This window comes from Streptomyces sp. NBC_00158, assembly GCF_045160885.1.
Lineage (GTDB): Bacteria > Actinomycetota > Actinomycetes > Streptomycetales > Streptomycetaceae > Streptomyces.
On sequence record NZ_CP108161.1, the window covers coordinates 3803614 to 3913784 of the forward strand.

Consider the following 110171-nt stretch of genomic DNA (forward strand, 5'->3'; position numbering starts at 1 on the left):
CTCGACCGGCAGGTCGGTGGTCTCCAGCAGCTCCTCGGCACGGCTGATCCGCAGCCCCAGCAGCCAGGCGTGCGGGGTGGTCCCGGTCGAGGCCGCGAAGCGCCGGGCGAACGAGCGCCGGCTCATCAGCGCCCGCCGGGCCAGCTCCGCCACCGGCAGCGGCTCGTGCAGGTGCTCCCGGGCCCACGCCAGCACCTCGGCCAGCTTCTCGTCCCGGCAGTCCTCCGGCACCGGCGTCGCCAGGTACTGGGCCTGCCCGCCGTCCCGGTGGGAGGGCAGCACCAGGTCCCGGGCGATGGCGTTGGCCGTGGCGGCCCCGTACTCCCGGCGCAGCAGGTGCAGGCACAGGTCGAAGCCGGCGGCGGCGCCCGCGCCCGTCACCACCGACCCCTCGTCCACGTACAGGGAGTCCGGCTCCACGCCGACCCCCGGATGGCGCTCGGCCAGCAGACCGGCGAACCGCCAGTGGGTGGTGGCCCGGCGCCCGTCCAGCAGCCCGGCCGCCGCGAGCGCGAACGCCCCCACGCAGTGCGCCGCCACCAGCGCGCCCCGCCCGTGCGCGGCGGCCAGCGCCTCCAGTACGGCGGCGGGCGGCGGCGTACGGAAGCCCGCCCAGGGCAGGGCGATCACGAGGTCGGCGGAGGCCAGCCGGTCCAGGCCGTGCTCCACCATCAGCGGCAGCCCCACATCGCTGCGCACCGCCCCGGGCCGGTCCGTGCAGAGGGCGAAGTCGAAGCGGGGCAGGCCCTGCCCCCGGTCGTCGAACACCTCGGAGACGATCCCCGCCCCCAGCATCCCGACACCGGGAGGGGCGTACGCGGCGACGGACACGAAGGGCGGCATGCGCGCAGTCTGGCACGCGCACGGCCGCACCCGTGGCACGATTCCCGCGATCAGTGGCAGTACGGCCACTCGTGAAGGGGCCCGCCACCCCGAAGACTTGGGGGCATGACGAACACACCGCTCGGCGCCACCGCCCGCTTCCGCATCCTGACCACCGGCTACACCCTCTCCACCGGCCCCGGCGTGGCCGCCACCGTCTCCTACGTGGGCGACGGCGACCGCCACGTGATCGTCGACCCCGGCATGGTCGCGGGCCGCGACCGGATCCTCGGCCCCCTCGCGGAACTGGGCCTCGGCCCCGACGACATCACCGACGTGGTGCTCAGCCACCACCACCCCGACAACACCATGAACGTCGGCCTCTTCGGCCACGCCCGCGTCCACGACCACAAGGCGATCTACGAGAACGACCAGTGGACCGACCGCGACGCCGAGGGCCACGAGCTGAGCCCCTCGCTCCGGCTGATCCGCACCCCCGGCCACAGCCGCGAGGACATCACACTGCTGGCCGGCACGGACGAGGGCGTCGTCGCCTTCGTGGGCGACCTGTGGTGGCGCCCCAACGGCCCGGTCGACGACCCGGTCGCCCCGGACCAGGCCGTCCTGCGGGCCTCCCGGGAGCGGGTGCTCGCCGCCGCGGACGTCATCGTCCCCGGCCACGGCCCCGCCTTCCCGGCGGACGACACCGCGCCCCTCTAGGCCGTCTCCTCACTCCTCCGGATCAGGCCGCGCTCAGGCGGCGGCAGCCGTCGCGGCGGCCCGGCGCGCCGTCACGTAGGCGTACGGGGACGCGCCGTAGGCGAGCCGGAACTCGCGGCTGAGCTGCCCGGCCGGCATGCCCGCCGCCCGCGCGAGGGCCAGGACGTCCAGCGGCCGCGCGAGCTCCCGGTCGATCCGGTCGCGCACCCGGCGCAGCCGCACCAGCGTCCTCAGGTGCTGCGCCTCGGTGAGCGCGCGGGCCCACCCGGGGCGGCACATCAGCGCAGTTCCTGGATCCGGACCAGGTTCCCCGCGGGGTCGCGGAAGGCGCAGTCGCGCACGCCGTACGGCTGGTCGGTCGGCTCCTGGACCACCTCGGCGTCGGTGGCCTGCACCTTCTCGAAGACGCCGTCCAGGTCCGGGGTGGCCAGCAGGATCCAGCCGTAGGTGCCCTTGGCCATCATCTCCGTGATGGTGCGGCGCTCGTCCTCGGTGATGCCGGGGTCGACGGCCGGCGGCGCCAGCAGGATCGACGTACCGGGCTGGCCGACGGGGCCTACGGTGATCCAGCGCATCTTGCCCTGGCCGACGTCGCTGCGCACCTCGAAGCCGAGGACGTCGCGGTAGAACGCCACCGAGGCGTCCGGGTCGTCGTGCGGGAGGGCCGTGGTGTGAATGGTGATGTCCATGCACGCCACGTTAGTTGCGGGCATCCGGGGGCGCTTCTCGAATCCTGACCGGTTCGGCCCGCGCCGCCCGGGACACCGCTCAGGGGGTCTCCTCCAGCTGGTCGGTCAGCCGCTTGAGGGCCTTGGCGCCCAGCGGGTCCACCAGGGGGGTCAGGGCGCGGTCCAGCAGCCGGACGCCCGGGATCCGCAGGGCGCCGAAGAAGGCGAAGCGGGTGTCGTCGCCCTCGGCCACGGCGGCCATCCCGCCCAGCACGAACCGGCTCTGGAGCAGGCACCAGCCGGGCCGCAGCACGATGTCGAAGCGGGCCCGCAGGCCCAGCGGGCTGCGCGCCCGCGCCTCCAGGCGGTCGCCGCGGGACGAGGTGACGGTGAAGGCGCTGATGTCCGTGATCAGCCGGGGAAGCTGTTCCTCCAGGTCGGAGGCCAGCTCCCAGACCCGGTCGAAGGGCGCCGGGACCAGGTGCTCCGCGTAGGAGGCGGCCGGGGTGCTGCGGGCGACGACCCGCAGCCTGCGGACCGGGTCGAGTTCGGCGACGGGCCAGTCCTCGTTCAACGTCCCCACGCCTTCCTGAAGTTGCGGCGGGCCCGGAAGAGCCGGGTCCGCACGGTGGGCTCGGGTACGCCGAGCAGTGCGCTGACGGAGTGCTCGTCCATGCCCTCCAGGTCGCGCAGGACCAGGACGGCGCGGTGGGCCGGGGTGAGCCGCTCCAGCACGTCCCGGACGTCGGCGGCGAGCTGGGGATCACCGGCGGCGGGGACGTCGTCGAGCGGGTCCGGTACGGCGCGGGCCGCCGACCGGGCCAGCCGGACGGCCTCCCGTACGGCGATCACCCGCACCCACCCGAACAGGGCGGCGGGCTCGCGCAGTTGCCCCAGCCTGCGGAAGACCGTGATCAGCGCCTCCTGGGCGGCGTCCGGGCCGTCCTGGAGGGCGATGGGCCCGCACAGCCGGCCCACGTAGGGGGTCAGCAGGTCGAGCAGGTCCTGGACCGCCATCCGGTCGCCGCGCTGGGCGGCGCGCACGAGCTCCGCCACGTCCGCGTCGGGCCGCGTGTCCGCGGTGCCGGTTCTGCTCACGGGGTCCCCATCGCTTCCTCTGCTTCCTCCTCGACGAGGTCTCGGCAGGAAAGAGCGCGGCGACCGCCGGAACATTCCCCGTGACCCGCGTCACATCGCGGGACCGGGTCGGGGAGGACCGCGGCCGCTCCCGGGGGTGACGACTCGGGAGCCCCGTCGTTGGCTTTCTTAAAAGATCATTTCGGAGGCCGGAAGTGAACGGACAGCGAACGAGGACGAGCGGGCGGCATCTGGTCCTGGACGACGCCGAGGACGTACGGACCGCGGCGGGCGCGCTCGCGGAAGGCTGCGCGGTGGCCCACGGGTTCGGGAACTTCTACGCCGTCACCGCGCGCGCCGACCGGGCCGCCGTCGACCGGGTCAACCGGATGAAGGGACGCCCCGACGGGCAGGTCGGCAGCGTCACCACGGTCCCCGAGCGGGTCCCGTCGCTCTTCGACTGGAACCTGCTCCCCGCGGAGCTGCCGCGCCGGCAGCTCCGCCAGCTCGTCGAAGAGCTCTTCCTGCTCGGCCCGTTCGGGTTCCGGGGACCGGCGGCCGCGCACGTGCCGCACCATCTGACGGCCGTCCAGGACGGGGTCACGACCGTGCAGCTCATCGGACCGGGCTACCGCTGCCCGTCCAACGGGTTCCTCGCGGAGGCGCTGGACCGCACCGGGGACGCACTGCTCTCCATCACCTCGGTGAACCGCTCCCGCCACCTGACCGGCGCTGAGCACGAACCGGCCCACTGGCGCGCCGAGGGCGTGATCGCCGACTTCGGCCACGAGGCGGACGTCAGGATCCTCGTGCACGACGACGAGCCCGCGGCCCGCCGGCGCCACCCGCACCACGCCCCGATGTCGACCACCGTGCTGTCGTTCCACCGCGCACCCGGCCGCGGCCGCTCGGGCCTTCCCGTCCTCACCCTCGAAAGGCACGGCTCCCTCTCGGCGGACCACACCCGGGCGATCGCGGCCAACCACGGCTTCGCCGTCGTCCCGTCGCCCCGCGCGGCCCGCCGCCTGCACCCGCGTACGTACGCGGACTGACCGGCGGGGTCAGGCCGGCAGCGCGGGGTAGTCGGTGTACCCGTCCGCCCCGCCCACGTACATCAGCCCCGCCTCCCGCAGCGGGTTCAGGGCGGCTCCGGCGCGCAGCCGCTCCACCAGGTCGGGGTTGGCGAGGAAGGCGCGGCCGAGGGAGACCAGGTCGGCCCCGGCGGCGAGCAGCCGCTCGGCCTCGTGCCGGCCGCCGTCGGCGGGCAGCGGGCCCGGCCACGGCAGCGCCGGGTTGGCGATCAGCGTGCCCGTCCACTGCTTGCGGACGCGCTGGAAGAGGGGCTGGTCCGGGTCGGCGAAGACCACGTGCAGATAGGCCAGGCCGATGCCGTCGAGGGCGTCGACGAGCGCCGGGTACACCTCGTCGGCGTCGTCCTCGTGCATGCCGTTGGCCGTGACGCCGGGGGCGACGCGCAGGCCCACCCGCTCCGCTCCGACCTCGGCGGCGACGGCCCCGACCACCTCGCGCACGAACCGGGTGCGGCCCTCCACCGAGCCGCCGTAGCCGTCGGTGCGGTGGTTGGTCCCGGAGGCCAGGAACTGGTGGAGCAGGTAGCCGTTGCCGCCGTGCACCTCCACCCCGGCGAACCCGGCGTCGATCGCGCGGCGCGCGGCCGCGGCGAAGTCGGCGACGGTGGTGCGGATGTCCTCGGCGGTCATCTCGCGGGGCACCACGGCCGGCCGGTGCCCGCCCGGGGTGAAGATCGTGTCGGGCAGCGGGACCGGCGAGGGCGCGACGGGAGACAGGCCGCCGCTGTTGTCGGGGTGGCCGATCCGGCCGCCGTGCTGGATCTGGAGGAACATGCGCCCGCCGGCGGCGCCCACCGCCTCCGTGACCCGCCGCCAGCCGGCCACGTGGGCGTCGTTGTGGATCGCGGAGATGTTCGGGTACGTCTGGCCCACCGCGTTCGGCGTCGAGGCCTCGGCGATGATCAGCCCCGCCGAGGCGCGCTGCGCGTAGTAGGTGGCCATCAGCGGTGTCGGAACGCCGTCGGCGGCGGCGCGGTTACGGGTCATCGGTGCCATCACCAGGCGGTTGGGCAGCTGTAGGGCACCGAGTCGAGCGGGGTCGAAGACGCTGGTCATGGGCCCACTTTCGAACGGACGCGGGGGTCGAACAAGACCGATCTGATCTACGATCGGTGACCGGGACTCACCGATGGGGGCCGGGCGGTGGAACGACACGAGATCGAGGCATTCCTCACGCTGGCCGAGGAGTTGCACTTCAGGCGCACCTCCGAGCGGCTCGGTCTGGCCCAGGGGCGGGTCAGCCAGACCATCAAGAAACTGGAGCGCCGCATCGGCGTCGCCCTGTTCGAACGGACCAGCCGGCGCGTCGCCCTGACCCCGGTGGGACGGCAGCTGCGCGACGACCTGCTGCCGGTGCGGGAGCAGCTGCGGCGGGCCGTGGACCGGGCCACGGCCGCGGGCCGGGGTTTCACGGGCGTGCTGTGCGTCGGGTACTCCAGCCCGATGGTCGCCGAGACGCTCCTGAGGGCCGGGGACGCCTTCCGCTCCCGGTACCCCGACTGCGAGGTCGAGATCCACGAGGTGCAGCTCTCCGACCCGTTCGGCCCGATGCGCGGCGGCCGGGTACACCTCCAGGTCAGCGAACTCCCGGTGGAGGAACCCGATTTCACCGTGGGGCCGCTGCTGCGCCGGGAGCCGCGCGTACTGATGGTCCCGGCCGCGCACCCCTTCGCGCGGCGCGCGTCCGTGTCCGTGGAGGACCTCGCGCAGGCGCGGCTCCTCGCCGTATCAGGGGACGACGTCCCGCAGCACTGGCTCGACCACCACTACCCCCGGCGGACCCCGGCCGGGCGGCCCGTCCCGCACGCGCCCGCCGTCACGTACTGGACGGAGCTGCTGAGCCTGATCGGCCGGGGCAAGGGGGTCTCGCCCGCCAGCGAGACGGCGGAGCGCTACTACGCGCGGCCCGACGTGGCGTGGATCCCGTTCAGCGACGCCCCGACGGTCGACTACGGCTTCTTCTGGCCGACGGCCGGAGCGAGCGCCCGCGTACGCGCGTTCGTCGACACGGCCTGCGAGCTCGCGGGCCCCGACCTGCGCTGACGCCTTCGGGGTGCGGCTCCGGCGTGCGCCTCGGGACGAACGCGCGGATGCTGGGGGTGCCGGCTGCGCGCTCTGGCGCGCCGGCGTCCGCTAGGAGGAACCCATGTCGATGCTCGACAAGCTCAAGGGCATGCTGAAGGGCCACGAGGACCAGGTGAGGCAGGGTGTGGAGAAGGCGGGCGACGCCTTCGACGCGAAGACCGGCAACAAGTATCAGAGCCAGGTCGACATGGCCCAGCAGAAGATCAACGAGCAGCTGGGGACGGACGCGCCGCCGGAGAACCCGAACCCGCCCCGTCCCTGACGCTCCCCAGCAGTCCGCGGAGCAGGTCCAGCAGGACGTCCGGCCGCTCCAGGTGGAGGTCGTGTCCCGTCCCGGGGACGCTCAGTGCGACCGTCTCCGGCCGCAGCCGGAGCATCTCGCCGATCTCTTCGGGCGTGATGAAGCCGGACTGTCCGAACACGGCCAGGGTCGGGCAGGACACGCCAGACCACTCGTCCCAGTAGGCCCGCCGGGCGTTCTCCGCCAGTGACGCGACCATCACGTCGCGCTCGAAGCGCGGCCACCAGCCGCCGTCGCGTTCCTCCAGGCCGGCCGCCCAGCCCTCGCCGACCGGGCCGCCGCCCAGGAACTCGACGGCGGCCCGCCGCGTGGGGAACGGCGCGGGCCAGGAGTCCAGCCAGCCGCCGATCTCCGCCTGCACCCCGGGGGCGGGCCTGCCCGGCCCGGCCTCCACGAGGACGAGCGCGCGGAAGGCCCCGGGGTGCGCGGCGGCGGCGAGCAGGGCGGTGTGGCCGCCCAGCGACTGGCCCACCAGAACGGGGCGGCGCAGGCCGAGCTGCTCGCACACGGCGACGGCGTCGGCGACGTACGCGGCCCGGGACACGTCCGCGGGCCGCCGCTCGGAGCAGCCGTGGCCGCGCTGGTCCACGGCCACGACCCGGTGGCGGGGGCTCAACTCACGTGCGACGGCGTCCCATTCCCCCGCGTGCCCGGCCAGCCCGTGCAGCAGGACGACGGGTGTCCCGTCCCCGTCCGCGTTCCCGTCCCCATCCCCTTCCCAGTCCCGGCAGGAGATCCGCACGCCCTCCCGGACGACGACGCGCTCCACCCAGCTCACGCGCCCTCCGCCGGCCGGTCCGGCGAGTCCAGCCAGCGGCCGTCGCGCATCAGGTCGCGCCCGCGCAGCTCGTTCGCCTCCCGCCAGGCCTGGACGCGGTCCGGCCGGACGAGGAAGTACTGGTAGGCGTCGAGGTCCCGCGGGTCGAACCCGGTCTTGGCCCCGAAGGTGTCCCCGGTCCCCGGGGGGAGGTCGGCGAGGTCCACGGGCTCGGCGGTGCCGTCGACCATGACGACGTCACGGGTCGGCCCGAGGCTGAGCCGCACCCGGCCGTCGGCCAGGAGGTTGCGGCCCGTCACCGAGGCGCGCGGGGTCGACACGAGGAACGCCGCCCCGTCCCACAGGAACGACAGCGGGACGAGGTGCGCGCCGCCCGGCGCGCCCGAGGACGCGAGCCACAGGTCGACGTCGTTCTCGAACCGCTCGCGCGTGTCCCGGAGCCTCTCGTCGAGTTCACGCGGCGGCGCGGTCGTCATGGTTTCCTCCGTCAAGTCGACACGTGTCAGGCGGTGTTCAGCGTACGACCCCGCCGGTCCCACCGGTCCTGCCGGTCCCGCCGGTCCTGCCGGTCCTGCCGGTCCCGCCGGTCCCGCGGGGTCCGCCGTCAGGGCCTGGAACCGGCGTCCTTCGCCCCGTCCGCCTCCGCCTCGTGTTCCCTGATCGCCGCCTCCACCAGGGCCCGTGCCGCCCAGGTGATGGCCTCCTCTTCGGCCTGCGGGTCGAGGCCCCGGACGTCGCGCAGGGCGATCTGGGCCTCCCAGCCGACCACGATGGTCAGGGCCGAGATGAGCCGCTGGTACGACTCCTCGCTCAGCGTCTCGCGCAGAGGCTCGCAGGCCTGCTCCAGCCACTGGATCCGGCGGGGTCCGCGGCGGGGGGTGGCGGGCCCCGACGTTTCCGCGACCGGCTGGTCGACGGTCAGGCGGATCAGCCGGCGGCCGAGGGGGAGCGACTGCGGTGAGTACTGCAACAGCGTCCTTATGAGGGCGTCCACCCGGGCCGCGGGGTCGTCGGCGATGGCGGGGTCGGTCAGTGCCCGCTCGACCGGGGGCTCGTTGAGCGCGCCCGCGGTCGCGTCGATCAGCAGGTGGTCGAGGCTCGGGAAGTACGTGTAGACCGTGCGGCGCGACACGTCGGCCGCGGCCGCGATCTCGTCGACGGACGGCGTGGCTCCGTCGGCGCACAGCCGGACCGCCGCTTCGACGATCGCCTTGCGGGTGCGGCGGCGCTGCGCTTCGCGGCCGCCGCGTCGGACCGGATCGTCACTGGTCATCGTGGGCTGTCCCTCCCGGTTCGGTGGGTGGACGGGTCTTGACGCACCCTCAGGCCGTAAGTATATCTTCATGCAGTCGCTGCACAGCAGTGCAGTGAATGCATGGAAGTGAATTCGATCGTCGTGCCTGTCACAGGAGCCGGGCGGCCGGTGTCTTGAGGCCGAACCCCTTGAAGCGGAGGACACACCATGAACGAGAACACCGATGTGGTCGTGATCGGCGGCGGGTACGCGGGCGTCATGGCGGCCAACCGCCTGACGCGGCGCGGCGACGTGAAGGTCACGCTGATCAACCCGCGCCGGAGCTTCGTCCACCGGATCCGCCTGCACCAGCTGGTGGGCGGCACGGACGGCGCGGTCGTGGACTACCGGGAGGTCCTGGGGCAGGACGTCCGGCTCGTGGCCGACTCGGTGACGCGGATCGACGCGCCCGGGCGCAGAGTGGAGCTGGCGGGCGGGGACGCGGTCGGCTACGACTACCTGGTGTACGCGGTGGGCAGCGGCAGCGCCGACCCGAACGTGCCCGGAGCGGCCGAGTTCGCGTACCCGATCGGCACCTTCGAGGAGGCCGGGCGGCTGCGGCCGGTCCTCGACGCCGCGCCGAAGGCCGCCGCGGTGACGGTGGTCGGGGCGGGTCCGACCGGCATCGAGACCGCCGCGGAACTGGCGGAGCAGGGGCGCGCGGTGACCCTGGTGTGCGGCGGGGTGCTGGGCCCGTACCTCCACGCGCGCGGCCGGCGCGCGGTGGCGGCGAAGCTGGCCGGACTCGGCGTGACGGTGCTCGACGGCCCCGACGCGAAGGTCACGGCCGTGACGCGCGATGCGGTGCGGCTGGCCGACGGCCGTACGCTGCCCAGTGCGGTGACCATCTGGACCGTCGGCTTCGGCGTGCCGGACCTGGCCGCGCGGAGCGGGCTGAGCACCGACGAGCTGGGCCGCCTGCTCACGGACGAGACGCTGACCAGCGTCGACGACGACCGCATCCTCGCGGCGGGGGATTCGGCGGCGCCTTCGGGCCTGCCGCTGCGGATGAGCTGCCAGGCGGCGATGCCCATGGGCGCACGGGCCGCCGACACGGTGCTCAGCCGGATCGCCGGCGAGCGGCCCGAGACCCTCAACCAGCCGTTCGCCGCCCAGTGCGTCAGCCTGGGCCGCGGCGACGGCATCTTCCAGTTCGCCAAGAGGTCGGACGTGGCGGTGTGGTTCAACGTCAACGGCCGGCTCGGTGCGAAGCTCAAGGAGGCCGTGTGCGCGGGCGTCGTCAAGCACCTGGCCCACGAGGCCCACAAGCCCGGCGGGTACAAGCTGCACCGCATGTCGGGAGGCGGCGCGCGCCAGCAGCGCGTACTGCAGGCCGGACAGGCCGAAACCCCGGCCACCGCACAGCGCGCGGATGCCTGACCGGACTTCCCTGTACGAGGCCGGGCCGGCGGGACGGACCAAGCCCGCCGCGGCGTCGGCCCGGCGTGCCGGCCCGGGCTTTCCCGTACCTGCCGCGTCACGCCGTGGGCTGTGGCTGGTGCAGTTCTGCCTGGCCGAAGAGGAGTGCGTAGCCGGTGGGGAGTTGGTGGAGGATCCGGTCGAGGAGGCCGGGGCCGGTGAGGCGGGTGACGACGGCGAGGACGGCACCGGTGTCCCAGCGGGCGATGGCCGGGCTGGTGTCGGTGCGGGCGGCCAGGTCCTTGACGAAGTTCCAGCCGGTGAGCTGTTCGGTGTCGGGGACCTGGGCGGTCAGGGCGAGGGCGGCTTCGACGGGGAGGCACTGGGCGAGGTCGACGCGTTCGTCGCCGACGAGCTGGCGTCCTAGTGCGGCGAGGACGTTGCGGACGGCTTCCTCGGCGCGTTCGCGGGTGGGGTAGGCGCCTTCGTAGCGCACGCGTTCCAGCATCTGTTCGAACGTCATGGCGGCCTGGGCCTGGTGCGGTCGAGGCTGGTCGTACATGGTGCCGTGGTTGCCTTTCTCGTCGCTGGTTCGGTGTCCGGCGGGTGGTGCCGGCCGGTCAGGTGGGCTGGGGGTGGCCGAAGAGGAGGTCGTAGCCGGGTGGGAGCTGGAGCAGGACGTCGCGCATGAGGACGTCTCCGGCCGCTGCGGCCACGGTGGACAGGACCGCGCCGATGTCCCACAGCGCCGTCTTCTCGGTGGCGCCTTCGATCCAGGCCGCGGTGGCGCGGACGAAGCGTTCGGGGGAGAGGGGCTCCGCGGCCTGCAGGGGGTTGAGGAGGATCAGGGCGTAGGTCTCGGGGAGGCGGGCGGCTAGGCCGGCCCGGACGGTGCCGACCAGGTGTGCGCCCAGCAGGGCGAGGACGACGCGGGCCGCGCGTTCGGCTTCTTCCCGGGTCCTGTACTCGCCGCGTTCCTGGACGTGGTCCAGGAAGGCTTCCCGGCGCATCGACATCTCACGTCACCTCCGGGGGAGGGGTGAAAGGGGGGCGAGGGGCGCGGAGGACGGGGTGCCGGAGGGGGATCGGGTTCCCCGTCCTCCGTCTCTGTACCGGCCGGTCAGCCGGAGATCTGCTTGCGGCCGGAGTCGCCGCCGATGGCGATCTTCCGCGGCTTGGCGCGCTCGGCGATCGGGATCCGCAGGGTCAGGACACCCGCGTCGTAGTCGGCTTCGATGTGCTCGGTGTCGAGGGTGTCGGCCAGCACGATCTGGCGGGAGAAGACACCGAGGGGCCGCTCGGAGAGCTCCATCTGCACGCCGTCGGCCTTCTCCGCGGGCCGGCGCTCGGCCTTGACCGTCAGCATGTTCCGCTCGACGTCGATGTCGATCGCCTCGGTGCTGACGCCGGGGAGGTCGAAGGCGATCACGTACTCGTCGCCGTCGCGGTAGGCGTCCATGGGCATCACGGACGGCTTCGACCACGTGCCGGACGCTCCGGAGAGCTGCTGAATGATCCGGTCCATCTCGCGGAACGGGTCGGTGCGCATCAACATCGCGAAACACCTCCAGTCGGTTCAGGCAGAAACTGCCAATGCGCTTCAACGTGCTCCCGTTGTAACATGTCATCGAAACGATGACAAGCAAGGCGTCATCTGGAGGATGACAGATCGCGGAGACCGTCATGAACGAGGCTGCAGACCGGACCTCACCCGTCACCTTCCTCGCCGCCGCCGCGGCCCTGGAGACCATCGACCAGGCCCTCAAGGACGCGCAGCAAGGCTCCACGAGCACGCCGGCGGCGGCTTCGGGACCGGGCGCCGGCCCGCACCCGGCCCTGGCCGCGCTGCTGATGCTGCGCGAGGTCCGAGAGCAGCTCGCCGGCTGGGAAACCAGCCTGATCGAAACCGCCCGCGGCCAAGGCGCCAGCTGGGCCGACCTCGCGGGCCCGCTCGGGGTCGCGAGCCGCCAGGCCGCCGAGCGCCGCTACCTCAGGCTTCGCCCCGGCAAGGCCGGGAGCACCGGCGAGGAACGCGTCCAGGCCACCCGCGACACCCGCGCAGCCGACCGCAGCGTGGACGCCTGGGCCCGAGACAACGCCGCCGACCTGCGCCGCCTCGCGGGCCAGGTCACCGCCCTCACCGGCCTCGCCGCCGGTGCCGAGGGCGCCATCGGCGACCTGAACCAGGCCCTCGCCCACAACGACACGGCCCGGCTGGTGCGGCCCCTCGCCGACACCCGCGCCCACCTGCGGCCCGAGGACGCCGAGCTCGCCGAACGCATCGACGCCCTCACCCGCCACACCGACCAACTCCGCCGGGACACACACGACCAGCGCAGCACGTGACCCGTACCCCCGGGCGCCGGGGGGCAGGTCCGAAGACGCAAGGAGCGATCACCATGGCCGGACAGCTTCCCCAGGATGCCGGCGGCAGCGGCATCGCCGTGGAGGTCCTGGACCACGCCGTCGCGATCAGGCCCACGGGCGAGATCGACATCGATACCGCACCCGCTCTGCACCGCGCCCTGTCCGAGGCCCTCGCCCACGCCTCGCCGGCCAAGCCCGTGGCGGTCGACTGCAGCGCCCTCACCTTCTGTGACTCCTCGGGGCTGAACGTGCTCCTCACCGCACGCCGCACAGCTCAAGGGACCGGCACCGTCATCCGCCTGGCGGCCCCCAGCCCCCAGCTCCAGCGCCTCCTCGAGATCACGGGCGCCCGCCCCCTCTTCCCCGTGGACCCGTACCCGCCGGCCTGTCGGCAAGTGCGGGAGTAGGCGCCGCAGCACTTCCGGCCCGGTACCGACCGCATGGCGTCTCGCGCGACGCCGTGCCCGTGATCGCCTGGAACCGCTTCAGCCGGCAGAGGTGTCCTCGGGCTGCTGAGTCGCTGCGCGGCGGTATTCGGCGTTGATGCGCTGGGCTTCCTCGAGCTGGTCTTCCAGGACGATGATGCGACAGGCTGCCTCGATGGAGGTTCCCTGGCCGACGAGTTCCCGGGCGCGGGCGGCGATGCGCAGCTGGTAACGGGAGTAGCGGCGGTGGCCGCCCTCGGAACGCAGGGGCGTGATCAGGCGGGCGTCCCCGATGGCCCGGAGGAAGCTCTGGGTGGTGCCGATCATTTCGGCGGCCCGGCCCATCGTGTAGGCGGGATAGTCGTCGTCGTCGAGACGGTCGTACGAGTCGTCTGCTGTCATGTGGTCCTCTCTGCGGAACGCGTTCAGGGTCCTGGTGCCGTACGGCACCAGGACCCTGAAGGAACTACTACACCATCTCCCGACCCCGATATCGCGCCGCCTCCTGTGTCCGGCTCCCGGCCTGCCTCGATCCCCGAGCCCGCACCGATCCCGCTGGGCAGCACTTCGCCCCGCCGGATGCCCGGCGGGGCGAGGACGAGGCTTGCAGGACGAGGGCGGGCCCGGGCTACCCGGGCCGTCCCGGTCGACCGTCACGCACGGGACGGGGAGCGGACGAGGCTCCCGGGGTGCCCGGCGGGCGGCGCGCCGTTGCCGGGGAGGTCGCGCAGCCGGAGGTGGTCCGAGTAGGAGGGGCTGTCCCGGACGGCGGTGAGCTGGGCCGTGGTGACCAGTCCGGTGCACAGGCCGTCGTCGTCGCAGACGAGCAGGCGCCCGGCGGGGGCGCCGGCCATGACGGCCAGGGCCACCTCGACGGTCATGTGGTCACCGACCCGGAGTCCTCCCCCGTCCCCGGTGTCGGTCACCGTCCTGGCCGCGGTGATGGCGGGCGCCGAACGGAGCTGTGTGTGGACCGGTGTCACAACGTGCCTCCTGAGGAGATGGGCCGGCTTCCGGATCACGTGGACCTCAGGCCGCCGAGTCGGCGGAGCGCCGCGTGTCGGCGCCCCGTGCTGCCGGGGCGGGACGGCGCCGACCGCGGGAGGTCGCGTCGCGCCCGGGCGGCGCGGCGGGCGGCGCGGCGATCGTCACCGGGATGCCCGACGGGGTGCGTGCGCCGGTGATCCGGGCGAGGGCCTCCTCGCCCGAGCGGACCCGGGTGGTCTCGGGCACGATGCCGGCGTTCGCCATGAGGCGGGTCATGTCACGGCGCTGGCCGGCGGTGACCAGGGTGACGACGCTGCCGGACTCGCCGGCCCGGGCGGTACGGCCGCCGCGGTGGAGGTAGTCCTTGTGGTCGGCCGGGGGGTCCACGTTGACGACGAGGTCGAGGTGGTCGACGTGGATGCCGCGCGCGGCGACGTTCGTCGCGACCAGGACGGTGACGTGTCCGGTCCGGAACTGGGAGAGGGTGCGGGTGCGTTGTGGCTGCGACTTCCCGCCGTGCAGGGCGCCGGCCCGGACACCGCAGCCGAGGAGGTCCGCGGTGAGGCGGTCCACGGCGTGCTTGGTGTCCAGGAACATGATCACTCGGCCGTCGCGCGCGGCGATCTCGGTCGTCAGCCGGTGCTTGTCGGCATCGTGCACGTGGAGGACGTGGTGCTCCATCGTGGTGACCGCGCCCTGGGAGGGGTCCACGGAGTGGACGACGGGATCGGTGAGGTAGCGCCGGACCAGGAGGTCGACGTTGCGGTCCAGCGTCGCGGAGAACAGCATTCGCTGGCCCTCGGGGCGGACCTCGTTCAGGAGCGCCGTGACCTGCGGCATGAACCCCATGTCGGCCATCTGGTCGGCCTCGTCCAGGACGGTGATCGAGACCTGGTCCAGCCGGCAGTCGCCGCGGTCGATCAGGTCCTTGAGGCGGCCGGGCGTGGCCACGACGACTTCGGCGCCCCCGCGCAGGGCGTTCGCCTGTCGACGGATCGGCATGCCGCCGACGACGGTGGCCAGGCGCAGGTTCACGGCGCGGGCGTAGGGAGCGAGGGCGTCGGTGACCTGCTGCGCGAGTTCCCGGGTGGGGACCAGGACGAGCGCCAGCGGCCGGCAGGGCTCGGCGAGCTGTCCGGCGGTGCGGGCGAGGAGGGACAGACCGAAGGCGAGGGTCTTGCCGGAGCCGGTCCGGCCGCGGCCGAGGACGTCACGGCCGGCCAGGGAGTTCGGCAGTGTCGCGCCCTGGATGGGGAACGGGACGACCACGCCCTGCACGGTGAGCGCGGCCAGGAGACGCCGGTCCAGGGCCAGATCGGCGAACCTCTCGACGGGGGGCAGCGCAGGGGTGACCGTCTTCGGCGGTGCGAACTCGCCCTGCGCCGGGGCGGGCCGCCGGCCGCCTGCGCCGAAGCGCCCCGGAGCTCCCGATCGGTTCGGGGCGGACGAACGGGAGGGGCTGCTCAGTCCCGAACCGGCTGAGCCGTACACGGGGCCGCCGTTGCGGCGGGCACGGGAGGAACGGCCGTTCGTGCGTGTGGGGTCCATTCAGAACCTTCCTTGATGCGGCGCGTATCGAGGAATTCCAGCGGCGGATGAACGGCGTCGGGAATCACGGCACGGGCCGAATTAAAATGCGGCCGGCAGGCGGCTTGGCTCTGGGCGGCGAACTGTCGGCACCGCCGGGTGAGCGAAATAAACGCGCGAGACGCAGGTGCGCGTGAAAACCGGGAGAAACGCATGCAGCTGGGGCCCGCACCCCGAGGGATGCGGGCCCCAGCTGCATGTGACGCGTCGGCGTCAGGCCGAGACGATGTTCTCGGCGGTCGGGCCCTTCTGGCCCTGCGCGATGTCGAAGGAGACCTTCTGGCCTTCCTGGAGCTCGCGGAAACCCTGGGTGGCGATGTTGGAGTAGTGGGCGAACACGTCAGGGCCGCCACCGTCCTGCTCGATGAAGCCGAAACCCTTTTCCGCGTTGAACCACTTGACGGTACCGGTGCTCATGTCATGTCTCCTTGGGGCAGTACGCCGGGATCCGTACCGTACGGACGCCGTGTCGCCGCGATGATGCCCTGCCCGGAAAATGACCGGAAATGCAAAGCGCTTCCGTGCGGCGTGTGGCCGACCAGAGGTGCTTGAAGCTGGGGTACCAAAACTGCAACTAATTTCGACAGTAGCACGCCGACGCGGTCTGTGTGTGTCGAAAATTCTCCCCGCCGTGTTACCGGTAATAAATCTCCGGGTGAAAGCGGCTAAAACCTCGGTCCGCGAACACAGGTATTCGGGCGCTCTCGGCCGCGCCGTCGTCCGAGGTGGTTTCGCCGCGCGCCCGCTTGAGGCTGGGACACGGCCTCCCTCCCCGTCGGCTTCGGCGGGGACCGGCCGCAGGTCAGCGCGGTGGCACTGGAGGACGTCACCGTTCAGGGCGTAGTCGAAGCTGACTTCCGGCGACCGCGACGTGCGGCATCACCATGGAGAGCGGGTGCAACAGGGACCACTGGATCTCCGCGGCCACGCTCATCGGTTCGCTCCGGCGGGTCCGGAAGAAGAGGTCGGTGTAGCCGTTCGCGGTCTGGCTTCCGTGCGCGCCCCGGCGCACACCGGCTGATGACGGGAACACGGCCGGACACGGAGAGACCGGTGCCACCGCCGTGTACGACTGCGGCTTCGATGCCCACCCGCAGGCTCACGGTCAGCGCGGCCACGGTCAGCGCGGCCACGGCCCGGGAGGTCGCCCACCAGACGGACGCGTTCGCCCGCGTCTAGGTGTATTGACCCGCAGCGTTGTTCACGCGGCTGATCGGGGGCTTGCCTGCGAGTGCGGTGTGGCAGCGGTGGTGGTTGTAGGTGTGGAGGAAGTCCGCCAGGGCGGCTGTCCGCTCGTCGTTCGAGGTGTAGGGCCGCAGGTAGGCCCATTCCTCGAGGAGGGTGCGGTTGAAGCGTTCGACCTTGCCGTTGGTCTGCGGCCGGTAGGGCCGGATGCGTTTGTGGGTGATGCCCGCCGAGGCCAGCGTCTGGGTGAAGAGCTTGGACTTGTAGCAGGAGCCGTTGTCGGTCAGGACGCGTTCGACGGTGATGCCGTGGGCGGCGAAGAAGGCATTCGCCCGCTGCCAGAAACCGGCCGCGGTTTCCTGCCGTTCGTTGGCGAGGACTTCGCTGTAGGCGAGGCGGGTGTGGTCGTCGACGGCGGAGTGGACGTAGCTGTAGCCGATCACCGGTGTGCTGCTCTTGCGCTGGTGGGTGGTGGCCTGCCGGTTGTGGTCGCGGGCCGTGCGGCCCACGGCCCGCCATCCGCCGCCGTCGGGGATGTTGCCGAGTTTCTTGATGTCGATGTGGACGAGTTCGCCGGGCCGGTCGCGTTCGTAGCGGCGGATCGGCTCTCCGGTGGGCCGGTCGAGCCAGGCCAGGCGGTTCAGGCCGTGACGGGCCAGGATCCGGTGCACGGTCGAAGCTGGCAGGCCCAGGACCGGGCCGATCCGGGCAGGACCGAGCTTGCGGCTCCTGCGCAGGTCACAGACGCGGGCTTCGACCGCCGGAGGAGTCCGGTGCGGGGTCGTGCCAGGGCGGCTGGAGCGGTCGTGAAGACCGGTGTCGCCTTCCGTGCGCCAGCGGCGGACCCATTTGTGGGCGGTGGCCCTGGATATGCCCATCTCGGCCGCGACGTGCGCGACGGGTCGGCCCGAGCGGACGCGTTCGACCAGCAGTTGCCTACCGAAGACGGTCAGCCGGGCATTACGGTGGGACACGAAGACCTCCGTCGTGCAATGGGTTCCTAGACAGCTCCCACCACACCGGAGGTCTTCGCCATGTTCAAGACCTACCGAGTGTCAACAACGCTCGTGATCAATACATCTAGGCCGTCGCTTCCTCCTGGGCCTCCAGGTGCCGGATCCCGTCATGGGTGAGCGTGACCATCGCCGGGGTGTTGCCGGGTTCCCAGTCGACGGTGACCAGTCCTTCACCGGCCAGGTAGGTGCAGGCGGCGGCCAGGTCCTGGTCCGCCACGTGGAGCTCGCGCCGCAGCTGTGCCCCGGTGATGCCGAGGAGGCGGTTGCCCTCGACCGCTTCGTACAGGACATGGAGCACCTGTTCGCGGTAGCTCTTGCGTTCGCGCAGTGTGGCCATGGCCGCGTCCTTTCGTGTGCGGGGACGGGCTCCGGGGCCGGCTGGTCGGGGCGCCGTGGCGCCCCGACCGCTGCCCCCAGTCGGAGGAAGGTCCGTTCCTCACCGGCCGGCATCCGTGTGGTGGGCTCGACGACCGGTGTCGTCCGGCAGACCGGGAGGTCTCGGCAGGGGGTCACTGAAGTGGTAGGCCGCGATCCGCGCGTCGTGCTGGGCGTTCAGCAGGTGGATCCAGTACATTCCGACGGCGATCGCGACGATGGTCACCGCGATGAGGACGAAGGTCTCCACGGAGCTCACCTCCAGCCGTTTCCGGGCAGCGGCAGGGTGCTCCGGTCCATCGGGTTCCCGAAGGGGGACATGCAGGCTCCGCCTTCGCCGTCCCAGATGGCTTCCTGGCGCCGGTCGTCGCGGATGCCGCGCCCGATGACGGTCTCGTTGGCCATGAGGACGCCCGCCGTCAGGACGCTGCCCGGGATCGCGGCGGCGGCCATCAGGCGGGCGGCGGCTGCCGGCCCGGCCCCGGGCGGGATGACGAGTAGGTCCCAGCGGCCGACGTTGTAGGAGAGCAGGATCAGCTTGTCGGGATCCTGCTCGGTGAACCAGCCCACGTGCAGGACGTGCCCGTCCACGGTGACCGTGTGCGGTATCACTGGCCAGCGCGCGGGGTTCACCGTGACGCGGGTGACGCGTCCCCAGGGCTCGGCCAGGGCGGCGACCAGCGCCGGGAGTTCGGCCGCGAGGTCGCGGGAGCGGGGCCACCAGGCCCCGTCCAGCTGGCCGGCGAGGGCGGTCTTCGGGGTGAGGGACAAGCGTGCCGGAAGCTCTGCGGCGAGGTCGCGGGGCGCGGTCCGGTCGAGTGCGGTGGTCATGATGGGGACCTGCCCCCGGGCTGCCCGTCGGCGGCCCGGTCTTTAGGCGATCGCCGGAAGTGACACCTGCGTGGAAGCCGGTGCGCGAAGTACCTCCGGTGCTTCCACTGTACGCCTGTTCGATGGGTAATGGCCGGTGTGACCAGGGATCTTCCGGTGCGGGCGCTGTGGAGAGCGGCGGTGCGGGCGACGGGAGTACCGTGGAGCGACGGCAAGCTCGCGTGCGTCGCAGGCCGGCTCGGTGCTGACGTCCACGCGGCGCGGCCGCACCCCGTAGACGGGCGGATCCACATGACTGACTCCGACGTTCCGCACAGGCCGCCACTGCTCCTGCCGGACGAGATCCACCAAGCCGTCGAACCCGGCACGGCGCTGCTGCGGCTGGAGACGACGCGGTCCCGGGAGGGGCGCCTCGACGGCGCGTGGTGGCCCCGCACCCGCGACATCGAGACCGAGCTGCCCGCGCTGATCGGCGTCCTGGCCGGGCATCTCGGGCCGATCACCCGTGTGGGCGTGGACGCGTCCGCCTGGAACGGCCTCCCCACCCGCCTGGTCATCGACGACCAGGTCGTGCACCTCGACTCCGATCCCGTCGGCGACGACACCGTCCTGATCACCCGAGGCGACAACGACCACTTCGTCCTGCTGGTCGTTCCCCCGGACACCACGGCCGACGCCGCCCGCGAAGCGATGGCCCGCGCCGTCCGCGCCGACAACATCACCGAGGCCGCTCAGATCCTCATCGCCACCACACCCGGACCCGCAGAAGGCGCCACCGCCGCCCCGACGGCCTGATCCTGAAGCCCTCAGGCGGGTGCAACGCGGCATCCCGCGCCGCGGGGCACTTCCTGTCGGCCGCCGCTCTCGTCAGAGCGACTCGTCGTGCAGGTCCTCTTCGCGCAGCAGGTCGTCCTCGCGGCGGCGCCCGGTCTCCTTCTGGTCCTGCTTCTGTGCCCGCTTGCGGGACTGCTTCCCCGGCCGAGGGTGCGCGGGGTCTCCGGGGCGCTGGTGACCCTGTGCTTCGCTTCCCTTGCCCGGCTCCTGACGCTTGTCCGGCGTACCGCCCATGGCCGCGACTCCTTCGATGCGTGGGTACGGATCCCTCTCGGACGAGGCTCACACGCGCGGTGGAGGTCCGCACCATGTCGACTCCGAAGCGGGGCACACGGGTGACGCCCGTTCCCGACGCAGGCTGTCGTCGGCCGGGGAACCGATACGGGGATACCGCGAGCGCCGACCGGGCAGGCGCGGGACATGCGGTCTCAAGGGAACCGTCACGGGGTTTGCCCCGCCCCAGCTGCCACACCGGTGGCTGGCGGGGGTTGTCGAGTGGCCGAGCTGGTTCCCCCGGGCCGATGGGGGCAGGCTGAGAAGTGCACCGGCGGGGCCGTGACCGTGCGAAGGGACCTGAGGATGATCCAGGCAGCGGACATTCGCGAATGGCGCACCCACGAGGTGGTCGACTCGGGCGGGCACAGGATCGGCTCGCTGGAGGCGATCTACGTGGACACCAGCACGGACGAGCCGGCCATGGCCACCGTGCTGGTGGGGCTGCCCACCCGGCACCGGCTGGTCTTCGTTCCGCTGGACGGCGCGATCGTCGGGCCGGGGTACGTCAAGGTCGGCTACGACAAGGCGCTGGTGAAGAAGAGCCCTTCCATCGGCACGGACGACGTTCTGCCGGCCGAGGACGAGGAAGCCGTCTTCCGGCATTACGGCCTCTCCTACCGGCCCGGTGCGGGCGGCGAGCGGCAGCTCGCCCGCCGCTGACCCCCCATTCGCCCGAGGAGGTGTCGACCTCGTGAAGGTCTTCTTGATCCTGGTCATCGTGGCGATGGTGCTGGGCATCATCGGCGCTGTCGCTGAAGGCATGCTCTATCTGCTGGTCATCGGCATCCTGGTCTTCGTGGCGTCCCTCGTGTACCTGGGTATGCACGGGCGTCGCTCCGGACGCCGCCACCTCCGCTGAGAATGCCTCGGTTCGCGGATGCGAGTGCCGGAGGCGCGGCAGGGCGGCGTGACGGCCCGGATGCACGCGTCCTCGGTGCCGGGGGTGCGGGAGCGGTCTTTCCCCCGCTGACCAGTAGTGCCGTCAACCGCCCACCTCGTGTCCGACGGATCCCAGGATCCACAGGACGGGGCCTCGGTCGCCCGCGCCCTGCACGCAGGCGACACCACCGCTTACTGCGCCCGGCAGGCGTCAGCCGTCACTCTGCAGCTGGTGGATCCGAAGCCTGGGCGGTGCGGCGGTATTCGGCGTTGATGCGCTGGGCTTCTTCGAGCTGGTCCTCGAGGATGATGATGCGGCAGGCCGCCTCGATGGGTGTGCCCCTGTCGACCAGCTCCCGGGCCCGGGCGGCGATGCGCAGCTGGTAGCGGGAGTAACGCCGGTGTCCGCCTTCGGAGCGCAGCGGGGTGATGAGGCGGGCTTCACCGATGGCGCGGAGGAAGCCCTGGGTGGTGCCGAGCATGGCAGCGGCCCGGCCCATCGTGTAGGCGGGGTAGTCGTCGTCGTCGAGACGATCGTCGAACGAGTCGTGTGCTGTCATCTGCACCTCTCTCTGGAACGCGTGGAGGGGCCCTGGTGCCGTACGGCACCAGGGCCCCGAAGGAACTGCTTCACCATCTGCCGACCTTAGTACCGCGTCGGCCTTCTGTTTCCGCGGACCTGGCCTGCACTCGGCCTGGGCGCGGGGATCGCGGTTGCTTGACCGGAGACCACCTCACTGTCGATGTCCTGCGGTACCCGGGTTCCGTCTTTCACCCCGGGCGATCCTGATGGCGGCCAACTCCTCCGTTCTTTCCTCTGAACGATCACTTGCCAAGCGGGGGACTGCGTACTGCTGATACTGCGAACCGCACTTGCTGAACTGGCACTGCGTTACTGCTCATGGCGGCCCCTGTGCTGCGGGCCACCCGGTCCGGCCGTCAGTTCCGTCGCCGTCCTGCGAAATCCCTGGCTTCGAAACTCCACCACCGGACCGTCCTGCGCACTACGTACGTGTCCTGCTGCCCGGCAGTTCGTCCCTCCGGGCCTTGCTCGATCTCGGCTACGAGAGAAACCATAGCCATCCCGGAGTCGAATGTCTACTTCAGCCATCATAGATTTTCGCGTGTTCGACGAGGAGGTAATCGGGTTCGAACACGACCTGATCAAGGTGTGGGCAGCCGGGAGCCGACGCGGCCTCCGGTAGTCCCGGTGACTCGGCGTCCGAGCGAACGGATTGCATGGCCCGGGTCCGCAGGGCGGGGCGGGCCCTAGAATCGGCTCCCATGTCGAAGCCTGACGAGCTGCTCGTGAACGTCGCCGCCCTGGTCGAGTCCGGGCAGAGCAACCAGATGTCCCTGACCGTGGTCACCAGCGGTGCTGTGATCACCGGCCGGCTGGCTCCCGAGGCCGTGTGGCGGCAGCGGGTGTCGGAGGTGTTGGAGGATTCGGACCGGCTGGGCGAGTTCTCCGGTGCGTTCACCGCCGTGACGGGCAGGGAGGCGCCGCCCACGCATCTGCACTTCCATGTGGCGCGGATCCTGCAGGGAACCATGGGCATCCCGGAGACGGGTGGCATGTTCCGCGTATCGATCGAGGACGTCACCGCCTGGACCGTGGGCGACCTCAGCTACTCCGACCGCTGACCGCCCTGGCCGGTATGTGATCCAGCGCACATCGGCAGGAGCGATGAGTCTTCTCCTTGCCATCGGTCATATGGGTGACGAGTTCGAAGCGAGGAAGGCCCTGCCATGACCGACATGTTCACCGCGCCCCGCCACGTCCTTTCCACCGTGCGCGCGTCCCGATCCGCCGTGCGGTGGGCCCTGGCCGGTGGCGCGGCGGCGGGTCCGCTGTTCCTGGCGGTCGGACTCGCCCAGGGTTTCGTGCGGGACGGCTTCGACTTCACCCGGAACGCGATCAGCCAGCTCGCCCTCGGCGAGGCGGGCTGGATCCAGACGGCGAGCTTCCTCCTCACCGGTGCGCTGCTGCTCGTCGGCGCGACCAGACTGCGGCGAGCACTGCGCGGGGGTCCCGGCGGGACGTGGGGTCCGGTCCTCGTCGGCGTCTTCGGCGGCTCCTTCTGGTTTGCGGCGGCCTTCCCGGCCGATGCCGGTGCGGGCTTTCCCGTCGGGGCGCCCGAGGCGACCTTGATGAGCGGGCACGGCGCCGCCCACATGTTCGGCGGGATGATCGGCTACCTCGCCTTGTGCGCCGCGTTCTTCGTCCTGGCTCGCCCGCTCGCATCCCGGGGCCTGCGGGGCTGGGCCGTTGCGTCCCGCACCGTACCCGTGGCTGTCCTCGCCGGGTTCATGGCATCGGCCGCCTCTGTCCTGGCGTTCACCGTCGGCGCGGGCCTCGGCCTGCTGTGGCTGAGCGCGGTGACGGTCCGCCTGGCCGACGTCCCGGCCGGCCGCTAGCCGACCGCGCCGGCCGGGCCGAGGCCAAAGATTCCGCTTCTGCCCCGGATCTGGCACGGGACGGAGGCAAGTTCAGGCAACGTGAAAGCCCCAGGTCGCTGACCTGGGGCTTTGTCGTGGAGCGGATGACGGGAACCGAACCCGCGCTACAAGCTTGGGAATCTACTGCCCTTGGCGCTCTCACGCGGGTGCTGACCTGCATGGACAGGCTCTGCGGGGTGACTTTCGGGACCCTGTCTCGAACCGGTCGTGACCGCTCTTGGCCGTCCTTGAGGGCACGGTTGGCACGCCCTTCGCGTTGGTCCACGTGGGGTGGGAGTCGTCCGGATCGTCTGCGTGCTGCCGTTGCCGGTAGGCCACCGGCCCAGGGGGCTGCACTCGCAAGTGGTCAGGTGCAAGGGGCTTTTCACTCCGTGTACGGCAGCCAGGCGTTGTTGTTCGCGTTGTACCAGTAGCTGTGGCCCGCGTTCAGGGCGACCGTGCGGAACGGGCGGCCGTGGTCGTCGATGCGGGTGGTGCCCTTGCGGTCGCCACTGCTCCAGGCCAGCTCCAGATACCAGCTGACGTCCTGACCGAGTGTGGCGGCGTCGACGTTCAGCACCTGGGGGTCGGTGGCGGAGACCTTGTACGGGAAGTCGGTCGAGGCAGTCGGCCGCTCGCCCTCCTTGCCGGGTACGGACCTGGCCCTCGGGGAGGGGTCGTCCAGGTTCACGGCGAAGGACGCCGGCACCAGTGCGCCGCCGCAACCGGAGCCCATGGTGTAAGCGTTCCAGCCGGGAGCCTTGCGGCCGCTCACGACATGGACGTACAGCGCGTGCAGGACCGCGGCCTTGCCCTCGGTTCCCTGGACGGTCAGCTGCATGCGCAGGTGCCCCGCCGGGACGGCGTTCAGGGCCCGGGCCCACCCTTCGGTCGCCTGCCCGGCGGGTGGCGGGGGGACCGTGCCGGGTGCCTTGTCCAAGGCGAACCACTGGTCGCAGGGGCTGTCCCAGTTGTCGGGCAGGACGTTGACCGTGAACGGGGCGGTGGGGGAAGCCTCCTCCTTGGCGGTGGCCGGCGAGGTGGACGTGGACGTCGCCGAGGTGGACGCGGACGTTGCAGAGGGGGACGACGGTCCGGGGCTGGACGGGGGTGCGGAATCGGCTGTGGGCGTGGGTGACGACGGCCCGCCGGACGGCAAGGCCGGGCCCGCCGCCGCCCGCTCGCGCGAGGACGGCTGGACGGCGCCGTGGCGCGTGTCCCCGTGACCCGTGTCTCCCATGGCGGAGACGGCGGCGGCGGTCCCCGCCACCGCGGCGGTGGCCACGGCGGCCGCAACGGCGAGCAGCAGTCGAGGACGCCGGGCCCGCAGTACGGAGGCCCGGGTGGGGCCCGGCTGGACCAGGGTGGCGGGGGCGTGCGCGAGTGCCTCCGGTGCCGGTGCCGGTGCCGGTGCCGGTGCCGGTGCGGGTGCCGGTGCGGGTTCCGGAGCGGGAGCCGGAGCCGAAGCCGAAGCGGGAGCCGAAGCGGGAGCCGAAGCGGGAGCCGAAGCCGGCGCGGGAGCAGGGGTAGGCGCCGGGGCGGCCCCGGCTGCGGACGCCGGGGTCGGTGCGGAGTCGTCGGTCTCCGCCCGCGGCCGGACCTCCGAAGCCTCCCCAGCCACCGCCACCGCCGATGCAGGTGGCGCCTCCCGCGCGGTGTCACCGCCGCGCGGCGCCGCGGGGTTCGGCGCTCCCGATGCCGGGGTCTGCCCCTCCGTCACGCCCCGCCGCCGCTCCAGCAGTGCCAGCAGCCACTGCCGGTGCAGCGCGGGCAGTTCGTCGGCCGAGGCACCGCAGACCCGGGCGAACCGCTCCACCGGGGCGTAGTCCGTCGGCACCGCCGCGCCGCTGCAATAGCGGTGCAGCGTCGAGTTGCTGGAGTGCAGACGCTTCGCGAGCGTGCCGTAGCTGCGCCCCGAACGCTCTTTGAATCCGCGCATCAGCTCCGCGAACCGCTCCGTCTCCGTGGCCATTCCACCCTCCCCCTCATCCCGGAAGCCGTTCCAGGCTCACCCGATCGCCCAGGTGAGAGGGGTCGGGAGCATTCCAGGGTTCCTACTATCCCGGCCCAGACGCCACTGGGACAAAACCCGCCCCACAGTTGCGTCATCAGCCCGTCGGTCCGCCGACCGGATCGGCGGGCGGATCCGACGGTCGCAACGGGAGGGCCCCCACCCGCCCCACCGACCGCCCTCGGTCGCCTGCGGTAGCAGCCGACCGGAACAGCAGCCACACCCCACGTCTCGTCAGGCGGGAAGCGAAAGCCTCCGTCTGACGACCGCACCGACACGGAGAGTTCCCCATGCGCACCCACCGACTCCGCACCGCTGCCCTGGCCACCGCCACCGCCGGCCTCGCTCTGGCCCTGACCGCCTGCGGCGGCTCGGACAGCGCCGGCGGGCCGACCGCGAACCCTGCCGCGGCCAAGACCGCGGACAAGCAGGTCTCGACCGGGACCGTGACGCCGTCCGGGGAGGGCGCCTCCGCAGCCCCGTCCGGCGGCAAGGCCACCGGAACCGGCACGGCCACCCCGGCGAAGGCCGGTTCGAGCGGCAAGAACAAGGGGGACACCACCGATGACTCCTACGCCTACACGCACCCCTGCTCGGCGCGAAACCTGACCGTCAAGGTCACTTCCCCGACGGGCACTCCGGCCACCGTCCGCATCATCAGCGTGACCAACAACGGTTCCACCTCCTGCGGTCTGGACTACTTCCCCACCGTCGGCTTCAGCGCCAAGGGCGGCGCGCTCGGACTCCAGGCCACTGCCCCCGGCGGACTGGGCGGCGCCCCGGCGTACCCGGTGCGTCCCGGCGCCACCGCGTACGCGGCCGTGGACCTCAACCCGTCGGGTGGCAACGGCCCCGTGGCCGACGAGGTCAGCGTCCTCGCCGACAAGGAGCACATGCCGAACGCGGACGGCGTCAGCCTCCAGCTGGCCAAGCCGGGCACCGTCGCCAACCCGAAGGTCGGCCTGTACCGCACCAACACCCACGACGCGCTGAGCGCCTTCTGAACGGACTGGCAGGGCCTCTGGCGGGGATCTGGCACGGAACCTTGAGAAAGGTCTAGGCAATGCGCAAGCCCCAGGTCGCTGACCTGGGGCTTTGGCCGGGATCTATCCGTGGTGCTCGCTGGTCAGGGGGTCTGGCGTGGAGCCTTCAGGGAGTCGAGCCAGCGGAGGAGGCGGGCTCCCTCGCGGGTCATGATGTCCGGGTCGCGCAGGGCGTTGGCCAGGAGTGACATGCCCTGGTAGGCGGAGACGAGGGTGACGGCGAGGTCGTCCGGGTCGGGCAGGCCCAGGGCGCGGAACTGCCGTCCGGCCCAGTCCAGCAGGCGCCGGATCACCGCACCGGCCTCCGCGTCGAGGGTCCCGTCCGCGCGCTTGTCCAGTTCCACGGCCAGGGTGCCGGTGGGGCACCCGTAGCGGGCGGCGACGTCGCGCTGGCCGACCCAGGCTTCGATCAGGGCCTTGAGGCGGTCGCGGGGGTCAGTCAACCCATCGAGCCGGCGGGTGAGTTCATCCAGGTGCGCGCTGTGCTCGGACAGTGCGGCCTGGACCAGCTCGTCCTTGGTCTTGAAGTAGTAGTAGACGTTCCCGACGGGGACCTCGGCCACGCGCGCGATGTCGGCGAGGGTGGTCCGTTCGACGCCCTGCTCGTGCAGGATCCGGGCCGCCGCGGCCGTGAGCCGTCGGCGCTTGTCGGCTCCCCGTGCCACCCGGGGCTTCGCTGAGTCAGTCACCCAACCAACTATAGACAGCACCCGAGGGGCCCGTGCTAGGGTCCAATTAAGTCAGTCAACCAACTCTCTCGGGGGGCGTAATGATCGTGGTGACGGGTGCGACCGGCAACATCGGGCGGACGCTGGTGCCGCTGCTGGCCGAGGCGGGCGAGGAGGTCGTGGCCGTCTCGCGGCGGCCGCAGCCCGCCGGGCTTCCGGCCGGCGTCCGGCACGCCCAGGCCGACGTGGGGGGCGCGGCGAGCATGCGGCCGGTCCTCGATGGCGCCGACGCCTTCTTCATCCTGCTGGGCGGCGAGCTCAACGGTCACGGCGAGAGTCCGGAGGCCCTGTTGGGCGCGGCCGAGGCTGCCGGGGTCAAGCGGGTCGTCCTGCTCTCCTCCCAGATCAACTCCACCCGCCCCGAGGCCCCCTCGCACACCCGCCTGCGCGAGTTCGAGGCTGCCGTCCGTTCGTCCGGACCGGAGTTCACCATCCTGCGCCCGGGCGGTTTCGCCTCCAACGCCTTCGCCTGGGCCGAGTCGGTCCGCACGAAGCGCGCGATCTTCGCTCCGTTCGGAGATGTGGCGCTGCCCGTCGTCGACCCGGCGGACATCGCCGCGGTCGCCGCTGCCGCGCTGCGCGAGGACGGCCACGCGGGCCGTACGTACGAGCTGACCGGCCCCGAGGCGATCAGCCCCCGGCGGCAGGCCGCCGCGATGTCCGAGGCCTTGGGTGAGGACGTGACCTTCGTGGAACTGTCCCGCGAAGATGCTCACGCACACATGGCGCGGTTCATGCCGGAGGAGGTCATCGGCGGGACCCTGGACGTCCTCGGCCTCCCGCTGCCGGCCGAGCGGGAGGTCAGCCCCGATGTGGAGAGCGTCCTCCACCGCCCGGCCAGGTCCTTCGGCGACTGGGTCGCGCGCAACCTGCCGCCCTTCCGCTAGGACCGGTTCCTCGTCGGCCCCTCCGCGTCGTTCATCACCGGGCAATCCGTCCACGTCGACGGCGGCTGTCCGCTGCACTGAGACCGTCAACAAGCAAGGAGACAGACCGACATGAAGGAACGAGTCCGCGCCGTCCTCGTCACCGCTGACGAAACGATGCTGGTCATCCGCCGCACCAAGCCCGACGTCCCCCAGTACTGGGTCCTCCCCGGCGGCGGCGTCGAGCCCGGCGACGAGTCCCGGGAGGCCGCACTCCATCGGGAGATCCACGAGGAGATCGCGGGGAAGGCCGACATCGTCCGCCTCCTCCACACGACGGAGTCCGACGAGGAGCGTCAGCTCTTCTACCTCGCCCGCATCACTGCCTGGTCCTTCGACGAGCGCACCGGTCCCGAGTTCAGCGCCGAGGGCCGCGGCGAGTACGCGCTGGAGGAGATCCCGCTGACCGTGGAAGGGCTCGACGGCATCGACCTCAAGCCCGAGGAGATCGCCCACGTCCTGCGGGGCGCCATCACCGCCGGGACCCTCACCCCGTTCGGTCGGGCTTCTCGGGCGAGGTGATCCTCACAAGGGGCACGTCACCAATCTGATGCCCTGTTGGGGAAGTTTGGCGCGCGAGCCCCGATGGGGCTAGGCAACAAACAAGCCCCAGGTCTCTGACCTGGGGCTTTGTCGTGGAGCGGATGACGGGAATCGAACCCGCGCTATAAGCTTGGGAATCACCGACATCTGGCTTGATCATAAGTCTCCTGACCTGCGAAGACGAACTCTGGAGCGGCATCTTGTGACGCCCCGGGGCTACCCGTCTTGACCGCTGTTCACCGTCCCGAAGGGCACGGCTGGGGTACGCCAAGAGTCAGACGCCGACGCGCGTACCGGCCGCCGGGCGACGAGGCCCGGTCGCTGTCCGCGACGACGAGGGTGTCCCGTGGTGACCCCTGGCTTCTGGCAGGACCCCCTCGGCGGGCGGCGGCTCGTGCCGCCCTCGATCTCGTCCCTACGGCGCCCGTGCGGCCGCGAGCAACGGCAGGTGATCAACGTGCTTGGCGCAGGCCGGTGGAGGCTGTGGTCGTGGTCACGGCCGCGCGAGCGCGTCCAACAGTGCCCGCGTCTCCCGGGCGTCGTCCGCGAGCCCCAGCCGCTCGTGGACGGCCAGCGCGTCCTCAAGACAGGCGCGCGCCTGCCGTGGCCTGCCGAGCCCGGTGTGCACCGTCCCGAGCGTGCGCAGGAGCGTGGCCTCCAATGCCGCGCTGGTGCGTTTGGCGAGCGGCAGCACCGCCTCGGCGGCTTCGGCGGCGAGCAGCCAGCGGCCTGCCTCGGCGTGGATGCGGGCCACCAGATCTCCTGCCGCCGCCTCGAACACCGTCACCTGAAGGGCCGCGAACTCCTCCCGGGCGCGTACCGCGTGGACCAGAGCCGCCTCCGGATCGCCGCACAGCCGTAGTACCCGGGCCAGGTAGTAGCGTCCGGTCGTGGCCGACACCGGGCCCGACCCGTCCATCAGGCGGGCGCAGCGCTCGGCCGCGGCCCTGCCTTCGTCCACGCGTCCTGTCTGGGCGCAGCAGAACGCGAACTCCCCCAGGGCGCTGCCCTCCGCACGCTCCGCTCCCACCCGACGGAAGAGCTCGGCCGCGCTGCCCGCGTACGCGGCGGCCTCGGCGTACCGGCCGCGGATGCGGAGGTTGCTGCCCAGGGCGAGCAGTGCCTTGGCCCGTACTCGTACGACCGGACCGTCCTCGACGTCCTCGCACAGGGCGACCGCCCGGCCGATCTCCCGCTCAGACTCTTCGTACCGGTTGACGTGCCACAGCATGATGCCGCGTACATGGCGGGCGAGGGCCTCGGAGCCGTTGTCACCCCGGGCCGCCGCCTGGTGGGCGATGCGCTCTGCCAGGTCGGCGATGGTCGCTGTCTGCCCCCGCTCGAACAGCACGGACCCCATCTTGTCGGCGAGTTCGGCGGCGCGGTCCAGGGGCAGCGCCGGATCGGCGCAGCTCAGAAGGATGGCCGCGGCGTGGATGCCGGCCTGTGCGCGCATCCAGCTCACCGCCTGGGCCGAATCGGCCACGGGGCGGCCGGGGGAGGAGACCCATGCGTCGAGAAGACTCTGCTCGACGGGGTCGACGGAGCGGGCGGCGAGGTCGGCGTTGCGCGCGGTGGCCAGGCAGAAGTCGACCAGCCGGTTGGCGGCCGCCGTGTGCTCCTCGGCGGGTTCCTCGGCGGCCAGCCGGTCGCGGGCGTAGTCGCGCACCAGGTCGTGGAAGCCGTAACGCTCGAACTGCGGGGAGTGCAGCAGGTTCAGATCGACGAGTGCTTCGAGAAGCTCGTCGGCGTCCGCTTCGGACCGCCCGAGCAGCGCCGCGGCGCAGGGCAGCGAGATGTCCGGGGCGTCGGGTAGGGCCATCAGCCGGAATGCGCGGGCGAGGTCCGGGCCGAGACGGTTGTAGGAGAGGGCGAAAGTCGCCTCCACCGTGCGATTCCCGTCGTCCAGTTCGGTCAGCCGACGCTCGTCGCGCAGCCCCTCGGAGAGTGCCCGCAGGGTGAGTGCGGGGTCAGCGGTGAGCCGGGAGGCGACGATCCTGATGGCGAGTGGCAGCAGCCCGCAGGCCACCACGATCTCCTCGGCGAGGCCGGGCTCGGCGGCCACCCGCTCGGCTCCCGCGATCCGGGTGAACAGTTCCAGCGCCTCGTCCCGGGAGAGGGTCTCCAGACGCATTTGGTGGGCCCCGGAGAGACCGGTGAGGCGGGTGCGGCTGGTGATGAGAACGGCGCAGCCGGAGGAGCCCGGGAGCAGGGGTTTCACCTGGTCCGGCCCGACGGCGTTGTCGAGCAGGACGAGTACCCTGCGGCCCGCGAGCGCCGAGCGGTACAGGGCGGAACGTTCCCCCAGGTCCAACGGAATCTCGGCCGCGGCGACCCCCAGCGCGCCCAGGAATCCGGCGAGTGCCCGGCCGGGGTCCAGGGGAGTTCGGTCGGCGCCGCGCAGGTCCGCGAAGAGCTGACCGTCCGGGAACCGCTCGTGGACCCGGCGGGCCACGTGTACCGCCAGCGTCGTCTTGCCGATGCCGCCCATGCCATCCAGCGCGGAGACGACCACCGCCCGTCCGACTCCGCCCACGAGGCGGTCCAACAGCATCTCGACGGTGGACTCCCGGCCGGTGAAGTCGGCCAGACCGGCGGGGAGCTGGTGCGGTGCCTGCCAGACGGGGGACTCCGCGCGGGCGGCGGAGAGGGGCAGGAGGGCGGGGTCCTCGCGCAGGATGCGCAGGTGCAGCGCAGCGGGCCCGTCAGCGCGCCGCGCGCCGCTCACCGGCCCGGGCCCGCCGCTGCGACGGGTGCCGGTGCCGGGGTCGTGCCGGGAGCCGTGGCCAGCGCCCGGCACGACCCCGCCGCCGGTGGACGACCCTGCCCGGGCGTCGCCCTCGCGCCCATCCGGCGGCAGCGCCCTGCGGGCCTCCTCGTACACCGCGAGGGCCTCGGCCTTGCGCCCCCCTTGGTACAGGGCCCGCATGAGGACGGCGGTGAGCCGGGACCGCCCCGGGTGCTCCAGCGCGAGCGAGGCGGCCTCCGCCGTCAGATCCGTGCGGTCGCCCAGCTCCACGTCCATCTCCAGCTGGAGCTCCTTGGCGCGGAGCCACTGCTCCAGCAGCCGGGCCCGTACCGATTCCGCATGGGGCCCGGCGAGGCCGGCCAGCGGCTCCCCGTCCCACAGCCGGTGCGCCCGCAGCAGCACCTCCCGTACCCCGTCGGCCGGAGCACCCTGGTCGCGCAGCCGCTCGGCCTCGGCGAGCAGACGCTCCCAGACCACGACGTCGACCTCGGCGTCCGGCGCCGCGAGTGCGTAGCCGTCGCCCACGCGGACCAGCAGCCCTCCGGCACGCTCCGCTCCGGCACACGCCTTGAAGGCGGCCCGCAGCCGGGACACGTGCAGTTGTACGGCCTTGCGCGGCTCGGAGGGCGGGGTGCCGCCCCACACCCCGTCCACGAGGACCGCCGTGGCGACCGTACGCCCCGAGGCGGTCAGCAGCGCGGCCAGTACGGCCCGCTGCTGGGGCCGGCCCAGATCGACCTCGGCATCCCCGTACCAGGCCCGTAACGGTCCGAGCAGGCTGAATCGCAGTGCGGATTCCCCCATGGTGCTTCCCCCCGTCCTCGTGGTCCGCGCCCCGTCCGCCGCGTACTCCCGTGGACCCCGCGGGATCCCCATCCCGCGGGCTTTGCCGTCTGTGGACGGCGGTACGGCGTGGCGCGCGGGAGTTGGCGCTCCCCCATCACCTATCGTCTTGCGCAAATTGTGCACTGAGCTCATGGATGCGGGGGGCGGCATGGGTATGGGGCTCGAATTCTGTGTGCTCGGTCCACTGCGCGCCTGGCGTGACGGCCGCGAGATCGACCTCGGACGCCCGCAGCAGCGCGCCGTGCTCGCCGCGCTCCTGCTCGCCCCCGGTCAACTCGTCCCCCTCGGGCAACTGATCGACGGCCTCTGGAGCGAGGACGACTCACGGTGGCCGAAGAACCCCGTGGGCCAGCTCAGCACCCACACCCACCGGCTGCGCCGGGCCATGGCCGCGCCCGGGGACCCGGGCGGTGCGGTGCTGGTCGCCGAATCGGGCGGCTACCGGCTGAACGTGGACCGGCGCTCCGTCGATCTCTTCCACTACGACGCCGCGGTGCTGGAGTCCGCCCGGCTGCGCCATGACGATCCGGTAAGGGCCCGCGCACTGCTCCGTGAGGCCCTCGGGCGGTGGCGCGGGCCGGCGCTCGACGGGGTGCCCGGCGTACTTGCCGAGCGTGCCCGCCACCGGCTCGCGTCGGGCCGGTACGCGGTTACGAAGACGCTGCTCGACATCGAACTCACCCTGGGACGGCACACGGAGCTGCTGCCCGAACTCGGCGCCCTGGCCGAGCAGAACCCGCACGACGAGGAGGTGCAGCGGTTGTACGTGCTGGCCCTGCACCGCAGCGGGCGGACGACCGAGGCGCTCGCGGCCTTCGACGCGCTACGGGAGCGGCTCGACCGGGAACTGGGGCTGGGACCGGCCCCCGCGATGATGGAGCTGCACACCCGCATCCGGCACGGCGACCCCGGCCTGACCGCACCCACGGCCCCGGCGCAGCGGCGCCGCCCGCCACGGCCCTGCCAGCTGCCGCCGGACATTCCGGACTGGGTGGGCCGGGGTGCCGAGTTGAGGGAGGCCGAGGGACTGCTGAGGCAGTCGGGCAGCTCCCCGGTACTGGCCCTGACGGGCCCCCGGGGCAGCGGTACCTCGGCGTTCGCCGTGCACCTGGCCCACGCCGTCCAGGACGGCTATCCGGATGGCCAGTTGTACGCCGGCGCGGACGGTCTGCGGAAGGGGGAGGCGGCCGGGCCGGCCGGGCCACACGCCGTACTGGCCGCATTCCTGCGGGCACTGGGCGAATGTCCGGCCGAAGCCGCCGACACCGAGGAACTGTCCCGGTGTTTCCGGGCCACCCTGGCCGGGCGGCGCGTGCTGGTGCTGCTGGACGGGGTGGCCCGCCCGGAGGCGCTGCTGCCGACCACCCCCGGCAGCGCGGCCGTGGTGACCGGGGCGGCCCCAGACGCCCTGCCCGCAGGCGCGGCGCACATCCGCGTCGGCCCCTTGGAGCCGGACGACGCGCACGAACTGCTCGCACGGGTCGCGGGCGTGGACCGGGTCCGGGAGGAGCCGGGGCCGGTCGGTGAACTGGCCGCGCTCTGCGGGTACCTGCCCCTGCACCTGCGCGCGGCGGCGACCCGGCTCGCGGCCCGCCCGCAGTGGTCGGTGGCGGGGCTGGTGGCACGGACGGGCCGCCTGCAGCCCGCGCGCGGACCGGCCCTGGCCCGTCAGTAGGCGTCCGAGGACAGCACGTAGACCATGGTCCGGTTGGCGGCGGCCTGCGGGCACGACTCGTCGGTGTAGTAGACGCCGAACCCGACGCCCCCCGTCACCGTGAGGCAGGCATTCGCGTACGCACCCTTGAACCGGTTGAGGGCGTAGCAGACCTGCCGCCCGTCACGGCCGTACACGACCAGGTTCCCGTCGGACTGCATGACCGCCTTCTCGCCGCAGCCTACGGTGTTGCTCGCCCACTTGGCCGTCGTCCTGCCGGGCTGGTTGAACCACCGGTAGAGGACCAGGTTGCCGTCGTCCTGCATGATCAGCCGAGAGTCGCCGGCGTCGATGTGCCAGCCCTTGTACAGCGGTTCGTCGTTCCAGATGGTGTGGGTCACCGGGTCGTACGCGGCCTGCGCGCTGCCCGCGCCCACCACCGTCCCGGCGAGCGCCACCAGCCCCGCCGCCAGGACGCCGGCCGTCCGCCGCGCCGCCCTCGCCCCTGCCTTCGGTGCCGCCGCCACTGCTGCTGTCATCCCCGTGAGCCTTCCTCGTGCTTGGGCCGGCGCCGTGTGCGGCGGCCTGCACGGTGACCGTGACGCGAGCCGGTAGACAAACGCTGAACGAGGGCGCCCGGGAGCGGTGCCTACGAATTCCAGTCGACCACCCTGAGGGCACCGAGGGAGTTGCGGATGATCGTGGCGAGCGGCTGGACCCTGATGAACTTCTGCCCCCCGGTGTTCAGATCGCCGTTCACGGTTCCGACGCCCTTGTCGCCGTACAGGACGGCTCCTCCGCTGTCGCCGAACGTCGAGTTCAGGCCGCTGACCAGGATTTGGCCGTAGGTGGTCGTGCCGTCAGGGTTGGTGGTGCTCCACCCGGAGCCCACGTACGTGCCGCAGCTCCAGCCGGACACCCAGCCGGAGGCGCAGGTGTAGAGACCGGTCCTCATCTGGGCGTCCGGGTTGTCGATGTAGCCGTTGTAGAGGTTGTAGCTCCACTGAGAGGTCCTCACCGCCCTTCCGGAGGGAACCCAGTCGCGCGGATTGTCGACCTTGATCAGCGCGTAGTCCGCCACGGGGTAGTGCCGTTCGGACACGGTGCCGATGAGCTCCCTGCCCTGCCCGTCCCTGGTCCCGTTGCTCCGCCGGAGCGGCGTTCCCACGCCCCAGCAGTGACCGGCCGTTGTCAGATAGGCGTCTCCGCCCCTCTGGAGCATGAACCCGGCCGAACAGTTCATGCCGCCCGGGTCATTGAGGCCGTCGCCGCCGACCAGACTGGTCTGCCGGACGGAGGTCCCGCGATGGGTGGTCACGGTGACCTTCCCGCGGTCCTCCGTGGTCACACCGGCCTCGCGCAGCAGCGTCTCGCCGTTCACGGACTCCGGGATCTCCAGCCTGACGCGGTCGGTACGCTCGTCGACCCCCCAGGAGCTGTCCCTCGGCATCCGCCCCTCGCGGGACGCGGCATCCAGCCGCCCATGGACCTCCTTGAGCGCCGCGGTGGTGTACTCGGCGCGGTGCGGGATGATCCCTGCGGCCTTCGCCGCGCTCTCCCCCGCCTCGTCGACGACGTTCGCGTGGACCTCGCCGCGCATCACGTCGAGCCAGACACCGGCCGCCGTCGCCCCCTGGCTGTGGGTGAACGACGTGCCGGTGTCCGCCAGCGCGCCCTGGGCGTCGAGCCGCCTCGCCACCTCCCGCTCCGGCATGCCGAGCGGGCCGGCCAGCGCACGCGCGGCGGTCTGCGGGGTGGAAGGGGCCGGTAACCCTAGGCTGCCCTGAGCGGAGCTCGGCGTCGCACCGGGCGCCAGGGCGAGCCCGGCGAGCAGGGCCGTTACCGCGCTGCCGAGGAGGACCTTCCTGCGAACCTTCATGATTGTCTCCTTGTCGTCGTCTCAGGCGAGGACGTTCATCCGCGAGGACATCAGGCGGTACTGGCCGGAGGCGTAGTCGTAGGAGACGTAGCCCGTCCAGTACGCGCCCACCAGCGAGTCGGCGAGCGCTCGGGTGAAGGTGTACGAGGTGCCGTTCGAGGCCCACTGCCAGGCGCCCGGGACGTAGTTGTCCACGCCGCACTCCTGCGGGTCGCAGCCGTACAGTCCGACCCAGTCGTACTTGCCTACCGGGTTGCCGCCGTAGTCCCAGCCGATCGTGACGATCTGGGTCTCCTTCACGTGGACGGCGGCGGCCCAGGTGCCCGGCACGGAGCGGGCGACGGCCCCGGCGGAGGCGGCCGCCACCGGAGCCGCCGGCCCGGCCGCCGAGGCGGCCTGGACCGGCAGCACGCACAGCAGCGCGAGGGCCGCTGCCGCTGTTCTGATCAGCACGGCCACCCCTCAGTTGATGTGGTCGTGGCTGGACGAGACGATGCGGTACTGGCCCGAGGAGTAGTCGTAGGAGATGTAGGCGGTCCAGTAGTCTCCGCTGACCGCCGGGACCCCGGTCACGTACGAGGTGCCGTTTCCGTAGGCCCACTGCCAGTCGACGTAGTTGTTGAGGCCGATGACGCCGGGGTCCTGCTTGTAGAGGCCGACCCAGTCGTACTTGCCGACGTTGAAGGGCGGGATCCAGTTGATCTGGACGTAGCCGCCGTTCTTGATCGCCGAGGTCGAGGGCGTGTCCGCGGCCTGGACCGGGCTCTGCGCCTGCTGCACGCCGGCCGGGACCGCCGCCGACGCGGTGGTCGAGCTTGTGAGCGGCAGCACGACGGCCGTCACCAGGGCCGCGGCGGTTGCGACACGGGTGTGGAAGGGAATGCGGGACATTGAGGTCCTCCTGGATCGCCTGCCGGCGCCCCGACCGGGGGCGCCGGTGTCCGTGACCGGACGGGAACCACCGTCGCGGACACCGGCAGACGAGAGGTCAACACTCAGGTAGGCGCGGTGTGTTGGGCCCCGGCTGACGTCGAAGTAGACGGCCGATGGACACCGGCGCCTTGATGGCCCGCCCCCCGAACGGCCCGGTTCGCCTTCTCTGCGGTGAGAAGGTCGGCGAGCTGCTGGGTGAGGCCGGCATCGACTGCCACCCGGCCGACGAAGGGGAGCACCTCGGGCGACTCGTCGCGCTCCTTCCGGTGTCCGCCACGCCACGGCCCGGAGGGCGTGGCGGCCCCGAGAGGTCTGGACGACGAAAAAGGCCCAGGTCTCTGACCTGGGCCTTTGTTCAAGAGCGGATGACGGGAATCGAACCCGCGCTATAAGCTTGGGAATCACCCGGCACTTGACCATGTCTATGGCTGCTGACCTGCGAAGACATGTATTGGCGAGGTCTTCGCGGATGCCTCGTCCGGCCCCTTGTTGACCGATGTTTACCGCTACTACTGGCACGTCATGGCACGCGCCGCTGTGCCGATCACCGCTGGCGTTCGTCGGTCACGTCACCGGAGTGCCAGGAAGAGAGCCGCCAGTGATGCTCCGAGGGTCACCGTGCCGGCGAAGGCGATAGCCCCTCGACTGAGCGAGGCTGGGACGGTATGCCCGTCCCAGCGAGCGAGAGCGACCGCCGCGCCTGCGACCCCCATGGCCATGAGGCCGATCAGCAGGATGGCGACGACGAGCAGTCCAGCGTGAGTGAGGTACATGGCAGCGTCCGATCTCGCGTTAGCCGGTGGGTTTCCTCTTGCGTGCGAGTACACGATCGGGCTGCGCTGTGCCCCGTAGGGCCGTTTGGATGTTGTTCCGGCGACAATGACGGTTTGTCGCGGAACAATTGGGGGTTGCGGTGGCGGATAGGCCGAGGCGTCCAGGACGTCCCTGGTCGGCGCCCAAGGGGGCCAGCGTTGAAGTCAACGCGTTGGTGCACACGGTGCGGTCGTGGATCGATGAAGCCGGACTGAGCGTTCGTGAGGTTCATGGGCGGTTGACGCTTGAACATTTCGAGGCCGGCAAGGTGCCGGATGTTCGCCGGTTACGCATTCACCTGTCAGGTGAGGGCCTGAGTTGGGATGCGGTGGAGGCCATCGCCGACGTGTGCTTCCCGGACGAGCCAAGCGAACAGGCGCAGCAACGGGTGCGTGCTGCGCGAGATCTCTGGGACAAGGCGCACAACTCCCCAACCTCGGTTGGCCCAGATGGTCGCGCGGTGGTCTCTGCACGCGAACTGATCGAGGAGAAGGAGCGAACGATTCAGGTCTATAGGGACCTGGTTCGGGCGCGCCAGGCATACGAAACGAGTGAGCAGGGGCGTGAACAGGCCCTCAAGATCGCTTCGATGCTGTTCCTCGTCCTGGGTCAGGCTCAGGCGAAGGTTGCAGAGTTGTCGCGGCGGATCGATGCCCTTACGGCTGGCAGCACGGCCTTCCCGGGACAGATGCAGGCACTTCAGCCTCGTCTTGATCGTGCTCGAGGCCAGGAGGTGCGCCTCAGCGCGCAACTTGAGCGGGCAGTAAGGCAACGTGACGAGGCCCAACGTATCGCTGACCTCGCTGCCCGGCGCGTAGAGGCTCTGGAGGCGTACCTGCTAGAGATTGGACAACGGCCGCCCTCCAGCGATGCTGTGGAGATTCAGGCCGCCCCCTCCGACGCTCTTGATCAACGGGGACTGGGCGGAGAGGACGCTCTTGATCAAATTGATGAGATCCTCGCTCGTACGGCAGACGCGTTGGATCGTGAAGAGGAAGCCGTCCAGGACGCCGCAGACGATCTTGGTACTGCTTCTTGGCGTGATGGCACTGCCACAGAGGGCGTCATCTCGGGCGAGGTGTTGCCTGGGGCAGGGACGCCCGAAGCTGATCCTTCCGGGTTGTCCCGAACAACCTTGCACAACCCCTATGAACAGGGAGAGCCTGTCAAGGCTGGGGGGCGGGATCCCCGCTCGAGTGAGGTTGTTGCAGAGCTGAGGGACCGGCTCCACGCCAGTGAGCGCCGCCAGCGCGAGGCCGCCGTCACCCTCCAGCGCTCCCTCCTCCCGCAGGAGCTGGAGCAGCCCGACGACCTGCGGATCGCTGCTACGTACCAGCCCGGCGGAACCGAGGCGGCCGTCGGTGGGGACTGGTACGACGTGATCACCCTTGGCGCCGGCCGCACGGCTCTCGTCATCGGGGACGTCATGGGCCGGGGCGTTCGTGCCGCCGCGGTCATGGGACAGCTCCGGGCGGCAGTGCGGGCATACGCGCGCCTCGACCTGCCGCCGCACGAGGTGCTGCAGCTCCTCGACGGCCTCGCTGCGGAGATCGACGCCAGCCAGATCGCCACCTGCGTGTACGCCGTCCACGACCCGAACGCGGGCCTTCTCGCCTACGCCTCCGCCGGTCACCTCCCCATCCTCGTCCGCGACGCCGACGGGACCATCACCCGCGCTGCCGACCCCATCGGCCCTCCACTGGGCACCGGTGCCTGGTTGCACACCTCAGGCACCATCGCGCTCGGCCCCGGCTCAACTGCCGTCCTCTATACCGACGGTCTGGTGCAGCGGCGTGGCGTGGACATCGACGCAAGTGTCGTTGCCCTCGAACGCGCACTTGCCAGTGCCCAAGGCGCACCGCAGATCATCTGCGACCGCCTGATGCGTGCCCTCGGTGTGAGCGCTGACCACGATGATGACGTGGCCGTCCTCGTACTCCAGCACCCCATCCGCATGGGACCGGAATCCGAGCTGTTCACCAACGCCGCCCTCGAACTCTTCGGCGACGTCGACGCGGCCTCGCGCGCCCGCGCCTTCACGCAGGATGTCCTCGCCGCCTGGCGCTTCCCGGCCGAACTCTGCGACCTCGGTGTCCTAGCGGTCAGCGAGCTCGTCGCGAACTCCCTTCAGCACGGCACCCCGCCCATGAAGGTGCACCTGCGACGCACAGACCGTCGCCTGGTCGTAGAGGTGAGCGACGGGGACGACCACCTCCCGCGCCGGCGGCAGCCCGGGCACGATGAGACTGGCCGAGGCATCTCGATCATCGCGACCATTGCTTCCTCCTGGGGTTCGCGTCGCACCCCAGGTGGTGGGAAGGCTGTCTGGTGTGAATTTCTCTTTGGCACTTAGAGCTGGAAGGGGCGGGGCCTCGCCTGGCCCGCATCGCGCCCGCAGGACGTGGACGACCTACGTGCGCGATCTATCGACTCGGCGAAGCTGCCGCACCCTTACTCCTTGATCCTGGCTGTTTTTCCAGCAGGAGGTTCGTTCCTGCCAGCGGCGGTTTGCGGGGTTGGCGCGACACCCTTCCCCGTAGCGGAAGGCATCTACAGGAACGCGGCGACGGCGCCCGCAGTTGTGGCGATGACCCCGACGGCTGTCCAAAAGAGCATGCTCTTCCAGAAGGGATGCTTGTCTGGAGACTCGGCACCAGCGTCGGACTGGTTGCTCGACATCTGGTTGCCGTACGCCCAGTTCAGCTGCGCGTTCCCAGACATGTTGATGTTGATCACGGGCTCGCCTGGCTGCTTCGGCGCGCTACGGTTGGTGTTCAAGTAGCTCTCCTTCCGATGGTGGACTGCTTGCAGGTGAGGCAGCATTTGCTTGCCGGCGCGCGGCCTCAGCCTGGGATTCTGTGGGGTGCGGTCTGCCGCACCCCACAGAGGCTCTGGTGCCTTCTCGACGCATCTAGCTGACAGTTGCATCTATCTGTGGGGTGTTACGCCCTCGGTGGACGTGCGGGGGCAGGAGCGTGTAGCGGTTGCTGTGGGTGTAGCCCCTCGGGCTAGTAGGTGCCGACTTGAAGGTCTTCTTGACTTCGATGAACCCCTTGCGGGCCAACTCCTTGAAGCCTCGCTCGGTCGTGTCCGCCGACCAGCCGTACCAGTCTGGAGTCCGCTCGGGCGGCAGCTCGAAGCCTGGGCGCTCACAGCTCAGGACGAGGAGCATGGCCAGGCCCGGCAGGCCGAGATCATCGATCGCTCTCGAGTCCCACAGGTCACGGGAGATCTTCAGATACGGGTCTCGGTTTTCCCGGCCGGGGCGGGTGTACTCCCCGCCTCGGCCGTCCTCACGCAGCAGGGTGACCCTGATGTCGTGCGTGCCAGGTACTCGGCCGTAGTTGATCAATCGGCGTTTCTGAAGGCGGTCGAAGATCTTGTTGACCGCCGCCCGAGCGCCTGTCGGCTCCGCTGTTGCCGTCGCGCCAATTGCCCTGGCCCAGACAGAGCTGTTGAGCGTTGTGCTCCAGCCGTCCAGGTCGGAGCTGGTGATCGCGATGATGAAGAGGTATGCCTTCAGTCCGCGCGCGTCCCGGCCCTGCACGAACTGGGCGAGGAGGCTATGCCGGCTCTCCGCTCGTGGCGGGAGCTGCACGAAGTCGCGCCGAACGGGGACATGACTCCGGTGTGTCGCCTTCCGATCCAAGAGGAACTTCTGGGTCTCAGCGACTCCGGCGGCGACCTCCTCCGGAGTGAGTCCCTCCCACGATGTTTGCTCACTCACAGGCGTCACCATCGCACCCCCGGCTGCTTGTGCTCAACCTCTGACGCCAAGACAGCTGCTCGTCCCAGCGGGTTCTTTGAGGAATACCATGTAGACAGCTAAGTGGTGCATGACTCTGGGATGCCATGGAAATTCCGGAGGAGGGAGCAGCGCCGGCCGCGCTCAGCGGGGAAGCCCAGTCGTGTCGGCGAACCTAGCTGCACCACTCAGCGGCCATGCCCCATCATTCTGTCGGCACGAGGCAGTTCGACCGCTGGTGAGCCGTCCTCGTGGGCGCTGTCGCCATCCGCGGCGGTCCACCGTGACAGCTGGGCGGCGCGGGGCCGCCTGCCGGTGCTGGAGGCTGATGGTCTTGTTGGCCGCCTCCGCCTCCGTGCGCCAGGAGGAACTTGCCGAGCTGCGCCGCGCCGGCGTCGACCTCGCAGTGGGCTTGGTTCCTGTGCGCAAGGCTGCTGGCGGAGCTGAACGCGAGCAGCCGGGTGATCTTCCATCGCACGAGCAGCGGCGCTCAGGGCATTGGCGTAACCCGTGTCAGGGGCTCCATCTGGTGGATCCGGACCCGGTTGTCAGCACGACGTGCGATCCTCCCGCCATGGCGGATCGCATACGGCTGCTAAAGGCCTTGGGGGCGCGGCGGCGGCGCAAGGCGTTCACCCAAGCAGACAAAGAGGCTGCAGACATGCAGGCTGCGCTCATCAAACTCGGCATCCGGAGGCCGGTTGCGGCCCGAGTGCGCATCGCGCTGCGGTTCAACGCGTGGGCACTGCAATTTGGTGACCCGGACTTCTTCGTGCGCTTCCCGCTGATGCTGATGGGCGTCGCCTGGGCTGGTGGAGTCCTCCGGCTGGCAGTCGATGGGGGCCGGACGCTGGCCGGTCTCACGGTCAGGGATGACGCTCTTGGGGCCCTAGTCGACGCGGTCGATAGGACCCCAGGGATCATCGTCGGCACGTATGCTTTTGTCCTCATCTTCATGGTGCCGTTGATGGCGGTCTGCTACTTCCTGATCCTCTTCGGCCCGATGGCTTTGGCGTATATGGCGTGGGCGCGCGCCTATCCGGCGGGGGTCGTGGACATGGGGGTTCACGCCATGGACCGGAGGTTCGGGCTGGTGGCGAAGGTTGCGGAGGCTGTCACGGCGTGCGGAGCAGCGTATGGGGCAGGTGGCTCGCGTCGAGCGACGTCGCTCCGCCGGGACGTGGCGGCGAAGGTCGCGGCACTGGAGACGATCCTCTTGCGGGCGCCGCGAAGCCGGGGAACGGTTCCGTTCCGGTCGCACCGGCGGAAGGCGCTGCGTGCCCATGCGCGGCTTGTGGCATCGCGTCTGCGGGTCGCAGAGGCGCGGATGGACGTCGATGGTGATGAGGCACTGCCGGAACTCGCAGAGCTGATGCTCACCGTGGCGGAGCGGTACACAGACGGCCGGGTTGGCGCGCTTCTGGACCAGCAGGAGCTGGACGGCATCGAGCCTGTGCGGGATCGCGAGCCGGTGCGGGTGGCCGTGGTCATCCTGCTGACCGTGGCGGGTGCTGTGGGCGTCTCGTCGCTAGGCCTTCCTGCGGCGGCGGAGGGGCCGGCGATTGCTGGTTTCGGTCTGCTTGCGCTGATGCTCGTGTACGGGCGGCGAGCCCGACGCCGGTATGACCTGCTGACCGTGTTTGGCGGAGGCGGAGCCCGGTAGGTCCGGTGGACACGGCGAGGTCGGCGCGGTCAAGGCCTTGGTCCTCTCTCCCGGTATCCGGGGACACGCCACGATGACGGCCGCCGGTTGCGTTCGCTGGCGACAGGGCGTGGGCGCTAACGGCGCTCCCCCTTGCTCACCATGAGGGCTCGGGCGGTTACTGCAACCAGGGGTGGGGGTAAGACCAAGCTGGGCGGCCCGGGGAATGACGCCGGCCAGACCGGGCGAGCCGTCAGAGCCAGGTTGTCACTGAAGGCCCTCTAGCCCCTTTGTTGATCGTCCAGCCCTGTCCTCGGGCACGGATGACGACGCCCTATTCGCGTCGGCCCGCGGTGCGAGAACGCCGGTACATCTCGTGGAGCAGCAGAGCGGTCCGGTGGATTTCAAACTCTCCGGTACGAAGATGGTGAGGCCACACGCAGCGCAGGCGGTGGGCGAGACGTACGAGACATCGTTGACTACCCGCGGCTCGACCGGGGTGACAGGGCCGAAACTACCCAGCTGCTCCCAGACGTCGGCTCGGGCGGGTTGAGCCCTCGTCGTCACGCGCCCGGAGCTCTCCAGCCAGGCCGCTTCCCAGAGGGCGTCGACGTGATCCAGTACGGTCTCTTTTTTCGCACCCCGAAGCCTCGACACAAGCACGTCGGCCACCGCCATGACCGCGTCGCGGCTTCCTACGTGCGGGCTGGTGAAGATGTTGTAGATGGTGCTCCGGCCGTACGCCTTGGCAGGCTGGATCTCGGCGTGGATCCTCGCGATCGAGGGGGCGCCTGCTCTCAGTAGGAGCGCGCGGAAGTGCTCCTTGAATGTGAGGACCGCGCCCGGAGGAAGATCCGGCAGCTTCAGGTCCCCCGCCCGTCCCTGTGCCACGCGATCACCTTTCAGAAGTTTCCACGACCGTTGGTATCTGGCTTCAGATCATCCCAATGCCCCCGTCACCTGGTCGCATGTTTCGCGGATTTGCCGACCGTTGCGAGGGCGCCCGGAGGTCCCTCGACGCTGTGGCGCATGAAACCCATCGTGGAAGCCATCGCGAGCTTCCTACTCCATGAGGTCCTCGGGAACGTCCTCGCGGCTTTGCTGCTTGCGTTGGCCGGATGGCTGCTCCGCTGTGTGGCTCGGCAGCACCGATCACTCAGCAGGCCGCACGGCGACATCCGGCCGACACTTGGTGCTGTGACCCTGCGATCAGCCGGTGGACCGATTTCGGCAGGCCCCCGTTCGCCCGTTGTCGTGCGGCGCTTCTGCGACGGGGACTCGGTGGAGGAGCTGACCGACCTGCTCCATCGTGCGTACGCCGATCACGCCGCCGCCGGGAGAGTCTTCTTCGCGTCCTACCAGTCCGCGCGGGACACGGCCCATCGCTTGGGCACGGGTGAGTGCTGGGTCGCGCTCCGGGGGAACGTGTTGGTGGGCACCGTGACGATGTCGGCTTCTCACACGACTCCGGAGGGATACCCCGCGTCGGCCGCTGCCGGCTCTTTCTGGCAGTTGGCCGTGGACCCGTCGGAGCGGGGCAGTGGGCTTGGGCAACGTCTGCTGGTGCTCGCGGAGGAGCGGATCGTTGCGCTGGGTTCTGCTCAGGCTGTCATCGACACGTCGGCCGAGGCGACTGAGCTCGTCGGTTGGTACCGCAGGCGCGGCTATGTGCCCGTGGGCACGTGGCGATGGGACGTCACCAACTACGAGAGCGTCGTTCTGGCAAAGGTGCTCTCGGCGCGCTGATCGCGCATGGGGTGATGCTGCGGGCGGCGGTCCCTAGGGGGCGTCCGCCCGCAGCATGCCGTGTACAGGAGCTTGGGCTGCTACCGGTCGAGCATGCAGGTTGCTTCCTTGGCGGCGACGGTGAGGGCCTCATCGAGGGCCTCGACTCGGCGGCCTCCGGCGCTGGCGACGGGGCCGGTGCCTCCTGTTCCGCCACCGACCGCGCGAGCGGCGGAGGCGAGGATGTCGGCGGCCTCGGTTCCCGTGGCGAGGACGCCGGGCGTGATGGCCGCGACGAGCAGGGCCTTGCCGTCGCGCTCGGTACCCAGAACGACGACGGCGACATCCTCGCCGAGGTGGCTGACAGTGTTGGTGGCGAGGGACCGGAGGTCGGCTGCTCCGAGACTCGGTACCCGCTGCGTGATGATCCGCCCGCCGGGTACGTTGCGGTACGCGGAGGCGATCTGTTCAGCCTGGCTTCGCAGCTCGGCGTCACGCAGATGGGCGAGCTGCTTCTGTGTTGTGGCCAGGGCTTCGAGACGCTTGCTGAGGCTCGCAGGGGCATTCTGCGGGCGGGTGCCGAGGAGGGCGGAGACCTCGTCGAGGAGGCGGCGCTCGGTGTCCTGGTGGCGGAGGGCGCCGTGCCCGGTGAGGGCTTCGATGCGGCGGAGGTTGGAGCCGATCGAGCCTTCGCTGAGCAGGCGGAAGGTGCCGACCTGGGAGCCGTGGGCGACGTGGGTGCCGCCGCACAGTTCGCGGGAGAAGTCGCCGATGTCGACGATGCGGACGGTGTCGCCGTACTTCTCGCCGAACAGGGCGATGGCGCCGGCGGCCTCGGCTTCGGCGCGGTCGGCGTGCCAGGCGCGGACGGCCGGGTCGTCGAGGACGTGGCCGTTGACGGCGGCCTCGATCCGGGCGAGCTGGTCGGGGGTGACGGCGGAGAAGTGGGCGAAGTCGAAGCGCAGGCGGTCGGACTCGACGAGCGAGCCCTGCTGGCGGGCGTGTTCGCCGAGGGTGGCGCGTACGACGGCGTGCAGGATGTGGGTGGCCGAGTGGGAGCGCATGAGGCCCTTGCGGCGGTCGGCGTCGACAGTGGCTTCGCCCCTCGCCCCGGTGCGGAGCTCGCCTTCGAGGACGCGGGCGCTGTGGACGCGGAAGCCCTCCAGGCCGTACTGGGTGTTCGTGATCCGCAGCAGGGTGCCGTCTTCGGTGCGCAGGGTGCCGGTGTCGCCGACCTGGCCGCCGGCTTCGGCGTAGAAGGGCGAGCGGTCGAGGACGAACTCGATGTCGGAGCCCTCGGGGGCGCTGGTGGTGACGGCCCCGCCGGAGATCAGGCCGAGCACGGTGACCTCGGAGGTGAGGTGCTCAAAGCCGAGGAAGTCGGTGCGCGGCAGGTGGGCGGACAGCTCCCGGTAGGTGTCCTGGCGGCGCAGGGCCTCGGCGGTCTTGGCCTTGCCCCCGGTCTTGGCGCGCTTCCTCTGCTCGTCCAGCAGCGTGGCGAAGCGGTCTTCGTCGACGGTCAGGCCGGCGTCGTGGGCGGCCTCGACGGTCAGCTCCAGGGGGAAGCCGTAGGTATCGGCGAGCTCGAAGGCGGTCTCGCCCGGCAGTGAGCCGGAGTGGCTCTCCCTGGTGCGGGTGATCGCGGCGTTCAGCAGCCGGGTGCCCTGCGTGAGGGTGCGGGTGAATGAATCTTCCTCGGCGGTGACGACCTGCTCGATGAGGTTGGCCTGGTCGGTGAGCTCCGGCCAGACGTCGCCGAGGTTGGCGATCACGCTGGCAGTGGCGGGGGCGAGAACGGGCTGGTCGATGCCCAGCAGGCGGGCGTGGCGGATGGCCCGGCGCATGAGGCGGCGCAGGACGTATCCGCGGCCGTCCTTGGAGGGCAGGACGCCATCGGCGATGAGGTAGGCGATGGAGCGGGCGTGCTCGGTGACGACCTGGAAGGAGACCTTCTCCTCGCCGTTGCCGGGGTAGTCGCGGCCGGCGAGCTCCCGGACGGTGTTCATGGTGGGCATGAGCAGGTCGGTGGTGCAGACGTTCTCGACGTCCTGGAGGATCGCGGCGAGGCGGTCGAGGCCGAGGCCGGTGTCGATGCTCTGCTGGGCGAGCTCGCCGAGGATCGGGAAGTTGCCCTTCTTGTCGCCCTCGCCGCGCTGGTACTGCATGAAGACGAGGTTCCAGATCTCCACGTAGCGTTCGCCGTCGACGGCGGGTCCGCCCTCGCGGCCGAAGGCCGGCCCTCGGTCGTAGTTGACCTCAGAGCAGGGGCCGCACGGTCCGGGGACGCCCATGGACCAGTAGTTGTCCTCCATGCCCAGGCGCTGGATGCGCTCGGCGGGGACGCCGATCTTCCGCCACAGCTGCTCGGCCTCGTCGTCGTCCTCGTAGACGGTGATCCAGAGCCGGTCCTTCTCCAGGTCGTAGCCCTGGGTGAGGAGTTCCCAGGCATAGGCGATGGCGTCGGCCTTGAAGTAGTTGCCGAAGGAGAAGTTGCCCATCATCTCGAAGAACGTGGCGTGCCGGTTGGTGCGGCCGACGTTTTCGATGTCGGAGGTGCGGGCGCACTTCTGGATGGTGGTGGCGCGGCGGTACTCCGGGGTGACCTCGCCCAGGAAATAGGGCTTGAACTGGTTCATGCCGGCGTTGGCCAGCAGCAGGGTCGGGTCGGAGGGGATGAGCGGGCTGGACGGGACCTGGCGGTGGCCGCGCGAGGTGAAGAAGTCCAGGAAGGTAGAGCGGATCTGCGTCGAGCGCATGGTGGTGTGGCCCTCACGGAAGAGTCGTGGAGAGGTGGGGGTTGATCACACGCCGAGCCGGGCCGAGAACAGGGACTGAGAGGTTCTCAGTTCTCCAGCTCGACGCAGATAGCTCGCGCCCCCACGGTGTAGACCATGACTCCTGATCCGTTGCTCACAGGTGGTGCAGCAGCCCACATGGATGCAGTCATCCTGTGCGCGCTGCACCACCCAGAGTAGCGGGTCAGGCATCAAGATCGCTTGATGATTTGGTGGGAAGGCGCGGCTCCCGCCAGAAGGAGGAGCAGTACGTCGGCGAGCGCTGCCGCGTGCGGCAGGACGAGATCGGCGCCGACCCGGCTGAGGGCCTCGGGACCGGCGAAGCCCCAGCCCGCCCCGACGGCCCGTACGCCTGCCGCACGGGCGGCGTGGACATCGAGCTCCGTGTCACCGACGAACACGGCGCCCTCCGGTACGACGTCGAGCTGCCGCAGGGCGAGGAGCAGCCCGTCGGGCGCGGGCTTGGGGGCAGCGTCCTCGAAGCAGACGACGGTGTCGATCAGGTCGAGGATGTCCGGCGGCAGCAGCCAGCCGACCCTGCGACGGCTTCGCAGGGTCACGATGCCCGTGGCGACACCTGCGGCCCTGAGCGCGGTGAGGGTCTCGCCCACGAACGGGAAGACCTCGGCTTGGAGACTCGCCGTCGCGGTGGCCGCGTCCCAGCCGTCGTCGTTGATCGCTCCGCTCAGTCCGAGTTCCGCCAGGACCTGCTGCCGCGGCACGGTTGCCGCACCGGTGGGGAGGTCGGCGACGGTGACGAGGCGGTCGAGCGCGGAGGTCGCGAACCCGGCCAGGGTGGCGAGTTGGGCGGCATGGCTGTCGAGGAGGACCCCGTCGAGGTCGAAGAGCACGGCCCGCTTCACGCGGCATCACCACTGTGGGAGGGCGGCAGGTCGGCCTCGGTGAGCAGGGAGTGCAGGGTGACGCGGTGCTCGGCCAGCAGCAGGCGGCCTCCGAGCGGACGCTCCAGCACGCACAGCGCGTCGGTGACGGGAGCCCCCGCGATCCGCAAGGTGCGGGCCATCTTCAGCAGCTGGCCACCGGAGCGGACCACGTCGTCGACGAGGACCGTGCGGCGGCCGACGTGGGCGGCGCCCTCGATCTGCCGACGGGAGCCGTAGCCCTTGGGCTGGCGACGCAGGAAGACGGCGGGCAGGCCGGTGGCAGCAGACAAGGCTACCACGAGGGGGACGCCGCCGAGCTCGATGCCGGCCAGCAGTTGGGCTTCGGCGGGCACGAGTTCGGCCAGAGCGGCTGCGGTGTCGCGCAGGAGTGCGGGTTCGGCGGCCAGGCGGTACTCGTCGAAGTAGGCGTCCAGCCGGGCGCCGTCAGCGAGGTGGAACGGGGCGGTGACGCAGGCGGTCTCGGCGAGCCGGGCAGTGAGGCCGGCAGGCGTCGTGCTGGCGGTCATGCTCCTCCGATCGGGGCTGTGTCGAGCGTGGTGAGGCAGGTGCGGAAGGCGTCGGCGGATTCGACGGTGGTGAGGAAGCCGAGTGGCCGTGTCGGGGTCTCGTACAGCCACTTCTCCTGCCGCAGGAACGCGAGCAGTCGGAGGGCGGCCGGCCCGGCCAGGAAGATCGGTACGGGCCGGATGGTGGTCGCGTAGTACAGGGCGGCGGTCAGCTCGTGCAGGGTGCCGACGCCGCCGCCCATCGCGACGATCAGATCGGCGTACCTCAGGTAGTGGTTGATCCGCGCGCCGAGGTCGTGGAGGTGGATCGAGTTGGTGACGTGCGGGTTGAAGGATCCCCACTCGTCGTGTTTTCCGGTCAGGGTGACCGCGGTGACCGGGGCTCCTTCGGAGCTCGCTCCGCGGGCGGCGGCCTCCATCAGCCCGTTGTAGCCGCCGTGCAGGAGCGAGTACCCGGCCCGGGCCAGGGCCCGGCCGATCTCCTCGGCCAGCCTCTCCTCCTCAGTGGAGGCGGGGACGACGCCACCGAAGAACACGGCGGTCAGGCCCTCGCGGGCCCAGCTGGTGGCCGGGCCCGCGAGGTGGAGTGCGTTCACACCAGCTCCTGGTACGTGCGGTAGGCGGCGATGGAGTCGCCCAGCCCGTCGAGGGCCTCGGGGCAAGCCCGCTCGACCAGCGCGAGCATCCGCGCGATGGCCGCGTCCACGTCCTCGGCGAGCGGGACAGCCGGCCCACCGATCGCCGCATCCAGGTCGCCCAGGCAGGCCCGGCCGATCGGGGTGACGGCGATCTCCTCGCGCAGCTGGTACCAGCCCCAGAACCGGGATGCCGGGGCCAGAGCGGCCTTGATGAGGTCCTTCGTCGCGGTGTGGAGCCGGTGCCACTCCGAGTACGCGACGAAGCGCTGGCCCCGCTTGATGCGCTTGTGCAGCAGTACGGCCAGCACCAGGTGCTCGATCAGCAGCTCGGTGCACGTACGCGGCCGGGCGAGGAACTCCTCGGCGAAGCGCTCGGCCGTCAGGACCGCCTCAGGGCCGGCGGGTGTCGGCTCCCGGTCGAGGATCGAAGCGGTGGCGACCGCTGCCCGCAGGCGCGGGATGCGCGTGGCAGGCACGAGGTAGAGGTCGATCTGGTGCAGCCTGCCCTCGTCCGGGACGAGGAAGACCATCCCGACGCCGCCGAGGTCGGCGACGATCGTGTCGCGCCAGCCGGGCAGCAGGGCGCCGGCCTCGATGGTCATCAGGTCGTCCAGGGCCTTCACGAACGCGGGCAGCTGGGCGTCGTGGACGCCGACGACGAAGTCGACGTCCGAGAGGCGGTCGGCGGTGCCGTGGGCCAGCGAACCGCGGACCATCAGGTGAGTGACGGCCTGCGAGGTGGCCAGGGTGTCGGCGAGGCTCGACAGGAGCGGTAGCTGGGCCGGTCGGTTGGCATGGGTCAGTTCGGCCAGGTGCAGGGTGGGCATGCGCGTCCTCCGTTCGGATTCCGGCGGGTTGGACTTGCGGGTGATCAGGCGGTGAGGGCGAGGAGCCGGCGCTTGGCCGAGGCCCAGCGCGTGGCGGCCTCTTCGTCGCCGAGCGAGGTGTGGAGCTCGGCGATCAGGTCGTAGACCGCGCCTTCCGGCAGGGCGTAGGCGTAGAAGAGCCGCAGCAGCATGCGCTCGGCCGCCTCCGTGTAGCCCAGGTCGGCCATGGCGCGGGCGGCCTGCAGCCGCTCGGCGGTGATCGTCTCGTTGATCGCGGGGAGGGGCTCGGCGGCGGTCGGGTGGAGCGAGGGGTGCCGGGCCAGGCGCCGGTAGGCGTCGTCGGCGTACACGTCGGCGATCAGGTGGATCCGGTCGGGGCCGAGCAGGTTGCAGACCCCGTGGGCGTACGTCGGCGTCAGCCGCCAGATCCGCCCGCCGGTCATGTGGACCTTGGTGCCGCCGGTGACCAGGTACGCCGAGGAGTTGGTGTGGAGCGGGATGTGCAGTCGGTGTCGCTCCACCTGGTCGAGCTCGTCGTAGTCGCGGTGCTCCCACAGGAAGGCGTTGGGCTCCAGCCGGGCGAGCCGCACCCACATGTAGTTCAGGCCCAGCTCGGCCAGCAGCGCGGCGGTGTCCGGCATCTGCGCCAGCAGCTCCGTCGGCCTGGCCGCGCAGTCGCCGATCGTCACGTCGGCCGCGTCACCGGAGGCGTTCATCAGCGAGGTCGTCCACCAGCCCCCCGACTGGTAGGCGCCGTACTCCGCCTTCCAGGGCGCCTGGGCCGTCAGGGCCTCGTGGCGCATCCGCTCCAGCTGGGCGGAGTCCACGGCGTCCAGCTGGGCGATTTGCCCTGCCAGAGCGGTCAGAGTTTCCATCGGTTCCCTCCCGTTCCCGGCCCGCCGAGCAGCGGACAGGTGTGCGCGTGGTGCTGGATGGGGTGATCGAGCCGGGCTGCTGACGAACAGCCGTCGATCTCACGCTTTGCGGTCAGGGCGACACGCAAAGCGAAGTGCGTTCAGCATGGGGTGGGCGCCGAGGCATGGATACGACGTCGCCGCCGTCATGGAGCCGCCCTCGTCGAGGGTCCGGCGCGCCGGATGACGACGTCATGCGTCATGACTGCCGTCATGGCTGCCGTCATCTGAGCCGCAGAGCGGCCGAACGGGTTTCCCGCTGATCGGCCGTGGCTATCGTCAGACCAGGCGAACGGGGACGGAGAGGATCTGCGGTGGCTGAAACTCCCACGCTCTTACGGGTCTTGACGCTGCAGCGGCACTGGCAGGTCTACGAGACCTTCCGCCTCCGGTTCGAAGCGACCGCGAACACGGTCGCGGAGGAGCAGAACGACCGCCGGCTTCGAGGCTTGTCGGTCTCCAAGCGGCAGTTCGAGCGCTGGTACGGCGGTGCGGTCAAGACCCGCCCCTACCCGGACCAGTGCCGAGTGCTGGAGGCGATGTTCGGCGTCAGCGTCGATCGTCTCCTTGTTCCCGCGTCTGCGGTCGATACCCCGATCGTCGTCCCACCGCCACGGCCAGTTCCTGTCCTCCTCCCCTCCGAGCGGGCAGCGGCACTGCCTGCTGGTGGCCCGTTCAGCAGCGAGTCCCGCCTCGACGCGGGCACCACGGAATTGGAAAGGCAGGTCGCGATGGCGGCTCGTCGTGCGCTCAGGTTCACCGCCCTGGCGGAGGGCAGCAGCGTTGGCCCGGAGACCCTGGGCCAGATCCATGACGAAGTGCGACGGCTCACCGTCGCCTACCCGAGACTCGCGTTGCCGACCTTGCTCGGCGACCTTGTCGAGGTACAGGACCTCACCTTCCGGCTCCTCGAGCACGGCCGGGTCAAGCCCCTGCAGGCGCGCGATCTCTATCTGCTCGCCGGCATCACTTCCGGCATGCTCGCCAAAGCCAGCCACGACCTGGGCAACCCCAGTGCCGCGATGATGCAGGCCCGCACCGCCTTCGTCTGCGCCGACAACGCCGACCACCACGCCATGCGCGCCTGGGTCCGTTCCCTGCAGTCGCTCATCTCCTACTGGGCCGGGCGCCCCTCCGAGGCCGCCGACTACGCCACCCTCGGCCTCGGTGCGGCGGGCAACGTCCGCGGCACCACCAGCGTCTGGCTGGCCTGTCTCTCCGCCCGCGCCAACGCCCTCCTCGGCAACGGCGAGGCCACCCGTACCGCCATCCAGCAGGCCGAGGAAGCCCGCACGGCCGCCGAACCCGACGACCTCGACGCCTTCGGCGGCATCATGACCTTCCCGGTGCCCCGGCAGCTGTACTACGTCGCCGAGGCCACCGTGCACCTCGGCGAGGACCCCGCACTCGGCGAGAGCCAGTCCGAGGCCGCCGTCGCCGCGTACCGCACCGCCACGGAGGACGAATGGGCCTTCGGCGACGAGGCCGGCGCGCAGACCGACCTCGCCCTCGCCCGCATCGCCCGCGGCGAGATCGAGGGCGCCATCGAAGCCGTCCAGCCTGTACTCGACCTCCCAGTCGAGCAGCGCAACTTCGGCATCACCAGCAGCGCCCAGCGGGTCCACGCCGCGCTCCAGGCCGAAGGCAGGCGCAACCGAGGCGCGGCGGCGGCCGGCCTCCGCGAGGAGATCGAAGCCTTCACGGCCACCCCGACGTCCGTCCTCGTCCGGTGACTCCGCAGGTAGGCTCCGCAGCCATGACTCCAGTCCACCTGGCCGGCCCCCGTCTGGCGCTGCGCGAAGTCGAACCCGAGGACACCGCCGCCCTCCTGGCCATCTACGGAGACCCCGAGGCCACCCGGCACCTCAGCTTCGAGCCCCGCACCCCCGACCAGGTCCAGGCGATCGTCGACCGGTCCATCGGCTCCGCGAAGGACACTCCCCGGACCGAGTACTGCCTGGCCATCACCCCGGCCGGTGAACACCGGCTGATCGGCTACGCGCGCCTGGCGACCGAACCGCAGCAGGCGGCCACCATCGGCTTCGCCCTGAACCCTGCTGAGTGGGGCAAGGGCCTCGGCACGGACACCGTCCACATGCTGTGTGCGCTTGGCTTCAAAGTCCTGGGCCTGCACCGCATATGGGCCGCACGCTCGCCGCTCAACGAGGCATCCGCGCGTACCCTCCTGCGAGCGGGCATGACCGAGGACGGGCGGATCCGCGACCACGTCTTCGTCCACGGAGCCTGGCGGGACTCGATCACCTACTCGATCCTGGAGCACGAGTGGGCACCGACCTGCACCTTCGACCTCAGTGCTGACGAAGGGGCCCCGGTGGGTATGCCCGTGTCTGCGGCTGACGGCGGGCAGGACAGGTGAGCTGGTGCTGACCGAGCAGGGCTTACCGCACCACCTGGCAGTCCCCGGCATCGCCGAGTTCGCTCGCGGTGGCTTGCCCGAGCCGCCGACCACCAATGACGGCAATGAGTGGGTCGATGGGATGTGCTGGCTGTACTGCGAGCAGCAGTGGACCCGCGTCCTGTGGATCGGCCCGGTCAGTGTGGCCGGAGCCCAGGCGCCTATGTATGCCTGCGGCCCTTGCATCGCAGAGCTCCAGGAACGTGTCTGGTGCTCCATCCGCCGCCACGATGAGTCCGCCCGCCCCGCCCACCGACCCGAGTGCGGACGGGAGGCCAGAATCGCTGCCAGGGGGCGGGGACGGCACCGACGCAGCGGCGCACCGTCTGCCTAGACAGCCACCCGGCTCATCCCCGTCCATACGTCCTTCCCATCCATCCTGGCCGTCCTGGAGGAGTAGACGTGACGCATCAGAACGTCGGGGAGCGCCCGGGCGTCGCCGCGGCCATCGTGGTGCACAAGGGCCGCGTGCTCATGGTGCGGCGTCGCGTAAGCGAGGGCCGGCTCTCCTGGCAGTTTCCCGCAGGCAAGGTCGAGCCTGGCGAAAGCCGGGAGGATGCAGCCGTGCGCGAGACCCAGGAGGAGACGGGTCTGATAGTGAAGTCGGGACGGCTACTGGGTGAGCGGGTCCACCCGGACACGGGTCGGCTGATGTCCTACACGGCCTGCGAGGTGCTCGGCGGAAACGCGCACGTCGCGGATACCGACGAGCTGGCCGAAGTCGCCTGGGTAGCCCACGCCGAGATCCCGCAGTACGTCCCGTACGGTCTGTTCGCGCCGGTACAAGAACACCTCGACGCGGCCCTGAACCGCTGACGAAGTGTTCACCGAGTGAACATGGTGATCGTTCACCGAGTGAACGGCGGTTTGTTCACTCGGTGAACGGAATGTGCCCTGTTCCTTCAGGCAACGCTTCGACCGTTCCTTCGGGGAACACCTGCCGTGTTCCCCGAAGGAGCAGGGCGCCCGCTAGTGACCGTGGCGGTCTTCGGGCTACCGGCTGCTTCGGCGGGGTGGTTGCTGTCGTGAGGTACCGAGGACAGCTGCGCTCGAACCGAGGCGGGTGGTGCTCGCGGAGTCGGGGTGAGCGGGCCTTTCAGCTACCACGCCGACGAGGCGGTGCAGCCGCCAGACCAGGACGTCGCTGATCGACGTGGCGGTGTCGAGTTCCCGTCGGCGGGTGGCTTCGGTGAGGAGGAGGGTCGGGTCGTGGCCGGCCTTCTGGGCGTCGGTGAGGGTGGCGGCGAGGGCAGGCCAGCCAGGCTCGGTGAGGATCTGCTCGGCCAGGCCGGGTAGGGCTTGGCGGATGAGGGCGGCCTGTTCCTGCTGCACGGCGACGGTCAGGCGTAGACCGCGCTGGCGGATCACGGTCAGGGGCTGGATGGCGGCGGCCTGGTACGCGGCGTGCAGGTGTTCGGCTGCTTGGCGGGCGGCTTCGGCTTGCTGGTCGTGGTGCTGGGTGTGGTGCCAGTGCTGGGTCGCGACGACGGCCAAGAGCAGGGCGTCGAGGAGGATCGCTAGGAGGGCTCCGTCCTTGGGCGCGGGTTCACGCACGATCGCCTTGACGGCCCGGCGTGTGGCCTGGGCCTGCTGGTGGTGGGCGCGGATGCGGGAGCGGCTGGCCCGCTCGAAGGCCGCGGCTGCCTGGGCCAGCTGGGGCCGGTGGCCGGCGGGGGCGATGAGGGGAAGGGCGTCGAGGATTTCGGCGAGCACGGTGATGTGCGCCTGGCCCACGACGTCGTCGGCCTGCTCGAGAACATCGGGGATCTGGTCGACGCCATCGGTGACCTGCTGCCATGCCGTAGGCGGACGGCCAGAGTGCCGTCCCATGGGGGCGAGTTCGGTGGGTGCGAGGCGCTCGCTGATCTTGGGGTAGGACAGGTCGGGGCCGAGGGCGGAGCCTGAGAACCACACCGGCTCGCCCTTGGCGTTCGTGTCGCCGGGGAGGGCGACTTTGTAGCCCCGGATGTCGCCGGAGGGGAAGTGCTGAACGTCCACCAGCACGCCTGCGCTGCGGAGGATGGTGAAGAACTCTTCGGTGTCCGTGGCAGCCGCCACGGTCGTGCGGACGGTGGTGCGCAGCCTCTCCCGGGGCGTGGCGGTGTGCCCGGCGCGCAGGGCCTTCTCCTTCTCGGCGCGGGTGGGGCGTTTGGCGGCGGTGTGGTCGCCGCGTACGACCTGGCGCAGTCCGTACTCCTGCTCGATCGCGGCGCACTCTTTGTCGGCGCGCGGGTAGTCGTTCCAGTTGCGGGGTGGGGTGAGGTCGCCGCGGACCTTGGTGGCGACGATGTGGATGTGGTCGTCGGCGTGGCGGACCGCGACCCAGCGGCATGCGTCCGGGTCGCCGGCGGGAGCGATACCGGTGGCGTTCAGGATCCGGCGGGCGATCGTCGCCCACTCGTCATCCGTCAGGATTCGGTCCTCGGGTGCGGCCCGGACCGAGCAGTGCCACACGTGCTTGTCCGGTGCGCGGTCGCCGGCCTGTTTCACGCGCAGGTCGAGGACGGTGGCGAGCTGGGCGAGGGTGGCGGTCTCGTCGCGGCCGGGGTCGGGGGCGAAGCCGTCCCAGGAGGCGACCAGGTGGGGGTCGGAGTGCTCGTTGGCGCGACCGGACCCGTAGAGGTAGCGCAGGACGCCGTGCGTGTTGGCGCCGGCCTTGCCGATGTTCGTGATCAATCAGGCCGCCGCCTTCGATGTGGCGGCGTTGTCCGACGCCACATCGATCGACGTGACGGCATCACGGGCCACGACCAGGACACGTCCTGCTTCCGCGAGGAGGGCTGTGTCCCCAAGCTGTGGATGGCCGCCGGAGTTCAGCTTGCGGGCGATCTGGTTGACGTTGGTGCCGATCCTGGCGACTTCGGTCCGCAGGGCGGCGAGCTCGTCGATCAGGTCATCGTGGGAGGTCCGCTGGCCAGGCAGCGCAAGGTCGCCGTTCAGGTGGGCCACGACGATGGCGCCGATGAGGTGTGCGCCGGCCAGGTTCAGGCGGCGGGCTTCGGCAAGGATCGCCTGCTTCTCTGCGACGCTGTAGCGGACGTCGACGCGCTCCTTGCGCTGCACCTTCTTGCGGGCGCGACGGCGGGCGACCCGGTACAGCGCGGCTTCGTCAGCGGCCCGCACGATGGCGGGCAGGCCGGCGTCGGCGGTACCGGCCGCCTCCTGCCCCGGTGCGCCCTCGCGCCGGGGTTCTGCCTCCGCCACCCCCGGGGCGGAGGCTGCGTTGGACCGGCCCTTGGACGGTCCAACGCCATACCTTGCTGCCTGGTCTGGGGCTGTGGTGCGGGCGTTGGGCAGCTGGTCGGTGGTGAGGTTTGGGATGTGCATCTCGGGCATGCCGGGCCTTTCTGGGGGAGCGCGGGAAGGGTGCCCACCCACCCGCGGTCTGGTGCGGGCGGGCGGAGTGGCTCAGTGGACGGCGGTGCGCCCGTTCAGTTCGGCCTGGAGGATGTCCTTGGCCTCCTCGGCAAGGTCCTTGTTGATGGTGAATCCCTTGCTGCGGATGGCGTCTTCGATGTGGCGGCGGGATGCGTGTCCGTGCCGTCCGCGCTGCGCGGTGCGACCTATCTCGACGGCCTGCTCCAAGGTGGCGCGGGGTTTGCGTCCCTTGCCGTCGGGCGAGGTGTCGAATTCCGCCTCTTGTTTCCGCGTGGGCTCGGCCACGTCTTCGCTGGCTTCCACGGGCTTTGGCGCAGCAGCCTCGGTCGCAGGCTGCCCGTGAGGTTCGGGCACGGCGTGAGGTTTGTGGCGCGCGGCGGCTGCGGTGTTGTGGCGGGTGGCGGGTTGGCGCTGGACGAGGAGGTAGAAGTGGACGGCGCCTGCCAGTGCGAGCGGAGCGATGGCGGAGATGGCGCCCACGGTGATGTCGTCCAGCGGGAGTCCGGTGTGGCGGGCCTGCTGGTTGAGGCGGATGGCGTGGAGCACGTTGGCCCAGATGCTGGTGGCGGTGGCGAGTGCGACCAGCGAGGCCACGTAGAGGCGGGCACGGAGGGGGCCGGCGTGCAGGACCAGGAGCGCGCCGATTCCCAGGGCGATGAAGCCGTCCACGAGGAGCGGGAAGACGTACGTGAGGGCTGGGTGGACATGGCTGGCGGCGGCCATCTGGCGCAGGGCGTCGTATGAGAGGGCGAACGCGCCGAGTGCCATGAGCGCGACCCCGGTACGGATCGCCCCGGCAAGGCTGGGCCGAGGCAGGGAGGATGTGGGGGAGAAGGAGAGGGCGGGCGAGGTCAAGCGTGTTGCTCCCAGGGTGGTGCGGCGGCAATGGGCGGGGGTGGCTGTGGTGGGCCGGGACTCGTCCCACTCGTCCCGTGCCTGGTCAGGGCAGGTACGGGTGGCGTGGCGGTACGGGTCGGACTCGTCCCGGCTGCCCAGACCCGTGCCTGCGCTGACCTCGTTCGGTACGGGTGGGACGGGTGCAGGAGGGTCGGTCGAGGCAGCGGGAGTCCCGGCGGGGGCGAAGGCCTGTGGGCGGGCGTAGGTACGGGTGGACCCGTCCCGCCCTTACGACTCGTCCCGGTTCTGACCTGCGCTGATACGAGTGGTACGGGTCGGTGGGGGTCAGGGCCGTGGGCGCGGTTGCGGCGTCGGCGCCGGACTGTGGCCGGTGCGTGCGGCGTTGTACGTGCAGATCTGCCGACCCGTGGGACGGGTGGGACGGGTGGGACGGGTCGGGGCGGGTCAGGCCCCGGACGGCTCGGGCGGGGCTTCGGGCGGGCAGTACCGGTCCCAGGCGTCCATGAACTGGGCGCGGGTGAAGCCCTTGGCCTGGATTCCCTCGGGGAAGCGGCGCGTGGAGGAGTTGATGTCGTAGGGCTTCAGCAGGAGCTGCAGGCGACGTGGGCACACGCCCTGGGTGCCGAGGTCGGCCCACGGTGCTTCCTCGTCGCGGTTGAGCATGGCGAGGATGGTCCTGGTGGGCAGGGCCGCCGGGTTGTCGCAGGCGGCGAAGACTCGCCGGATGTCGACCAGGATGCGCGTGTGCAGTGAGTTGTCCTGGTCGAGGGCGGCCTCGTGTGCGGTCATCACGCGGCACGCGGTGCGGGCCCGCTCGGGCCAGTCGCCTCCTGCGAGGTCGGCGACGATGACCAGCGGCTCCCAGGTGTCCGCGGCCCTGTCTTCTACCGGCATGGAGACGGGCATCAGGCCGATCGCTTCCTCGCCCCGCGGGCGCAGCCACGCCGCGAGGCGGTCCCGTACCGCGTGCAGGGCGGGCGTGTCGCGGAAGGCGCGGAACTCCGAGACCTTCTCTCCGTTCCGGCGGCGACGCATCCGCATGACCACGGACCGGTCCATGATCGTGTCGGGTAGATCGCCGATGCCGGCGAGGGCGGCCATCGCGAAGGTGTGGAAGCGGACCACCTCGTGGTTTGGTCCGGCGACGCGCAGCGTGTAACGGCTCTTCTGGAAGCCTGCGTTGAGCAGGCCCCGGAGCTCCTCGTTCTTCTCCGCGACCTTCGCCGAGCCGAAGATCGTGTCGACCTCGTCCACCAGCAGGGTCGGCGGATCCGACTCGCCGATTGACCGGAAGATCGCCGCAGCCGAGGCGTTCACGGTGATCAGTGGGTCGTGGACGGTCTCGGTGATCACGTCCAGGAGGCGCGACTTGCCGCACCGCTTCGCCGGACCCACCACCGCCAGGCGCGGCGCGTGCTGCCAGACCGTCTGCAGGTGCGTGGCTGCCACCCACAGGGTCACTGCAGTGAGCGCCTCGGGATTCGGCAGCACCACGTACCGCTGGATCTGCGCGGCCAGGTCGATCAGCGCCTGGTCTCCTTGCGAACGGGGGCCGATCGGGGCGGAGCCGGGCTGGGAGGGGGAGGTCGGCGGCTCGGCTACTGCGTCCTCCTGGGCGGTGCGGTCGGCGTCCGGCTGGCCGGGGACCGCCACCGGCGGCCAGAGCGCCTTCGTGGGCGCGGCGGCGGGGTCGGGGGTGTTGGGCATCAAGGGGGCGGCTCCTTTGCTGGCGGCCGGGTTGGCGGCCACCTCTCGGAAATTGGGCGGGAAATCCGGCTGGGCCGGGGTGCGTGGACAAGACAGCCACACCCCAGGCCCAGAAGTCCAGAGATTGCTCTAACACTCCTGAAAACTTTTTCGGCCCCATAACCGTAGACCCGGAATCCCGGTCGCCGAAATCACCGCCGCCGGTCGGTGCATCGCTCACGGCAGACAGAGAAAGGGTTCCAAAAGGTCCGCGGCGGAAGCTACAACACAGCAATGCCACCGCGATCTCTTGAAATCGGACCCGCAGGCCGCGCCGCGGCCCAGGCCATAGAGCGCACCCGTGTCGCCCGCGGCTACTCCCAGCGCCAGCTCGCCGCCCGAGTCCGCGCCCTCGGCCGGCCCATGACCTTCACCGCGCTTTCGCGCCTGGAACGAACCGTCCGGCGCTGCGATGTCGACGACCTCGTCGCCATCGCCGCCGCCCTCGGAACCCCGCCCCAGACCCTCCTGGGGAACCCGCCGGCGGCCGGAGCGGGCGAAATATAGCCGACGATCCCCGGTTTCCCAAACCGGGGATTCTCCAGACCATTGGTGTTCCCGGTACGCCTGCCGTCCCGTTCTAGCCAAACCCCTGCCCATTTCACGAGAGGACACTCTTGCGTCGATCGCCGATAACCCCTGCCCGGAAAATCCTCGCCGCCGATGGAGCGGGCGGGAAGAGTCGGAAGTCAATTGCCGAGGAATCCAGTGCCATGAAGGAGGTGACGACAAACGACCGTCTGCTCACGGTCGAAGAAGCCGCGGAGCGCCTCGGTACCGGCGTGCGCTTTATCCGCCGCCTCATCGCCGAGCGGCGTATCCGCTACGTCAAGCTCGGCAAGCACGTCCGCATCGCCGACAGCGTGCTGGCCGCCTATATCGCCGAGCGGACCGTCGAGCCCGTCCGCGGGCGCCGCGCTGGCTACGGGCTGGTGGTCTGAGTGCCGCGCTCCCGCAGAAGGGCCCCGCGCCGCAGCTTCGGCGCGATCCGCACCCTCCCCTCGGGCCGCTACCAAGCCCGCTACCCCGGCACGGACGGCGTGCTGCGACCCGCCCCGCAGACGTACGAGAGCAAGCGGGAAGCGGAGCTGTTCCTCGCCCAGATCCAGGCCGACCAGGCCCGCGGCGACTGGATCGACCCGACCGCCGGCGAGGTGCTGTTCGCCGAGTACGCCCTGCGCTGGATCGAGGAGCGGGGCATCGCGGCCACCACCGACGAGCTGTACCGACGGCTCCTGCGCCTCCACCTGGAGCCGTCCTTCGGGGAGGAGTACGTCAACGCCGTCAGCCCCGCCAAGGTCAGGACCTGGCGCGCGGAACGGCTGAAGGCGACAGGCAAGACCACGACGGCCAAGGCCTACCGGCTGCTGAAGGCGATCATGCAGACGGCAGTCGAGGACGAGCTGATCCGGCGCAACCCGTGCTCGATCCGAGGTGCGGGGCGCGAAGACGCCGACGAACGGCCCGTGGCCACCGTCGAGCAGGTTTTCGCGCTCGCCGAGGCCATCGGGATCCGCTGGCGGCTGATGGTCCTGCTGGGGGCCTTCGCCTCCATGCGGCCGGAGGAACTGGCCGAGCTGCGACGCGCCGACGTCGATCTCGACGCGGGCTCGGTACGCGTACGCAGGGCCGCCCCGGAGCTGAACACGGGACGCAGGGTGATCGGAGATCCCAAGTCCCGTGCGGGCAAGCGGGAGATCATGCTGCCCAGCTTCGTCCTCCTGGACGTCCGCCGGCATCTGGAGTGGTTCGCGCAGGACGGGCCCGAGGGTCTCGTCTTCGTGGGGGAGAAGGGCGCGCCCCTGCGAGGTACGTCCTTCGGCCGCAAGTGGCGCAAGGCCCGCGATGCGGTCGGCATGCCGAAGGAGTTCCGCTTCTACGACCTCCGCCACACCGGAAACACCCTCGCCGCCGACACTGGCGCCAAGCTGAAGGACCTCATGGTCCGTGCGGGCCAGTCCTCGGAACGGGCCCAGCTGATCTATCAGCACTCCACCAAGGAGCACCAGCGCAGGCTCGCCGCCGACATCGACGCCACCGTCCGGCTCCAGCGGGTGCCTGCTGACGGCGGGCGGCCCAGCCCGACTGGGACCGGGCGAATGTTCGTGCCCTCGGCGGCGGCATCCGGTCGGACCGCTCGGGCGAGGTGATCCTCACGCGGGGCGCATATCAACCTGACGCCCCGTTAGGGAAGTTATGGCACGCGAATGGCACGCGGGCCCAGATGGGTCTAGACAACGACGAAGGCCCAGGTCGCTGACCTGGGCCTTCTTGGAAGAGCGGATGACGGGAATCGAACCCGCGCTATAAGCTTGGGAAGCTCATGTTCTACCATTAAACTACATCCGCACAGAGGTCCAGTTGCCTGGATCCCTACCGTTGCACACTGTACCCCATGATCGACCCCCGGTGAATTCTCCCTTCGGGTCGTCGTCGGTCCCGCGTCGCAGGAGGGTTCGTGGGGGCGGGAGTTGGGGCGTACCTTGGGGGTGCGGAGCGGCGGCTGGAGTGGGTCTTGTTCATCCCCTAATGTGGCGATTCATCGCGTTACGGCTCGTTGGGGAAAGGGACTCGATGGAGCACACAGTCGTCCGTTGTGCCGAAGGGCATGTTTTCAACACCGCTTCGTTCCCGTTGCAGCACCTCGGTGCCGGCCGGATCGGGCCCGGGCGGCTGCTGCGGTGTCCGCGGTGCGCGCGGCTGAGGCACGCGGTGCCCGTCGGCGGCGTCAAGCGGTAGGGCGGCGGGACACGGGCAGTGCGGGCGCGCGGGGACCTTCTCGATTGGGGGTGGCCCGCGCGCTCTGCGTATCCTCGGGACGTGCTTCTCTCCGACAAAGACATCCGGGCCGAGATCGACAGCGGACGGGTTCGCATTGACCCGTTCGACGAGTCGATGGTGCAGCCCTCCAGCATCGACGTACGCCTCGACCGGTTCTTCCGGGTCTTCGAGAACCACCGCTACGCGCACATCGACCCCGCCATCGAGCAGCCCGACCTGACCCGCATGGTCGAGCCCGAGGGCGACGAGGCGTTCATCCTGCATCCGGGTGAGTTCGTGCTCGCCTCGACGTACGAGGTCATCTCGCTCCCCGAGGACATCGCCTCCAGACTGGAGGGGAAGTCCAGCCTGGGCCGCCTGGGTCTGGTGACGCATTCGACGGCCGGGTTCATCGACCCGGGCTTCTCCGGGCACGTGACCCTGGAGCTGTCGAACCTGGCTACCCTTCCGATCAAGCTGTGGCCGGGCATGAAGATCGGGCAGCTGTGCATGTTCCGCCTCAGCTCGCCCGCGGAGTTCCCGTACGGCAGCGAGCGGTACGGCTCCAGGTACCAGGGGCAGCGCGGGCCGACCGCCTCGCGCTCCTTCCAGAACTTCCACCGCACCCAGGTGAGGCACGAGGCATGAGCGCAGTACGCGAGAACCTGACCTACGAGGGCTTCGGCAACGCCGTCCGCGAGCTGGCGCAGACCATCGCCGACGACGGCTACGAGCCGGACATCATCCTGAGCATCGCCCGCGGCGGCGTGTTCGTCGCCGGCGGCCTGGCGTACGCGCTCGACTGCAAGAACATCCACCTCGTGAACGTGGAGTTCTACACCGGCGTGGGCACCACGCTGGAGATGCCGGTCATGCTGGCGCCCGTCCCCGAGGCGATCGACTTCACGAACAAGAAGGTCCTGATCGCCGACGACGTCGCCGACACGGGCAAGACGCTCAAGCTCGTCCACGACTTCTGCCTCGGCCACGTCGCCGAGGTGCGCTCCGCCGTCATCTACGAGAAGTCGCACTCGCTCGTGCAGTGCGAGTACGTGTGGAAGCGCACCGACGACTGGATCGAGTTCCCCTGGTCGGTCCAGCCGCCCGTGGTGAAGCGCGAGGGCCAGGTCCTCGACGCCTGAGCAGGCAGGCAGGTCGGCCGGCCGGCAGGCAGGCATGGGCATACGGGAAGGGCCCGCCGCGCGAACGCGCGGCGGGCTCTTCCCGTACGTGCGTGCGGCGGCGGTCGCTAGAGCGTGCCGAGCTTGATCATCGAGAGCAGCGCGACCAGCTGGATCGCGGACGCGCCCAGCGCCTTCTGCCAGGGCAGGTCGTGCGACTTGCTCACCATCGAGGTGAAGAGCGCGCCGGCCGCCAGCCAGGTCACCCAGCCCAGCACCTGCACGAGCATGTTGTCGCCGCCCAGGAACACCGCCACCAGCAGGCGCGGCGCGTCCGTGATGGACATGACCAGCATCGACAGGCCCACGGTCGGCTGCCACGCGCCGTCGCCACCCAGTTGGCGGGCCAGCGTGTGGGTGACCGCACCGAGGATCAGGCCGCACAGGACGAAGGCCACGCCGGCGCTCAGGATGATCGGGATCACCTGGGTGAGGGTCGCCTTGATGGCGTCCTCGCGGGCCTTGTCGAAGCCGAAGACCGCGAGCATGCCGTAGACGAAGGTCACGGCCAGCGCCGGACCCCAGACGGGGTAGTCGCGCATCTGGAGGAAGGTCGGCCCCGGCCGCAGCACGATGCCGCGCAGCAGGTCCTTCCAGTGCAGCCGCGGCCCGACGGGGGCCGCGGGGGCCGCGCCCGCCTGGTACGTCGCGCCCTGGCCGTACGGGTCCTCGCCGACGGAGAAGGCCTGGGTGTACCCCGGGTCGTTCGCGTACGAGGCCCCGTGCTGGCCCTGGCCCTGGCCCGCGTACGGGGCCTGAGGGGGCTGTGGGTACGCGTGCGGGTGCGGCTGCTGGGAGTACGGGTCGAAGTACTCCGGCTCGCCGTGGTCGCCCGCACCGCCGCCCTGGGCCGGCCACTGCTGCTGCGGCGGCGGGCCGGCGGGAGGGTAGGGCTGATGGCCGTACGGTGCCTGCGGCGCTTGCTGCTGCTGACCGTACGGCTGCTGCCGCGGGGTGTGCGGGGGTTGCTGCGGAGGGTGGTTGTCGTCCCTGCCGCGTCCGATCCTGAATCCAGCCACGTGATCGAAAGTACCTGCTCCGCCGGGCGGCCGTGGCCGGGCCGCCGGAACGGGCGGCCTTTGCGGCTGACCTGTGACATCCCCTAGGGGGAGCCGGGGGAGGGCGGTTTACGCGGTTGCGTCGGCTTCTGTGGTGGTTCGTTACGTAGCCGACGGAATGCGTACGTATTGGGTCCGTAGCTTCGTGAGTGTCGCCGCCACGGAGTCACGAACCAGAACGGAAACCCTTGTCATGCGCCGTACCCGCCGCAGCACCGCCCTTCGTACCGCCGCAGTCCTCACCGGCGCCGCCGCCGTACTGGCGCTGCCCGTCGGGTCCGCCTTCGCGGACTCGCCGACGGTGCCGGAACCCGAGGTGCTGCCGGGGATCGAGCAGCCGGTGGTGGAGCCGTCGGTGGAGCCGTCGGTCGAGCCGTCGGTCGAGCCTTCGGTCGAGCCGCCCGTGAAGCCTTCGGAGAAGCCGGTCGAGAAGCCGGCAGAGAAGCCCGTCGAGAAGCCGTCCAAGGGGCGGACGTACGTCACCACCGTGAAGCTGGCCGACGGGTCGGTCGCCAAGGTCTACAGGTTCGCCGACGGCCACTTCGAGGCCGAGGTCTTCGCCCGGGGCACGAAGCTGGACACCCTGGTCAGCAAGAACGGCAAGCCGGCGTACGGGCAGAACAACGGCCTGCACGTAGTCCTCCAGCCGAACGGCACCGTGACCTCGTGGGTCGAGGGCGGCGCCCGCAAGCCCGTCGAGAAGCCCGTCGAGAAGCCGAAGCCGCACGTCAAGAAGGAGACCTCGGTACGGATCACCATGCCGGACGGGCGGATCGCGCGGCTGATCGACGGCCCGCGGGGCAAGCGCGCGGAGATCTCCGTGCCGAACGGGAACGTGCTCGGCACGATCGACATGAAGCACCGCAGCGCGCTGAACGACGGCTGGACGTACAAGCTCGTCCAGGACGGGAAGCGCGTGAAGTTCGTCGTCATCGACGGCAAGGGGGGCGGGGACAGCTGGGTGTACGAGTTCTCCACCGGCAAGCTGATCGAGCAGTACAAGGCGGAGAAGCCGGTCAGGCCGGCGAAGCCGACGGTGGCGACCGCGGCGACGGCGGACGTGAAGACGGAGCCGTCGAAGCTGGAGCGGGTCGTCCCGAAGGGCGGCGTGAACGCCGGCGCCGGGGGCTCCGCCCCGCAGACCGAGACCCCGCTGCTGCTGGCCGCGGGCGGCGGCATGGCCGCGATGGGCGCGGCGGGCCTCGGCTTCGCGATGCTCCGCCGGAACCGCACCAACGACTGATACGCGGAACGGCCGGTCCCCCTCGGTGGAGGGGGACCGGCCGTTCCGTACGCGCTGTCGGGCCGGGGGCCGGACTACTTGGCCGTCTCGGCCTTCGCCTCGCCCTTACCGTCCGCAGCCTCGTCCTTGGCCTCGTCCTCGTCCTCGGCCGGGGCGGGAGCGTCCGCCTTGTCCTCGGCGGGGGCCTTGGCCTCGGCAGGGGCTTCCGTTTCGGCCTCGGCGTCGGCCGGAGCCTCCGTTTCGGCCTTGGCCGGGGTCTCTGCCTTGTCCGTGGCGGGGGCCTTGGCCTCGGCAGGGGCTTCCTCCTCGGCCTTCGCCGGGGCCTCGGCGGGAGCGTCCGCCTTGGCCGCAGCCGCGTCCTCGGCCGGGGCAGAGGCGTCCGCCTCGGCCTCAGCGTCGGCCGGATCCTTCGTCTCGGCCTTGGCCGGGGCCTCTGCCTCGGCGGGGGCCTCCGTCTCCGGCTTCGCCGCAGGCGCCTCGGCGGGCTCGTCCTCGGCCTTCGCCTCGGTGGCAGCCTCGGCCTTGTCGTCGGCCTTCGCTTCCGCCGCAGGCGCCTCGGCGTCCGCAGCGGTCTCGGTGTCGGCCTCCGGCTGGGCATCGGCCTTGGCCTTCGCCTCCGCGGCAGCCGCCTCGGCCTCGGCCTTGGCCTCGGCCTTGGCCTCGGCCTTGGCCTTGGCCTCGGCCTTGGCTTCCGCCTCCGCCTTGGCCTTTGCCTCCGCAGCGGCCTTCGCCTCCGCATCGGCCTTGGCCTTCGCCTCGGCTTCCGCAGCGGCAGCGGCAGCGGCAGCGGCCTCGGCGGCCTCGGCCTCGGCAGCCAGCGCCGCCAGCTCCTCCTCCGTCGGCTCCGGGGCCTTCACCGACTCCAGCAGCAGCTGCGCCACGTCCACGACCTGGACGGATTCCTTCGCCTGGCCGTCGTTCTTCTTGCCGTTCACCGAGTCGGTCAGCATCACCAGACAGAACGGGCACGCCGTCGACACGATGTCGGGGTTCAGGGACAGGGCCTCGTCGACGCGCTCGTTGTTGATGCGCTTGCCGATCCGCTCCTCCATCCACATCCGCGCGCCGCCGGCGCCGCAGCAGAAGCCCCGCTCCTTGTGGCGGTGCATCTCCTGCTGCCGCAGGCCCGGCACGGCGGACATGATCTCGCGCGGCGGCGTGTAGACCTTGTTGTGCCGGCCCAGGTAGCAGGGGTCGTGGTACGTGATCAGGCCGTCGACCGGGGTCACCGGCGTCAGCCGGCCCTCGTCGATCAGGTGCTGGAGCAGCTGCGTGTGGTGGATGACCTCGTACTCGCCGCCCAGCTGCGGGTACTCGTTCGCGATGGTGTTGAAGCAGTGCGGGCAGGTGGAGACGATCCGCTTCGCCGACTTCGGCTTCTTCGTCGCCGGGTCGTCGTCGTCCTCGCCGAAGGCCATGTTCAGCATGGCCACGTTCTCCTGGCCCAGCTGCTGGAACAGCGGCTCGTTGCCCAGGCGGCGCGGCGAGTCACCGGTGCACTTCTCGTCGCCGCCCATGATCGCGAACTTGACGCCCGCGATGTTCAGCAGCTCGGCGAACGCCTTCGTGGTCTTCTTGGCGCGGTCCTCCAGGGCGCCCGCGCAGCCGACCCAGTACAGGTAGTCGAACTCCGAGAGGTCCTCCGCGTCCTTCCCGATGATCGGGACCTCGAAGTCGACCTCCTTCGTCCACTCCACGCGCTGCTTCTTGGCCAGGCCCCAGGGGTTGCCCTTCTTCTCCAGGTTCTTGAGCATCGTGCCCGCCTCCGACGGGAACGCGCTCTCGATCATCACCTGGTAGCGGCGCATGTCGACGATGTGGTCGATGTGCTCGATGTCGACCGGGCACTGCTCCACGCACGCACCGCAGGTGGTGCAGGACCACAGCACGTCCGGGTCGATGACGCCGTTCTCCTCGGCGGTGCCGATCAGCGGGCGCTCGGCCTCGGCCAGGGCCGCCGCCGGGACGCCGGCCAGCTGCTCGGCGGTCGCCTTCTCCTCGCCCTCCATCGTCTTGCCGCCGCCCGCGAGCAGGTACGGGGCCTTCGCGTGCGCGTGGTCGCGCAGCGACATGATCAGGAGCTTCGGGGACAGCGGCTTGCCGGTGTTCCAGGCGGGGCACTGCGACTGGCAGCGGCCGCACTCGGTGCAGGTGGAGAAGTCGAGGATGCCCTTCCAGGAGAACTGCTCGACCTGGGAGACGCCGAAGACGTCGTCCTCGCCCGGCTCCTCGAAGTCGATCTCCTTGCCGCCGCTCGTCATCGGCTGGAGGGCGCCGAGCGCCGTCGAACCGTCGGCGTTGCGCTTGAACCAGATGTTCGGGAAGCCGAGGAAGCGGTGCCAGGCCACACCCATGTTGGTGTTGAGCGAGACCGTGATCATCCAGATGAAGGAGACGCTGATCTTCACCATCGCGGTGAAGTAGATGGCGTTCTGGATGCCGCTGAAGGAGAGCCCCTTGAAGGCCAGCACCAGCGGGTACGAGGCGAAGTACGCCGGCTCGTACGACTCGACGCCGTGGATCGCGCCCTCAAGGCCGCGCAGCGCGAGGATCGCGAGGCCGATGGTGAGGATCACGTACTCGACGAAGTACGCCTGCCAGGCCTTCGAGCCGGCGAAGCGGGACTTGCGACCGGCCCGCGAGGGAAGGTTGAGCAGGCGGATCACCATCAGGACGACGATGCCGACGACGGTCATCACGCCGATGAACTCGGTGTAGAGCTCGAAGGGCAGGAAGTCGCCGACGATCGGCAGCAGCCAGTCGGCCTGGAAGAGCTGGCCGAAGGCCTGCACCAGGGTGGGCGGCAGCGTCAGGAAGCCGATGGCGACGAACCAGTGCGCGAAGCCGACGATGCCCCACCGGTTCATCCGGCTGTGGCCGAGGAACTCCCTGACCAGGGTGATCGTTCGGTCCTTCGGGCGGTCCGTGCGGCTGCCCGCCGGTACGGGTTGGCCGAGCTTCACGAACCGGTAGATCTGCGCCACGGCTCGGGCGATCAGCGCGACGCCGACCACGGTCAGGACCAGCGACACGATGATCGCGGCGAGTTGCATGGGAGGGCTCCTCGGGCGGGACTTACTAAGCGGTAACTTATTGAGTCAAGGCTTGAGGTTACCCAGTTCCCGCGCCGCACTGTAGGTGAGCGTGCGGTGATCTGTGTCGCTCAGGCATGCCTCTGTCGGTAGGCCGCCCGAGGGGTCTGCGCGAGGATCGCGAGATCCATCCCCAGCCAATGGCTCTCCACATAGTGCCGGTCCAGCAGGGCCATCTCCTCCCAGGGGAGGTCGGAACGCGCGCTGACCTGCCACAATCCGGTCATTCCGGGACGTACGAGCAGACGTTCCGGGTGGTCGGTACGGGCCTCGGGACGCGGCCCGACCAGCGACATCTCCCCGCGGGCCACGTTGAGCAGCCGCGGCATCCCCTCCAGTGCGCACCGCCGCACCAGCGCGCCGGTCCGGCCGGCGCCCTCCGTGCGCAGCCGCCAGGCGCGGAAGGGGCGCCCGCCGAGGCCGAGCGCGGGCTCGCGTACGAGGGCCGGGGTGCGGGTGGCCGCGTAGAGCAGGGCGGCGGTCAGCAGCAGCGGCACGGCCGCCGCCGCGAGCAGGGCCGCCGTGCCGATCAGGTCGAACACCCGCTTGGCCGGTGGCCTGGCCGGCCATTGCGCCGGGATCCGGATCCGGAGCATCCGCAGCCGGGGCCCCGGCCGGGTGGTGAGGAGGCGCGGCCGCGGCCCTGGCCGGGCGGTGGGGAGGCGCAGCAGAGGCATGCCAGCACGCTGCCGGACGCCCGTCCGCCCCCCGGCGCGCCGCGCGGCCGTGGGCTCCACCGGGAACCCGTTCGGGTGCGGCCCGGTGGGGCTGCGGTCGCGCGGCGCCGGGTGTGCGGCGCCCGCCTGGGGCGCAGGTCCGGGGTTTGGGGCGGTTGCCCGGGGTGCCCGGGGCGTCAGGGGAGGCGCCCCTGAGCGTAAGGGCAGCCTAAAGATTGAGTCGCCTCGACTCACCTCTGTTGACGCCAGCGCAGCGTTACGGCATTCTTGAGCCTGTTCCACTCAAGTCAGCTGGAGGAATCGAAATGGCACGTGCGGTCGGCATCGACCTGGGCACCACTAACTCCGTCGTCAGCGTTCTCGAAGGCGGCGAGCCCACCGTCATCACCAACGCCGAGGGTGCCAGGACCACGCCGTCCGTCGTCGCCTTCGCCAAGAACGGCGAGGTCCTCGTCGGCGAGGTGGCCAAGCGCCAGGCGGTCACGAACGTTGACCGGACCATCCGCTCCGTCAAGCGCCACATGGGCACTGACTGGAAGATCAACCTGGATGGCAAGGACTTCAACCCGCAGCAGATGAGCGCCTTCATCCTGCAGAAGCTGAAGCGCGACGCCGAGGCGTACCTGGGCGAGAAGGTCACGGACGCGGTCATCACCGTTCCTGCCTACTTCAACGACTCCGAGCGCCAGGCGACGAAGGAGGCCGGCGAGATCGCCGGTCTGAACGTCCTGCGCATCGTCAACGAGCCGACCGCCGCCGCCCTGGCGTACGGCCTCGACAAGGACGACCAGACCATTCTCGTCTTCGACCTCGGTGGCGGCACCTTCGACGTGTCGCTCCTGGAGATCGGCGACGGCGTCGTCGAGGTCAAGGCCACCAACGGTGACAACCACCTCGGCGGCGACGACTGGGACCAGCGCGTCGTCGACTACCTGGTGAAGCAGTTCGTGAGCGGCCACGGCGTCGACCTGTCCAAGGACAAGATGGCGCTCCAGCGCCTGCGCGAGGCCGCCGAGAAGGCGAAGATCGAGCTGTCCTCCTCCACGGAGACCTCGATCAACCTGCCCTACATCACGGCCTCCGCCGAGGGCCCGCTGCACCTGGACGAGAAGCTCACCCGCGCCCAGTTCCAGCAGCTGACCGCGGACCTGCTCGACCGCTGCAAGACCCCGTTCCACAACGTCATCAAGGACGCCGGCATCGCGCTGTCCGAGATCGACCACGTGGTCCTGGTCGGCGGCTCCACCCGCATGCCGGCCGTCGCCGAGCTCGTCAAGGAGCTCACCGGCGGCCAGGACGCCAACAAGGGCGTCAACCCGGACGAGGTCGTCGCCATCGGCGCCACCCTCCAGGCCGGTGTCCTCAAGGGTGAGGTCAAGGACGTCCTGCTCCTCGACGTGACCCCGCTGTCCCTCGGCATCGAGACCAAGGGCGGCATCATGACCAAGCTCATCGAGCGCAACACGACCATCCCGACCAAGCGGTCGGAGATCTTCACGACGGCCGAGGACAACCAGCCGTCCGTGCAGATCCAGGTCTACCAGGGCGAGCGCGAGATCGCGGCGTACAACAAGAAGCTCGGCATGTTCGAGCTGACGGGCCTGCCGCCGGCCCCGCGCGGCGTCCCGCAGATCGAGGTCTCCTTCGACATCGACGCGAACGGCATCATGCACGTCACGGCCAAGGACCTTGGCACGGGCAAGGAGCAGAAGATGACCGTCACCGGCGGCTCCTCGCTCGGCAAGGACGAGGTCGACCGCATGCGCCAGGAGGCCGAGCAGTACGCGGACGAGGACCTGCGCCGCAAGGAGGCGGCCGAGTCCCGCAACCAGGGCGAGCAGCTCGTCTACCAGACGGAGAAGTTCCTCGCGGACAACGCGGAGAAGGTCCCGGCCGAGGTCAAGACCGAGGTCGAGACGGCCGTCACCGAGCTGAAGGACAAGCTCAAGGGCGACGACGCCGCCGAGATCCGCACCGCGACGGAGAAGCTCGCCGCGGTCAGCCAGAAGCTCGGCCAGGCCATCTACGCCGACGCCCAGGCCGCCCAGGCCGCCGGCGGCGCGGGTGACGCGGGCCAGGCCAAGGCCGACGACGACGTCGTCGACGCCGAGATCGTCGACGACGAGAAGCCGAAGGGCGGCGCTGCCTGATGTCGGAGGAGACCCCGGGCTTCGACGAGAAGCCCGAAGTCCCCACCGGCGCCGGCGCTGACGACGCGGAGCCGAAGGCCGCCGACTCCTCCAAGAAGGAGGACGAGGCGGCCCCGGCCGGGGACAAGGCTCAGGACGTGGCGCTGCTGGCGCAGCTGGACCAGGCCCGCACCGCGCTCGGCGAGCGCACCGCGGACCTCCAGCGGCTCCAGGCCGAGTACCAGAACTACCGTCGCCGCGTGGAGCGGGACCGGGTCGCCGTCAAGGAGATCGCGGTCGCGAGCCTGCTGACGGAGCTCCTCCCGACCCTGGACGACATCGGCCGGGCCCGGGAGCACGGCGAGCTGGTCGGCGGCTTCAAGTCGGTGGCCGAGTCGCTGGAGACCGCCGCCGCCAAGATGGGGCTGCAGCAGTTCGGCAAGGAGGGCGAGCCCTTCGACCCGACGATCCACGAGGCCTTGATGCACTCGTACGCGCCGGACGTCACCGAGACGACCTGCGTGGCGATCCTGCAGCCGGGGTACCGGATCGGCGAGCGCACGATCCGCCCCGCGCGGGTCGCGGTGGCCGAGCCCCAGCCGGGGGCGGCTCCCGCCGCGAAGTCCGAGTCCGGTGACGGCGACACGCCGTCCGACAAGGACACGGATGCCCCCGACAAGGGCTGACGCACACCATGTAGGGATCCGAGAGGAGGGACACCGGGGATGAGCACGAAGGACTTCGTCGAGAAGGACTACTACAAGGTCCTCGGTGTCCCGAAGGACGCCACCGAGGCCGAGATCAAGAAGGCGTACCGGAAGCTCGCCCGCGAGTTCCACCCGGACGCCAACAAGGGCGACGCCTCGGCCGAGGAGCGCTTCAAGGAGATCTCCGAGGCGAACGACGTCCTCGGCGACGCCAAGAAGCGCAAGGAGTACGACGAGGCCCGCGCGCTGTTCGGGAACGGCGGCTTCCGCGCCGGTCCGGGCGGCGGCGGCTCGTTCAACTTCGACCTGGGCGACCTGTTCGGAGGTACGCAGCAGGGCGGCCAGGGCGGCTTCGGCGGAGGCCTGGGCGACGTCTTCGGCGGGCTGTTCAACCGCGGCGCCGGCCCCGGTGCGGGCACCCGCACCCAGCCGCGCCGCGGCCAGGACGTCGAGTCGGAGGTCACGCTCTCCTTCACGGAGGCCGTGGACGGCGCGACCGTGCCGCTGCGGATGTCCTCGCAGGCCCCCTGCAAGGCCTGTTCGGGCACCGGCGACAAGAACGGCACGCCCCGCGTGTGCCCGACCTGCGTCGGCACCGGCCAGGTCTCCCGGGGCAGCGGCGGCGGCTTCTCGCTGACCGACCCCTGCGCCGACTGCAAGGGCCGCGGCCTGATCGCGGAGAACCCCTGCGAGGTCTGCAAGGGCAGCGGGCGCGCCAAGTCCTCCCGCACCATGCAGGTCCGGATCCCGGCGGGCGTCTCCGACGGCCAGCGGATCCGGCTGCGCGGCAAGGGGGCACCGGGCGAGCGCGGCGGCCCGGCGGGCGACCTGTACGTGGTGGTGCACGTCGGCACCCACCCGGTGTTCGGCCGCAAGGGCGACAACCTCACGGTGACGGTCCCGGTGACCTTCGCCGAGGCCGTCCTGGGCGCCGACATCAAGGTGCCGACCCTGGGCGGCCCCCCGGTCACCCTGAAGCTCCCCCCGGGCACCCCCGGCGGCCGCACCATGCGGGCCCGCGGCAAGGGCGCGGTCCGCAAGGACGGCACCCGCGGCGACCTGCTCGTCACGGTGGAGGTCGCGGTTCCGGCGGAGTTGTCCGACAAGGCCCGCGAGGCCCTGGAGATGTACCGGGACGCGACCGGGTCCGAGGACCCGCGTGCCCTCCTGTTCGAGTCCGCGAAGGGAGCATGACATGGACGGCCGCCGACGACAGCCCCGCTTCGGCGAGGGGGCCTATCAGCTCACCGACGAGACCCCGGTCTACGTGATCTCGGTGGCCGCCCAGCTCTCGGGCCTGCATCCGCAGACCCTGCGCCAGTACGACCGCCTCGGCCTGGTCTCCCCGGACCGTACGGCCGGCCGCGGCCGGCGGTATTCGGCCAGGGACATCGAACTGCTCCGCACGGTGCAGCAGCTGTCCCAGGACGAGGGCATCAACCTGGCCGGGATCAAGCGGATCATCGAACTGGAGAACCAGGTGGCCGCGCTCCAGCAGCGCGTGGCCGAGCTGTCCGCCGCCGTGGACGGGGCGGCCGCCGCCCTCCAGGCCCGCGAGGCCCAGGTGCACGCCTCGTACCGCCGCGACCTGGTCCCGTACCAGCCGCCGGTGCCGGGCAGCGCGCTGGTCGTCTGGCGCCCCACCAAGCGTCCGGGCGACTGACCGGCCCGCCCCCGGACCACGCCGTGAAGGCCCCGCCGGGCCCCTCCCGCACGGGAGGGGCCCGGCGGGGCCTTTTCCGTACGTCCCGGGCGCCCGGGGCCCCTCGCGGCCGCCTGGGGGCCTCTGTCAGCCCTCGGGGAGCTGCGCCGGGTTCGAGCCGTGCAGGATCCCGGACTGGGCGATGAGGTAGCCCAGTTGGGCCCTGCTGCCGCTGCCGAGGGCGGCGGCCAGCTTCGCGATGTGCGCGCGGCAGGTGCGTACGTTCATTCCCAGCCGGCGGGCGATCGCCTCGTCCACGTGGCCCTCGATCAGCAGCTGTGCGATGGAACGCTGCACTCCGGAGATACCATCCGGGTTGTGCGTGTACGTGACCTCGTCGCCCAACGGCACCGCTCTGCGCCAGAGTTGCTCGAAGACCTTGATGAGGTAGTCCACCAGCCCCGGGTGCCGCAGCTCCAGGGCCACGCTCCGGTCGTCGCTGGCGGGTATGAAGGCCACCGTGCGGTCGAAGATCATGAGACGCTCTATCAGCTCCTCCAGCGTGCGGATCTCGACCTTTCCGGCGGAGATCCGGTCCACGTAGGCGAGCGTCCCCTGGCTGTGCCGCACCGTGTGCTGGTAGAGCGTCCGGATGCTCACCCCGCGGTCGATCAGCGGCGTGGCGCGCTCCAGGGCCTCGCTGAGGACGAACGTGGACCGGGCCCCGCCCGGCTGGACGGTCAGGGCCTCCGTGTGGCACTCGGCGGTGGCCAGGTCGAGTGCCGCGTTGATCTGGTCGATCCCCTCCAGGACCGTGATGGCGTGGGTGTTGGAGGGGGTCTGGGCGCTGATGGTGAGGAACGGCTCGAATGTGTCGGTGAGATCTACGGCGGTGCGCCGGCGTTCCTGGATCTCGCGTTCGAGCGGATGGAGCCGTTGCGCCAAGGCGACGGACGGGGGAACCGCGCGCAGCTGGTTGGCGTCATCCGGGTCGGGTCGCAGGAGTGCGAATTCGAGCAGGCAGGGGGCGTTCTGGACCTCGCCGCGTGCGACGCGACCGGTGCTCAGGGCCGCCGCGTACAGTCGCGCGCCCTCGGCGCACATCGCCGTGACGGGGTGGGGATGTGTCGGGTTTGTCTCGCTTCTTACCAATTCTCCACCCCCCAGGGTCCTGAACATGTAAGAACATGATGCATCGTCCCTGTGGCACTGACGTGCCTGAATGAGCCATCGTCTGACAGTGCGGGGGAGAGGATTCCATCAAGTGAGGACGAAGCCGACCATGTATAAGAGAATGCTTCGCTCGGCGCTTGCCGTTGTTTTCTCCGTCGTCGCGGTCATTGGAGCAGTCGTAGCCGGCAACGGCGGCGACGCGGGAAGTGCTCAGGCGAGTGCCGCCGCGCACGTCGAGTCCATGGGCAAGAGCGATCTCGGCTGGGACTCCAGCCCCGCGGACCTCGGCTGGGACGCGGCCCCTGCGAAGGCCTCCTGATGACCCCCGACGACCGCGACTTTCGTCGCGAAATGGCCTCTGCCTACCGCTCCGGATGGCAGTTCATAGACCTCGCCACGGCGATCCCCTACGCCGGCGATTCGTTGATGGTCACTCTTTTCGGCCAGCCGATCGTCGTCGTGCGCGAGGAGGACGAGGACGTCCGCGCCTACCGCTGTCTGCGCCGCCCCCGGGGCGCACCGCAGCCCGTCCGCTGCGAAGTGCGGTACGGCATGGTCTTCGTCAACCTCGACCAGCGTGACCACCAGCTGTTCGAGCCCGATATCACCACCGCCACCCCCCGCAGTGCCTGAGGCGATTCCCCCGTCGTTGCAAATCGCTCCAGGTGCTACCCCCACACAACGGCGCCATCGTGGACCTGACCACGATGGCGCCGTTGTGATGTCCGCGTCCAGTGGTTGAACCGGACAATCACCCTGAGCCGCGTCTTCCGGCTCAGGCCCGGCCCATGGCCCGGTCGAGGGTGATCTCCAGGACCACCCGGTCCGGGTTGGGCGAGGGCATCCGCCCGTACCGCTCCGCGTAGCGCGTCACGGCCTCGGCGACCGAGGCCTCGTCCGTACGGATCACCGCGCGCCCCTCCAGGGTGGCCCAGCGCCTGCCCTCCATCTGGCAGACCGCCACCCGGGCGCCGCCGCCGGCCGCCGCCAGGACGTTGCGGACCTTCTTGCTGTGCTTGTTGCTGATCACCCGTGCCAGCCCGGCCTCCGGGTCGTAGGTCACGCCCACGGGCACCACGTGCGGCGTGCCGTCCGGGCGCGGGGTGGTCAGGGTGCAGACGTGCCGCTCCCGCCAGAAGGCGAGGTACTCGGGCGTCGGGTTGAGTACGTCATGGGACATGGGCCGAAGCGTACGCCCGCGTACCCGCCGGACCGGGCGGGTCGGTCGGGAGAATGGCCCCGAGAAGAGCCTTGAGTGGAATAGACTCAACTTTGCAGATGCTGAATCTGTCAGAGTGAGCATCCGGCCAGCCGGGTGCGACGAGTCACGTACGCCCGCCGGAGAGGAGACACCGAGAGTGGACGCCGAGCTGACCAACAAGAGCCGCGACGCCCTGAACGCGGCCACGAGCAGGGCCGTCAAGGACGGCCACGCCGACCTGACCCCCGCGCACCTGCTGCTGGCACTGCTCGCCGGCGAGGACAACGAGAACGTCGTCGACCTGCTGGTCGCCGCCGACGCCGACCAGGCCGCCGTCCGCGCCGGGGCGGAGCGGCTGCTCGCCGCCCTGCCCAGCGTCACCGGCTCCACCGTCGCGCCCCCGCAGCCCAGCCGCGACCTGCTCGCCGTACTGGCCGAGGCCGACGCGGAGGCCGGCCGCCTCGGCGACGAGTACCTCTCCACCGAACACCTCCTCATCGCCGTCGCCGCCAAGGGCGGCGCGGCCGGTGAGGTCCTTTCCGCCCAGGGCGCCACGGCGAAGAAGCTGCTGGACGCCTTCCAGAACGCACGAGGAGCACGGCGGGTGACCACCCCCGACCCGGAGGGCCAGTACAAGGCCCTGGAGAAGTTCGGCACCGACTTCACGGCCGCCGCCCGCGACGGCAAGCTCGACCCGGTCATCGGCCGCGACCACGAGATCCGGCGCGTCGTCCAGGTCCTCTCCCGCCGCACCAAGAACAACCCGGTGCTCATCGGCGAGCCCGGCGTCGGCAAGACCGCCGTCGTCGAGGGCCTGGCCCAGCGCATCGTCAAGGGCGACGTCCCCGAGTCCCTCAAGGGCAAGCGGCTCGTCTCCCTCGACCTCGGCGCGATGGTGGCCGGCGCCAAGTACCGCGGCGAGTTCGAGGAGCGCCTGAAGACCGTCCTCGCCGAGATCAAGTCGAGCGAGGGCCAGATCATCACCTTCATCGACGAGCTGCACACCGTCGTCGGCGCCGGCGCCGGCGGGGACTCCGCCATGGACGCGGGCAACATGCTCAAGCCCATGCTGGCCCGCGGCGAGCTGCGCATGGTCGGCGCCACCACCCTGGACGAGTACCGCGAGCGCATCGAGAAGGACCCGGCGCTGGAGCGCCGCTTCCAGCAGGTGCTGGTCGCCGAGCCCACCGTCGAGGACACCATCGCGATCCTGCGCGGGCTCAAGGGCCGCTACGAGGCCCACCACAAGGTCGTCATCAACGACAGCGCCCTCGTCGCCGCCGCGACCCTCTCCGACCGCTACATCACCTCCCGCTTCCTGCCCGACAAGGCCATCGACCTCGTCGACGAGGCGGCCTCCCGGCTCCGCATGGAGATCGACTCCTCGCCCGTGGAGATCGACGAGCTCCAGCGCTCCGTGGACCGGATGCGGATGGAGGAGCTGGCGCTGAAGAACGAGTCCGACCCGGCCTCGATCGAACGCCTCGACAAGATCCGCAAGGACCTCGCCGACCGGGAGGAGGAGCTGCGCGGCCTGACCGCCCGCTGGGAGAAGGAGAAGCAGTCCCTCAACCGCGTCGGCGAGCTCAAGGAGCGCCTGGACGACCTGCGCGGGCAGGCCGAGCGCGCCCAGCGCGACGGGGACTTCGACACCGCCTCCAAGCTGCTCTACGGGGAGATCCCGCAGCTGGAGCGCGAGCTGGCGGAGGCCACCGAGGAGGAGGCCGCGGCGGAGACCTCGAAGAACTCCAAGAACGCCATGGTCAAGGACGAGGTCGGCCCCGACGACATCGCCGACGTGGTCGGCGCCTGGACCGGCATCCCGGCCGGCCGGCTCCTCGAAGGGGAGACCCAGAAGCTCCTGCGCATGGAGGACGAGCTGGGCCGCCGCCTGATCGGCCAGAGCGAGGCCGTGCGCGCCGTCGCGGACGCCGTGCGCCGCACCCGCGCCGGCATCGCCGACCCGGACCGCCCCACCGGCTCCTTCCTCTTCCTGGGCCCGACGGGCGTGGGCAAGACGGAGCTGGCCAAGGCCCTCGCGGACTTCCTCTTCGACGACGAGCGGGCCATGGTCCGCATCGACATGTCCGAGTACTCCGAGAAGCACAGCGTGGCCCGGCTCGTCGGCGCCCCTCCCGGCTACGTCGGCTACGAGGAGGGCGGCCAGCTCACCGAGGCCGTCCGCCGCCGCCCGTACAGCGTGGTGCTGCTGGACGAGGTCGAGAAGGCCCACCCCGAGGTCTTCGACATCCTGCTCCAGGTCCTCGACGACGGCCGCCTCACCGACGGCCAGGGCCGCACGGTGGACTTCCGCAACACCATCCTGATCCTCACCTCGAACCTGGGCAGCCAGTTCCTGGTGGACCCGGCCACCCCGGCCGAGCAGAAGAAGGCGCAGGTCCTGGAGGTGGTCCGGGCGAGCTTCAAGCCGGAGTTCCTCAACCGCCTCGACGACCTCGTCGTCTTCTCCGCGCTGACCCGCGACGAGCTGGCGCACATCGCCGAGCTCCAGATCGCCAAGCTCGCCAAGCGCCTCGCCGACCGCCGGCTCGCCCTGGACGTCACCCCCGAGGCCCTGGCCTGGCTGGCGGACAAGGGCAACGACCCGGCGTACGGCGCCCGCCCCCTGCGCCGCCTGATCCAGACGGCCGTGGGCGACCGCCTCGCCAAGGAGATCCTCTCCGGAGAGGTCCGCGAAGGCGACACCGTACGGGTCGACGTGGCCGGCGAGGACCTGCTGGTCGGCCGGGCCCTGTAAGGGCCGCGCGGCCCCCCGTGTCCGCCCGGAGCGGATCGCCGGTCCGGGGCTGGACACGGGGTGGGCGCGATGGGGGAGGATGGCGGTATCCGCACGAAGGGAAGTACACGGTGAGCATCGACCCGGCCTCGATTCCGAACTTCGGGGGTCAGCCCGAACCGCAAGGCCAAGGACCGGCGGGCCCCGTCGTCCCCGACCAGGAACTGGTCAAGCAGCTCCTGGAGCAGATGGAGCTGAAGTACGTCGTCGACGACGAGGGTGACCTCGCGGCGCCGTGGGAGGACTTCCGCACCTACTTCATGTTCCGCGGCGAGGACGAGCAGCAGGTCTTCTCCGTGCGGACCTTCTACGACCGCCCCCACGCCATCGACGACAAGCCGCAGCTGCTGGAGTCGATCGACGACTGGAACCGCCGCACCCTGTGGCCGAAGGTCTACAGCCACACGCACGACGACGGCTCCGTCCGCCTGATCGGCGAGGCGCAGATGCTGATCGGCACCGGCGTCAGCCTGGAGCACTTCGTGTCCTCCACGGTCAGCTGGGTCCGCGCGTCGATCGAGTTCGACAAGTGGCTGCTGGAGCAGCTCGGCCTGGAGAAGGAAGTCGACTCCGCCGAGGGCGAGGAGAAGAAGGAGGAGGACGGCGAGTAGCCGTCCCCCTGCTCACGGCTCCTACAGGGGCACCTTCGCCATCAGGAGCAGGTACGCCCCGTAGCCGTACGAGAGCCCGGCCAGGCCGGCGGTCACCGCGATCGCCGTGCGCGGCCGGGCTCTCGCCATGGCGGCCGCCACCGGCAGCAGCAGCGGGAACGCGGGCAGCAGGAAGCGCGGCTTCGACTCGAAGAAGCCCGCACCGCCGAAGGTGATCACCAGCAGCGTCCCGGCGTACACGAGCAGCGGCAGCGGCGTCCGGTCCAGCACGGCGAGCACCGCCAGCAGCCCGGCGGCGGCGAGCACGGCCAGCGTCACCCCGACCGGAACGGTCACGGGCCCCCCGGACAGGACCTTCCAGGCCGTCTCCAGGGTCCCGCCCCCGAAGTCGAAGCGCGAGCCCCACTGCCGCTGGACGGTGAAGTAGCCGAGCGGGTCGTGACGGCGCGCCCCGACGGCGACGACGTACGAGGCCCAGCCCGCGGGCGCCAGCAGCCCGGCCGCCCACACCTCGGGCGCGCGGTTGCCCCGTACCAGCAGCTCCCGCAGGGCCACGACGGTCACGGCGGCGGCGACGGCGATCCCGGTGGGCCGGGTCAGCCCGGCGAGCGCGGCCAGCGCGGCCGCCCACATCCACCGCTCCCGCAGCAGGGCGTACAGCGACCAGGCGGCCAGCGCGCACAGCAGGGGCTCGGTGTAGGCGAGGGTCAGGACCACCGCGTGCGGCAGCGAGGCCCACAGCGCGACGAGCAGCACCCCGGCCCGCGCCCCGAGCAGCAGCTCCCCGATCCGGTACACGCCGACGGCGGCGGCCGCCGCGGCCGTCCAGGACACCACGAGCCCGGCGACGGGGCCGCCGCCGGTGAGGTCCACGAGCAGCGGGTACAGCGGGAAGAAGGCGTAGTCGCTCTGGATGGAGTCGGAGGCGGGCCACATGTGGGTGCGGCCGTATCCGTCGGCGGCGATGGAGAGGTACCAGAAGGAGTCCCAGGAGCCGCCGAGCACCTTCACCGGGCTCCGGCCCGACCACCAGGCGCCGAGTGCGATGACCAGCGCCCCGGCCCCGCGGACGGCGGCGAACACCCCGAGCGCGACCCCGGCCGACCAGGCCGTCCCCCGTCTTCGTCCGGTCCGCCCGGGGGCGGGCGGGACCGGTCTCGTCCTCGTCACGTCCATGCCGGGCCTCAGAGCCGGCGGAGGCGTTCCACGGCCTCCCGCAGGACGTCGGTCCGCTTGCAGAAGGCCCAGCGGACCTGGGTGGCCCCGGCGGACCTGTCGTCGTAGAAGACCTGGTTCGGGATGGCGACGACCCCGCACCGCTCGGGCAGGGCGCGGCAGAAGGCGAGCCCGTCCTTCTCGCCCAGGGGCGAGACGTCGGTGGTGATGAAGTACGTGCCCTGCGGGCGGAAGACCTCGAAGCCGGCGGCGGCGAGGCCGTCGGAGAGGAGGTCGCGCTTGGCGGCGAGGTCCGCGCGGAAGTCCTCGAAGTAGGAGTCGGGCAGGGCGAGGGCCTCGGCCACGGCGTACTGGAAGGGGCCGGAGGAGACGTAGGTGAGGAACTGCTTGGCCGAGCGGACCGCCGATACCAGCGCGGGCGGGGCGGTGATCCAGCCGACCTTCCAGCCCGTGAAGGAGAAGGTCTTGCCGGCGGAGGAGATGGTGACGGTGCGTTCGCGCATGCCGGGCAGGGAGGCCAGTGGCACGTGCGAGCCCTCGAAGACGAGGTGCTCGTACACCTCGTCCGTGACGACGAGGAGGTCGCGTTCCACGGCGAGTTCGGCGATGGCGGTCAGCTCTTCGCGGGTCAGGACGGTGCCCGTGGGGTTGTGCGGGGTGTTGAGCAGGAGCAGCCGGGTGCGCGGGGTGACGGCGGCGCGCAGGGCGTCGAGGTCGGGGCGGAAGTGCGGGGCGCGCAGGGTGTGGGGGACGCGGACCGCGCCGGCCATGGCGATGCAGGCGGCGTAGGAGTCGTAGAACGGCTCCAGCGCGATGACCTCGTCGCCCGGTTCGAGGAGGGCGAGGAGGGAGGCGGCGATGGCCTCGGTGGCGCCCGCGGTGACGAGGACCTCGGTGTCCGGATCGTAGGACAGGCCGTAGAAGCGCTGCTGGTGGGCGGCGATCGCGGTGCGCAGTTCGGGGATGCCGGGGCCGGGCGGGTACTGGTTGCCGCGGCCGTCGCGGATCGCGCGTACGGCGGCTTCGGCGATCTCGGCGGGGCCGTCCGTGTCGGGGAAGCCCTGGCCCAGGTTGATCGACCCGGTGCGGGCGGCCAGTGCCGACATCTCCGCGAAGATCGTGGTGCCGAAGGCGGCGAGGCTGCGGTTGAGGAAGGGGCGGCTGCTGTTGCCCGCGGGTGCGCTCATGAGCGCCATCCTCGGGGGAACCTCTGGAGTTGCTCAAGTGTGCTTTCGAGGCGTTGGCCTGGGGGCATCCCCCCTGCACGCGGGCCACGGGGGTACCGCGACCCGGGTGACCGGGGTGTGGGGAAGGAGGCGGGGCCGTGTCCCTCGTCCTGATTCTCGTGGGTTTGGCAGTCGTGGGCTTCGTCGTCCTGGTGGCGCGATTGGGCGGATCGGGCGGCAGCGGGTCCGGATCCGGTGGTTCGGGGGGCGGCTGGTGGGCCGGGGGCGGGGACTCCTCGTCCTGCGGTTCCTCCTCGTCGTGCGGGTCGTCGTCCTCCTGCGGTGGCGGAGGCTGCGGGTCCAGCTGACACTGGTACGTGCGCCGCGGGCCGTGGTCCGTCCTCCGCGATCCACGTCGTGTACGGAAACCGCGCGCAGCCCGTGTGGACAAGACGCCCGGCGGGGACAACTTCCTTCGGGCGTCTTCTTGTTCGGTCCGGCGCTACGGCGTACGGGCGGCGTCGTGTTGAACACGTGAACCGTGAAGCCCCCGGGGGGATGTAAACCCCGTCAAGTTGGGTAAAAACGCTGTGAGTGCCGTGCCTTTCATGATTCCCTCGGTTGAGTAGACCAGTCCCCGGACCTCCCGGGACTTCCTGTGGACCCGTGCCGGTGTCCCCCCACCCGTTGACTACCGCTGGCGGGCCCCGGCCCATCTCCCTCGCGCGTTTGCGGAGCCGACTCATGCTCACGACCCTCCAGACCACCTACACCGACACGCGTGCCGCCGATCTCGCCTGGGCCCTGGGACGCGACCGGCTGCCCGCCCTGGCCGTACTGAACCTCCAGCTCGCGGACGCGAAGGTGGAGTTGCGCCTGCTCGGGGCCTCTCACCAGGTGCTCCTGGAGGAGGGCGAGGTGCTCTGCTCGGAGACGGTCGCCTGTATGCCCGGCAGCAGTACGCCGCTGCCGCTCGGCGTGGCGAAGCGGGTGGGCGACTGGGAGTACGAGTTCGCCGCGCGGGTCGAGACCCTCTCCCGGGGGTCCTTCGCGGGCCGGGCGCAGGAGCTGCTCGCGCTGGTCGCGGATCACCCGAACGGGCTAGCCGGGACCTTCCCCGGTGACCCGCACGCGTTCACCGCGATGCTCGCGCAGCGGCACGAGGGCCAGGTGCGCTGGCGGACCTGGCACGCGTACCCGCAGGAGGGCCAGCTGGTGGCCACCCGGACCCGGGTCGGCGTGCGCATGGGCGCCCCCGTCTAGGACCCCGTACCGCCCCTCGCGATTACGCCAACCGGCCTGATCGACGCGGCACTTGCACCCATGTGGGTGACAGGGTGTCGGTGGGCGGTGACGTACGGTTCGCTGCATGATCGACCGTTCCGCCCCCCGCGGGGTGCTCCCGGCGGCGGAGCCGCGGGGCGTGCAGACCGTCCAGGCCGCCCTGCCCGTACGCCCCCGGACCGGCCGACTCCTCGTGCTGGCCACGGTGTTCGTCTGCGCCGCCTGCGGGCTCGTCTACGAGCTGGAACTGCTCGCCCTCGGCTCGTACCTCATCGGCGACTCCGTCACCCAGGCGTCGGTCGTCCTGTCCGTGATGGTCTTCGCCATGGGCGTCGGCTCCCTCCTCGCCAAACGCCTGCGCAGCCGGCCCGCCTTCGGGTTCGGCGCCATCGAGGCCGCGCTCGCCCTCCTCGGCGGCTTCTCCGCGATGACCCTGTACGCGAGCTTCGCCTGGCTGGGCGAGTCCCGGCCGGCCCTCGTCGCGTTCTCCTTCGGCATCGGAGTGCTCATCGGCGCGGAGATCCCGCTGCTGATGGTCCTCATCCAGCGCATCCGCAGACAGGACGCCGGCGGGGCCGTCGCCGACCTCTTCGCCGCCGACTACGTGGGCGCCCTGGCCGGCGGGCTCGCCTTCCCCTTCCTGCTGCTTCCCGTGCTCGGCCAGCTCACCGGGGCCATGCTCACCGGCACCGTGAACGCCGTCGTCGGCGGCGGACTCGTCCTGTGGCTGTTCCGCCACGACCTCAGCAGGCGCTGCCGCTGGCTGCTGGTCACCGCCAACGCGACCGTCCTCGCCCTGCTCGCCTCCGCCACCCTCCTCGTCGACGACTTCGAGCGGGCCGCGCGCACCGCCGTCTACGGCGCCGAGGTACGGGTCGCCGCGCAGACCGGGGTGCAGGAACTGGTGCTGACCGGCCCCTCCACCGGCTCCCCGCGCTCCCTGGACCTCTTCCTCGACGGGCGGCTGCGGGTCAGCGGCTACGACGAGTACCGCTACCACGAGGCCCTGGTCCACCCCGCGATGACCGGCCCGCACGCCCGCGTCCTGGTCCTCGGCGGCGGCGACGGGCTCGCCGCCCGCGAGGTGCTGCGCTACCGGGACGTCGACTCCGTCACCGTCGTCGAACTCGACCCAGGCGTGGTCCGCCTCGCCCGCACCGACCCGATGCTCTCCGCGCTCAACGCCCGCGCGTACGCGGACCCGCGCCTCGGCGTCGTCACCCAGGACGCCTTCCGCTGGCTGCGGGGGCCCGCCGCCCGGGACCGCTTCGACGTCATCGTCTCCGACCTGCCCGACCCGGGCATCACACCGAGCACGAAGCTGTACTCGCAGGAGTTCTACGGGCTCGCCGCGCGGGCCCTGAAGCCGGGCGGGCGCATCGCGGTGCACGCCGGCCCCCTCACCACGAGGCCGCGTACGTACTGGACCGTCGAGTCCACCCTGCGCGCGGCCGGGTTGCTCACCACCCCGTACAGCACGGGCGGCCGGCTCTCCGGCTTCGCCGCCGGGCCCGACCGCACCCAGGGCGCGGCCGACGCGCCGCCGCAGGACTGGGGCTTCGTGCTCGCCGCCCGCGACCGGGTCCCCGAGCTGCGCGTGGACCGCGACACCCCCGCCCTGCGGGCCGTGTCCACCCGGGGGCTGCGGGACGCGGCCCGGGACGCCGCCCGGAGCCGGCCGGCCGCCGGGCTCCCGCCGTCCACGCTGCCGCATCCGCGTTACCACTGACCCGTGGCGTCGTGTCCGTGTGCAGCGGCGGGTCCCGTCGGTAGGCTCGGCCGCATGGAGCATCAGGTGTTCGTTCCGGTACCGGCACAAGACGTCCGCGCCGTCCTGCGCGACCCCGCCCGGGTGGCCCGCTGCGTCCCCGGGCTCCAGCAGGACGCCGACACCGCCTCCGGGCCGCTGGCCGGGCGGCTCAAGGTGCGGGTCGGCGGCCACACCGTGACCTACCGGGGCTCCCTGACCCTGTCCGAACGGGACCCGGAGCACTTCGCGGCGGAGGGCGAGGGCTCCGAGGCGCGGGGCAGCGGCTCCGTCACCCTCGCGCTGGTGCTGCGGCTGGTCCCGCACGACGGCGGGACCCTGCTGGAGTTCAGCGGCGGGGCCACCGCCGACGGCCGGGCCGCCGCCTTCGATCCGGCGGCCACCGCCACCGCCGCCGGCCGGCTCCTCGACCGCTTCGCCGCCAACCTGGCCGGTGCGGCGGGCGGCGCGGGCGATGCCGCGACGGAGTCCGGGGAGGAAACGGCCGGACCCGCCGGGGTCGCGCCCTCCGTGTTCGACACCGAGGTGCCGCCCCCGTCCCTCGACCCCTTCCTCGAAGGCGAGTTCGCCGACTTCGCGTCCTTCGTCGGGCCGGACGAGGAGGAGGGGCCCGCCGCGGGCACCGCCGGCCCCGGACGCCCGCCGGCCGAGGCCGCCCACGCCCGCCGCACGATGATCGGCCGCAGCGCGGAGGAGGTCGACCACGCGCCCCCGCGCGGCCGCTACGCCCCGGTCCCGGCGCCCTCCGCCGGGGGCGGCGGCAACGGCATGCGCTGGATCGCCCCGGCGGCGGCACTGGCCCTCGCCTCGGCGGTCGTCGTCGGAAGGGCGTTGCGCCGCCGTCGCTGACGCGCCGTAGGGTCGCCGTATGACTACGCGACTGAGCGCCGGCGGCGCCGAACTCACCATCGATCAGGAAAACGGCTGCCGGGTCAGCGGTCTGCGCGTCGACGGCATCGAGCTGCTGCGGCAGGGCCCGAAGTTCGGTGCCTTCCCGATGGTCCCGTGGTGCGGGCGCACGGCGAACGGGCGGTTCCACGACGGTGCCTCCGTCCACCAGCTGCCGCTGAACCACCCGCCGCACGCCATCCACGGCTTCGCCCGCGACGCGCCCTGGAAGACGGCCTCCGCGACCGGCACCACCGCGGCCTTCACCTACGACCTCGTCGACCCCTGGCCCTACTCCGGCCGGGTGACGCAGCTCTTCGAGCTGGGACCGGACGCGCTGACGATCCGCCTGGGCGTGGAGACGTACCAGGACTCCTTCCCGGCGCAGGCGGGCTGGCACCCCTGGTTCAACCGGGTCCTCACCGAGGGCGGGGAACCGGCCCGGATCGGCTTCGACCCGGCCTGGCAGGAGGAGCGGGACGAGGACCACATCCCCACCGGCCGCCGCACCGACCCGAAGCCCGGCCCCTGGGACGACTGCTTCGGCATGCCCTACGGGGTCGACGTCACCCTCACCTGGCCCGGTCAGCTGGAGCTGAAGGTCACCAGCCCCGCCGAATGGGTGGTCGTGTACGACGAGCAGCCCGAGGCCGTCTGCGTAGAGCCGCAGTCCGGCCCGCCGAACGGCCTCAACACCCTCCCGCGCCTGGTCACGCCGGTGGACCCGCTGGAGGTCGCCACCACCTGGACGTGGCGGCGCCTCGGCTGACCCGCAACTAAGCTCGACGCCATGACTGACGTACGCGATGCGCTTCTGCAGCAGATCAAGGACAAGGCCGTCGTGCACGGCAAGGTGACGCTCTCCTCCGGCAAGGAAGCCGACTACTACATCGACCTCCGCCGGATCACCCTCGACGGCGAGGCCGCCCCGCTGGTCGGGCAGGTCATGCTGGACCTCACCGCCGACCTGGAGTTCGACTGCGTCGGCGGCCTGACCCTGGGCGCCGACCCGGTCGCGACCTCGATGCTGCACGCCTCCGCCGCGCGCGGCGAGCGCCTGGACGCCTTCGTCGTCCGCAAGGCCCAGAAGGCCCACGGCATGCAGCGCCGCATCGAGGGCACCGACGTGAAGGGCAAGCGCTGCCTGGTCGTCGAGGACACCTCGACCACCGGCGGCTCCCCGCTGACCGCCGTCGAGGCGGTCCGCGAGGCCGGCGGCGAGGTCGTCGCCGTCGCCACCATCGTGGACCGGGGCGCGTCCGACGCGATCGCCGCGGCCGGCCTGCCCTACCTCACCGGCTACCAGCTCGGGGACCTGGGCCTCGCCTGAGCCCTTCCGCTCCGGCCCCCGTCGTCTCGGATCGTGGTCGCGCGGGGGTGACGGGCGGGCCGCGGGGCGGGTGCGGGACAACTGGGGACCAAGGTCCCGGAAGTCCTGGGTCCGGTCCTGACCTGCGGCTTTTCGGAGGGGCGGAGTGTTTCACGTGAAACACTCCGCCCGCTTCGTCGAACGGGGGGTGACAGGCGGGGTGGAGTGTTGCGCCGAGTCTGGAAAGATAGGCGCGACGGCGACGTCGCCCCCAGGTCAGGGCCCGCAATAAGCACACTCCCCGCACATCCAAGGAGCGGACAGATGCCCATCGCAACCCCCGAGGTCTACAACGAGATGCTCGACCGGGCGAAGGCAGGCAAGTTCGCCTACCCGGCCATCAACGTCACCTCGACCCAGACCCTGCACGCCGCGCTGCGCGGCTTCGCGGAGGCCGAGAGCGACGGCATCATCCAGATCTCCACCGGTGGTGCCGAATTCCTGGGTGGCCAGTACAGCAAGGACATGGTCACCGGCGCGGTCGCCCTGGCCGAGTTCGCGCACGTCGTCGCCGCCAAGTACGACGTCACGGTCGCGCTGCACACGGACCACTGCCCCAAGGACAAGCTGGACGGTTACGTACGTCCGCTCCTGGAGGTCTCCGCCGAGCGCGTCGCCCGCGGCCTGAACCCCCTCTTCCAGTCGCACATGTGGGACGGCTCCGCCGAGACCCTGGCCGACAACCTGGCCATCGGCCAGGAGCTGCTCGCCAAGGCCGCCGCCGCGAAGATCATCCTGGAGGTCGAGATCACCCCGACCGGCGGCGAGGAGGACGGCGTCAGCCACGAGATCAACGACGAGCTGTACACCACCGTCGATGACGCGATCCGCACCGCCGAGGCCCTGGGCCTGGGCGAGAAGGGCCGCTACCTGCTGGCCGCCTCCTTCGGCAACGTGCACGGCGTCTACAAGCCGGGCAACGTCGTCCTGCGTCCGGAGCTCCTCAAGGACCTGCAGGCCGGTGTCGCCGAGAAGTTCGGCAAGGCTTCGCCGTTCGACTTCGTCTTCCACGGCGGTTCGGGCTCCACGCCCGAGGAGATCGCCACCGCGCTGGAGAACGGCGTCGTGAAGATGAACCTCGACACCGACACCCAGTACGCCTTCACCCGCCCGGTCGCGGACCACATGTTCCGCAACTACGACGGTGTCCTGAAGGTCGACGGCGAGGTCGGCAAGAAGTCCACCTACGACCCGCGCACCTGGGGCAAGCTGGCCGAGGCGAGCATGGCCAAGCGCGTCACCCAGGCCTGCGCCGACCTGCGCTCCACGGGCACCAAGCTGAAGTAAGCGGCGAGGACCCGGAAGGGTTCGCGAGGACCTGAGAGAGGGGTCCGCCGGTCCGTCACGGACCGGCGGACCCCTCTTCCGTGTGCGCTGAGGTGGATTCGGGAGGGATTCGCCCGAGGTGACATACGCCGGTGGACGCGCGGCGGCGCGATGGTGTGGAATCTACCCAGAGAAACGTACCCGTGGGGATGTAAAACCGGCGGGCCAGGAGAGGCGACGCCGCAGATGAAGACAGAGCGACCCCAGGTGAAGCAGGAAAGGGCGGTGCGCACGCGTCGGGCGATCCTGGAGGCGGCCGCCCTGGTCTTCGAGGAGTGCGGCTACGACACGGCCAAACTCTCGGACATCGTGAACATCGCCAAGGTCACCAAGGGCGCCCTGTACTTCCACTTCGAGTCGAAGGAAGGCCTGGCCCAGGCCGTCATCGACGCGCAGAACGCGGCGCAGCCGCAGATGCTGCCGCAGCAGTACAAGGCGCAGGAGTTCGTGGACATCGGCATGGTCTTCTCGCACCAGCTGCGGCACGACGCGCTGATGCGGGCCAGCACCCGCCTCACGCTGGACCACGCGGGCCGGGGCCTCGACCGGGCGACCCCGTACCAGACCTGGATCGAGCTGCACATCCCGCTGCTGGAAGAGGCCCGGCGGCGCGGGGAGCTGCTGCCGAACGTGGACCCGTGGGTGCTGGCCCGTCTGGTCGTCGGGGCGTACGCGGGGCTGAACACCATGTCGTACACGCTCGGGCTGGACATGGACGCGCAGGTCTCGGAGCTCTACACGCACGTGATGCCCAGCGCGGTGGTCCCGGCCGTGGCGATCCGGCTGGACACGGCCCCCGGGCGGGGCGCGCGGGCGCTGTTCGGGCCGCAGGGCGCGCACGAGTGCCGGCACGGCTGCGCGGGCGGGGTGCCCCCGCAGGAGGAGGCCTGACCCCGGCCCGCCCCTCCCCTCCCCCTTCCCAAAAAGATCCCCCCGGGTATTATTTTTCCGCTGGCCTGCCCAGGGGGGATCACTGTGGACATTGAGGTACTCGGCACACCGCGGGTCATCGAGAACGGTGTGCCCATCACGGCCCCATCGCCGGAGGCCCGGCACGTCCTGGCGGTCCTCGCGGCCTGTCCCGACCGGGTCGTACCCGTTTCCGTGCTCGCGGACGAGCTGGTCCGCCGCGTCCCGCCCGAGCACGCCCACGCCGCCCTGCACACCGCCGTACGCCGGCTGCGCGAGCGGTTCGCCGAGGCGCTGGGGCCCGGTTCGGTACGAACTCCCGAAGCCGCGCTGTCCACCCGGCCCGGCGGGTATCTTCTCGACACCGCCGGCGGCCGCTGCGACGTCCGCGAGTTCGAACGCGACGCCGGCGCCGGGTACCGGGCCATGGAACGCGGCGACTACGGGCAGGCCGCCGCCCGGCTCCGCCGCGCCCTGGACCTGTGGACCGGCCCCGTCCTGGACGGCATCGACGCCGGGACCTGGCTCCGCGGCCGCATCGCCCGCCTCGACGCCGACCGGCTCTCCGTGCTCGGCCAGTGGGCCGAGGCGGAACTCGCCCTCGGACGCCACCGCGAGCTGCGTCTCGCCCTCGCCGTCCTGCGCGGCTCCGGCGCGGGCCGCCCCGGCGGTGCCTACCTGGCGGCGCTGCGCCGGGCCGAGGCCCGCGTCGAGGCCGCCCGCAGGGGCAGGCCGGCCTCCGGGCCCTCCCTGACGGGTGCCGCCCGCACCTGACCCTCCGGCGCCCCGGCCCCCTCTGCTTGACCCCTCGCCCGACGGAACCTAGGTTCGGGGCCGGGGACGTAAAGCGGCTGGTCGGGGTGGGGGGAGCGGCGGTATGCGACGCGGGGACGGGGCCGGCCCGCTGGCCGTACTGGAGCTGCTCGCGCAGGACGCCCCGCAGAGCCGGTACGAGGCCCTGCTCGCCGATGCCCGCGTCGCGGGCGCCGACGCGGCCGAACTCGCCGACCTCACCCGGGCCGTGGACCTGGCCGGTTCGGTGCTGGCCCGCGCGAGCAGCGGCAAGCAGCGCGAGGCCGCCCTCACCGCACTCGTCGACACCGCCCACGACCTGACCTCCCCGTACGACATCGACGGCCTGCTGCGCCTGATCACCCGCCGGGCCAGGCGCCTCCTCGGCTTCGACATGGCCTGGCTGTCGCTGAGCCGCCCGGACGGTTCGGCGTACGTCCGCACCTCGGAGGGCGAGACCACCGCGCTCAACGTCGGCCTCGAACTCGGCACCGGACGGGGCCTCGGCAGCATCGCGCAGGCCCGCCGCTCGCCGGTGTGGACCGCCGACTACCTCGCCGACACCTCCATCGCGCACGCCCCCGGCATCGACGCCGTGGTCGAGGCGGAGAGCCTGCACGCGATCATCGCGGTCCCGCTGCGGCGCGGGAACTCCACCCTCGGCGCGCTCTACGGATCCGACCGCGCCGTACGGGAGTTCACCCCGGACGAGATCGGCATCATGCTCTCCCTCGCCGACCTGGCCGCAGTCGCCATCGAGAAGGCCCGGCTGCTGGAGCAGACCCGCGACGAGGTCACCGAGCTGGCGGCCTTCGGGTCGCGCACCAACACCGCCCTCACCCGGGTCCGCTACCTGTGGGAGTGCCACGCCCGGCTGGCCGGGCTGGTCCTGGACGGAGCCGGCCTCGCCACCCTCGCCCGGGCCACCGCCGACGCGCTGGACGGCGTCCTCCAGGTACGGGACCCGGGCGGGCGGCCGCTGACCGCGACCGGGGAACTGCCCGGCCTGGACGAGGACGCGGTGACCAAGGGCTCCCTCCAGGCCCTCACCGACCGGCGCCCGGTGCGGCTGCCCGGGGAGCTGTGGCTCGCCCCGGTGCTGGCGGGCGCCGAGGACCTCGGGGTGCTGCTGCTGAGCGCCTCCGAGCCGCTCGCCGAGGAGGACGTACGGCTGCTCCAGCTGGCCGCCCAGTCGGTGGCCTCCCTGATGCTGATCCAGCGGGGCACGGCCGCCGCCGAGGGCCCCGTCCACGACGAGCTCCTCGCCGACCTGCTGGACCGCCCGCACTCCGTCGACCTGCACCTGCTGGAGCGCACCCGCCGCCTCGGCATCGACCTCGACGGGCCGCACGTGGTGGTCGTCGCCCGGCCGGAGGGCGGCGAACTGGGCAAGGCCGTGGCCTGGGCGTCCTCGTACGCGTACCGGATGGGCGGGCTCAAGGGCGTCCGCCGCGGCTGCATCGTCCTGGTCCTGCCCGGCACCGACGCCTCCGCCGCCGCGCACCGGGTCTCCGGGGAGCTGTCGCCGCTGCTGGGCCACGCCGTGTCCACCGGGGCGGCGGGTCCCACGGGGAGCCCGGGCGAGGTGGCCCGGGTCTACGCCGAGGCCGTGCGCTGCCTGGACGCCCTGACCGCGCTCGACGGGGTGGGCGGCACCGCCTCGCTGCGCGAACTCGGCTTCCTCGGGATGCTGCTGTCCGCCGACCACGACGTGGAGTCGTTCATCGCGGCGACCATCGGCCCCGTGCTGGAGTACGACGCGGACCGGCTGACGGAGCTGACCCGCACCCTGGAGGCGTACTTCGCCTCCGGCGGCAGCCCCACCCACGCCGCCGAGGCCCTGCACGTGCACCCCAACACCGTCTCCCGCCGGCTGGAGCGGATCGCCGAACTCCTCGGCCCCGACTGGCAGAAGCCCTCCGGGGCGCTGGAGATCCAGATGGCCCTGCGGCTGCGCCGGACCCGCACCGTGCTGCACGACCGCCGCACCGCCGCCGACCGGTCGGGCGCGTAGCCCCCGCTACGCGGCCGCGTAGTGCTCCGTGCCGGTCAGGGCGCGGGCCGCGTGCGCGACCGAGGCCAGCGTGACGTGCCGGTGCCAGCCGGGCAGGGCCCGCCCGGCGAAGTCGCGCAGGCCCGCCTCCTGGCCGCTGTGCTCGGCGGCGAAGGCGACCCGCCGGCCCTGCTTCGTCAGCCGCAGCAGCGGGCCCACGGGCAGCCGTACCAGGTCCGTCACCCACAGCTGCGCCGGAGGGCGGCGCGGGTCCGTCCACTCGCCGACCAGCAGCAGGTGGCGGCGGCGGGCCGGGGAGGGGTCGGGCATCATCACCCGCACCGCGACGGCCAGGGTGCTGCGGTGCCGGCCGCCCGGGAGCGCGGGGTCCGGGTCGGTCCACTCGACCGGGGTGCACAGCCCCTTCACCGCCTGCAGGATCTCCCGCGCGGGGCGCGCCCCGGCGCCGTGGCCGGGCAGCGCGGGATCGGTGACGAGCAGCGGGGTCGACGGCGCGACGCGGGCGATGACCGGCAGTCCGGCCTCGGCGAAGCGGTTCATCGTGGAGCGGGTGCCGATCCGCTGGATGTCGAGGACCACCGGCCGCCGGTTGCCGCTGCGCCGCACCGTCTCGATGACGGCGGCCGCCGCGGACTCCTCGTACGCGGCCTGCGCGTCGGCGGGGTCGAAGGGGCCGGGGGCGTCGTCCTCCGGCAGGTGCATCCGCCACCCGACCGGGGTGACCAGTCCGGCCGAGGCGAACCAGGTCCCGAAGGCCTGCTGGCCCCGGAACATCTGCCCCTGGTGCGGGTCGAAACGGTGCGCCACGCCCACCGAGTGCTCCCCGCCCTTCGGGATGGCCATCGGCTGCGCCACCCAGGCGGCCAGCGGGGTGGTGGCCTGGAGGAACCCCGCGAGGGAGGCGCGGATCGGCTCCCAGTCCCAGGTGGAGCCGGAGATGAAGTGGTGCATGCTCTGCTCGGCGGCCCCGCCCCCGACCTGCCCGGCGATTCCGCGCATCGACTTGCGTCCGGGCAGTGCGAGCAGCCCCTGCACGTACTGCCGGCCCTTCTCCCGCTGGTCCTTGCGGCGCAGGGAGGACAGGACCGCGGCGCACAGGTCGTCGGCCGACTCCCGGGCCGGGTCCCGCCGTACCGGCGCCACCGTGGCCGTACCGGTGCCCCCGCTGATGCTGTTGATGCTGCTCATGACCGCTTTCACGACATGCCCCCTCGGCGTGCGTCCACTGCACCTCTACCGTCGGCCGAGGACCCCTCTTCCGGGGAGGTGTGCCGGTCACCGCACTTGGCCGGATCGTGGTGGGGCCGCCACCACCCCCGGTGACTTGACGGACTGCCGGGGCGGACCTGGCCGCAGGGGCCGCGGATCGGGGACGGTCGGGTCGCGGGGCCACGAGCCGCGGTGCCGGGGCCTGCCCCCCGGCGCCGCCCCGCGCGGCGGCGGTACCGACACGGGAGGGGCGGCGTGCAGTTCGGCGTCTTCTCGATCGGAGAGGTCGCGCCCGACCCGGCGACGGGCCGAGCGCCGACGGAGCACGAGCGGATCCTGGCCGTGACCGCGCTCGCCCTGCGGGCGGAGGACGCCGGGCTCGACGTCTTCGCCACCGGGGAGCACCACAGCCCGCCCTACGTGACCTCCTCGCCGCCGGCCCTGCTCGGCTACCTCGCCGCGCGCACCCGGCGGCTGGTCCTGTCCACCGCCACCACCCTGGTCACCACCAACGACCCGGTGCGCGTCGCGGAGGAGTACGCGCTGCTCCAGCACCTGGCGGGCGGCCGCCTCGACCTGATGACGGGCCGGGGCAACACCCCGAACTGCTACCCGTGGTTCGGCCAGGACCTGCGCCAGTGCGGTGCCCTGGCCCGGGAGAACTACGCCCTGCTGCACCGCCTGTGGCGGGAGGAGGACGTCGACTGGCAGGGGCGCTTCCGGGCCCGCCTCGACGGCTTCACCTCCGTGCCCCGCCCGCTGGACGGCGTGCCGCCCTTCGTGTGGCACACGTCGGTGCGTTCGCCGGAGACGGCGGAGCAGGCCGCGTACTACGGGGACGGCTTCTTCGCGGACAACCTGCTCGGGCCGGTCGACCATTACGCCCGCCTGGTGGAGCTGTACCGGACCCGGTACGAGGAGCACGGCCACGGCACCGCCGGGCAGGCGGTCGTCGGGCTCGGCGGGCAGGTCTTCGTACGGGCGCGCTCGCAGGACGCGGTGCGGGAGTTCCGCCCGTACTTCGACCGGTCCCGGTTCCACGGCGGGCGGTACTCGCTGGAGGAGTGCCTGGAGCGGACGCCGCTGGCCGTGGGCAGTCCTGACCAGGTGATCGAGAAGGTCCTCGGCTTCCGGGAGGCGTACGGGGACTACCAGCGCCAGCTGTTCGCCGTGGACCACGCCGGGCTGCCGGCGGCGGTGGCCCTGGAGCAGGTCGACGTGCTGGGCGAGCGGATCGTGCCGGTCCTGCGCCGCGAGCTGGCCGCCTCCCGTCCGGCGTCCGTCCCCCCGGGCCCGCGGCATCCGGCGGCGGGCCCGGCACGCGCCGCGGACGGGTGCCCGGGGCGGGCCGGCGCCTGATCCGGGCCGGGGCCGACGGACCTTGATCCGGGCCCGGCCTCCGGCCGGCGGCCGCGTCGGCCAGACTGAAGCCATGTCGATTCACCAGAACCTGCTCGGGGGCCCCGCCCCCACCCACCTGCCCGACGAGCCCGCGCCCCGCGAGGCCCTCGCCGCCGGTACCGACCCGGCCGAGGTGGCCGCCGCGCACCCCTCCTCCTCCCTCGCCTGGGCCGCCCTCGCCGACCGGGCCTTCGAGGCCGGCCACCCGGTCGAGTCGTACGCGTACGCCCGTACGGGCTACCACCGCGGCCTCGACGCGCTGCGCCGCGCCGGCTGGAAGGGCCACGGCCCGGTGCCGTGGGAGCACGAGCCGAACCGCGGCTTCCTGCGCGCGCTGCACGCCCTGGCGCGGGCCGCCGGGGCCATCGGCGAGAAGGAGGAGTACGAGCGCTGCTCGACCTTCCTGCGCGATTCCTCCGAGACGGCGGCGGACACGCTCGCATAACGCTCTCCAGGAGCGCCCTAGAGGGCTTCCGGATCCCCTGCTTATGATGCGGAGCAGGGGACCGGGGCTCCACTTACCTCATCGGAAGGAGCGGACCGCTACCCGGAAGCACGTGTCGAGGAGACAGAAATGTCGCACGCCCTTGATGCCTCCGGAGCCGGTTCGGACACCCCGAACCTCGACTTCGCCGGCACGACTCCGTACGAGGACTACGTCCAGGCGGACGTCCTCACCCACCTCCAGCACCCGCGCTCGGACGACCCCGGCGAGATGGTGTTCCTGGTGACGACCCAGGTCATGGAACTGTGGTTCACGGTCATCGTCCACGAGTGGGAGACCGCCGCCCGCGCCCTGCGCGAGGACGACGTCCAGGTCGCGATGGACGCGCTGAAACGATCCCTCCGTGAGCTGGAGGCCCTGAACGCCTCCTGGCGGCCGCTGGCCCAGCTCACCCCCGCACAGTTCAACTCCTACCGCGCCGCCCTCGGCGAGGGTTCCGGTTTCCAGTCGGCGATGTACCGCCGGATGGAGTTCCTGCTGGGCGAGAAGTCCGCGTCGATGCTCGTCCCCCACAGGGGCGCCCCGCGGGTCCACGCCGAGCTGGAGAAGGCCCTCCACGAGCCCAGCGTGTACGACGAGACCCTGCGCCTGCTGGCCCGCCGCGGCCTTCCGGTACCCCAGGCGGTCCTGGACCGGGACCTCGCCCTGCGGTACGAGCCCTCCGCCGAGGTCGAGGCCGTCTGGACGGAGCTCTACGCGGACCCGGCCGGCCACCACGCCGACCTGCACCGCCTCGGCGAGGTGCTCACGGACGTCGCCGAGCTGGTCTGGCGCTGGCGCAACGACCACCTGGTCGCGACGCGCCGGGCGATGGGCGCGAAGACGGGCACGGGCGGCTCGGCCGGGGTGACCTGGCTGGAGAAGCGCGCCACGAAGAACGTCTTCCCCGAGCTCTGGACGGCCCGCAGCCATGTCTGACGCCGCCCCGAACCCGATACCCGAGCTCCAGGAGCGGGCCGCGCGCCTCGACGCCGAGGACGGCCTCGGCAAGCTCCGCGAGCGCTTCACGCTGCCCGAAGGGGTCGTCTACCTCGACGGGAACTCCCTCGGCGCGCTGCCGGCCGGGGTCCCCGGCGCGGTGGCCGACGTCGTGCACCGCCAGTGGGGCGAGCTCCTGATCCGCTCCTGGGACGAGAGCGGCTGGTGGACCGCCCCGCAGCGGATCGGCGACCGCATCGCCCCGCTGATCGGCGCCGCCCCCGGCCAGGTGACCGTGGGCGACTCCACCAGCGTCAACCTGTTCAAGGCCCTCGTCGGCGCCGCCCGCCTGGCGGCCCCCGGCCGGACCCGGATGCTGGTCGACGCCACCACCTTCCCGACGGACGGCTACATCGCCGCGTCCGCCGCCCGGATGACCGGCCTCGAACTCGTCCCGGTCGACCCCTCCGACGCGGCCGGCGCCCTCGGCGAGGACACCGCGGTGGTGCTCCTCAACCACGTCGACTACCGCACCGGCCGGCTGCACGACCTGCCCGGCCTCACCGCGGCCGCGCACGCCGCGGGCGCGCTGATCGTGTGGGACCTGTGCCACAGCGCCGGGGCGCTGCCCGTCGGGCTCGACGCGCACGCCGTCGACCTGGCGGTGGGCTGCACGTACAAGTACCTCAACGGCGGCCCCGGTGCCCCGGCCTACATCTACGTGGCCGAACGGCACCAGGGTGCCTTCGACTCCCCGCTGCCCGGCTGGAACGGGCACGCGGAGCCCTTCGCGATGACCCCGGACTACGTCCCCGCCGAGGGCCCGGCCCGGATGCGCGTCGGGACCCCGGACATCCTGTCGATGCTGGCCCTGGAGTCGGCCCTCGAAGCCTGGGAGGGCGTCGAGGTCGAGGCGGTGCGCGCCAAGTCCCTCGCGCTGACGGACTTCTTCCTCGAATGCGTGGCCGCGTACGTCCCCGACGGCAAGGTGGAGCCGGTCACCCCGGCCGAGCACGGCCGGCGCGGCAGCCAGGTCTCGCTGCGGGCCGAGGGGGCCCGCGAGGTGATGGCGGAGCTCATCGCCAGGGGGGTCGTGGGCGACTTCCGCGCCCCCGACGTCCTGCGGTTCGGGTTCACCCCGCTCTACGTCGGTTTCGCCGATGTGGAGCGCGCCGCGCGCACACTGGGTCACATTTTCGGGTGACGCGGTAGCGAAACGTCACACCACCGGGCGGGCGGGGCTACGGCTCCGCCCGCCTCCGTGCGGGCCCGTTCCGGCGGCCGGTGGGGCGTGTCGGCCTGGTACGGTCCCGCTCAGTCGGAACACCGGAACACCTGTCCCCCTTGTCCCACGCGTTACCGAGAGGTTGAGCCGATGACGGACCCCGCAGTCGAACGGGATGCCGCCGAGGCCGCCTCGGCCTTCGCCCACCCCCCGGTCGGGCCCGACGCGAGCGCCGCGTACGGGGACCACCCCGACCAGGTCGTCGACTTCTACGCCCCGCGCGGGGACGCCACGGGCCCGGGCTCCGCGCCGCTGGTCGTGGTCCTGCACGGCGGTGCCTGGCGGGCCCCCTACGACCGGCAGCACATCACCCCCTTCGCGGACCTCCTGGCCCGGCACGGTTTCGCCGTCGCCAACGTCGAGTACCGGCGCGGCAGTTCACTGCCCCACCAGGACGCCGGCGGGCCGGTGGCCGGGCGCTGGCCGGAGACCTTCGACGACGTGGCCGCCGCCATGGACGCCCTGCCCGGCCTGGCCGCGGCCGCCCTGCCCGCCGCCGACTTCCGCCGGACCGTGGTGACCGGCCACTCGGCGGGCGGACAGCTCGCGCTGTGGGCGGCGGCGCGGCACGTGCTGCCGCAGGGCTCCCCCTGGCGGCTGCCCGCCCCGCCGCCGCTGCGCGGTGTGGTGGCGCTGGCCCCGATCGCGGACTTCGCGGTCGCGGAGGAACTCGGCGTCTGCGGCGGCGCGTCGGCGCAGCTGCTGGGCGGGCCCGGGCACTGGGAGGCCCGGCTGCCCTTCGCCGACCCGGCGGCGCTGCTCCCGACGGGCATCGCCACCACCGTGGTGCACGGGCGCGAGGACATCGTGGTCCCGCCCGCGGTGGCGGAGTCGTACGTGGCCGCGGCGGCGAAGGCGGGCGAGATGGTCGGCCTGACCCTGGTCGAGGGCGTCGGCCACTTCCCCCTGATCGACCCGGCCGCGGACGCCTGCGCGGTCGTCGTGGAGGAGGTCTCCCAACTCGCCTGGTAGCGGGAGCCGCTACGGCCCCGGCCGGTCAGCGCCGGGACGCGGCCCGCTTCGGCGGGGTGATGCGCACCCGCTTCTCCGCGGGCGCGTTCTCTATGTCGTCCAGCTGCGCGGTGATCGTGGCGCGCAGGTCGTCGTAGTCCTCGAAGCGGTGGTCGTTGAAGAGGGTGTAGCCCGTCCACATCAGGTTCGCGCAGACCCGCGCCGGTACGCGGCCGGTCCGGGCGCCCATGCCGACCAGTGCCACCGAGCGGATGCTGCCGGGCTTCGCCTCGTTCTGCCGGTGGACCGCCTGGAAGGCGGCCGCGCAGGCCAGGGCCACGTTCAGGGTCTGGCTGACGTTCTGGGAGGAGGACTCCATCGTCGGCGTCGAGATCAGGAAGCGCGGGGTGACGGCTCCGGACGGCACGCACACCGCGCTGCCCACCGGCAGGCCGCCGGCGAACCCGTCGCGTATCGCCCGCTGCACGCGCAGCTGGATGCCCGCTCCCAGGAACCGCTTCACGGCCGCGTCGACCCCTCCGTCCATCCGGCCCCGGGAGTTGGTCGGACTGACCCACGCGTCGACGTCCTCGTCGAGGATCGAACCCCGGCGGATCTCGATCCCGGGGGTGTCGGCGAAGGCGGCCCGCCACGACTCCACCACATCGGCGTTGACGTCGGTCAGTACGACCCTGAGCGCGGGCTGCACGAGGTCCTCGGTCATCATCCACTCCAATCGGGAATCGGTCTTTCCGACCACTCACCACGCTAGCGGTGGGCACTGACAATCGGCCCTGAGGCAGCGACCGATGACGGCCGGTCAGCGTTGTCAGTGCCCGCTGCTAGCCTGCGGAAAGATTCGAAGTCCGGTTCGACATTTCGGAGTTCCCGCCATGCCCGAAAGCAATTCCCCGGCCAATCCCGCACAGCCCGACCCGAATGACCCGCTGGCCCTCGCCGAATTGTTCAAGGGCGGTGGCGAACCGTGGTTCCCGCTGCTGGGGCCGGTCATCGAGGCCCAGCCGAACGCCGCCGCGTTCATCGGACCGGGTCGCGGCCAGGAAGTCGTACCGGTCCGCGAGCTGACCTTCCAGGCGCTGAAGCCGAATCCTCCGCACAAGTGGAAGGTCGTCGTCTTCGGGCAGAACCCTTATCCGAGGCCGGAAAGCGCCACCGGCATAGCGATGTTCGACAACACCTTCCACGACTGGAAGGACAGCCAGTTCGGCCGGGTCGTCTCCATTCGCTGAATCATCAAGGCCGCGGCGATGTGGAAGCACGGAATTCCCAAGAAGACGCCGATCGCCGACATACGCGCGCTCCTGAAGGAGCGGGACACCGTGCAGCCGCCGGAATGGTTCCAGGCGATGCTCACCCAGGGCGTGCTCCTGCTGAACGCCGCGCTCACCGCGAGCAGCGACGGGGCCCGGGGCGGCGCCGATCCGCACACCGCCTTCTGGCGGCCGGTCGCCGAACGCATCGTCGAGGAGATCCTCAAGGCCAAGCAGGACGCCGACGAGGAGGACCGCGGGGTCGTCTTCGCCTGGTGGGGCGCTCACGCGCGCGGCCTGAAGAAGATGGTCCTCGAACTCCAGAAGAAGTACCCCGGCGTCGAGGTCCGGCACATCGACCACGCCAACCCCGCGGCGCAGGGCGACGTCTTCTGCGACGGCGACCACTTCGCGACGGTCAACGACGCGCTCGCGTCGGTGGGCGCGGCGCCCGTCGACTGGCTCCCGGAGAAGGGCTGGAACGAGCGCGCGGAAGGGACCGGCGGGGCGGGCGGCGAGGACGTCGCGGCGCGGATGGGCGCCTTCATCGCCTCCACGATGGAACTGCACCAGCTGTATCTGGAGCGCCTCTCCAGCGTCAAGGACGAGGGCCTCGTCCTCCCCGCGATCACCGGGGTGTTCGACACCCCGCTCATGGAGTTCCGGGACGCCGTCGCGCCCGTCGCCGAGCTGCTGTCCGGACTCGGCGGGCACGTCGACCGGTCGTACGAGTTCGGCAAGGAGCGGGCGGACGGAACGGCCGGCGGGCTCTCCGCCGACGCGGTCTCCGCCCTCTACCTCTACACCTGCGAGTCGGCGTTCTACCGGGAGATCAACGCCGTCCTGCGCTCCCCGGACCGCTCCAGGCTCGTCCCGTACCTCCCCTACCTGCGGCTGCTGTTCTCGGCCGTGTCGGGGCTGCCCGCGCGCACCGCGCCGCTGTACCGGGGCGTGGCGCTGGACCTGCGGGCCCAGTACCCGCTGGGCCGCACCGTCACCTGGTGGGGCGTGTCCTCCTGCACGCCGAAGCTCGGTGTCGCGCGCGGGTTCCTCGGCAGCCGCGGCAAGCGGACGCTCTTCGAGGTGGTGCCCGCCCGCGCGGTCGGCATCCGGGACTTCTCCGCGTTCACCGAGGAGGAGGAGTTCATCCTCTCCCCGGGAACGCAGTTGAAGGTCACGGACGTGAAGACCGAGCGCGGCGGGCTGTGCACCGTGCGGCTGACCGAGCTGGAGGAGCAGACCCTGGTGTCCTGACCCGGTGCGGGCCGCCGGCGGTCAGTCCCACTGCTGGTCGGCGAGGGAGGCGACCGGCTGGGGCTTGCCGATGACGGCCAGGGCGATGAAGAAGCCGATCTGGCCGATCGCGATGGTGAGGGTGGCCAGCGCCTTCTCGTCGTAGTGCTCCGCGACCTCGGCGTACAGCGCGTCCGGGACGCGCTCCTGGCCGCGCGGGGCGGGCTGGAGGGTGGCCTCCACGAGTGCGAGCGCGGCCCGCTCGGCCGGGGTGAAGTACGGCGCGTCCTGCCAGGAGGAGACGGCGGTGATGCGCTCCTCGGACTCGCCGGCCTTGCGGAGGAAGGCCGTGTTCAGCACGGTCAGGTAGGTGTTGTGGACGATCTGCGCGGCGCGCAGGTGCACCAGGCTGATCGTGGTGCGCGGCACCGAGCGGTTGCCGGTGGCGCGGAAGAGGGCGGCGCTGATGTCGCTCAGCTCGGGCACGAACTGGCCCGGGTCGGGCATCCGGGAGATCGAGGCGGGGGCGTTCGTCATGGCTGCTGCTCTCCTTCGGTCGGTGTCTTCACAGCACTGACCCGGGGGAGGGCGCGGATGTGACAGGTCCGGAGAAGTTTTTTCAGGCCGCCGGGGGCGGCGGCAGGTGCGCGACGGAGTGGGTGAAGTAGGTCCGCAGGTCCTCCGCCATCGCGTAGGCCCGCTTCACGTACACCTCCCAGGGCCTGACGACCGCCGGGTCCTCGTACCTGCGGCTGCCCGTGTGGACGCCGGCGGGGGTGTACAGGACCTCGTACAGGACGCGGCCGTCGAGGATCACGATCTCGGGCAGCGGGCCGCCGTCGGCGGCCTCGGCGAAGGAGAACTCCTCGGCGGACAGCACCCGCGTCTGGTGACCGGCCTCGGCGCGCATGTGCAGCCAGTGCAGCTGCCACCGCAGGTACGGGGACAGCGGCTCCTCCACCACCCGCAGCCGGCGGAAGGGGGAGCCGTTGCGGCCGTCGTCGTCGGCGGCCCGGCGCGCGGTGGTTCGTTCGGCCTCGATCAGCCGGAGCACCTCGCGCCAGTCGCCGCGGTGCAGCGCCTCCCGGGTCGGGTTGCCGGTCTCCTCGAAGTGCTGGAGCCGCTCCAGCTGCCAGGACTCGCCGTTGCGGATCGCGGCGCGGCGTACCCGCAGGTCTTCGGCGTAGGTGGCGGCGTCGAGCGCCTCGCCTCGGGTCGCCGGGAGCGCCGGCGCGCGGAGATCGTGCATCTGCATTCCCCAGCCTGGGTGAAGGTGCCCCGACTGTACCGAAAGTGATCCACTGGGCGCGGTACGTGTTCGCGCGGGTCGGCCGAGTACGCCGAAGGGGCGGGGAGCGCGGTGCGCTCCCCGCCCCTTCGGGCGGCGTTGCCTAGAGGAACGAGTTGATCTCGATCGTCTCGGTGCGGCCGGGGCCGACGCCGATCGCGGAGATCGGGGCGCCCGACATCTCCTCCAGCGCCTTCACGTAGTTCTGCGCGTTCTTCGGCAGGTCGGCGAAGGTCTTGGCCTTGGTGATGTCCTCGGACCAGCCCGGGAGGGTTTCGTAGATCGGCTTCGCGTGGTGGAAGTCGGTCTGCGAGTAGGGCAGCTCCTCGACGCGCTTGCCGTCGATCTCGTACGCGACGCAGACCGGGATCTCCTCCCAGCCGGTCAGCACGTCCAGCTTGGTGAGGAAGAAGTCCGTCAGGCCGTTCACGCGGGTGGCGTAGCGGGCGATCGGGGCGTCGAACCAGCCGCAGCGGCGGTCGCGGCCGGTGGTCACGCCGCGCTCGCCGCCGATGCGGCGCAGGGCCTCGCCGTCCTCGTCGAACAGCTCGGTCGGGAACGGGCCGGCGCCGACGCGGGTCGTGTAGGCCTTGAGGATGCCGATGACGCGGCTGATCTTCGTCGGGCCCACGCCGGTGCCGGTGCAGGCGCCGCCGGCGGTCGGGTTCGAGGAGGTGACGAAGGGGTAGGTGCCGTGGTCGACGTCGAGCAGGGTGCCCTGGCCGCCCTCGAAGAGCACGACCTTGTCCTCGTCCAGCGCGTTGTTGAGGATCAGGGTGGTGTCGGCGACGTAGCCCTTGATCTGGTCCGCGTACTGGAGCATCTCCTCGACGATCGCGGAGGCCTCGATCGCGCGGCGGTTGTACAGCTTCGCGAGGAGCTGGTTCTTGCCCTCCAGCGCCGCTTCGACCTTCTGGGTGAGGATCGACTCGTCGTAGAGGTCCTGGACGCGGATGCCGACGCGGTTGATCTTGTCCGCGTAGGTCGGACCGATGCCGCGGCCGGTGGTACCGATCTTGCGCTTGCCGAGGAAACGCTCGCCGACCTTGTCGAGGGTGACGTTGTACGGCGTGATCAGGTGCGCGTTGCCGCTGATGAGCAGCTTGGAGGTGTCGATGCCGCGCTCGTTCAGACCGCGCAGCTCGGAGAGCAGGACGGCCGGGTCCACGACGACACCGTTGCCGATGACCGGGGTGCATCCGGGGGAGAGGATGCCGGAGGGGAGAAGGTGCAGCGCGTACTTCTGGTCGCCCACGACCACCGTGTGGCCGGCGTTGTTGCCACCCTGGTAACGCACTACATAGTCAACGGATCCACCGAGCAGGTCGGTGGCCTTTCCCTTGCCCTCGTCACCCCACTGAGCTCCGAGCAGCACAAGAGCGGGCACAGGCGTACACCTCTTCCGGATGGGGCATGTCCAAGGTCAGGGGGCGTACGACGATGTACACCGCAGGCTGAGCCGTCGGACCGGTGCCCCGGAATAGACGAAGGCCCTGGCGCAATAGCGCAAGGGCCTCTTGCACAAAGATGCTACCCGAGGAAGGACCGAGGTGTCGGCTCCAGAGCCCGCCATGAGCCATGCGGGCGCGCCGGTAGGCGGCCTGCTCGTGCTCATCGACCCGGTCGCCCGCCGTCTTGACGGCGAGTCCGTGCGAATCGCGAAGGATGTGTTGTCAGCGGGAGCCGCGGCGAAAATCTGCCTCCCGGATTCGCAGGAGGAATTTGCGCGGGCGCTCGCCCGCCGCGGTCATCGGCGGCCGGTGATCGTGGGTGACGACCGGGCGCTGGTGCGGGCCGTGGGGCTGCTGCACCGGGAGCGGGAGCCCGGGGAGCGGGTGGTCTCGCTGGTCCCGGTGGGGCCGCCGGGGTCGCTGGCGCTGGCCCGCTCGCTCGGGGTGCCGCTGTCGGCGGTGCTGGCGGCGCGGACGGCGCTGGACGGGGTGGCACGGCCGCGGGACCTGCTGGTGGACGACGGCGGCGGGGTCGTGCTCGGGGGCCTGCGGATCAGCCCGCCGGTGGCGTCCGTACGGCGCGGCGGGGGCTACCGCTCGCTGCTGCGGACGCTGCTGCCGGGCCCGGCGGCGCCCGTGTGGCCCGTGCCCCGGCTGCGGGTGGAGGTCGACGGGGTCGTGGTCGCGGACGGCGACCGCCCGGTGGAGGACGTGGCCGTACGGACGGCCGGGGGCGGCGCGGGGCCGGCGGAGGTGGTGGTGCGGCTGTCGGGCGCACCACCGCTGAGGGGGTGCGCGGAGGCGGTCACGGTGTCCAGGGTGGTCGGGTCGCCCGGTGAGGACTTCCGCTACCGCGCGGACCACGCCCTGGCCGGGCCGGTGCGCCGGCGCACGTGGACGGTGCGGCGGACGGCCTGGGAGCTGATGCTGCCGAGGTGACGGGTGCGGGGCGGGCGGGTGCGGGTGGACGGGGCGCTTGCCCCGTCCACCCCGCACCCGGGGCGTCCTACCGGCCGGCGGTCTCGTTCGCGGCGGCCTCGATCAGGTCGCAGACCGGGCCCGGCTGGGAGGCGAGGGAGGCGTGCGAGCAGTCCAGCTCGATCGTCTTGCGGGGGTTCATCCGCTCGGCCATCCTCCGCTGGTTGTCCGGGTGGATCATGTGGTCCTGGGCGGACACCTGGTACCAGGACGGCTTCGTCCGCCAGGCCGGGGCCGTGATGTTGTCGCCGAAGGTCGATCCCAGCGGGGCCTTCTGGGTCACGGCCATGACCAGCGCCTCGTCGGCCGTCAGGTCCTGCGCGAAGCTCTCGTGGAACTTGTCCTGCTTGAGCCACAGGAATCCGTCCGAGTCCGGCGCGATGTTCGGGAAGGCCGCCGGCGGGTGCTGCTCGGTGATCGCGCCCGGGCTCTCCCCGGCGTCGGGGGCGAAGGCCGCGACGTACACGAGGGCGGAGACGTTCGGCAGGTCGCCGGCCTCGGTGATGACCGCGCCCCCGTACGAATGGCCCACCAGGACCACGGGCCCGTCGATCTGCCGGAGCATCTTGCGGGTGCGTTCGGCGTCTTCGGCCAGCGAGGTCAGCGGGTTCTCCACCGCGTGCAGGTCGTGGAAGCCGCGACGGTGCAGCTCGGTGATGACCTTGGACCAGTGGGCGGCGCCGCCCCAGAATCCGTGTACCAGGACGATGGCGGGCTTTTCGGGCATGGGGAGTGCCTCTTCTCGCGGCAGGTCGGGGGCTGCGTTCGATTCACGCTAGGCAGCGCCCCGGCCACCCGCCACCGGAGCCCGCCCGTCGCCCGGGTGCCTCCTAGAACTCCACCAGCAGCTCCCGCAGCCCCCTGATCACATAGCCCTCCTGCCACTGCGGCTCCCGTACGAGCCGCATCGGCGGGCCCGACGCGTCGAGCAGCGCCCCGAACGAGGCCGCCAGCTCCAGTCGGGCCAGGGGCGCGCCCAGGCAGTAGTGGATCCCGGCCCCGAAGGTCAGGTGCGGATTGTCGGCCCGGCCGAGGTCGAGCACGTCCGGGTCCTCGAAGCGCGCGGGGTCCCGGTTCGCGGACCCGAAGAGCAGCGCCACCTCGGCCCCGCGGGGGATGACCGTGTCCCCGACCTCGATGTCGTCGAGCACCCAGCGCTCGAACATCTGGAGGGGCGTGTCGTAGCGCATCAGTTCATCCACAGCTGTGGACAACTTTTCCGCGTCCGGCGGTCCGGGGTGCGCGCGCAGGGCGGCGAGCCGATCCGGATGGCGGAACAGGGCCCACCAGCCGTTCACCGTGGTGTTCACGGTCGCCTCGTGCCCGGCGTTCAGCAGGAGGACGCAGGTCGAGATCATCTCCTGCTCGCTGAGCCGGCCCTCCTCATCGTGGGCGGCGATCAGCGCGGAGATCAAATCCGTGCCGGGGTCCTTGCGGCGCTCGGCGATCAGCTCCCGCAGGTAGGCGCTGAACTCCACGCTCGCCGTCACCGCCCGCCGCGCGGTCTCCGCGTCCGGCCGCAGCTCGAACATCCCGCAGATGTCCGCCGACCAGGGCCTCAGCAGCCCCCGGTCCCCCTCCGGCACCCCCAGCAGCTCCGCGATCACCGCCACCGGCAGCGGTTCGGCGACGGCGGTGAGCAGGTCCCCGCCCCCGGCGGCCCGCAGCCCGTCCGCCAGCTCCCGGGCCAGCCGCTCCACCGACGGCGCCAGCCGCTCCACCATGCGCGGGGTGAACGCCTTCGACACCAGCCGCCGCACCCGCGCGTGCGCGGGATCCTCCAGGTCCAGCAGACCGTTCCCGTTGAGCACGTGGAACGGCTCGTGCTCCGGCGGCGGTGCCTCCCGCCCGAACTCCTCGTGGCTGAACCGGTGGAGATAGGTCCGGCCCAGCCTCCGGTCCCGCAGCAGCGCGCTCACGTCGGCGTAGTGCGGCACCAGCCACTGCCCGGTCGCCGCGCACCACACCGCCCTCCCCCGCTCCCTCAACTCCCGGTAGGCGGGGTACGGATCGGCTACGAACGCGGCATCCCAAGGATCAAAGCGCATCCCAGCACCCTAGGTGGCGCATCCCCTAAGCGGGCGTCACCAGCCGTGTTTCATAGGCGTACACGGCGGCCTGGGTCCGGTCCCGCAGACCCAGCTTCACCAGGATCCGGCTCACGTGCGTCTTGATCGTGGACTCCGCCACCAGCAGCCGGTCCGCGATCTCCCCGTTGGACAGGCCCTGCGCGATCAGCACCAGCACCTCCGTCTCACGCTCCGTCAGCTCCGACACCCCCGAGGGGTCCGCCGCCCGCTGCACCTCCGCGAGCTTCGAGAACTCCGAGATCAGCCGCTTCGTCACCGACGGGGCGAGCAACGCCTCCCCGGCCGCCACCACCCGCACCCCCTCCGCCAGCTGCCGCGCGGACGCGTCCTTCAGCAGGAACCCGGACGCCCCCGCGCGCAGCGCCTGGTACACGTACTCGTCGAGGTCGAAGGTCGTCAGGACCAGCACCTTCGCCTCCGTGTCCGCCGCCACGATCTGCCGCGTCGCCTCCAGCCCGTTCATCTCCGGCATCCGGATGTCCATCAGCACCACGTCCGGCGCCAGGGCCGCCACCTGCGCGATGGCCTGCCTGCCGTCGACGGCCTCCCCGACGACCTCGATGCCCTCCATCGCGTTCAGCAGGACGGAGAACCCCTCGCGGACCATCATCTGGTCGTCGACGATCAGCACCCGGATCGTCATGCCGGCTCCTCCTCGGCCTGCGGACGGCTGCGCACGGGTATGAACACGGCCACCTCGTACCCGCCGGAAGCGCTCTCCCCGGCCGTCATCTCGCCCTCCAGCATCGCCACCCGCTCCCGCATCCCGGTGATCCCGTGCCCGGCCCCCGGCGAGGGCGGGACGTCCCCGTCCGCCGGACCGTTGACCACCCGGATCCCCAGACCGCCCAGCACGTACGAGACCTCCACGCCGGCCGGCGCCCCCGGGGCGTGCCGCAGGCTGTTGCTCAGGGCCTCCTGGATGATCCGGTACGCCGACAGCTCCACGCCCTGCGGCAGCTCGCGCACCGCACCCGTGACGGTCTTGTCCACGCTCAGACCGGCCTCCCGCACATTGGCCAGCAGCCCGTCCAGGGAGGCCAGCGTCGGCTGCGGGGCCTCGGGGGCCTCGTAGTCCGCGGACCGCACCACGCCCAGCACCCGCCGCAGCTCCGTCAGGGCCGCCACCGCGTTCTCCCGGATCGTGGCGAAGGCCGCCTCCAGCTCCGGCGGCGGGTTCTTCACCCGGTACGGGGCCGCCTCCGCCTGGATCGCCACCACCGACATGTGGTGCGCGACCACGTCGTGCAGCTCCCGGGCGATCGTCGTCCGCTCCTCCAGCAGCGTCCGCCGGTCCCGCTCGACGGCCGTCACCTCCCGCTCGGCGATCACCTCCCGCCGTGCCTCCCTGCGCGTGTTGCGGACCGTCACCACCAGCAGGGCCACCGCCGAGAAGAAGGCCATCGGCGCGACGGCTCCGCCGTCCGCACCACCGACCAGGATGGGCAGGGCCGTCCCGTACACGAGGGTGATGACCCACATCCAGGCGGCGGCCCGGGGCCGCAGCCGCATCGCCACGAAGGTCATGACGGCGAGGGTCGCCACGAAGGTGCTCGGCGACCACGGCCAGGACAGGTTCCGGTCGGAGAACACCGACAGGGCCGTGGTCAGCGCCAGCACCACCCAGAACGCCCCAGCGGGACGCACCAGGGTCATCAGCACCGGACCCGCCGCGAGCAGCCCCAGCACCACGAACTGCACCGACGGCCCGCCGTACTGGTTGTCGGCGCTCGCCAGCATGGTCACGATGAACGCCGTCACGACCACCACCGCATGCGGCAGGTAGGCCGCCTTCGGCCGTATCCCCTCGGGGAGCCGGCGCACCAGCGGGCCGTCCGTCCGCATCGGCTGGAGCGGCCGGTAGGCGAAGGCGTCGTTGATCAGCTCTTCGCGCAGGCTCTGCATCAGGCCCGAAGCCATCCGCAGTTCGGGAGGCCGGGGGGTCGCCCCGGTGGTCGTCTCGGTCATGTCCAAACCGTAGGCCGGTGCCACCCTCGACCGCGTCGCCGCCGAAGGGGATTTCCCGGGGTCCCCCTCAGGTACTACACGGGCCCCTCAGTAGCCCGCCGGACGGACCAGACCCGTCTCGTAGGCGAACACCGCGGCCTGGGTCCGGTCCCGCAGGCCCAGCTTCACCAGGATCCGGCCCACATGCGTCTTCACCGTCTGCTCGGCCACCACCAGGTGCGCCGCGATCTCCCCGTTCGACAGACCCTGGGCGATCAGCGACAGCACCTCGGTCTCCCGCTCCGTCAACTCCTCGATCCGCGCCCTGGACGGAGCGCGCGGAGCGCCCAGCCGCGAGAACTCGGTGATCAGACGCTTCGTGATGTTCGGCGACAGCAGCGCCTCACCGGCCGCGACCACGCGCACGGCCTCGGCCAGCTGGTCCGCCGAGGCGTCCTTCAGGAGGAAGCCGGAAGCACCCGCGCGCAGCGCCTCGTACACGTACTCGTCCAGGTCGAAGGTGGTCAGCACCAGCACCTTCACCGCCGATCCGGGGGTGCCCGTGATGACGGAGGTGGCCTCGATGCCGCCCATCCCCGGCATGCGGATGTCCATCAGGACCACGTCCGGGGCGAGCTCCCCGGCCTTCGCCACCGCGTCGGCGCCGTCTATCGCCTGGCCGACCACCTCGATGTCGGGCTCGGCGTTCAGCAGGACGGTGAAGCCCTGCCGGACCATCATCTGGTCGTCGGCGATCATCACCCGGATCGGAGTGCTCATGCGTCCTTCTTCTTCTCGGAGGGGGAACCGCCCGGCGGATCCATGGGGAGCACGGCGCTCACCTCGTACCCGCCGTCCGGGCGCGGGCCGGCCGCCAGCTCGCCCCCCAGCATGCCCGCCCGCTCCCGCATGCCGAGCAGCCCGTGCCCCGCACCGGGCGAGGGCGGGGCCGACCGGGTCGGCGCCGAGTTCGCCACGCACAGGTGCAGGTCGCGCGGCCCGTAGGCGATGCCGACCTCCACCCGCGAACCGGGCGCGTGGCGCAGGCAGTTGCTCAGCGCCTCC

General features: G+C 71.5%; 113 protein-coding genes, 1 tRNA gene and 1 pseudogene (2 of these 115 only partly in view). 53 read left to right on the top strand and 62 right to left on the bottom strand.

Annotation, left to right across the window (positions count from 1 at the left end; genetic code table 11):
• On the bottom strand, positions 1-843 hold the 5' portion of the coding sequence (locus tag OG553_RS17510; protein WP_405979870.1) for a GlxA family transcriptional regulator. 117 nt of this gene lie to the left of the window's left edge; 843 of the gene's 960 nt are visible here — the first part of the coding sequence; it begins with the start codon at positions 841-843; its stop codon lies beyond the left edge, outside the window.
• Positions 844-948: 105 nt separating this feature from the next.
• Between OG553_RS17510 and OG553_RS17515 the strand changes: the two genes are divergently transcribed.
• Complete coding sequence (locus tag OG553_RS17515) at positions 949-1542, top strand: MBL fold metallo-hydrolase (RefSeq protein WP_405979871.1); 594 nt, start codon at positions 949-951, stop codon at positions 1540-1542.
• 33 nt (positions 1543-1575) lie between these two features.
• On the opposite strand, the gene OG553_RS17520 is transcribed toward OG553_RS17515, so the two are convergent.
• The 4 genes from OG553_RS17520 to OG553_RS17535 form a co-directional block, all read right to left on the bottom strand.
• On the bottom strand, positions 1576-1821 hold the full coding sequence (locus OG553_RS17520; RefSeq protein ID WP_405979872.1) for a hypothetical protein: 246 nt from the start codon (positions 1819-1821) through the stop codon (positions 1576-1578).
• Positions 1821-2231 carry a VOC family protein gene (locus tag OG553_RS17525; RefSeq protein WP_405979873.1) on the bottom strand — a complete coding sequence of 137 codons (411 nt, stop codon included), beginning with the start codon at positions 2229-2231 and terminating at the stop codon, positions 1821-1823. Before OG553_RS17525 ends, OG553_RS17520 begins: the two co-directional genes overlap by 1 nt.
• 79 nt (positions 2232-2310) lie before the next feature.
• Entirely contained in the window at positions 2311-2793 is a 483-nt protein-coding gene (locus OG553_RS17530) for a hypothetical protein (RefSeq protein WP_405979874.1), read from the bottom strand.
• Positions 2781-3308 (bottom strand): RNA polymerase sigma factor, encoded by a 528-nt coding sequence (locus tag OG553_RS17535; RefSeq protein ID WP_405979875.1) that lies wholly within the window; start codon positions 3306-3308, stop codon positions 2781-2783. Before OG553_RS17535 ends, OG553_RS17530 begins: the two co-directional genes overlap by 13 nt.
• 194 nt (positions 3309-3502) lie before the next feature.
• Here OG553_RS17535 and OG553_RS17540 point away from each other — a divergent pair, with 194 nt between their 5' ends.
• Entirely contained in the window at positions 3503-4339 is an 837-nt protein-coding gene (locus tag OG553_RS17540; protein ID WP_405979876.1) for an L-threonylcarbamoyladenylate synthase, read from the top strand.
• A gap of 9 nt (positions 4340-4348) precedes the next feature.
• Here OG553_RS17540 and OG553_RS17545 read toward each other — a convergent pair whose 3' ends face one another.
• The gene (locus tag OG553_RS17545) at positions 4349-5434 is read right to left on the bottom strand and encodes an alkene reductase (protein ID WP_405979877.1); all 1086 of its coding nucleotides are present in this window, start codon (positions 5432-5434) and stop codon (positions 4349-4351) included.
• Positions 5435-5521: 87 nt separating this feature from the next.
• Here OG553_RS17545 and OG553_RS17550 point away from each other — a divergent pair, with 87 nt between their 5' ends.
• Both OG553_RS17550 and OG553_RS17555 read left to right on the top strand, forming a co-directional pair.
• Positions 5522-6421 carry a LysR family transcriptional regulator gene (locus tag OG553_RS17550; RefSeq protein WP_405979878.1) on the top strand — a complete coding sequence of 300 codons (900 nt, stop codon included), beginning with the start codon at positions 5522-5524 and terminating at the stop codon, positions 6419-6421.
• 103 nt (positions 6422-6524) lie between these two features.
• Positions 6525-6725, top strand: a complete 201-nt coding sequence (locus OG553_RS17555; protein WP_405979879.1) for an antitoxin — start codon at positions 6525-6527, stop codon at positions 6723-6725.
• Here OG553_RS17555 and OG553_RS17560 read toward each other — a convergent pair.
• From OG553_RS17560 to OG553_RS17570, 3 genes are all read right to left on the bottom strand, one after another.
• Positions 6667-7542, bottom strand: coding sequence for an alpha/beta fold hydrolase (locus OG553_RS17560; protein WP_405979880.1), 876 nt, complete (start codon positions 7540-7542; stop codon positions 6667-6669). The two genes, OG553_RS17555 and OG553_RS17560, sit on opposite strands and share 59 nt — an antisense overlap.
• On the bottom strand, positions 7539-8018 hold the full coding sequence (locus OG553_RS17565) for a pyridoxamine 5'-phosphate oxidase family protein (protein ID WP_405979881.1): 480 nt from the start codon (positions 8016-8018) through the stop codon (positions 7539-7541). The genes OG553_RS17560 and OG553_RS17565 overlap by 4 nt, the downstream gene beginning before the upstream one ends.
• A 128-nt stretch (positions 8019-8146) precedes the next feature.
• Entirely contained in the window at positions 8147-8815 is a 669-nt protein-coding gene (locus OG553_RS17570) for a TetR/AcrR family transcriptional regulator (RefSeq protein WP_405979882.1), read from the bottom strand.
• Positions 8816-9004: 189 nt separating this feature from the next.
• On the opposite strand from OG553_RS17570, the gene OG553_RS17575 reads away from it, so the two are divergent.
• On the top strand, positions 9005-10216 hold the full coding sequence (locus OG553_RS17575; RefSeq protein ID WP_405979883.1) for an NAD(P)/FAD-dependent oxidoreductase: 1212 nt from the start codon (positions 9005-9007) through the stop codon (positions 10214-10216).
• Positions 10217-10313: 97 nt separating this feature from the next.
• On the opposite strand, the gene OG553_RS17580 is transcribed toward OG553_RS17575, so the two are convergent.
• From OG553_RS17580 to OG553_RS17590, 3 genes are all read right to left on the bottom strand, one after another.
• Complete coding sequence (locus OG553_RS17580; protein WP_405979884.1) at positions 10314-10757, bottom strand: DUF2267 domain-containing protein; 444 nt, start codon at positions 10755-10757, stop codon at positions 10314-10316.
• Between the two features lie 58 nt (positions 10758-10815).
• Entirely contained in the window at positions 10816-11211 is a 396-nt protein-coding gene (locus OG553_RS17585) for a DUF2267 domain-containing protein (protein WP_405979885.1), read from the bottom strand.
• Between the two features lie 104 nt (positions 11212-11315).
• Positions 11316-11750 (bottom strand): Hsp20/alpha crystallin family protein, encoded by a 435-nt coding sequence (locus OG553_RS17590; protein ID WP_405979886.1) that lies wholly within the window; start codon positions 11748-11750, stop codon positions 11316-11318.
• A 128-nt stretch (positions 11751-11878) separates the two neighbouring features.
• Between OG553_RS17590 and OG553_RS17595 the strand changes: the two genes are divergently transcribed.
• The gene (locus OG553_RS17595; protein WP_405979887.1) at positions 11879-12541 is read left to right on the top strand and encodes an HSP18 transcriptional regulator; all 663 of its coding nucleotides are present in this window, start codon (positions 11879-11881) and stop codon (positions 12539-12541) included.
• A gap of 53 nt (positions 12542-12594) precedes the next feature.
• The gene (locus OG553_RS17600; RefSeq protein ID WP_405979888.1) at positions 12595-12969 is read left to right on the top strand and encodes an STAS domain-containing protein; all 375 of its coding nucleotides are present in this window, start codon (positions 12595-12597) and stop codon (positions 12967-12969) included.
• A 78-nt stretch (positions 12970-13047) separates the two neighbouring features.
• Here the strand turns inward: OG553_RS17600 and OG553_RS17605 are convergent, their stop codons facing one another.
• The 9 genes and pseudogenes from OG553_RS17605 to OG553_RS17645 form a co-directional block, all read right to left on the bottom strand.
• Positions 13048-13389, bottom strand: a complete 342-nt coding sequence (locus OG553_RS17605; protein ID WP_405979889.1) for a MerR family transcriptional regulator — start codon at positions 13387-13389, stop codon at positions 13048-13050.
• Positions 13390-13640: 251 nt separating this feature from the next.
• Positions 13641-13970, bottom strand: a complete 330-nt coding sequence (locus OG553_RS17610; protein ID WP_405979890.1) for a CBS domain-containing protein — start codon at positions 13968-13970, stop codon at positions 13641-13643.
• A gap of 46 nt (positions 13971-14016) precedes the next feature.
• Positions 14017-15522 (bottom strand): DEAD/DEAH box helicase, encoded by a 1506-nt coding sequence (locus tag OG553_RS17615; RefSeq protein WP_405979891.1) that lies wholly within the window; start codon positions 15520-15522, stop codon positions 14017-14019.
• A 252-nt stretch (positions 15523-15774) separates the two neighbouring features.
• Complete coding sequence (locus OG553_RS17620) at positions 15775-15978, bottom strand: cold-shock protein (RefSeq protein ID WP_225801502.1); 204 nt, start codon at positions 15976-15978, stop codon at positions 15775-15777.
• A gap of 402 nt (positions 15979-16380) precedes the next feature.
• Positions 16381-16546 (bottom strand): annotated as a pseudogene (locus tag OG553_RS17625) (serine/threonine-protein phosphatase); the annotation flags it as partial.
• A 190-nt stretch (positions 16547-16736) separates the two neighbouring features.
• Positions 16737-17720 carry an IS481 family transposase gene (locus OG553_RS17630; RefSeq protein WP_405979892.1) on the bottom strand — a complete coding sequence of 328 codons (984 nt, stop codon included), beginning with the start codon at positions 17718-17720 and terminating at the stop codon, positions 16737-16739.
• A gap of 106 nt (positions 17721-17826) precedes the next feature.
• Positions 17827-18099, bottom strand: coding sequence for a hypothetical protein (locus OG553_RS17635; RefSeq protein ID WP_405979893.1), 273 nt, complete (start codon positions 18097-18099; stop codon positions 17827-17829).
• Positions 18100-18198: 99 nt separating this feature from the next.
• Positions 18199-18387, bottom strand: coding sequence for a hypothetical protein (locus tag OG553_RS17640; RefSeq protein WP_405979894.1), 189 nt, complete (start codon positions 18385-18387; stop codon positions 18199-18201).
• Positions 18388-18392: 5 nt separating this feature from the next.
• Complete coding sequence (locus OG553_RS17645) at positions 18393-18968, bottom strand: DUF5994 family protein (protein WP_405979895.1); 576 nt, start codon at positions 18966-18968, stop codon at positions 18393-18395.
• A 291-nt stretch (positions 18969-19259) separates the two neighbouring features.
• Here OG553_RS17645 and OG553_RS17650 point away from each other — a divergent pair, with 291 nt between their 5' ends.
• On the top strand, positions 19260-19763 hold the full coding sequence (locus OG553_RS17650; RefSeq protein ID WP_405979896.1) for a DUF5994 family protein: 504 nt from the start codon (positions 19260-19262) through the stop codon (positions 19761-19763).
• 72 nt (positions 19764-19835) lie between these two features.
• On the opposite strand, the gene OG553_RS17655 is transcribed toward OG553_RS17650, so the two are convergent.
• Complete coding sequence (locus OG553_RS17655; protein ID WP_405979897.1) at positions 19836-20036, bottom strand: hypothetical protein; 201 nt, start codon at positions 20034-20036, stop codon at positions 19836-19838.
• Between the two features lie 345 nt (positions 20037-20381).
• Here OG553_RS17655 and OG553_RS17660 point away from each other — a divergent pair, with 345 nt between their 5' ends.
• Together OG553_RS17660 and OG553_RS17665 are read left to right on the top strand one after the other, a co-directional pair.
• Positions 20382-20738, top strand: coding sequence for a PRC-barrel domain-containing protein (locus OG553_RS17660; protein WP_405979898.1), 357 nt, complete (start codon positions 20382-20384; stop codon positions 20736-20738).
• Positions 20739-20769: 31 nt separating this feature from the next.
• Positions 20770-20937 carry a hypothetical protein gene (locus OG553_RS17665; protein ID WP_405979899.1) on the top strand — a complete coding sequence of 56 codons (168 nt, stop codon included), beginning with the start codon at positions 20770-20772 and terminating at the stop codon, positions 20935-20937.
• A gap of 238 nt (positions 20938-21175) precedes the next feature.
• On the opposite strand, the gene OG553_RS17670 is transcribed toward OG553_RS17665, so the two are convergent.
• Complete coding sequence (locus tag OG553_RS17670; RefSeq protein ID WP_405979900.1) at positions 21176-21517, bottom strand: MerR family transcriptional regulator; 342 nt, start codon at positions 21515-21517, stop codon at positions 21176-21178.
• A gap of 724 nt (positions 21518-22241) precedes the next feature.
• Between OG553_RS17670 and OG553_RS17675 the strand changes: the two genes are divergently transcribed.
• Positions 22242-22601: a hypothetical protein gene (locus OG553_RS17675; RefSeq protein ID WP_405979901.1), complete on the top strand. Its 360-nt coding sequence runs from the start codon at positions 22242-22244 to the stop codon at positions 22599-22601.
• 105 nt (positions 22602-22706) lie between these two features.
• Positions 22707-23375, top strand: coding sequence for a DUF998 domain-containing protein (locus OG553_RS17680; protein WP_405979902.1), 669 nt, complete (start codon positions 22707-22709; stop codon positions 23373-23375).
• Positions 23376-23781: 406 nt separating this feature from the next.
• Here OG553_RS17680 and OG553_RS17685 read toward each other — a convergent pair whose 3' ends face one another.
• Positions 23782-25368 carry a helix-turn-helix domain-containing protein gene (locus OG553_RS17685; RefSeq protein ID WP_405979903.1) on the bottom strand — a complete coding sequence of 529 codons (1587 nt, stop codon included), beginning with the start codon at positions 25366-25368 and terminating at the stop codon, positions 23782-23784.
• A gap of 329 nt (positions 25369-25697) precedes the next feature.
• On the opposite strand from OG553_RS17685, the gene OG553_RS17690 reads away from it, so the two are divergent.
• Positions 25698-26411, top strand: a complete 714-nt coding sequence (locus OG553_RS17690; protein ID WP_405979904.1) for a DUF4232 domain-containing protein — start codon at positions 25698-25700, stop codon at positions 26409-26411.
• A 122-nt stretch (positions 26412-26533) separates the two neighbouring features.
• Here OG553_RS17690 and OG553_RS17695 read toward each other — a convergent pair whose 3' ends face one another.
• Positions 26534-27139 carry a TetR/AcrR family transcriptional regulator gene (locus OG553_RS17695; protein ID WP_405979905.1) on the bottom strand — a complete coding sequence of 202 codons (606 nt, stop codon included), beginning with the start codon at positions 27137-27139 and terminating at the stop codon, positions 26534-26536.
• An 80-nt stretch (positions 27140-27219) separates the two neighbouring features.
• Between OG553_RS17695 and OG553_RS17700 the strand changes: the two genes are divergently transcribed.
• Entirely contained in the window at positions 27220-28065 is an 846-nt protein-coding gene (locus tag OG553_RS17700) for an SDR family oxidoreductase (RefSeq protein ID WP_405979906.1), read from the top strand.
• 111 nt (positions 28066-28176) lie between these two features.
• Complete coding sequence (locus tag OG553_RS17705) at positions 28177-28626, top strand: NUDIX domain-containing protein (RefSeq protein WP_405979907.1); 450 nt, start codon at positions 28177-28179, stop codon at positions 28624-28626.
• 514 nt (positions 28627-29140) lie between these two features.
• Here OG553_RS17705 and OG553_RS17710 read toward each other — a convergent pair.
• Complete coding sequence (locus OG553_RS17710; RefSeq protein ID WP_405979908.1) at positions 29141-32200, bottom strand: AfsR/SARP family transcriptional regulator; 3060 nt, start codon at positions 32198-32200, stop codon at positions 29141-29143.
• A gap of 172 nt (positions 32201-32372) precedes the next feature.
• Here OG553_RS17710 and OG553_RS17715 point away from each other — a divergent pair, with 172 nt between their 5' ends.
• A complete protein-coding gene (locus OG553_RS17715; RefSeq protein ID WP_405979909.1) occupies positions 32373-33917 on the top strand; it encodes a BTAD domain-containing putative transcriptional regulator in 1545 nt (514 codons plus the stop codon).
• Here OG553_RS17715 and OG553_RS17720 read toward each other — a convergent pair.
• The 4 genes from OG553_RS17720 to OG553_RS17735 form a co-directional block, all read right to left on the bottom strand.
• The gene (locus OG553_RS17720) at positions 33911-34435 is read right to left on the bottom strand and encodes a hypothetical protein (RefSeq protein ID WP_405979910.1); all 525 of its coding nucleotides are present in this window, start codon (positions 34433-34435) and stop codon (positions 33911-33913) included. The two genes, OG553_RS17715 and OG553_RS17720, sit on opposite strands and share 7 nt — an antisense overlap.
• A 110-nt stretch (positions 34436-34545) precedes the next feature.
• Positions 34546-35775 carry a S1 family peptidase gene (locus tag OG553_RS17725; RefSeq protein WP_405979911.1) on the bottom strand — a complete coding sequence of 410 codons (1230 nt, stop codon included), beginning with the start codon at positions 35773-35775 and terminating at the stop codon, positions 34546-34548.
• Between the two features lie 21 nt (positions 35776-35796).
• Entirely contained in the window at positions 35797-36228 is a 432-nt protein-coding gene (locus OG553_RS17730) for a hypothetical protein (RefSeq protein WP_405979912.1), read from the bottom strand.
• Between the two features lie 9 nt (positions 36229-36237).
• A complete protein-coding gene (locus tag OG553_RS17735; protein ID WP_405979913.1) occupies positions 36238-36666 on the bottom strand; it encodes a hypothetical protein in 429 nt (142 codons plus the stop codon).
• Between the two features lie 1030 nt (positions 36667-37696).
• On the opposite strand from OG553_RS17735, the gene OG553_RS17740 reads away from it, so the two are divergent.
• Entirely contained in the window at positions 37697-39874 is a 2178-nt protein-coding gene (locus tag OG553_RS17740) for a SpoIIE family protein phosphatase (protein ID WP_405983065.1), read from the top strand.
• A 197-nt stretch (positions 39875-40071) separates the two neighbouring features.
• On the opposite strand, the gene OG553_RS17745 is transcribed toward OG553_RS17740, so the two are convergent.
• Together OG553_RS17745 and OG553_RS17750 are read right to left on the bottom strand one after the other, a co-directional pair.
• A complete protein-coding gene (locus OG553_RS17745) occupies positions 40072-40299 on the bottom strand; it encodes a hypothetical protein (protein WP_405979914.1) in 228 nt (75 codons plus the stop codon).
• A 133-nt stretch (positions 40300-40432) separates the two neighbouring features.
• Complete coding sequence (locus tag OG553_RS17750) at positions 40433-41260, bottom strand: hypothetical protein (RefSeq protein ID WP_405979915.1); 828 nt, start codon at positions 41258-41260, stop codon at positions 40433-40435.
• 334 nt (positions 41261-41594) lie between these two features.
• Between OG553_RS17750 and OG553_RS17755 the strand changes: the two genes are divergently transcribed.
• Positions 41595-42929: a hypothetical protein gene (locus OG553_RS17755; RefSeq protein WP_405979916.1), complete on the top strand. Its 1335-nt coding sequence runs from the start codon at positions 41595-41597 to the stop codon at positions 42927-42929.
• 246 nt (positions 42930-43175) lie between these two features.
• Here the strand turns inward: OG553_RS17755 and OG553_RS17760 are convergent, their stop codons facing one another.
• Positions 43176-43799, bottom strand: a complete 624-nt coding sequence (locus OG553_RS17760; protein WP_405979917.1) for a hypothetical protein — start codon at positions 43797-43799, stop codon at positions 43176-43178.
• Between the two features lie 138 nt (positions 43800-43937).
• On the opposite strand from OG553_RS17760, the gene OG553_RS17765 reads away from it, so the two are divergent.
• On the top strand, positions 43938-44654 hold the full coding sequence (locus OG553_RS17765) for a GNAT family N-acetyltransferase (RefSeq protein ID WP_405979918.1): 717 nt from the start codon (positions 43938-43940) through the stop codon (positions 44652-44654).
• Between the two features lie 80 nt (positions 44655-44734).
• Here OG553_RS17765 and alaS read toward each other — a convergent pair whose 3' ends face one another.
• From alaS to OG553_RS17795, 6 genes are all read right to left on the bottom strand, one after another.
• Positions 44735-47389: an alanine--tRNA ligase gene (gene alaS / locus OG553_RS17770; protein ID WP_405979919.1), complete on the bottom strand. Its 2655-nt coding sequence runs from the start codon at positions 47387-47389 to the stop codon at positions 44735-44737.
• Positions 47390-47619: 230 nt separating this feature from the next.
• Positions 47620-48291, bottom strand: coding sequence for an HAD family hydrolase (locus tag OG553_RS17775; RefSeq protein WP_405979920.1), 672 nt, complete (start codon positions 48289-48291; stop codon positions 47620-47622).
• Positions 48288-48839 carry an orotate phosphoribosyltransferase gene (locus tag OG553_RS17780; protein WP_405979921.1) on the bottom strand — a complete coding sequence of 184 codons (552 nt, stop codon included), beginning with the start codon at positions 48837-48839 and terminating at the stop codon, positions 48288-48290. The genes OG553_RS17775 and OG553_RS17780 overlap by 4 nt, the downstream gene beginning before the upstream one ends.
• On the bottom strand, positions 48836-49435 hold the full coding sequence (locus tag OG553_RS17785) for an LOG family protein (RefSeq protein ID WP_405979922.1): 600 nt from the start codon (positions 49433-49435) through the stop codon (positions 48836-48838). Before OG553_RS17785 ends, OG553_RS17780 begins: the two co-directional genes overlap by 4 nt.
• Complete coding sequence (locus OG553_RS17790) at positions 49432-50304, bottom strand: hypothetical protein (protein WP_405979923.1); 873 nt, start codon at positions 50302-50304, stop codon at positions 49432-49434. The genes OG553_RS17785 and OG553_RS17790 overlap by 4 nt, the downstream gene beginning before the upstream one ends.
• Before the next feature lie 44 nt (positions 50305-50348).
• On the bottom strand, positions 50349-51179 hold the full coding sequence (locus tag OG553_RS17795) for an aspartyl/asparaginyl beta-hydroxylase domain-containing protein (RefSeq protein ID WP_405979924.1): 831 nt from the start codon (positions 51177-51179) through the stop codon (positions 50349-50351).
• Positions 51180-51562: 383 nt separating this feature from the next.
• Here OG553_RS17795 and OG553_RS17800 point away from each other — a divergent pair, with 383 nt between their 5' ends.
• From OG553_RS17800 to OG553_RS17810, 3 genes are all read left to right on the top strand, one after another.
• Entirely contained in the window at positions 51563-52951 is a 1389-nt protein-coding gene (locus OG553_RS17800) for a hypothetical protein (protein ID WP_405979925.1), read from the top strand.
• A 23-nt stretch (positions 52952-52974) separates the two neighbouring features.
• The gene (locus OG553_RS17805; protein WP_405979926.1) at positions 52975-53595 is read left to right on the top strand and encodes a GNAT family N-acetyltransferase; all 621 of its coding nucleotides are present in this window, start codon (positions 52975-52977) and stop codon (positions 53593-53595) included.
• A 441-nt stretch (positions 53596-54036) separates the two neighbouring features.
• A complete protein-coding gene (locus OG553_RS17810) occupies positions 54037-54450 on the top strand; it encodes an NUDIX hydrolase (protein ID WP_405979927.1) in 414 nt (137 codons plus the stop codon).
• Positions 54451-54627: 177 nt separating this feature from the next.
• On the opposite strand, the gene OG553_RS17815 is transcribed toward OG553_RS17810, so the two are convergent.
• The 4 genes from OG553_RS17815 to OG553_RS17830 form a co-directional block, all read right to left on the bottom strand.
• Complete coding sequence (locus OG553_RS17815; RefSeq protein WP_405979928.1) at positions 54628-56310, bottom strand: relaxase/mobilization nuclease domain-containing protein; 1683 nt, start codon at positions 56308-56310, stop codon at positions 54628-54630.
• Complete coding sequence (mobC, locus tag OG553_RS17820; RefSeq protein ID WP_405983066.1) at positions 56311-56961, bottom strand: plasmid mobilization relaxosome protein MobC; 651 nt, start codon at positions 56959-56961, stop codon at positions 56311-56313.
• A gap of 81 nt (positions 56962-57042) precedes the next feature.
• Positions 57043-57780: a DUF2637 domain-containing protein gene (locus OG553_RS17825; protein ID WP_405979929.1), complete on the bottom strand. Its 738-nt coding sequence runs from the start codon at positions 57778-57780 to the stop codon at positions 57043-57045.
• Positions 57781-58314: 534 nt separating this feature from the next.
• On the bottom strand, positions 58315-59577 hold the full coding sequence (locus OG553_RS17830; RefSeq protein WP_405979930.1) for a DUF3631 domain-containing protein: 1263 nt from the start codon (positions 59575-59577) through the stop codon (positions 58315-58317).
• Positions 59578-59850: 273 nt separating this feature from the next.
• Between OG553_RS17830 and OG553_RS17835 the strand changes: the two genes are divergently transcribed.
• The 3 genes from OG553_RS17835 to OG553_RS17845 all read left to right on the top strand — a co-directional run bounded on the left by OG553_RS17835 (position 59851) and on the right by OG553_RS17845 (position 61766).
• Positions 59851-60123, top strand: coding sequence for a helix-turn-helix domain-containing protein (locus OG553_RS17835; protein WP_382589177.1), 273 nt, complete (start codon positions 59851-59853; stop codon positions 60121-60123).
• A 206-nt stretch (positions 60124-60329) separates the two neighbouring features.
• Positions 60330-60557, top strand: coding sequence for an excisionase family DNA-binding protein (locus OG553_RS17840; protein ID WP_405979931.1), 228 nt, complete (start codon positions 60330-60332; stop codon positions 60555-60557).
• Positions 60558-61766: a tyrosine-type recombinase/integrase gene (locus tag OG553_RS17845; RefSeq protein WP_405979932.1), complete on the top strand. Its 1209-nt coding sequence runs from the start codon at positions 60558-60560 to the stop codon at positions 61764-61766.
• A gap of 128 nt (positions 61767-61894) precedes the next feature.
• Here the strand turns inward: OG553_RS17845 and OG553_RS17850 are convergent.
• Positions 61895-61965, bottom strand: a tRNA-Gly gene (locus OG553_RS17850).
• A gap of 471 nt (positions 61966-62436) precedes the next feature.
• On the opposite strand from OG553_RS17850, the gene dcd reads away from it, so the two are divergent.
• Entirely contained in the window at positions 62437-63024 is a 588-nt protein-coding gene (gene dcd / locus OG553_RS17855; protein ID WP_007265045.1) for a dCTP deaminase, read from the top strand.
• Complete coding sequence (locus OG553_RS17860; protein ID WP_363053693.1) at positions 63021-63518, top strand: phosphoribosyltransferase; 498 nt, start codon at positions 63021-63023, stop codon at positions 63516-63518. Before dcd ends, OG553_RS17860 begins: the two co-directional genes overlap by 4 nt.
• A gap of 107 nt (positions 63519-63625) precedes the next feature.
• Here OG553_RS17860 and OG553_RS17865 read toward each other — a convergent pair whose 3' ends face one another.
• Complete coding sequence (locus tag OG553_RS17865) at positions 63626-64576, bottom strand: YIP1 family protein (RefSeq protein WP_405979933.1); 951 nt, start codon at positions 64574-64576, stop codon at positions 63626-63628.
• Between the two features lie 232 nt (positions 64577-64808).
• On the opposite strand from OG553_RS17865, the gene OG553_RS17870 reads away from it, so the two are divergent.
• A complete protein-coding gene (locus OG553_RS17870; protein WP_405979934.1) occupies positions 64809-65858 on the top strand; it encodes a hypothetical protein in 1050 nt (349 codons plus the stop codon).
• 74 nt (positions 65859-65932) lie between these two features.
• On the opposite strand, the gene OG553_RS17875 is transcribed toward OG553_RS17870, so the two are convergent.
• Both OG553_RS17875 and OG553_RS17880 read right to left on the bottom strand, forming a co-directional pair.
• On the bottom strand, positions 65933-68911 hold the full coding sequence (locus OG553_RS17875) for a heterodisulfide reductase-related iron-sulfur binding cluster (RefSeq protein WP_405979935.1): 2979 nt from the start codon (positions 68909-68911) through the stop codon (positions 65933-65935).
• 110 nt (positions 68912-69021) lie between these two features.
• Positions 69022-69627: a sugar transferase gene (locus OG553_RS17880; RefSeq protein WP_405979936.1), complete on the bottom strand. Its 606-nt coding sequence runs from the start codon at positions 69625-69627 to the stop codon at positions 69022-69024.
• A gap of 305 nt (positions 69628-69932) precedes the next feature.
• Here OG553_RS17880 and dnaK point away from each other — a divergent pair, with 305 nt between their 5' ends.
• From dnaK to OG553_RS17900, 4 genes are read left to right on the top strand one after another with little or no spacing between them, the layout of a single operon-like run.
• Positions 69933-71777 carry a molecular chaperone DnaK gene (dnaK, locus tag OG553_RS17885; protein WP_405979937.1) on the top strand — a complete coding sequence of 615 codons (1845 nt, stop codon included), beginning with the start codon at positions 69933-69935 and terminating at the stop codon, positions 71775-71777.
• Positions 71777-72442 carry a nucleotide exchange factor GrpE gene (gene grpE / locus OG553_RS17890; RefSeq protein ID WP_125813230.1) on the top strand — a complete coding sequence of 222 codons (666 nt, stop codon included), beginning with the start codon at positions 71777-71779 and terminating at the stop codon, positions 72440-72442. The genes dnaK and grpE overlap by 1 nt, the downstream gene beginning before the upstream one ends.
• A 39-nt stretch (positions 72443-72481) precedes the next feature.
• Positions 72482-73657 carry a molecular chaperone DnaJ gene (gene dnaJ / locus OG553_RS17895; protein WP_405979938.1) on the top strand — a complete coding sequence of 392 codons (1176 nt, stop codon included), beginning with the start codon at positions 72482-72484 and terminating at the stop codon, positions 73655-73657.
• Between the two features lies 1 nt (position 73658).
• Positions 73659-74126, top strand: a complete 468-nt coding sequence (locus tag OG553_RS17900) for a heat shock protein transcriptional repressor HspR (RefSeq protein ID WP_125813228.1) — start codon at positions 73659-73661, stop codon at positions 74124-74126.
• A 126-nt stretch (positions 74127-74252) separates the two neighbouring features.
• Here OG553_RS17900 and OG553_RS17905 read toward each other — a convergent pair whose 3' ends face one another.
• Positions 74253-75284, bottom strand: coding sequence for a helix-turn-helix transcriptional regulator (locus OG553_RS17905; RefSeq protein WP_405979939.1), 1032 nt, complete (start codon positions 75282-75284; stop codon positions 74253-74255).
• Between the two features lie 115 nt (positions 75285-75399).
• Between OG553_RS17905 and OG553_RS17910 the strand changes: the two genes are divergently transcribed.
• A complete protein-coding gene (locus OG553_RS17910; RefSeq protein ID WP_405979940.1) occupies positions 75400-75597 on the top strand; it encodes a hypothetical protein in 198 nt (65 codons plus the stop codon).
• A complete protein-coding gene (locus OG553_RS17915; RefSeq protein WP_030228709.1) occupies positions 75597-75911 on the top strand; it encodes a hypothetical protein in 315 nt (104 codons plus the stop codon). Before OG553_RS17910 ends, OG553_RS17915 begins: the two co-directional genes overlap by 1 nt.
• A gap of 142 nt (positions 75912-76053) precedes the next feature.
• Here OG553_RS17915 and OG553_RS17920 read toward each other — a convergent pair whose 3' ends face one another.
• Complete coding sequence (locus tag OG553_RS17920) at positions 76054-76458, bottom strand: pyridoxamine 5'-phosphate oxidase family protein (protein ID WP_405979941.1); 405 nt, start codon at positions 76456-76458, stop codon at positions 76054-76056.
• 178 nt (positions 76459-76636) lie between these two features.
• On the opposite strand from OG553_RS17920, the gene clpB reads away from it, so the two are divergent.
• Positions 76637-79237, top strand: coding sequence for an ATP-dependent chaperone ClpB (gene clpB, locus OG553_RS17925; protein WP_405979942.1), 2601 nt, complete (start codon positions 76637-76639; stop codon positions 79235-79237).
• Between the two features lie 110 nt (positions 79238-79347).
• Positions 79348-79887 (top strand): YbjN domain-containing protein, encoded by a 540-nt coding sequence (locus OG553_RS17930; protein WP_405979943.1) that lies wholly within the window; start codon positions 79348-79350, stop codon positions 79885-79887.
• A 21-nt stretch (positions 79888-79908) separates the two neighbouring features.
• Here the strand turns inward: OG553_RS17930 and OG553_RS17935 are convergent, their stop codons facing one another.
• On the bottom strand, positions 79909-81063 hold the full coding sequence (locus tag OG553_RS17935; RefSeq protein ID WP_405979944.1) for a glycosyltransferase family 39 protein: 1155 nt from the start codon (positions 81061-81063) through the stop codon (positions 79909-79911).
• Positions 81064-81071: 8 nt separating this feature from the next.
• Entirely contained in the window at positions 81072-82259 is a 1188-nt protein-coding gene (locus OG553_RS17940) for a pyridoxal phosphate-dependent aminotransferase (RefSeq protein ID WP_405979945.1), read from the bottom strand.
• Positions 82260-82973: 714 nt separating this feature from the next.
• Between OG553_RS17940 and OG553_RS17945 the strand changes: the two genes are divergently transcribed.
• From OG553_RS17945 to OG553_RS17985, 9 genes are all read left to right on the top strand, one after another.
• Positions 82974-83492 (top strand): DUF2617 family protein, encoded by a 519-nt coding sequence (locus OG553_RS17945; protein ID WP_042801168.1) that lies wholly within the window; start codon positions 82974-82976, stop codon positions 83490-83492.
• Between the two features lie 106 nt (positions 83493-83598).
• Positions 83599-85242, top strand: coding sequence for a polyamine aminopropyltransferase (locus tag OG553_RS17950; protein WP_405979946.1), 1644 nt, complete (start codon positions 83599-83601; stop codon positions 85240-85242).
• 54 nt (positions 85243-85296) lie between these two features.
• Positions 85297-86130, top strand: coding sequence for an SRPBCC domain-containing protein (locus tag OG553_RS17955; protein ID WP_405979947.1), 834 nt, complete (start codon positions 85297-85299; stop codon positions 86128-86130).
• A gap of 19 nt (positions 86131-86149) precedes the next feature.
• Entirely contained in the window at positions 86150-86938 is a 789-nt protein-coding gene (locus OG553_RS17960; RefSeq protein ID WP_405979948.1) for an aldose 1-epimerase, read from the top strand.
• 21 nt (positions 86939-86959) lie between these two features.
• Positions 86960-87499, top strand: coding sequence for an orotate phosphoribosyltransferase (pyrE, locus tag OG553_RS17965; RefSeq protein WP_405979949.1), 540 nt, complete (start codon positions 86960-86962; stop codon positions 87497-87499).
• A 303-nt stretch (positions 87500-87802) separates the two neighbouring features.
• Positions 87803-88825 (top strand): class II fructose-bisphosphate aldolase, encoded by a 1023-nt coding sequence (fbaA, locus tag OG553_RS17970; protein WP_388933322.1) that lies wholly within the window; start codon positions 87803-87805, stop codon positions 88823-88825.
• A gap of 264 nt (positions 88826-89089) precedes the next feature.
• Complete coding sequence (locus OG553_RS17975; protein ID WP_405979950.1) at positions 89090-89755, top strand: ScbR family autoregulator-binding transcription factor; 666 nt, start codon at positions 89090-89092, stop codon at positions 89753-89755.
• An 84-nt stretch (positions 89756-89839) separates the two neighbouring features.
• On the top strand, positions 89840-90547 hold the full coding sequence (locus OG553_RS17980; RefSeq protein WP_405979951.1) for a BTAD domain-containing putative transcriptional regulator: 708 nt from the start codon (positions 89840-89842) through the stop codon (positions 90545-90547).
• Between the two features lie 103 nt (positions 90548-90650).
• Positions 90651-92579, top strand: a complete 1929-nt coding sequence (locus tag OG553_RS17985) for a helix-turn-helix domain-containing protein (protein ID WP_405979952.1) — start codon at positions 90651-90653, stop codon at positions 92577-92579.
• 6 nt (positions 92580-92585) lie between these two features.
• Here OG553_RS17985 and OG553_RS17990 read toward each other — a convergent pair whose 3' ends face one another.
• Entirely contained in the window at positions 92586-93767 is a 1182-nt protein-coding gene (locus tag OG553_RS17990; RefSeq protein WP_405979953.1) for an IS701 family transposase, read from the bottom strand.
• Positions 93768-94043: 276 nt separating this feature from the next.
• Here OG553_RS17990 and OG553_RS17995 point away from each other — a divergent pair, with 276 nt between their 5' ends.
• From OG553_RS17995 to OG553_RS18015, 5 genes are all read left to right on the top strand, one after another.
• Positions 94044-95147 carry a CE1758 family FMN-dependent luciferase-like monooxygenase gene (locus OG553_RS17995; RefSeq protein WP_405979954.1) on the top strand — a complete coding sequence of 368 codons (1104 nt, stop codon included), beginning with the start codon at positions 94044-94046 and terminating at the stop codon, positions 95145-95147.
• 73 nt (positions 95148-95220) lie between these two features.
• Positions 95221-95634 (top strand): DUF3151 domain-containing protein, encoded by a 414-nt coding sequence (locus tag OG553_RS18000; protein ID WP_405979955.1) that lies wholly within the window; start codon positions 95221-95223, stop codon positions 95632-95634.
• A 129-nt stretch (positions 95635-95763) separates the two neighbouring features.
• Positions 95764-96612, top strand: a complete 849-nt coding sequence (locus OG553_RS18005) for a tryptophan 2,3-dioxygenase family protein (RefSeq protein WP_405979956.1) — start codon at positions 95764-95766, stop codon at positions 96610-96612.
• Positions 96605-97816: a kynureninase gene (gene kynU / locus OG553_RS18010; protein WP_405979957.1), complete on the top strand. Its 1212-nt coding sequence runs from the start codon at positions 96605-96607 to the stop codon at positions 97814-97816. The genes OG553_RS18005 and kynU overlap by 8 nt, the downstream gene beginning before the upstream one ends.
• A gap of 171 nt (positions 97817-97987) precedes the next feature.
• Entirely contained in the window at positions 97988-98869 is an 882-nt protein-coding gene (locus tag OG553_RS18015) for an alpha/beta hydrolase (protein ID WP_405979958.1), read from the top strand.
• 25 nt (positions 98870-98894) lie between these two features.
• Here the strand turns inward: OG553_RS18015 and OG553_RS18020 are convergent, their stop codons facing one another.
• A complete protein-coding gene (locus OG553_RS18020; protein ID WP_405979959.1) occupies positions 98895-99572 on the bottom strand; it encodes a macro domain-containing protein in 678 nt (225 codons plus the stop codon).
• 169 nt (positions 99573-99741) lie between these two features.
• Here OG553_RS18020 and OG553_RS18025 point away from each other — a divergent pair, with 169 nt between their 5' ends.
• Together OG553_RS18025 and OG553_RS18030 are read left to right on the top strand one after the other, a co-directional pair.
• Positions 99742-100098 (top strand): hypothetical protein, encoded by a 357-nt coding sequence (locus OG553_RS18025; RefSeq protein ID WP_405979960.1) that lies wholly within the window; start codon positions 99742-99744, stop codon positions 100096-100098.
• Between the two features lie 18 nt (positions 100099-100116).
• Complete coding sequence (locus OG553_RS18030) at positions 100117-101373, top strand: ADP-ribosyltransferase domain-containing protein (RefSeq protein WP_405979961.1); 1257 nt, start codon at positions 100117-100119, stop codon at positions 101371-101373.
• Positions 101374-101394: 21 nt separating this feature from the next.
• On the opposite strand, the gene OG553_RS18035 is transcribed toward OG553_RS18030, so the two are convergent.
• The 3 genes from OG553_RS18035 to OG553_RS18045 form a co-directional block, all read right to left on the bottom strand.
• On the bottom strand, positions 101395-101889 hold the full coding sequence (locus OG553_RS18035) for a carboxymuconolactone decarboxylase family protein (protein WP_405979962.1): 495 nt from the start codon (positions 101887-101889) through the stop codon (positions 101395-101397).
• An 82-nt stretch (positions 101890-101971) separates the two neighbouring features.
• Complete coding sequence (locus OG553_RS18040; protein ID WP_405979963.1) at positions 101972-102601, bottom strand: DUF6879 family protein; 630 nt, start codon at positions 102599-102601, stop codon at positions 101972-101974.
• Between the two features lie 142 nt (positions 102602-102743).
• Positions 102744-104027 carry an adenylosuccinate synthase gene (locus OG553_RS18045; protein ID WP_125599878.1) on the bottom strand — a complete coding sequence of 428 codons (1284 nt, stop codon included), beginning with the start codon at positions 104025-104027 and terminating at the stop codon, positions 102744-102746.
• Positions 104028-104211: 184 nt separating this feature from the next.
• Here OG553_RS18045 and OG553_RS18050 point away from each other — a divergent pair, with 184 nt between their 5' ends.
• Complete coding sequence (locus OG553_RS18050) at positions 104212-105030, top strand: diacylglycerol kinase (protein ID WP_405979964.1); 819 nt, start codon at positions 104212-104214, stop codon at positions 105028-105030.
• A 67-nt stretch (positions 105031-105097) separates the two neighbouring features.
• On the opposite strand, the gene OG553_RS18055 is transcribed toward OG553_RS18050, so the two are convergent.
• From OG553_RS18055 to OG553_RS18080, 6 genes are all read right to left on the bottom strand, one after another.
• Positions 105098-105796, bottom strand: coding sequence for an alpha/beta hydrolase (locus OG553_RS18055; protein ID WP_405979965.1), 699 nt, complete (start codon positions 105794-105796; stop codon positions 105098-105100).
• A 103-nt stretch (positions 105797-105899) separates the two neighbouring features.
• Positions 105900-107117 (bottom strand): cytochrome P450, encoded by a 1218-nt coding sequence (locus tag OG553_RS18060; RefSeq protein ID WP_405979966.1) that lies wholly within the window; start codon positions 107115-107117, stop codon positions 105900-105902.
• 25 nt (positions 107118-107142) lie between these two features.
• Positions 107143-107802 carry a response regulator gene (locus OG553_RS18065; protein WP_405979967.1) on the bottom strand — a complete coding sequence of 220 codons (660 nt, stop codon included), beginning with the start codon at positions 107800-107802 and terminating at the stop codon, positions 107143-107145.
• Positions 107799-109127 (bottom strand): sensor histidine kinase, encoded by a 1329-nt coding sequence (locus tag OG553_RS18070; protein WP_405979968.1) that lies wholly within the window; start codon positions 109125-109127, stop codon positions 107799-107801. The genes OG553_RS18065 and OG553_RS18070 overlap by 4 nt, the downstream gene beginning before the upstream one ends.
• An 87-nt stretch (positions 109128-109214) precedes the next feature.
• Positions 109215-109886: a response regulator gene (locus OG553_RS18075; RefSeq protein ID WP_405979969.1), complete on the bottom strand. Its 672-nt coding sequence runs from the start codon at positions 109884-109886 to the stop codon at positions 109215-109217.
• A protein-coding gene (locus tag OG553_RS18080; protein ID WP_405979970.1) for a sensor histidine kinase crosses the window boundary here: on the bottom strand, positions 109883-110171 show its end. Its footprint extends 1028 nt past the window's final position; the window shows 289 of its 1317 coding nt (coding positions 1029-1317); its start codon lies off the right edge, out of view — the gene reads right to left on this strand; the stop codon is at positions 109883-109885. Before OG553_RS18080 ends, OG553_RS18075 begins: the two co-directional genes overlap by 4 nt.

What these genes read in the sequence shown, in the direction of transcription:
- OG553_RS17515 (WP_405979871.1), top strand. Translation starts at nt 949, where the DNA reads ATGACGAACACACCGCTCGGCGCCACCGCCCGCTTCCGCATCCTGACC.
- OG553_RS17520 (WP_405979872.1), bottom strand. Translation starts at nt 1,821, where the DNA reads ATGTGCCGCCCCGGGTGGGCCCGCGCGCTCACCGAGGCGCAGCACCTG.
- OG553_RS17525 (WP_405979873.1), bottom strand. Translation starts at nt 2,231, where the DNA reads ATGGACATCACCATTCACACCACGGCCCTCCCGCACGACGACCCGGAC.
- OG553_RS17545 (WP_405979877.1), bottom strand. Translation starts at nt 5,434, where the DNA reads ATGACCAGCGTCTTCGACCCCGCTCGACTCGGTGCCCTACAGCTGCCC.
- OG553_RS17555 (WP_405979879.1), top strand. Translation starts at nt 6,525, where the DNA reads ATGTCGATGCTCGACAAGCTCAAGGGCATGCTGAAGGGCCACGAGGAC.
- OG553_RS17565 (WP_405979881.1), bottom strand. Translation starts at nt 8,018, where the DNA reads ATGACGACCGCGCCGCCGCGTGAACTCGACGAGAGGCTCCGGGACACG.
- OG553_RS17570 (WP_405979882.1), bottom strand. Translation starts at nt 8,815, where the DNA reads ATGACCAGTGACGATCCGGTCCGACGCGGCGGCCGCGAAGCGCAGCGC.
- OG553_RS17575 (WP_405979883.1), top strand. Translation starts at nt 9,005, where the DNA reads ATGAACGAGAACACCGATGTGGTCGTGATCGGCGGCGGGTACGCGGGC.
- OG553_RS17580 (WP_405979884.1), bottom strand. Translation starts at nt 10,757, where the DNA reads ATGTACGACCAGCCTCGACCGCACCAGGCCCAGGCCGCCATGACGTTC.
- OG553_RS17585 (WP_405979885.1), bottom strand. Translation starts at nt 11,211, where the DNA reads ATGTCGATGCGCCGGGAAGCCTTCCTGGACCACGTCCAGGAACGCGGC.
- OG553_RS17590 (WP_405979886.1), bottom strand. Translation starts at nt 11,750, where the DNA reads ATGTTGATGCGCACCGACCCGTTCCGCGAGATGGACCGGATCATTCAG.
- OG553_RS17595 (WP_405979887.1), top strand. Translation starts at nt 11,879, where the DNA reads ATGAACGAGGCTGCAGACCGGACCTCACCCGTCACCTTCCTCGCCGCC.
- OG553_RS17600 (WP_405979888.1), top strand. Translation starts at nt 12,595, where the DNA reads ATGGCCGGACAGCTTCCCCAGGATGCCGGCGGCAGCGGCATCGCCGTG.
- OG553_RS17605 (WP_405979889.1), bottom strand. Translation starts at nt 13,389, where the DNA reads ATGACAGCAGACGACTCGTACGACCGTCTCGACGACGACGACTATCCC.
- OG553_RS17615 (WP_405979891.1), bottom strand. Translation starts at nt 15,522, where the DNA reads ATGGACCCCACACGCACGAACGGCCGTTCCTCCCGTGCCCGCCGCAAC.
- OG553_RS17620 (WP_225801502.1), bottom strand. Translation starts at nt 15,978, where the DNA reads ATGAGCACCGGTACCGTCAAGTGGTTCAACGCGGAAAAGGGTTTCGGC.
- OG553_RS17635 (WP_405979893.1), bottom strand. Translation starts at nt 18,099, where the DNA reads ATGGCCACACTGCGCGAACGCAAGAGCTACCGCGAACAGGTGCTCCAT.
- OG553_RS17645 (WP_405979895.1), bottom strand. Translation starts at nt 18,968, where the DNA reads ATGACCACCGCACTCGACCGGACCGCGCCCCGCGACCTCGCCGCAGAG.
- OG553_RS17650 (WP_405979896.1), top strand. Translation starts at nt 19,260, where the DNA reads ATGACTGACTCCGACGTTCCGCACAGGCCGCCACTGCTCCTGCCGGAC.
- OG553_RS17655 (WP_405979897.1), bottom strand. Translation starts at nt 20,036, where the DNA reads ATGGGCGGTACGCCGGACAAGCGTCAGGAGCCGGGCAAGGGAAGCGAA.
- OG553_RS17660 (WP_405979898.1), top strand. Translation starts at nt 20,382, where the DNA reads ATGATCCAGGCAGCGGACATTCGCGAATGGCGCACCCACGAGGTGGTC.
- OG553_RS17670 (WP_405979900.1), bottom strand. Translation starts at nt 21,517, where the DNA reads ATGACAGCACACGACTCGTTCGACGATCGTCTCGACGACGACGACTAC.
- OG553_RS17675 (WP_405979901.1), top strand. Translation starts at nt 22,242, where the DNA reads ATGTCGAAGCCTGACGAGCTGCTCGTGAACGTCGCCGCCCTGGTCGAG.
- OG553_RS17680 (WP_405979902.1), top strand. Translation starts at nt 22,707, where the DNA reads ATGACCGACATGTTCACCGCGCCCCGCCACGTCCTTTCCACCGTGCGC.
- OG553_RS17685 (WP_405979903.1), bottom strand. Translation starts at nt 25,368, where the DNA reads ATGGCCACGGAGACGGAGCGGTTCGCGGAGCTGATGCGCGGATTCAAA.
- OG553_RS17690 (WP_405979904.1), top strand. Translation starts at nt 25,698, where the DNA reads ATGCGCACCCACCGACTCCGCACCGCTGCCCTGGCCACCGCCACCGCC.
- OG553_RS17700 (WP_405979906.1), top strand. Translation starts at nt 27,220, where the DNA reads ATGATCGTGGTGACGGGTGCGACCGGCAACATCGGGCGGACGCTGGTG.
- OG553_RS17705 (WP_405979907.1), top strand. Translation starts at nt 28,177, where the DNA reads ATGAAGGAACGAGTCCGCGCCGTCCTCGTCACCGCTGACGAAACGATG.
- OG553_RS17710 (WP_405979908.1), bottom strand. Translation starts at nt 32,200, where the DNA reads ATGGGGGAATCCGCACTGCGATTCAGCCTGCTCGGACCGTTACGGGCC.
- OG553_RS17715 (WP_405979909.1), top strand. Translation starts at nt 32,373, where the DNA reads ATGGATGCGGGGGGCGGCATGGGTATGGGGCTCGAATTCTGTGTGCTC.
- OG553_RS17720 (WP_405979910.1), bottom strand. Translation starts at nt 34,435, where the DNA reads ATGACAGCAGCAGTGGCGGCGGCACCGAAGGCAGGGGCGAGGGCGGCG.
- OG553_RS17725 (WP_405979911.1), bottom strand. Translation starts at nt 35,775, where the DNA reads ATGAAGGTTCGCAGGAAGGTCCTCCTCGGCAGCGCGGTAACGGCCCTG.
- OG553_RS17735 (WP_405979913.1), bottom strand. Translation starts at nt 36,666, where the DNA reads ATGTCCCGCATTCCCTTCCACACCCGTGTCGCAACCGCCGCGGCCCTG.
- OG553_RS17750 (WP_405979915.1), bottom strand. Translation starts at nt 41,260, where the DNA reads ATGGTGACGCCTGTGAGTGAGCAAACATCGTGGGAGGGACTCACTCCG.
- OG553_RS17755 (WP_405979916.1), top strand. Translation starts at nt 41,595, where the DNA reads ATGGTCTTGTTGGCCGCCTCCGCCTCCGTGCGCCAGGAGGAACTTGCC.
- OG553_RS17765 (WP_405979918.1), top strand. Translation starts at nt 43,938, where the DNA reads ATGAAACCCATCGTGGAAGCCATCGCGAGCTTCCTACTCCATGAGGTC.
- alaS (WP_405979919.1), bottom strand. Translation starts at nt 47,389, where the DNA reads ATGCGCTCGACGCAGATCCGCTCTACCTTCCTGGACTTCTTCACCTCG.
- OG553_RS17780 (WP_405979921.1), bottom strand. Translation starts at nt 48,839, where the DNA reads ATGACCGCCAGCACGACGCCTGCCGGCCTCACTGCCCGGCTCGCCGAG.
- OG553_RS17790 (WP_405979923.1), bottom strand. Translation starts at nt 50,304, where the DNA reads ATGCCCACCCTGCACCTGGCCGAACTGACCCATGCCAACCGACCGGCC.
- OG553_RS17795 (WP_405979924.1), bottom strand. Translation starts at nt 51,179, where the DNA reads ATGGAAACTCTGACCGCTCTGGCAGGGCAAATCGCCCAGCTGGACGCC.
- OG553_RS17805 (WP_405979926.1), top strand. Translation starts at nt 52,975, where the DNA reads ATGACTCCAGTCCACCTGGCCGGCCCCCGTCTGGCGCTGCGCGAAGTC.
- mobC (WP_405983066.1), bottom strand. Translation starts at nt 56,961, where the DNA reads ATGCACATCCCAAACCTCACCACCGACCAGCTGCCCAACGCCCGCACC.
- OG553_RS17825 (WP_405979929.1), bottom strand. Translation starts at nt 57,780, where the DNA reads ATGGCACTCGGCGCGTTCGCCCTCTCATACGACGCCCTGCGCCAGATG.
- OG553_RS17830 (WP_405979930.1), bottom strand. Translation starts at nt 59,577, where the DNA reads ATGCCCAACACCCCCGACCCCGCCGCCGCGCCCACGAAGGCGCTCTGG.
- OG553_RS17835 (WP_382589177.1), top strand. Translation starts at nt 59,851, where the DNA reads ATGCCACCGCGATCTCTTGAAATCGGACCCGCAGGCCGCGCCGCGGCC.
- OG553_RS17840 (WP_405979931.1), top strand. Translation starts at nt 60,330, where the DNA reads ATGAAGGAGGTGACGACAAACGACCGTCTGCTCACGGTCGAAGAAGCC.
- OG553_RS17860 (WP_363053693.1), top strand. Translation starts at nt 63,021, where the DNA reads ATGAGCGCAGTACGCGAGAACCTGACCTACGAGGGCTTCGGCAACGCC.
- OG553_RS17870 (WP_405979934.1), top strand. Translation starts at nt 64,809, where the DNA reads ATGCGCCGTACCCGCCGCAGCACCGCCCTTCGTACCGCCGCAGTCCTC.
- OG553_RS17875 (WP_405979935.1), bottom strand. Translation starts at nt 68,911, where the DNA reads ATGCAACTCGCCGCGATCATCGTGTCGCTGGTCCTGACCGTGGTCGGC.
- OG553_RS17880 (WP_405979936.1), bottom strand. Translation starts at nt 69,627, where the DNA reads ATGCCTCTGCTGCGCCTCCCCACCGCCCGGCCAGGGCCGCGGCCGCGC.
- dnaK (WP_405979937.1), top strand. Translation starts at nt 69,933, where the DNA reads ATGGCACGTGCGGTCGGCATCGACCTGGGCACCACTAACTCCGTCGTC.
- grpE (WP_125813230.1), top strand. Translation starts at nt 71,777, where the DNA reads ATGTCGGAGGAGACCCCGGGCTTCGACGAGAAGCCCGAAGTCCCCACC.
- dnaJ (WP_405979938.1), top strand. Translation starts at nt 72,482, where the DNA reads ATGAGCACGAAGGACTTCGTCGAGAAGGACTACTACAAGGTCCTCGGT.
- OG553_RS17900 (WP_125813228.1), top strand. Translation starts at nt 73,659, where the DNA reads ATGGACGGCCGCCGACGACAGCCCCGCTTCGGCGAGGGGGCCTATCAG.
- OG553_RS17905 (WP_405979939.1), bottom strand. Translation starts at nt 75,284, where the DNA reads ATGTTCAGGACCCTGGGGGGTGGAGAATTGGTAAGAAGCGAGACAAAC.
- OG553_RS17910 (WP_405979940.1), top strand. Translation starts at nt 75,400, where the DNA reads ATGCTTCGCTCGGCGCTTGCCGTTGTTTTCTCCGTCGTCGCGGTCATT.
- OG553_RS17915 (WP_030228709.1), top strand. Translation starts at nt 75,597, where the DNA reads ATGACCCCCGACGACCGCGACTTTCGTCGCGAAATGGCCTCTGCCTAC.
- OG553_RS17920 (WP_405979941.1), bottom strand. Translation starts at nt 76,458, where the DNA reads ATGTCCCATGACGTACTCAACCCGACGCCCGAGTACCTCGCCTTCTGG.
- OG553_RS17935 (WP_405979944.1), bottom strand. Translation starts at nt 81,063, where the DNA reads ATGGACGTGACGAGGACGAGACCGGTCCCGCCCGCCCCCGGGCGGACC.
- OG553_RS17940 (WP_405979945.1), bottom strand. Translation starts at nt 82,259, where the DNA reads ATGGCGCTCATGAGCGCACCCGCGGGCAACAGCAGCCGCCCCTTCCTC.
- OG553_RS17945 (WP_042801168.1), top strand. Translation starts at nt 82,974, where the DNA reads ATGCTCACGACCCTCCAGACCACCTACACCGACACGCGTGCCGCCGAT.
- OG553_RS17950 (WP_405979946.1), top strand. Translation starts at nt 83,599, where the DNA reads ATGATCGACCGTTCCGCCCCCCGCGGGGTGCTCCCGGCGGCGGAGCCG.
- OG553_RS17955 (WP_405979947.1), top strand. Translation starts at nt 85,297, where the DNA reads ATGGAGCATCAGGTGTTCGTTCCGGTACCGGCACAAGACGTCCGCGCC.
- OG553_RS17960 (WP_405979948.1), top strand. Translation starts at nt 86,150, where the DNA reads ATGACTACGCGACTGAGCGCCGGCGGCGCCGAACTCACCATCGATCAG.
- pyrE (WP_405979949.1), top strand. Translation starts at nt 86,960, where the DNA reads ATGACTGACGTACGCGATGCGCTTCTGCAGCAGATCAAGGACAAGGCC.
- fbaA (WP_388933322.1), top strand. Translation starts at nt 87,803, where the DNA reads ATGCCCATCGCAACCCCCGAGGTCTACAACGAGATGCTCGACCGGGCG.
- OG553_RS17985 (WP_405979952.1), top strand. Translation starts at nt 90,651, where the DNA reads ATGCGACGCGGGGACGGGGCCGGCCCGCTGGCCGTACTGGAGCTGCTC.
- OG553_RS17990 (WP_405979953.1), bottom strand. Translation starts at nt 93,767, where the DNA reads ATGAGCAGCATCAACAGCATCAGCGGGGGCACCGGTACGGCCACGGTG.
- OG553_RS18000 (WP_405979955.1), top strand. Translation starts at nt 95,221, where the DNA reads ATGTCGATTCACCAGAACCTGCTCGGGGGCCCCGCCCCCACCCACCTG.
- OG553_RS18005 (WP_405979956.1), top strand. Translation starts at nt 95,764, where the DNA reads ATGTCGCACGCCCTTGATGCCTCCGGAGCCGGTTCGGACACCCCGAAC.
- kynU (WP_405979957.1), top strand. Translation starts at nt 96,605, where the DNA reads ATGTCTGACGCCGCCCCGAACCCGATACCCGAGCTCCAGGAGCGGGCC.
- OG553_RS18015 (WP_405979958.1), top strand. Translation starts at nt 97,988, where the DNA reads ATGACGGACCCCGCAGTCGAACGGGATGCCGCCGAGGCCGCCTCGGCC.
- OG553_RS18020 (WP_405979959.1), bottom strand. Translation starts at nt 99,572, where the DNA reads ATGACCGAGGACCTCGTGCAGCCCGCGCTCAGGGTCGTACTGACCGAC.
- OG553_RS18025 (WP_405979960.1), top strand. Translation starts at nt 99,742, where the DNA reads ATGCCCGAAAGCAATTCCCCGGCCAATCCCGCACAGCCCGACCCGAAT.
- OG553_RS18030 (WP_405979961.1), top strand. Translation starts at nt 100,117, where the DNA reads ATGTGGAAGCACGGAATTCCCAAGAAGACGCCGATCGCCGACATACGC.
- OG553_RS18035 (WP_405979962.1), bottom strand. Translation starts at nt 101,889, where the DNA reads ATGACGAACGCCCCCGCCTCGATCTCCCGGATGCCCGACCCGGGCCAG.
- OG553_RS18040 (WP_405979963.1), bottom strand. Translation starts at nt 102,601, where the DNA reads ATGCACGATCTCCGCGCGCCGGCGCTCCCGGCGACCCGAGGCGAGGCG.
- OG553_RS18050 (WP_405979964.1), top strand. Translation starts at nt 104,212, where the DNA reads ATGAGCCATGCGGGCGCGCCGGTAGGCGGCCTGCTCGTGCTCATCGAC.
- OG553_RS18055 (WP_405979965.1), bottom strand. Translation starts at nt 105,796, where the DNA reads ATGCCCGAAAAGCCCGCCATCGTCCTGGTACACGGATTCTGGGGCGGC.
- OG553_RS18060 (WP_405979966.1), bottom strand. Translation starts at nt 107,117, where the DNA reads ATGCGCTTTGATCCTTGGGATGCCGCGTTCGTAGCCGATCCGTACCCC.
- OG553_RS18065 (WP_405979967.1), bottom strand. Translation starts at nt 107,802, where the DNA reads ATGACGATCCGGGTGCTGATCGTCGACGACCAGATGATGGTCCGCGAG.
- OG553_RS18070 (WP_405979968.1), bottom strand. Translation starts at nt 109,127, where the DNA reads ATGACCGAGACGACCACCGGGGCGACCCCCCGGCCTCCCGAACTGCGG.
- OG553_RS18075 (WP_405979969.1), bottom strand. Translation starts at nt 109,886, where the DNA reads ATGAGCACTCCGATCCGGGTGATGATCGCCGACGACCAGATGATGGTC.